The sequence below is a fragment of the Actinosynnema sp. NPDC023794 genome (genome assembly GCF_040639675.1).
Classification (GTDB): Bacteria; Actinomycetota; Actinomycetes; order Mycobacteriales; family Pseudonocardiaceae; genus Actinosynnema; species Actinosynnema luteola.
This window is the reverse complement of sequence record NZ_JBFAFR010000010.1, coordinates 115,343-229,206: the sequence shown is the minus strand read 5'-3', so window position 1 is coordinate 229,206 and position 113,864 is coordinate 115,343. Positions and strand designations below refer to the sequence as shown.

Annotated in this window: 104 protein-coding genes and 1 riboswitch (2 of these 105 running past the window's edge); of the genes, 49 read left to right on the top strand and 55 right to left on the bottom strand. The window is 72.5% G+C overall.

The window, feature by feature from the left end:
• Together AB0H12_RS22460 and AB0H12_RS22455 are read right to left on the bottom strand one after the other, a co-directional pair.
• Positions 1–445: the 5' portion of a response regulator transcription factor gene (locus tag AB0H12_RS22460; protein ID WP_499624892.1), read on the bottom strand. Its footprint begins 227 nt before the window's first position; only the first 445 of its 672 coding nucleotides appear in the window; it begins with the start codon at positions 443–445; its stop codon lies off the left edge, out of view.
• 202 nt (positions 446–647) lie between these two features.
• The gene (locus AB0H12_RS22455; RefSeq protein WP_499624890.1) at positions 648–1,367 is read right to left on the bottom strand and encodes an alpha/beta fold hydrolase; all 720 of its coding nucleotides are present in this window, start codon (positions 1,365–1,367) and stop codon (positions 648–650) included.
• A gap of 150 nt (positions 1,368–1,517) precedes the next feature.
• Here AB0H12_RS22455 and AB0H12_RS22450 point away from each other — a divergent pair, with 150 nt between their 5' ends.
• The 7 genes from AB0H12_RS22450 (at position 1,518) to AB0H12_RS22420 (ending at position 10,685) form a co-directional block, all read left to right on the top strand.
• Positions 1,518–3,008 carry an alpha/beta fold hydrolase gene (locus tag AB0H12_RS22450; protein ID WP_499624889.1) on the top strand — a complete coding sequence of 497 codons (1,491 nt, stop codon included), beginning with the start codon at positions 1,518–1,520 and terminating at the stop codon, positions 3,006–3,008.
• A 38-nt stretch (positions 3,009–3,046) separates the two neighbouring features.
• A complete protein-coding gene (locus AB0H12_RS22445) occupies positions 3,047–3,922 on the top strand; it encodes an alpha/beta fold hydrolase (RefSeq protein ID WP_499624887.1) in 876 nt (291 codons plus the stop codon).
• Between the two features lie 121 nt (positions 3,923–4,043).
• The gene (locus tag AB0H12_RS22440) at positions 4,044–5,075 is read left to right on the top strand and encodes a LacI family DNA-binding transcriptional regulator (protein WP_499624886.1); all 1,032 of its coding nucleotides are present in this window, start codon (positions 4,044–4,046) and stop codon (positions 5,073–5,075) included.
• 153 nt (positions 5,076–5,228) lie between these two features.
• Positions 5,229–7,379 (top strand): glycoside hydrolase family 36 protein, encoded by a 2,151-nt coding sequence (locus AB0H12_RS22435; RefSeq protein ID WP_499624884.1) that lies wholly within the window; start codon positions 5,229–5,231, stop codon positions 7,377–7,379.
• Entirely contained in the window at positions 7,376–7,684 is a 309-nt protein-coding gene (locus AB0H12_RS22430; RefSeq protein WP_499624882.1) for a hypothetical protein, read from the top strand. Before AB0H12_RS22435 ends, AB0H12_RS22430 begins: the two co-directional genes overlap by 4 nt.
• On the top strand, positions 7,681–8,091 hold the full coding sequence (locus tag AB0H12_RS22425) for a carbohydrate ABC transporter permease (protein ID WP_499624881.1): 411 nt from the start codon (positions 7,681–7,683) through the stop codon (positions 8,089–8,091). The genes AB0H12_RS22430 and AB0H12_RS22425 overlap by 4 nt, the downstream gene beginning before the upstream one ends.
• A gap of 14 nt (positions 8,092–8,105) precedes the next feature.
• Entirely contained in the window at positions 8,106–10,685 is a 2,580-nt protein-coding gene (locus AB0H12_RS22420) for a hypothetical protein (RefSeq protein ID WP_499624879.1), read from the top strand.
• Positions 10,686–10,688: 3 nt separating this feature from the next.
• Here AB0H12_RS22420 and AB0H12_RS22415 read toward each other — a convergent pair whose 3' ends face one another.
• The 4 genes from AB0H12_RS22415 to AB0H12_RS22400 all read right to left on the bottom strand — a co-directional run bounded on the left by AB0H12_RS22415 (position 10,689) and on the right by AB0H12_RS22400 (position 14,699).
• Positions 10,689–11,618, bottom strand: coding sequence for an AEC family transporter (locus AB0H12_RS22415; RefSeq protein ID WP_499624877.1), 930 nt, complete (start codon positions 11,616–11,618; stop codon positions 10,689–10,691).
• A 16-nt stretch (positions 11,619–11,634) separates the two neighbouring features.
• A complete protein-coding gene (locus tag AB0H12_RS22410; RefSeq protein WP_499624876.1) occupies positions 11,635–12,771 on the bottom strand; it encodes an L-talarate/galactarate dehydratase in 1,137 nt (378 codons plus the stop codon).
• Between the two features lie 54 nt (positions 12,772–12,825).
• Entirely contained in the window at positions 12,826–13,734 is a 909-nt protein-coding gene (gene kdgD / locus AB0H12_RS22405; RefSeq protein ID WP_499624874.1) for a 5-dehydro-4-deoxyglucarate dehydratase, read from the bottom strand.
• A 71-nt stretch (positions 13,735–13,805) separates the two neighbouring features.
• On the bottom strand, positions 13,806–14,699 hold the full coding sequence (locus AB0H12_RS22400; protein ID WP_499624873.1) for a LysR substrate-binding domain-containing protein: 894 nt from the start codon (positions 14,697–14,699) through the stop codon (positions 13,806–13,808).
• Between the two features lie 55 nt (positions 14,700–14,754).
• Here AB0H12_RS22400 and AB0H12_RS22395 point away from each other — a divergent pair, with 55 nt between their 5' ends.
• Complete coding sequence (locus tag AB0H12_RS22395; RefSeq protein WP_499624871.1) at positions 14,755–15,534, top strand: endonuclease/exonuclease/phosphatase family protein; 780 nt, start codon at positions 14,755–14,757, stop codon at positions 15,532–15,534.
• Positions 15,535–15,540: 6 nt separating this feature from the next.
• Here the strand turns inward: AB0H12_RS22395 and AB0H12_RS22390 are convergent, their stop codons facing one another.
• Both AB0H12_RS22390 and AB0H12_RS22385 read right to left on the bottom strand, forming a co-directional pair.
• Positions 15,541–16,032, bottom strand: coding sequence for a hypothetical protein (locus AB0H12_RS22390; protein WP_499624869.1), 492 nt, complete (start codon positions 16,030–16,032; stop codon positions 15,541–15,543).
• Positions 16,029–16,292, bottom strand: coding sequence for a hypothetical protein (locus AB0H12_RS22385; protein WP_499624867.1), 264 nt, complete (start codon positions 16,290–16,292; stop codon positions 16,029–16,031). Before AB0H12_RS22385 ends, AB0H12_RS22390 begins: the two co-directional genes overlap by 4 nt.
• Positions 16,293–16,304: 12 nt before the next feature.
• On the opposite strand from AB0H12_RS22385, the gene AB0H12_RS22380 reads away from it, so the two are divergent.
• From AB0H12_RS22380 to AB0H12_RS22370, 3 genes are all read left to right on the top strand, one after another.
• Positions 16,305–16,982 (top strand): GNAT family N-acetyltransferase, encoded by a 678-nt coding sequence (locus AB0H12_RS22380; protein WP_499624865.1) that lies wholly within the window; start codon positions 16,305–16,307, stop codon positions 16,980–16,982.
• Positions 16,983–17,130: 148 nt separating this feature from the next.
• Entirely contained in the window at positions 17,131–17,784 is a 654-nt protein-coding gene (locus tag AB0H12_RS22375) for a polysaccharide deacetylase family protein (RefSeq protein WP_499624863.1), read from the top strand.
• 11 nt (positions 17,785–17,795) lie between these two features.
• Entirely contained in the window at positions 17,796–19,049 is a 1,254-nt protein-coding gene (locus tag AB0H12_RS22370; RefSeq protein ID WP_499624862.1) for an SGNH/GDSL hydrolase family protein, read from the top strand.
• Positions 19,050–19,107: 58 nt separating this feature from the next.
• Here AB0H12_RS22370 and AB0H12_RS22365 read toward each other — a convergent pair whose 3' ends face one another.
• Complete coding sequence (locus AB0H12_RS22365) at positions 19,108–19,797, bottom strand: hypothetical protein (RefSeq protein WP_499624860.1); 690 nt, start codon at positions 19,795–19,797, stop codon at positions 19,108–19,110.
• Between the two features lie 166 nt (positions 19,798–19,963).
• Between AB0H12_RS22365 and AB0H12_RS22360 the strand changes: the two genes are divergently transcribed.
• Entirely contained in the window at positions 19,964–21,196 is a 1,233-nt protein-coding gene (locus AB0H12_RS22360) for a sialidase family protein (RefSeq protein ID WP_499624859.1), read from the top strand.
• Positions 21,197–21,289: 93 nt separating this feature from the next.
• Here AB0H12_RS22360 and AB0H12_RS22355 read toward each other — a convergent pair whose 3' ends face one another.
• Positions 21,290–22,687, bottom strand: coding sequence for an aminotransferase-like domain-containing protein (locus AB0H12_RS22355; RefSeq protein ID WP_499624857.1), 1,398 nt, complete (start codon positions 22,685–22,687; stop codon positions 21,290–21,292).
• A gap of 63 nt (positions 22,688–22,750) precedes the next feature.
• Here AB0H12_RS22355 and AB0H12_RS22350 point away from each other — a divergent pair, with 63 nt between their 5' ends.
• Positions 22,751–23,908 (top strand): trans-sulfuration enzyme family protein, encoded by a 1,158-nt coding sequence (locus AB0H12_RS22350; protein ID WP_499624855.1) that lies wholly within the window; start codon positions 22,751–22,753, stop codon positions 23,906–23,908.
• Positions 23,909–23,994: 86 nt separating this feature from the next.
• Here AB0H12_RS22350 and AB0H12_RS22345 read toward each other — a convergent pair whose 3' ends face one another.
• Both AB0H12_RS22345 and AB0H12_RS22340 read right to left on the bottom strand, forming a co-directional pair.
• Positions 23,995–25,464 (bottom strand): glycoside hydrolase family 62 protein, encoded by a 1,470-nt coding sequence (locus AB0H12_RS22345; protein ID WP_499624853.1) that lies wholly within the window; start codon positions 25,462–25,464, stop codon positions 23,995–23,997.
• A 271-nt stretch (positions 25,465–25,735) separates the two neighbouring features.
• A complete protein-coding gene (locus AB0H12_RS22340) occupies positions 25,736–27,070 on the bottom strand; it encodes a LacI family DNA-binding transcriptional regulator (RefSeq protein ID WP_499624851.1) in 1,335 nt (444 codons plus the stop codon).
• A gap of 200 nt (positions 27,071–27,270) precedes the next feature.
• On the opposite strand from AB0H12_RS22340, the gene AB0H12_RS22335 reads away from it, so the two are divergent.
• From AB0H12_RS22335 to AB0H12_RS22320, 4 genes are all read left to right on the top strand, one after another.
• A complete protein-coding gene (locus tag AB0H12_RS22335; protein ID WP_499624849.1) occupies positions 27,271–28,953 on the top strand; it encodes a sigma-70 family RNA polymerase sigma factor in 1,683 nt (560 codons plus the stop codon).
• A gap of 82 nt (positions 28,954–29,035) precedes the next feature.
• A complete protein-coding gene (locus AB0H12_RS22330) occupies positions 29,036–29,431 on the top strand; it encodes an ATP-binding protein (RefSeq protein WP_499624847.1) in 396 nt (131 codons plus the stop codon).
• 51 nt (positions 29,432–29,482) lie between these two features.
• Positions 29,483–29,857, top strand: a complete 375-nt coding sequence (locus tag AB0H12_RS22325; RefSeq protein ID WP_499624845.1) for an STAS domain-containing protein — start codon at positions 29,483–29,485, stop codon at positions 29,855–29,857.
• Between the two features lie 157 nt (positions 29,858–30,014).
• A complete protein-coding gene (locus AB0H12_RS22320; RefSeq protein WP_499624844.1) occupies positions 30,015–30,347 on the top strand; it encodes an ATP-binding protein in 333 nt (110 codons plus the stop codon).
• Positions 30,348–30,354: 7 nt separating this feature from the next.
• Here the strand turns inward: AB0H12_RS22320 and AB0H12_RS22315 are convergent, their stop codons facing one another.
• From AB0H12_RS22315 to AB0H12_RS22280, 8 genes are all read right to left on the bottom strand, one after another.
• Positions 30,355–31,944 carry a serine/threonine-protein kinase gene (locus AB0H12_RS22315; protein ID WP_499624842.1) on the bottom strand — a complete coding sequence of 530 codons (1,590 nt, stop codon included), beginning with the start codon at positions 31,942–31,944 and terminating at the stop codon, positions 30,355–30,357.
• Between the two features lie 68 nt (positions 31,945–32,012).
• Positions 32,013–32,735: a spermidine synthase gene (locus AB0H12_RS22310; RefSeq protein WP_499624840.1), complete on the bottom strand. Its 723-nt coding sequence runs from the start codon at positions 32,733–32,735 to the stop codon at positions 32,013–32,015.
• 161 nt (positions 32,736–32,896) lie between these two features.
• On the bottom strand, positions 32,897–33,307 hold the full coding sequence (locus AB0H12_RS22305; protein ID WP_499624838.1) for an arsenate-mycothiol transferase ArsC: 411 nt from the start codon (positions 33,305–33,307) through the stop codon (positions 32,897–32,899).
• On the bottom strand, positions 33,304–34,014 hold the full coding sequence (locus tag AB0H12_RS22300; RefSeq protein WP_499624836.1) for an MIP/aquaporin family protein: 711 nt from the start codon (positions 34,012–34,014) through the stop codon (positions 33,304–33,306). The genes AB0H12_RS22305 and AB0H12_RS22300 overlap by 4 nt, the downstream gene beginning before the upstream one ends.
• Positions 34,015–34,704, bottom strand: a complete 690-nt coding sequence (locus AB0H12_RS22295; RefSeq protein ID WP_499624834.1) for an arsenate reductase/protein-tyrosine-phosphatase family protein — start codon at positions 34,702–34,704, stop codon at positions 34,015–34,017.
• Between the two features lie 53 nt (positions 34,705–34,757).
• Positions 34,758–34,937 carry a hypothetical protein gene (locus tag AB0H12_RS22290; protein WP_499624833.1) on the bottom strand — a complete coding sequence of 60 codons (180 nt, stop codon included), beginning with the start codon at positions 34,935–34,937 and terminating at the stop codon, positions 34,758–34,760.
• 231 nt (positions 34,938–35,168) lie between these two features.
• Positions 35,169–36,845, bottom strand: coding sequence for a ribonuclease J (locus AB0H12_RS22285; RefSeq protein WP_499624831.1), 1,677 nt, complete (start codon positions 36,843–36,845; stop codon positions 35,169–35,171).
• 65 nt (positions 36,846–36,910) lie between these two features.
• Positions 36,911–37,285: a MerR family transcriptional regulator gene (locus AB0H12_RS22280; RefSeq protein WP_230571561.1), complete on the bottom strand. Its 375-nt coding sequence runs from the start codon at positions 37,283–37,285 to the stop codon at positions 36,911–36,913.
• A 149-nt stretch (positions 37,286–37,434) separates the two neighbouring features.
• Between AB0H12_RS22280 and AB0H12_RS22275 the strand changes: the two genes are divergently transcribed.
• On the top strand, positions 37,435–39,045 hold the full coding sequence (locus AB0H12_RS22275; protein ID WP_499624829.1) for a peptide chain release factor 3: 1,611 nt from the start codon (positions 37,435–37,437) through the stop codon (positions 39,043–39,045).
• Between the two features lie 70 nt (positions 39,046–39,115).
• Here the strand turns inward: AB0H12_RS22275 and AB0H12_RS22270 are convergent, their stop codons facing one another.
• Genes AB0H12_RS22270 through AB0H12_RS22260 form a run of 3 tightly spaced genes read right to left on the bottom strand, consistent with a single transcriptional unit; the run spans position 39,116 to position 42,009 of the window.
• Positions 39,116–39,475, bottom strand: a complete 360-nt coding sequence (locus tag AB0H12_RS22270; protein ID WP_499624827.1) for an MmcQ/YjbR family DNA-binding protein — start codon at positions 39,473–39,475, stop codon at positions 39,116–39,118.
• The gene (locus AB0H12_RS22265; protein ID WP_499624826.1) at positions 39,459–40,709 is read right to left on the bottom strand and encodes an MFS transporter; all 1,251 of its coding nucleotides are present in this window, start codon (positions 40,707–40,709) and stop codon (positions 39,459–39,461) included. Before AB0H12_RS22265 ends, AB0H12_RS22270 begins: the two co-directional genes overlap by 17 nt.
• Entirely contained in the window at positions 40,696–42,009 is a 1,314-nt protein-coding gene (locus AB0H12_RS22260; protein WP_499624824.1) for an FAD-dependent oxidoreductase, read from the bottom strand. The genes AB0H12_RS22265 and AB0H12_RS22260 overlap by 14 nt, the downstream gene beginning before the upstream one ends.
• Before the next feature lie 100 nt (positions 42,010–42,109).
• Here AB0H12_RS22260 and AB0H12_RS22255 point away from each other — a divergent pair, with 100 nt between their 5' ends.
• The 4 genes from AB0H12_RS22255 (at position 42,110) to AB0H12_RS22240 (ending at position 44,877) form a co-directional block, all read left to right on the top strand.
• Positions 42,110–42,955 (top strand): helix-turn-helix domain-containing GNAT family N-acetyltransferase, encoded by an 846-nt coding sequence (locus AB0H12_RS22255; RefSeq protein WP_499624822.1) that lies wholly within the window; start codon positions 42,110–42,112, stop codon positions 42,953–42,955.
• A 185-nt stretch (positions 42,956–43,140) separates the two neighbouring features.
• Entirely contained in the window at positions 43,141–44,124 is a 984-nt protein-coding gene (gene ligD / locus AB0H12_RS22250) for a non-homologous end-joining DNA ligase (protein WP_499624820.1), read from the top strand.
• A gap of 57 nt (positions 44,125–44,181) precedes the next feature.
• Positions 44,182–44,664 (top strand): DinB family protein, encoded by a 483-nt coding sequence (locus tag AB0H12_RS22245; protein ID WP_499624818.1) that lies wholly within the window; start codon positions 44,182–44,184, stop codon positions 44,662–44,664.
• Between the two features lie 78 nt (positions 44,665–44,742).
• Positions 44,743–44,877 carry a hypothetical protein gene (locus tag AB0H12_RS22240; RefSeq protein ID WP_499624816.1) on the top strand — a complete coding sequence of 45 codons (135 nt, stop codon included), beginning with the start codon at positions 44,743–44,745 and terminating at the stop codon, positions 44,875–44,877.
• Between the two features lie 132 nt (positions 44,878–45,009).
• Here AB0H12_RS22240 and AB0H12_RS22235 read toward each other — a convergent pair whose 3' ends face one another.
• From AB0H12_RS22235 to AB0H12_RS22225, 3 genes are all read right to left on the bottom strand, one after another.
• The gene (locus AB0H12_RS22235) at positions 45,010–47,067 is read right to left on the bottom strand and encodes an NACHT domain-containing protein (protein WP_499624814.1); all 2,058 of its coding nucleotides are present in this window, start codon (positions 47,065–47,067) and stop codon (positions 45,010–45,012) included.
• A gap of 229 nt (positions 47,068–47,296) precedes the next feature.
• Positions 47,297–49,531 carry a rhamnogalacturonan lyase family protein gene (locus AB0H12_RS22230; protein ID WP_499624813.1) on the bottom strand — a complete coding sequence of 745 codons (2,235 nt, stop codon included), beginning with the start codon at positions 49,529–49,531 and terminating at the stop codon, positions 47,297–47,299.
• Between the two features lie 923 nt (positions 49,532–50,454).
• Entirely contained in the window at positions 50,455–50,895 is a 441-nt protein-coding gene (locus AB0H12_RS22225) for a hypothetical protein (RefSeq protein WP_499624811.1), read from the bottom strand.
• Positions 50,896–51,015: 120 nt separating this feature from the next.
• Between AB0H12_RS22225 and AB0H12_RS22220 the strand changes: the two genes are divergently transcribed.
• Positions 51,016–52,152, top strand: a complete 1,137-nt coding sequence (locus tag AB0H12_RS22220) for a VanZ family protein (RefSeq protein ID WP_499624809.1) — start codon at positions 51,016–51,018, stop codon at positions 52,150–52,152.
• Between the two features lie 80 nt (positions 52,153–52,232).
• On the opposite strand, the gene AB0H12_RS22215 is transcribed toward AB0H12_RS22220, so the two are convergent.
• Positions 52,233–52,892 (bottom strand): extensin family protein, encoded by a 660-nt coding sequence (locus tag AB0H12_RS22215; RefSeq protein WP_230571578.1) that lies wholly within the window; start codon positions 52,890–52,892, stop codon positions 52,233–52,235.
• Positions 52,889–53,740 (bottom strand): hypothetical protein, encoded by an 852-nt coding sequence (locus AB0H12_RS22210; protein WP_499624807.1) that lies wholly within the window; start codon positions 53,738–53,740, stop codon positions 52,889–52,891. Before AB0H12_RS22210 ends, AB0H12_RS22215 begins: the two co-directional genes overlap by 4 nt.
• 171 nt (positions 53,741–53,911) lie before the next feature.
• Positions 53,912–53,998: riboswitch (ZMP/ZTP riboswitch) on the top strand.
• 28 nt (positions 53,999–54,026) lie between these two features.
• On the opposite strand from AB0H12_RS22210, the gene glyA reads away from it, so the two are divergent.
• Positions 54,027–55,283 carry a serine hydroxymethyltransferase gene (gene glyA, locus AB0H12_RS22205; protein ID WP_499624805.1) on the top strand — a complete coding sequence of 419 codons (1,257 nt, stop codon included), beginning with the start codon at positions 54,027–54,029 and terminating at the stop codon, positions 55,281–55,283.
• Here glyA and AB0H12_RS22200 read toward each other — a convergent pair.
• From AB0H12_RS22200 to AB0H12_RS22190, 3 genes are all read right to left on the bottom strand, one after another.
• Positions 55,259–56,074, bottom strand: coding sequence for a Clp protease N-terminal domain-containing protein (locus AB0H12_RS22200; RefSeq protein ID WP_499624803.1), 816 nt, complete (start codon positions 56,072–56,074; stop codon positions 55,259–55,261). The two genes, glyA and AB0H12_RS22200, sit on opposite strands and share 25 nt — an antisense overlap.
• A gap of 73 nt (positions 56,075–56,147) precedes the next feature.
• Positions 56,148–57,071, bottom strand: a complete 924-nt coding sequence (pip, locus tag AB0H12_RS22195) for a prolyl aminopeptidase (RefSeq protein WP_499624801.1) — start codon at positions 57,069–57,071, stop codon at positions 56,148–56,150.
• A gap of 42 nt (positions 57,072–57,113) precedes the next feature.
• Positions 57,114–57,713: an NADPH-dependent F420 reductase gene (locus AB0H12_RS22190; RefSeq protein WP_499624799.1), complete on the bottom strand. Its 600-nt coding sequence runs from the start codon at positions 57,711–57,713 to the stop codon at positions 57,114–57,116.
• Positions 57,714–57,804: 91 nt separating this feature from the next.
• Here AB0H12_RS22190 and AB0H12_RS22185 point away from each other — a divergent pair, with 91 nt between their 5' ends.
• Both AB0H12_RS22185 and AB0H12_RS22180 read left to right on the top strand, forming a co-directional pair.
• Positions 57,805–58,122: a winged helix-turn-helix transcriptional regulator gene (locus AB0H12_RS22185; protein WP_499624798.1), complete on the top strand. Its 318-nt coding sequence runs from the start codon at positions 57,805–57,807 to the stop codon at positions 58,120–58,122.
• Between the two features lie 58 nt (positions 58,123–58,180).
• Positions 58,181–59,596, top strand: coding sequence for a carotenoid oxygenase family protein (locus tag AB0H12_RS22180; protein WP_499624796.1), 1,416 nt, complete (start codon positions 58,181–58,183; stop codon positions 59,594–59,596).
• Here the strand turns inward: AB0H12_RS22180 and AB0H12_RS22175 are convergent.
• Positions 59,577–59,861: an early set domain-containing protein gene (locus tag AB0H12_RS22175; RefSeq protein ID WP_499624794.1), complete on the bottom strand. Its 285-nt coding sequence runs from the start codon at positions 59,859–59,861 to the stop codon at positions 59,577–59,579. The two genes, AB0H12_RS22180 and AB0H12_RS22175, sit on opposite strands and share 20 nt — an antisense overlap.
• A 570-nt stretch (positions 59,862–60,431) precedes the next feature.
• On the opposite strand from AB0H12_RS22175, the gene AB0H12_RS22170 reads away from it, so the two are divergent.
• From AB0H12_RS22170 to AB0H12_RS22155, 4 genes are all read left to right on the top strand, one after another.
• Complete coding sequence (locus AB0H12_RS22170; protein ID WP_499624793.1) at positions 60,432–60,851, top strand: DUF2695 domain-containing protein; 420 nt, start codon at positions 60,432–60,434, stop codon at positions 60,849–60,851.
• Positions 60,852–61,326: 475 nt separating this feature from the next.
• Complete coding sequence (locus tag AB0H12_RS22165; RefSeq protein WP_499624792.1) at positions 61,327–61,944, top strand: TetR/AcrR family transcriptional regulator; 618 nt, start codon at positions 61,327–61,329, stop codon at positions 61,942–61,944.
• A gap of 86 nt (positions 61,945–62,030) precedes the next feature.
• Positions 62,031–63,566, top strand: a complete 1,536-nt coding sequence (locus AB0H12_RS22160; protein ID WP_499624790.1) for an MDR family MFS transporter — start codon at positions 62,031–62,033, stop codon at positions 63,564–63,566.
• Positions 63,567–63,667: 101 nt separating this feature from the next.
• Positions 63,668–64,267, top strand: coding sequence for a TetR/AcrR family transcriptional regulator (locus AB0H12_RS22155; RefSeq protein ID WP_499624789.1), 600 nt, complete (start codon positions 63,668–63,670; stop codon positions 64,265–64,267).
• Positions 64,268–64,418: 151 nt separating this feature from the next.
• Here the strand turns inward: AB0H12_RS22155 and AB0H12_RS22150 are convergent, their stop codons facing one another.
• Together AB0H12_RS22150 and AB0H12_RS22145 are read right to left on the bottom strand one after the other, a co-directional pair.
• On the bottom strand, positions 64,419–65,207 hold the full coding sequence (locus AB0H12_RS22150) for an MBL fold metallo-hydrolase (protein ID WP_499624787.1): 789 nt from the start codon (positions 65,205–65,207) through the stop codon (positions 64,419–64,421).
• A gap of 232 nt (positions 65,208–65,439) precedes the next feature.
• The gene (locus AB0H12_RS22145; protein ID WP_499624785.1) at positions 65,440–66,696 is read right to left on the bottom strand and encodes a cytochrome P450; all 1,257 of its coding nucleotides are present in this window, start codon (positions 66,694–66,696) and stop codon (positions 65,440–65,442) included.
• A gap of 189 nt (positions 66,697–66,885) precedes the next feature.
• Here AB0H12_RS22145 and AB0H12_RS22140 point away from each other — a divergent pair, with 189 nt between their 5' ends.
• The 3 genes from AB0H12_RS22140 (at position 66,886) to AB0H12_RS22130 (ending at position 69,513) form a co-directional block, all read left to right on the top strand.
• Positions 66,886–67,344, top strand: coding sequence for a MarR family winged helix-turn-helix transcriptional regulator (locus AB0H12_RS22140; RefSeq protein ID WP_499624783.1), 459 nt, complete (start codon positions 66,886–66,888; stop codon positions 67,342–67,344).
• Positions 67,341–68,894: an MDR family MFS transporter gene (locus AB0H12_RS22135; RefSeq protein ID WP_499624781.1), complete on the top strand. Its 1,554-nt coding sequence runs from the start codon at positions 67,341–67,343 to the stop codon at positions 68,892–68,894. Before AB0H12_RS22140 ends, AB0H12_RS22135 begins: the two co-directional genes overlap by 4 nt.
• Before the next feature lie 172 nt (positions 68,895–69,066).
• Positions 69,067–69,513, top strand: coding sequence for a DUF6010 family protein (locus AB0H12_RS22130; RefSeq protein WP_499624779.1), 447 nt, complete (start codon positions 69,067–69,069; stop codon positions 69,511–69,513).
• Here AB0H12_RS22130 and AB0H12_RS22125 read toward each other — a convergent pair.
• A complete protein-coding gene (locus AB0H12_RS22125; protein ID WP_499624777.1) occupies positions 69,433–69,969 on the bottom strand; it encodes a hypothetical protein in 537 nt (178 codons plus the stop codon). The two genes, AB0H12_RS22130 and AB0H12_RS22125, sit on opposite strands and share 81 nt — an antisense overlap.
• Entirely contained in the window at positions 69,969–71,663 is a 1,695-nt protein-coding gene (locus AB0H12_RS22120; protein WP_499624775.1) for a PHP domain-containing protein, read from the bottom strand. Before AB0H12_RS22120 ends, AB0H12_RS22125 begins: the two co-directional genes overlap by 1 nt.
• 192 nt (positions 71,664–71,855) lie before the next feature.
• Here AB0H12_RS22120 and AB0H12_RS22115 point away from each other — a divergent pair, with 192 nt between their 5' ends.
• Positions 71,856–74,471 carry a DUF4118 domain-containing protein gene (locus AB0H12_RS22115; protein WP_499624774.1) on the top strand — a complete coding sequence of 872 codons (2,616 nt, stop codon included), beginning with the start codon at positions 71,856–71,858 and terminating at the stop codon, positions 74,469–74,471.
• Positions 74,468–75,166, top strand: coding sequence for a response regulator (locus tag AB0H12_RS22110; protein WP_499624772.1), 699 nt, complete (start codon positions 74,468–74,470; stop codon positions 75,164–75,166). Before AB0H12_RS22115 ends, AB0H12_RS22110 begins: the two co-directional genes overlap by 4 nt.
• On the opposite strand, the gene AB0H12_RS22105 is transcribed toward AB0H12_RS22110, so the two are convergent.
• A complete protein-coding gene (locus AB0H12_RS22105; protein ID WP_499624770.1) occupies positions 75,167–76,306 on the bottom strand; it encodes a hypothetical protein in 1,140 nt (379 codons plus the stop codon).
• Between the two features lie 95 nt (positions 76,307–76,401).
• Between AB0H12_RS22105 and AB0H12_RS22100 the strand changes: the two genes are divergently transcribed.
• The 3 genes from AB0H12_RS22100 (at position 76,402) to AB0H12_RS22090 (ending at position 82,154) form a co-directional block, all read left to right on the top strand.
• Positions 76,402–77,280 carry a fructosamine kinase family protein gene (locus AB0H12_RS22100; protein ID WP_499624769.1) on the top strand — a complete coding sequence of 293 codons (879 nt, stop codon included), beginning with the start codon at positions 76,402–76,404 and terminating at the stop codon, positions 77,278–77,280.
• Between the two features lie 184 nt (positions 77,281–77,464).
• Positions 77,465–78,844 carry a hypothetical protein gene (locus AB0H12_RS22095; RefSeq protein WP_499624767.1) on the top strand — a complete coding sequence of 460 codons (1,380 nt, stop codon included), beginning with the start codon at positions 77,465–77,467 and terminating at the stop codon, positions 78,842–78,844.
• Positions 78,845–78,941: 97 nt separating this feature from the next.
• Complete coding sequence (locus tag AB0H12_RS22090; RefSeq protein WP_499624765.1) at positions 78,942–82,154, top strand: S8 family serine peptidase; 3,213 nt, start codon at positions 78,942–78,944, stop codon at positions 82,152–82,154.
• A 21-nt stretch (positions 82,155–82,175) separates the two neighbouring features.
• Here AB0H12_RS22090 and AB0H12_RS22085 read toward each other — a convergent pair whose 3' ends face one another.
• The 5 genes from AB0H12_RS22085 to AB0H12_RS22065 all read right to left on the bottom strand — a co-directional run bounded on the left by AB0H12_RS22085 (position 82,176) and on the right by AB0H12_RS22065 (position 86,260).
• Positions 82,176–82,778 (bottom strand): HD domain-containing protein, encoded by a 603-nt coding sequence (locus tag AB0H12_RS22085; RefSeq protein WP_499624764.1) that lies wholly within the window; start codon positions 82,776–82,778, stop codon positions 82,176–82,178.
• A 32-nt stretch (positions 82,779–82,810) separates the two neighbouring features.
• Entirely contained in the window at positions 82,811–83,197 is a 387-nt protein-coding gene (locus AB0H12_RS22080; protein ID WP_499624763.1) for a nuclear transport factor 2 family protein, read from the bottom strand.
• A gap of 14 nt (positions 83,198–83,211) precedes the next feature.
• Positions 83,212–85,227: an FAD-dependent oxidoreductase gene (locus AB0H12_RS22075; RefSeq protein ID WP_499624761.1), complete on the bottom strand. Its 2,016-nt coding sequence runs from the start codon at positions 85,225–85,227 to the stop codon at positions 83,212–83,214.
• Positions 85,224–85,769 (bottom strand): PadR family transcriptional regulator, encoded by a 546-nt coding sequence (locus tag AB0H12_RS22070; RefSeq protein WP_499624759.1) that lies wholly within the window; start codon positions 85,767–85,769, stop codon positions 85,224–85,226. Before AB0H12_RS22070 ends, AB0H12_RS22075 begins: the two co-directional genes overlap by 4 nt.
• 119 nt (positions 85,770–85,888) lie before the next feature.
• Complete coding sequence (locus AB0H12_RS22065) at positions 85,889–86,260, bottom strand: SH3 domain-containing protein (protein WP_499624757.1); 372 nt, start codon at positions 86,258–86,260, stop codon at positions 85,889–85,891.
• 212 nt (positions 86,261–86,472) lie between these two features.
• Between AB0H12_RS22065 and AB0H12_RS22060 the strand changes: the two genes are divergently transcribed.
• A complete protein-coding gene (locus tag AB0H12_RS22060) occupies positions 86,473–88,110 on the top strand; it encodes an AfsR/SARP family transcriptional regulator (RefSeq protein WP_499624755.1) in 1,638 nt (545 codons plus the stop codon).
• 141 nt (positions 88,111–88,251) lie between these two features.
• Here the strand turns inward: AB0H12_RS22060 and AB0H12_RS22055 are convergent, their stop codons facing one another.
• Positions 88,252–88,962, bottom strand: coding sequence for a TetR/AcrR family transcriptional regulator (locus AB0H12_RS22055; RefSeq protein WP_499624753.1), 711 nt, complete (start codon positions 88,960–88,962; stop codon positions 88,252–88,254).
• A gap of 133 nt (positions 88,963–89,095) precedes the next feature.
• Here AB0H12_RS22055 and AB0H12_RS22050 point away from each other — a divergent pair, with 133 nt between their 5' ends.
• A complete protein-coding gene (locus tag AB0H12_RS22050; RefSeq protein ID WP_499624751.1) occupies positions 89,096–89,500 on the top strand; it encodes a VOC family protein in 405 nt (134 codons plus the stop codon).
• Between the two features lie 82 nt (positions 89,501–89,582).
• Here the strand turns inward: AB0H12_RS22050 and AB0H12_RS22045 are convergent, their stop codons facing one another.
• A complete protein-coding gene (locus AB0H12_RS22045) occupies positions 89,583–90,080 on the bottom strand; it encodes an RICIN domain-containing protein (RefSeq protein ID WP_499624749.1) in 498 nt (165 codons plus the stop codon).
• 161 nt (positions 90,081–90,241) lie between these two features.
• Between AB0H12_RS22045 and AB0H12_RS22040 the strand changes: the two genes are divergently transcribed.
• The gene (locus tag AB0H12_RS22040; RefSeq protein ID WP_499624747.1) at positions 90,242–91,276 is read left to right on the top strand and encodes a LuxR C-terminal-related transcriptional regulator; all 1,035 of its coding nucleotides are present in this window, start codon (positions 90,242–90,244) and stop codon (positions 91,274–91,276) included.
• A 79-nt stretch (positions 91,277–91,355) separates the two neighbouring features.
• Here AB0H12_RS22040 and AB0H12_RS22035 read toward each other — a convergent pair whose 3' ends face one another.
• The 4 genes from AB0H12_RS22035 to AB0H12_RS22020 all read right to left on the bottom strand — a co-directional run bounded on the left by AB0H12_RS22035 (position 91,356) and on the right by AB0H12_RS22020 (position 96,236).
• Entirely contained in the window at positions 91,356–92,654 is a 1,299-nt protein-coding gene (locus AB0H12_RS22035; protein WP_499624745.1) for a M28 family metallopeptidase, read from the bottom strand.
• A gap of 171 nt (positions 92,655–92,825) precedes the next feature.
• Entirely contained in the window at positions 92,826–93,770 is a 945-nt protein-coding gene (locus AB0H12_RS22030) for a DNA polymerase domain-containing protein (RefSeq protein ID WP_499624743.1), read from the bottom strand.
• Positions 93,771–93,854: 84 nt separating this feature from the next.
• Positions 93,855–95,243, bottom strand: coding sequence for a glycosyl hydrolase family 18 protein (locus AB0H12_RS22025; protein ID WP_499624741.1), 1,389 nt, complete (start codon positions 95,241–95,243; stop codon positions 93,855–93,857).
• Positions 95,244–95,342: 99 nt separating this feature from the next.
• A complete protein-coding gene (locus tag AB0H12_RS22020) occupies positions 95,343–96,236 on the bottom strand; it encodes a sigma-70 family RNA polymerase sigma factor (RefSeq protein WP_499624739.1) in 894 nt (297 codons plus the stop codon).
• 133 nt (positions 96,237–96,369) lie between these two features.
• Between AB0H12_RS22020 and AB0H12_RS22015 the strand changes: the two genes are divergently transcribed.
• The gene (locus tag AB0H12_RS22015) at positions 96,370–98,025 is read left to right on the top strand and encodes a cellulose binding domain-containing protein (protein WP_499624737.1); all 1,656 of its coding nucleotides are present in this window, start codon (positions 96,370–96,372) and stop codon (positions 98,023–98,025) included.
• A 184-nt stretch (positions 98,026–98,209) separates the two neighbouring features.
• On the top strand, positions 98,210–98,536 hold the full coding sequence (locus tag AB0H12_RS22010) for a DUF1540 domain-containing protein (protein ID WP_499624735.1): 327 nt from the start codon (positions 98,210–98,212) through the stop codon (positions 98,534–98,536).
• Positions 98,537–98,605: 69 nt separating this feature from the next.
• Here AB0H12_RS22010 and AB0H12_RS22005 read toward each other — a convergent pair whose 3' ends face one another.
• From AB0H12_RS22005 to AB0H12_RS21990, 4 genes are read right to left on the bottom strand one after another with little or no spacing between them, the layout of a single operon-like run.
• Positions 98,606–99,100, bottom strand: coding sequence for a DoxX family protein (locus AB0H12_RS22005; RefSeq protein WP_499624734.1), 495 nt, complete (start codon positions 99,098–99,100; stop codon positions 98,606–98,608).
• Positions 99,101–99,127: 27 nt separating this feature from the next.
• On the bottom strand, positions 99,128–100,744 hold the full coding sequence (locus AB0H12_RS22000; protein WP_499624732.1) for a hypothetical protein: 1,617 nt from the start codon (positions 100,742–100,744) through the stop codon (positions 99,128–99,130).
• A gap of 17 nt (positions 100,745–100,761) precedes the next feature.
• Positions 100,762–101,748, bottom strand: a complete 987-nt coding sequence (locus AB0H12_RS21995; RefSeq protein ID WP_499624731.1) for an FkbO/Hyg5 family chorismatase — start codon at positions 101,746–101,748, stop codon at positions 100,762–100,764.
• Positions 101,745–102,956, bottom strand: coding sequence for a 3-deoxy-7-phosphoheptulonate synthase (locus tag AB0H12_RS21990; RefSeq protein ID WP_499624730.1), 1,212 nt, complete (start codon positions 102,954–102,956; stop codon positions 101,745–101,747). The genes AB0H12_RS21995 and AB0H12_RS21990 overlap by 4 nt, the downstream gene beginning before the upstream one ends.
• A gap of 263 nt (positions 102,957–103,219) precedes the next feature.
• On the opposite strand from AB0H12_RS21990, the gene AB0H12_RS21985 reads away from it, so the two are divergent.
• The 4 genes from AB0H12_RS21985 (at position 103,220) to AB0H12_RS21970 (ending at position 105,946) form a co-directional block, all read left to right on the top strand.
• Positions 103,220–103,477 (top strand): hypothetical protein, encoded by a 258-nt coding sequence (locus AB0H12_RS21985; protein WP_499624729.1) that lies wholly within the window; start codon positions 103,220–103,222, stop codon positions 103,475–103,477.
• Positions 103,477–104,694: a sensor histidine kinase gene (locus tag AB0H12_RS21980; protein ID WP_499624728.1), complete on the top strand. Its 1,218-nt coding sequence runs from the start codon at positions 103,477–103,479 to the stop codon at positions 104,692–104,694. The genes AB0H12_RS21985 and AB0H12_RS21980 overlap by 1 nt, the downstream gene beginning before the upstream one ends.
• Positions 104,691–105,392: a response regulator gene (locus tag AB0H12_RS21975; protein WP_499624727.1), complete on the top strand. Its 702-nt coding sequence runs from the start codon at positions 104,691–104,693 to the stop codon at positions 105,390–105,392. Before AB0H12_RS21980 ends, AB0H12_RS21975 begins: the two co-directional genes overlap by 4 nt.
• 80 nt (positions 105,393–105,472) lie before the next feature.
• Positions 105,473–105,946: a hypothetical protein gene (locus AB0H12_RS21970; RefSeq protein WP_499624726.1), complete on the top strand. Its 474-nt coding sequence runs from the start codon at positions 105,473–105,475 to the stop codon at positions 105,944–105,946.
• Between the two features lie 198 nt (positions 105,947–106,144).
• Here the strand turns inward: AB0H12_RS21970 and AB0H12_RS21965 are convergent, their stop codons facing one another.
• Positions 106,145–109,210, bottom strand: a complete 3,066-nt coding sequence (locus tag AB0H12_RS21965; RefSeq protein ID WP_499624725.1) for a discoidin domain-containing protein — start codon at positions 109,208–109,210, stop codon at positions 106,145–106,147.
• A gap of 190 nt (positions 109,211–109,400) precedes the next feature.
• Here AB0H12_RS21965 and AB0H12_RS21960 point away from each other — a divergent pair, with 190 nt between their 5' ends.
• Both AB0H12_RS21960 and AB0H12_RS21955 read left to right on the top strand, forming a co-directional pair.
• Positions 109,401–109,823, top strand: a complete 423-nt coding sequence (locus AB0H12_RS21960) for a hypothetical protein (protein ID WP_499624724.1) — start codon at positions 109,401–109,403, stop codon at positions 109,821–109,823.
• Positions 109,824–109,996: 173 nt separating this feature from the next.
• Positions 109,997–110,233: a hypothetical protein gene (locus AB0H12_RS21955; RefSeq protein WP_499624723.1), complete on the top strand. Its 237-nt coding sequence runs from the start codon at positions 109,997–109,999 to the stop codon at positions 110,231–110,233.
• On the opposite strand, the gene AB0H12_RS21950 is transcribed toward AB0H12_RS21955, so the two are convergent.
• Complete coding sequence (locus tag AB0H12_RS21950; RefSeq protein ID WP_499624722.1) at positions 110,212–111,750, bottom strand: bifunctional 3-(3-hydroxy-phenyl)propionate/3-hydroxycinnamic acid hydroxylase; 1,539 nt, start codon at positions 111,748–111,750, stop codon at positions 110,212–110,214. The two genes, AB0H12_RS21955 and AB0H12_RS21950, sit on opposite strands and share 22 nt — an antisense overlap.
• Positions 111,751–111,809: 59 nt before the next feature.
• Positions 111,810–113,864, bottom strand: partial view of an ATP-binding protein gene (locus AB0H12_RS21945; protein WP_499624721.1) — the 3' portion only. It continues 1,035 nt past the right edge of the window; the window shows 2,055 of its 3,090 coding nt (coding positions 1,036–3,090); its start codon lies beyond the right edge, outside the window; its stop codon occupies positions 111,810–111,812.

Here is a 113,864-nt window from a genome sequence, read left to right as displayed (position 1 = left end):
TGCCGTCGACGTGCACCCGTCGTGCCCGGCGGTCGATCGTGAGCCTGGTCGGCTGGGCGTCGGGCGACCGGGTGGCGTCGGGTTGGGGCAGCGCGGGCCGGACCCGCCGCAGCACCGCGCGCATCCGGGCGATCACCTCGCGGACGCCGAACGGCTTGGACACGTAGTCGTCCGCGCCGATCTCCAGGCCCACCACGCGGTCGGTCTCGTCGGCCCGCGCGCTGATCACGATGATCGGCACGTCGCCGCGGGCGCGCAGCTCGCGGCACACGTCCAGCCCGTCCATGTCCGGCAGGCCGAGGTCGACCAGGACGATGTCGGTCGGCTCCGCCGCCAGCGCCTCGGCCCCGGTGCGCACCCACTCGACGTCGAACCCGTACCTGCCCAACCCCCGCGTGAGGGACTCGGCGATCGGCTCGTCGTCCTCAACCAGCAGCACCCGCATACCCGGAATCCTTCCACCACCGCGCGTGTCGAACGCTCGCGTCCCGCGTGTCGAACCTTCAGACCCCGAGTGTCGTCCACTCAGGACCCCCGAATTCCACGTTCAGGACACGGCCGAGCGGTCCGGGGCGAACGTGAGCGTAGAACTCGGGGGTCCTGGAGGTTCGACACGCCGGGCGTGGAGGTTCGACACGCGCGAGGGGTTAGGAGATGGCGCTGACGGCGGCGAGGATCTGGTCGGCCACCTCGGTCGGGCGGGAGAGGGCGATGGCGTGCGAGGCCTCCACCTCGACGGTGGTCGAGCCGAGCCGGTCCGCGGCGGCGCGCTGCGAGTCCGGGTGGATGGCGTTGTCCGCCGTCGCCACCACGAACCACGACGGCAGGGTCTTCCACGCGGGCTCGACGGACAGCGGCTCGCCGAGGGCACGGGCCGCGATCGGGCGCTGGCTGACCGCGGCGGTGGCGGTGACCGAGTCCGGCAGGTCGGCGGCGAACACGCTCGCGAACGCGTCACGGCGGATCGTGAACTCCGTGTCGCTGCTGTCGCCGTCCGGGAACTGCTGCGGCACCAGCGACGTGTTCAGCGCCACGGGCGGGAAGCCCTCGACCGAGCTCAACGCGCTGTCGCCCTTGTCCACGCCGAACGACGCCACGTACACCAGCGCCTTGGCGTTCGGCGTCTTGGTGGCCGCGTGCGTGATCACCGGGCCGCCGTACGAGTGGCCGACCAGCACGACCGGCCCGTCGACCTGCCCGGCGACGCTCGCCACGTAGTCGCCGTCGTGCGCCAGCCCGCGCAACGGGTTGCTCACCGCGAGCGCCTCCACGCCACGCGCCCGCAGCAGGTCGATCACCTCGGCCCAGCTGGACCCGTCGGCGAACGCGCCGTGTACCAGGACGACGGTGGGGTTCTGGCCGGTCATCGTGTGCTCCTCGGTTCGTCTTGCGGGGTGATGCCATAAAGCTAGTGCACGATTAAGTTGCGCACAAGGTATACCCGACGTGACGATCTTCACGGTCGCTCGTTGGACCCACTGCGCGATCGACGCGCCCTGATCGACCGGAGGAACCCGATGCGCCTGGTGATCGCACTCGTCGTCGCGGCCGTCGCCGTGACCCCTCCCGCCGCCGCGAGCGCCGATCACCCCGCGCCGGACCACGTCTGCCTCGCGAGCGTGCCGGAGGCCGATCCGCTGGAGCCCGGACCGGTGAGCATCTGCGTCAGCGTCTTCAAGCCCGCCGCCGCCTCCCGCGACAACCGGGCGCCGGTGCTCCTGCACAGCCACGGCTGGGGCGGCGGCCGCACGTCCGCGCCCGGCTCGTTCCGGCGGTACCTGGACGCGGGTTTCGGCGTGGTCAGCATCGACCAGCGCGGTTTCGGCGAGAGCGGCGGCAAGGCGCACGTGGAGGACCCCGCGTTCGAGGGCGAGGACGTCATCCGGGTGATCGACCACGTCGCCTCGCTGGACTGGGTGCGCACGAACGGTCCGGGCGACCCGGTCCTGGGTGCCGTCGGCGGCTCCTACGGCGGCGGCTTCCAGTTCGCGGGCGCGTTCACGGAGGTCATGAAGACCGGCCGCACCCGGTTCGACGCGCTCGCGCCCCAGATCACCTGGCACTCCCTGAACGACAGCCTCGCCCCGCGCGAAGTCGTCCGCACCACGTGGGTCACCGCCCTGTACGCCGCCGCGCTCGACGCGCACACCTCGACGCTGCACGCGGGCTACGCCGAGGGCCTGCTCACCGGCGACTGGCCCACCACCATGGACGAGTTCTTCCGCGACAACGGCCCGGCGCACCACGCCGCCGCCGGTCGCCGGCTGGACATCCCGGTGCTGCTGCGCCAGGGCATCAGCGACAACCTGTTCCCGCTCGACCAGGCGATCGACAACTTCGACCGCGCCCTGACCCCGCGTGCCCGCGCGAACAGCCTGCTCATCGGCTACAACGGCGGGCACGCGCTGCCCAACGCCATCCCCGCCGGGCACGCCGTCGCGGGTGACGCGTGCTCCGCCGCGCACGGCGGCTACGACGACCTCGAACTGCGGTTCCTGGCCGAGAACCTGCAGGGCGCGCCGCGCACGACCACCGGCCACGGTCGGTACCAGCTCATGACCGCCGAGGGTGGCTGCGTCACCGTGGACTCCGTCGCGCCGACCACCACCGCCGCCCTGCCGGACATCGTCACCACGGCCGGCGTCGGCCTGCCCCAGGCGATCAGGATCGCGGACGGCCCGCTCACCGTCGCCGGGTCGCCGACGCTCGACGCGGTCGTCAGCACGCTCGGCCTCGACAGCCGCGCGTTCTTCGCCCTCAGCGTCGGCACGTCGCCGTTGACCGCCAAGGTGATCCAGAACAACGTGCTGCCGCACCGGGAGAATAGCCTGAACCTGGGCGCCCGCCGCACGATCGAGCTGCCGGCGGTCGCCGCGACGGTCCCGGCCGGCCAGTCGCTGTTCCTCACCGTCACCCCGCTCTCGGACATGTTCCTCCTGCACGGCAGCCGCACGCCGAGCGCGATGGTGCTGCGGGACGTCACCGTGCGCCTGCCCGTCCGCGGCTAGTGCCGTGCCCGCCCGGTCACGGCGCCAGGTTCGAGGCCATGGACTTCGAGGAGATCGTGATCGAGACCGATCGGCTCGACTTCCCCGCGCTCGCGGCGGGCGACGGGCCGGTGGTCGTGTGCTGGCACGGGTTCCCCGACCACCCGGCCACGTTCGGGCCGCTCGCCGAGCACCTGGTCGCCGCCGGCCGTCGGGTGGTGGCGCCGTTCCTGCGCGGCCACCACCCGACGACCGCGGACCGGATGACCTACGCCGACGGCATCACGCTCGCCGCCGACGCGGAGGCGGTCGCGCGGGCCCTGTCCCCGGACGCCGGGATCGACCTGATCGGGCACGACATCGGCGCGGGCGTGGTGGGCAGGCTGGCGGCGGCGTGGCCGCAACGGGTGCGGCACGCGGTCACGATGGCCGTGCCGCCGCCGAAGACGCTGGGCCCCGTGCTCCGGGATCCCGCGCAACAGCAACGGTTCTTCTACCTGTGGCTGTTCCAGGTGCCCGGTGTCGCCGAGTCGGTGCTCGAAACCGACCGCGGCCTGGTCGACTACCTGTGGTCCACCTGGTCACCCGGCCTCGACCCCGGCGGACACCGCGCACGCGTGCACGGGATGTACGGCGACCCGGCCGTGCTGCGCAACGTGCTGCGGATCTACCGCGGCAACTTCGACCGGTCGCTGCACGACCCGGACCTCGCCGCCCTGGCCGCCAGGACCGAGGCGCCGGCCGCCGTCCCGATGCTCGTCCTCGCCGGCGAGGACGACGGCTGCATCGCGCCGGAGCACTTCGCCGACGCCGCCACCGGCCTCGCGGAAGGCTCGTCGGTGCGGGTCCTGGCCGACGCCGGCCACTTCATGCACCTCGACCGGCCGGACGAGGTCGCGAGGCTCGTGCTCGACTGGTTCAGCCGCCACCGCTGAGTCGCGGCTGCCGCGAACGACCCCTCGACGTGCGACGGCGCAGGGCGGCACCGCCCGACGTGGTTTTGACGTGGTCGTCGGAGGCGATCACGATGACGGGGTGACAGGACGATCTCCCGGCGTGCCTGCTCGGAAGCGCGGGCGGGAGGCCGTGCCCAGCATCCGTGACGTGGCGGCGGCCGCGGGCGTCTCGTACCAGACCGTGTCACGCGTGCTCAACGAGTCGCCCAACGTCAACCCCGACACCCGCCGGCAGGTGCTCGACGTGATCGAGCGGCTCGGGTACCGGCCCAACCGGGCCGCCCGCGCGCTGGGCTCGGGCCGGGCCGGCGCGGTGACGGTGGTCATCGCCGACACCACGCTCTACGGGTACGCCGCCACGTTGCGGGGCATCGAGGAGGCCGCGCGCCTGAAAGGCCTCGCGGTCGGCGTCAGGGTGGTCGAGTCGGACCGCCCCGCGGACGTCCGGCACGCGGTCGAGTACGTGAGCGACCCCAACGCGGGCGGCATCGTCGTGATCGCCTTCGACGCCGCCGGCGCGGGCGTCCTGCGTGCGCTGCCCGCGGCCGTGCCCGCCGTGGCCGCGACCGAGGCGGGAGGTCTGGCAGGCACCGGGCGGGCCATGATCTACCTGGACGAACGGCAGGCCGCCGCCGACGCGACCGGGTACCTGTTGTCCCTGGGCCACCGCACGGTGCACCACGTCGCGATCCCGTCGGAGACCGGCACGAGCGCCCGTCAGAGCGGGTGGCGCGACGCGCTCCGGGAGGTGGGCGCGCCGGCGCCGCCGGTCGTGCCCGTCGAGTGGGACGTGCGGTCGGCCTACCTCGCGGGACGGCGGCTGGCGGCCGACCCGGACGTCACCGCGATCCTGTGCGGCAACGACGACACGGCCATGGCGGTCCGCCGCGCCCTGCACGAAGCCGGCCGGGACGTCCCGGGCGACGTCAGCATCATCGGCTTCGACGACGTGCCCGGCGCGGCCTACTGGACGCCCGCGCTCACCACGGTCCGGATGGACTTCGTGGCGCTGGGCCGCGCCTGCCTGGCGGCGCTGGTGGCCGAGGTGGCGGGCGTGCCGCGGCCCGCCGTCGACCTCGCCGCGCCGTCCCTCGTGGTCCGCGAGTCGACCGCCCCGCCGCGCGGTCGTTGAGAACTCGTCCACCGCGATGTTGGTAACAACAAGGTAACGCGGTCTGTCCACCTGTTCGTGTGACCGGTCACACTCGGCGTCGGTATGTGACCGATCACATGGCCTCGATCAGCACGAATGCGAACCCGTCGCCGAACGCACGACAGGAGCACCGTGATCTCATCGGAGTCCGCCACGAGCGTGGTCTGGGGCCATTCGGCGTTGGAACTCGTCGTGGACGTGTCACCGGACGGCCCGGTCGGCGTCCGCACGCTGGCCGCCGGGCCGCGGTCCGACCACCCCAGGGCGACGCAACCGCTGGTGGAGCTGATGGTCGCCGGCGAGGGTCGGGCCCGCGCCTCGCACCGGTTCTCGGACACCGCGCTCGGCGGGCGCATGGTCTACGCTGGCTCCGCCCGCACGCGTGACGGCAAGTGGAGCGAGCTGCACGTGGACGTGCGCGACGAGCGGACCGGGCTGCTTGCGCGGACGACGTTCCGGTCGGTCGGCGGCGTCGCGGCCTGCCAGGTCCGCACCACCGTGACCAACCGGGGTGACGTCCCGGTGCTGCTGCACGGCGTCACGTCGTTCGCCGCGGGCTTCCCCGGCGCCCGGGTCGGGGACCTCGAGCTGCTGCGCGGCGAGAGCGAGTGGCTGGGCGAGGGCCGGTGGGCGCGCCACCCGTTGCGCGACGGCGTGACCCCCGACCTCAACCTCCGGCTGCACGGCCAGCACGGTCGGGGACGGTTCGCCGCCGTGAGCACGGGCACCTGGTCCACCGGCACGCACCTGCCCACGGCCGGGCTCGCGGACCGCCGGACCGGTCAGGCGTGGCTGTGGCAGGTGGAGCACAACGGCGCGTGGCGGTGGGAGGTCGGCGAACGGCTGGACGGCGCGTACGTGGCGTTGCTCGGGCCGACGGACGTCGACCACCAGTGGCAGCACTTCCTGCTGCCCGGCGAGGCGTTCACCACCGTGCCCGTGTCGGTGGCCGTGTCGGAGTCCGGTGTGGACGGCGCGGTCGCCGCGCTGACCGCCCACCGGCGCGAGCTCGTCCGCCCGCACCGCGACCGGTCCGCACTGCCGGTGGTGTTCAACGACTACATGAACACGCTGATGGGCGATCCGACCACGGCGAAGCTGCTGCCGCTGGTCGACGCCGCCGCCGACGTCGGGGCGGAGGTGTTCTGCGTCGACGCGGGCTGGTACGACAACGGCTCGAGCTGGTGGGACGCCGTCGGCGAGTGGCGGCCGTCGGAGACCAGGTTCCCACGCGGCATCGCCGAGGTGCTCACCCGCATCCGGGAGCGTGGCATGGTGCCCGGCCTGTGGCTCGAGCCGGAGGTGATCGGGGTGCGCAGCCCGATGGCCGACAAGCTCCCGGCTGCCGCGTTCCTCCAACGCGGCGGTGTCCGGCTGGTCGAGCACGACCGGTACGTGCTCGACCTTCGCCACCCGAGCGCGGTCGCGCACCTGGACGACGTGGTCGACCGGCTGGTCGAGGACCTCGGCGTCGGCTACTTCAAGCTCGACTACAACGTCGACCCGGGCACGGGCACGGACTTCGCCGCCGACAGCGCGGGCGCGGGCCTGCTCGCGCACAACCGGGCGCACCTGGAGTGGCTGGACCGGCTCCTGGACCGGCACCCCGACCTGGTCCTGGAGAACTGCGCGTCCGGCGCGATGCGCATGGACTACGCGCTGCTGTCCCGGATGCAGTTGCAGTCCACCAGCGACCAGCAGGACCCCCTGCGCTACCCGCCGATCGCGGTGTCGGCGCCGATGTCGGTCCTCCCGGAGCAGTCGGCGAGCTGGGCCTACCCCCAACCGGACATGGCGGACGAGCTGTTCGCCTACACCGTGTGCACGGGGATGCTCGGCCGGCTCTACCTGTCGGGGCGGCTGGACCTCATGAACGCCGACCAGCTGCGGTCCGTGCGCGACGCGGTGCGGGTGTTCCGGGAGATCCGCGCGGACCTGGCGGTGTCGGCGCCGGTGTGGCCGCTGGGGCTGCCCGGGTGGAGCGATCCGTGGCTCAGCCTGGGCCTCAGGTCTGGTGACGTCACGCACGTGGCCGTGTGGCGGCGCGACGGCACGGGCCCGGACGTGACGCTGTCCCTGCCGCACCTGCGCGGCCGATCGGTCGACGTCGACGTGCTCTACCCGCGCGAGCTGCCCGCGTGGAGCCACTCCTGGGACCAGGGCACGGGTTCGCTGACCCTGGCGCCCGCCCACCACGACACCGCCTCCGCGCGGCTCTTCCGGATCGCCCCCGGCGGAGAGCGAGGACCGGCCACCCCACCCACCGGAGGAACAGCACGATGAACCGATGGCTCCGCGTCGCCTCCGCCGCGGCGCTCGCGCTCGGCCTCGCGGCGTGCAGCGACCCGTCCGCGCAGGACGCGCCCGCCGGCGGGGCGGTGAGCTGGGCCGACCCCACCGCGCCGCTCGACGGCGTGCGGCTGACCGTCTGGGCGGCGCAGAACAGCAACACCGTGCCGGAACGGGTGGTGGCCGCGTTCGAGCAGGCCACCGGCGCGACGGTGGACGTCGTGACCATCCCCGACCCCTACGAGCAGGGCATCCAGACCAAGGTGGCCACCGGCGACAGGGCAGCGCGGTCGGCATGATCGGGGTCTACCTCGGCATCTACCTGTCCACGGTGATCTTCATCGTCACCGGGTTCGTGCGGACGATCCCGGTGTCGCTGGAGGAGGCCGCCCAGCTCGACGGCGCGGGCCCGGTCACGGTGTTCCGCCGCGTCGTCCTGCCGATGCTGCGGCCCGTGCTGGCCACCGCCACCATCCTCATCTGCCTCTACGTGTGGAACGACGTCTTCTACGCGTTCTTCGTGGTCGGCGGGCGGCTCGACACGTTGCCGCTCGACCTGTTCCGGGTCGCCGGCGCCGGCCTGCACCTCGACAACTGGCACCTGATCTTCGCCTACGTGATCTTGATGAGCCTGCCGCTGGTCGCCGTCCTGGCGGTCGCGCAGCGACGGATCCTCTCCGGCATCACCAGCGGCGCCGTCAAGTGACAAAAGGAGCGTTGATGCGACCCCCCTTCCTGGCGTGCACGACAGCCGCCGTGATGGTCCTCGCCACCTCGACCGCGGTCTCGGCGCGGAAGTCGTCGGCCGAGACGCTGCGCGTCGACCTGGGCTCGCCCACGGGCGCGTTCCACGGCGGCGCCACCGGCATCCTCTACGGCCTCGGCGACCCCGGCGTCCCGTCGCACGACCTCATCGCCGGCATGCGCCCGCGCACGGTCTCGCAGAAGGCGCCGGACGGCGAGCAGCACCCCAACGGCGACGCGTTGAAGGTCGCGGACGGGTACTTCGCGGCCGGCGGTGCCGACGTGCACATCTACGCGCAGGACGTCTACAGCGCGTGGCCGTACCAGGACCTGGGGATCGACGACTACATCGCGCGGTTGCGGCCCCAGTTGGAGAAGGTCGCCGCGCGACCGGACCGCGACCGGTTCGTCTGGACGATCTTCAACGAGCCGGACTGGATCTGGTACGGCGACTGGGCCGCCAAGAAGGACGAGTTCCTCGCCGACTGGACCAGGGTCTACCGGCTGGTGAAGTCCGTGCTGCCCGATGCCCGCATCACCGGCCCCGGCGAGACGCGGTACCGACCGGACCACCTGCGCGACCTGCTCACCCACGCCAAGGCCAACGACGTGCTGCCCGACATCGTCACCTGGCACGAGCTGGGCCCCGACTCCCTGACCACCTACCGCGAGCACTACGAGGACTACCGGGACCTGGAACGGGAACTCGGCATCGCGCCGCGGCCGATCAACATCAACGAGTACTCCAACCGGCGTGACACCTCCGTGCCCGGCCAACTGGTCCAGTGGATCGCCATGCTGGAGGAGACCAAGGTCGACGGCCAGATGGCGTTCTGGACGATGGCGGGCAACCTCAGCGACCACGCCGTGCGCGCGGGCCGCGCCAACGGCGGCTGGTGGCTGACGAAGTGGTACGCCGACCTGTCCGGCGACACGGTCCGCGTCACGCCGCCGCGGCCGAGCACTAGGGACACGTTGCGGGGCCTGGCCGCCTACGACCGGGGCGACGCCAAGGCGACCGTCCTGCTCGGCGGCACGGCGAACCCGGTGGACGTCGCCGTGACGGGCCTGGACCGGCGGGTGTTCGGCGACCGGGTCGACGTGCGGGTCGCCAAGACCACCTGGTCGGGCTACGAGGGTGACGCCGGGCAGCCGCCCGTCGTCAGCGCGGCCAGGGTCCGCGTGGACGACGGCAGGGCGACGGTCGCGGTGCCCGGCGGCGACCCGCTGGCCGCCTACCAGGTCGTGATCACCAGGGCGGGCCTCGGCGCGCCGCCCGCCGCCGACGCGCCGTGGCAGGCGAGCCACGAGGCCGAGTCCGGCACGGTGGAGCACGCCGTCGTCGTCACCCAGGACGACGGCTCGGGCTCGCACGACATGGCCCAGCGCTACACCACGTCGGGCCGCGAGGACGTCGGCTTCATGAAGGACCCCGCCTCACGCGTCACGGTCGACGTGGACGTGCCGCGTGACGGCACGTACCGGCTCGGGGTGTTCTACGGCACCGGCGGGTTCGTCGGCCGGCAGGCGCTGTACGTCGACGACGCGCACGTGGGCGACCTGACCTTCCCGGCGACGCTGAACTGGGTCTACCGCGGCCGGCTCGACACGCCGATCACGCTCACCGCGGGCCGGCACCGCGTTTCGTTGCGCACCAGCGGCCCCGACGGCTTCCTCGGCGGCCCGTCCGACATCACGCTGGACCGGTTCGACCTGACCGAGGTCACCGGTCCGGAGAGGACGGTCTACCCGCTCACCGAGTCGCGCCGGTCCGGCGGCACGGTCGACCGCGGCGCCCGCGCGCTCCAGGTGGCCGCACCCGGCGCGGTCGTCCTCGGCCCCGGTGACACCGTGACCACGTACGTGTCCGCCGCCGAGGACGGCTACTACGAGCTGTCCACCACGTGGCTCGGCGCCGACCGCAGCGCGCTCGGCCTCGCCCTGTCCGGGCGACGGGTGCGCGACCTGACCGCCGACCGGGCCGGCGCGTGGTCGGGCCGCGTCACGGCGCACCTCAAGGCGGGCATCACCGAGGTCGTGCTGTCGAACGAGAGCCGCACACCGCTCGTGCTCGGCACGCTGACCTCCGTGCGCGACGCCGGGTCCGACGGTCGTGCGGTCCGCGTCGAAGCCGAGTCCGGCCGGCTCGCCGGGGGAGCGGTGGTGACCACCGGACCGTGGGCCTCCGGCGGCTCGTACGTCGGCCGGCTGGGCAACGGCGGCACGCTGACCGTCGAGCGCCCGGCCGCGTTCGGGGCCGGCCGGTACAACCTGACCGTCGCCTACGCGCAGGCCGAGAAGAACACCGGGCACCCGTACAACACCGACACCATCACCCGGACGCTCGTCGCCACCGAGGAAGGCGGCCACGCCACGAGCGCGCCGTACCGCCACAACTACACCTGGGACGGCTTCTGGCCGGAGACCTCGCCGATCGACCTGGTCACCGACGACGGCGCGCTCACGTTCGGCAACCCCGCCGCCTGGGGCCCGAACGTCGACTGGGTCCAGCTCGCACCGCTCGTCGTGGCGTCCTCGGTGGAGCCACGGCGTTGAGGCTCAGCCGAGCGCGACGGCGATCCCGGTGAGGACCGGCACCGAGAGGACGGTGGTGAGCAGCACGACGTCCCGGGCGAGTTCCGCGCCCCGGTCGTAGGCCGTGGCGTAGACGAACACGTTCTGCGCGGTGGGCAGCGCCGAGGCGATGGTGACGGCCGGCAGTGCCGGGTCGTCCAGGCGGACCACCCAGCGGCCGAGGGCGTAGGCCAACGCGGGCTGCACCACCGTCTTCAGCGCCACGACCAGCCACACCTGACCGGCCGTGCCGCCGGACGCCGGGCGTGGCGCGCCGTGCAGGCTCGCGCCGTAGGCGAGCAGGGCGGCCGGCACGGCGAGGTCGGCGAGGAGCTCGATCGGCCGCAGCACCGGCGCGGGCGGCAGCCGGCCGACCGCGGCGAGCGCCAGGCCGAGGGCGCAGCCGATCACCAGGGGCGTGCGCAGCGGCTGGGTCAGCAGTCGCGTGCGGGTCGGGGCGCCCTGGCCGGGATCGCGTGACGCGGCCGGCACGGTCAGGCCGATCGGCGCCAGGACCAGCACCTGGAACAGCAGGACCGGGGCCACGAGCGAGGCGTCGCCGAGCACGTACACGGCGATGGCGACGCCGAGGTTGCCCGCGTTGACGTAGGACGAGGCCAGCGCGCCGGTGGCGAGGTGACCTGCGCCCAGCCGCCACCGCCACCGCGCGATGGCGAGGTAGAGCAGGGCGCACGCCACCGCGCTGCCCGCCGTGGCGACCAGCGTGGTCGACAGCAGCACGGCCGTGTCCGCCTCGGCGAGGGTGAGCAGCAGCAGCGCCGGCGTCGCGATGAAGTAGGACAGCCGGGACAGCACGCCGGCCGCGCCCTCGCCGAGCACGCGGGCGCGGCCGGCGATCCAGCCGACCGCGATCACCGCGACGAGGGTGGCGAAACCGGCCAGGACCGCGTTCACCCGGTGTGCGCGCGCGTCACCGCGGCGCGTCGACGGTGGCCGTCTCGACGGTCCAGGCGCGGGCCTGGTCGGCGAGGGTGATGCCGAGGCCGGGCCGGTCGGACAGGTGCATCCGCCCGTCCCGGGTCTCCAGCCGTTCGTCGAACAGCGGGTGCAGCCAGTCGAAGTGCTCGACCCACGGCTCGCGCGGGTAGGCGGCGGCGAGGTGGACGTGGATCTCCATGGCGAAGTGGGGCGCGAGTTGGAGGTGGTGGTGGTCGGCGAGGGTGGCGAGCGTGAGGAACTGGGTGATCCCGCCGACGCGGGGCGCGTCCGGTTGCAGCACGTCCACGGCGCCGGCCCGGATCAGCTCGTAGTGCTCGGCGACGCTGGTGAGCATCTCGCCGGAGGCGACGGCCGTGGTCAGCGACCGCGCCAGCTCCGCGTGCCCCTCGACGTCGTAGGCGTCCAGCGGCTCCTCGATCCAGACCAGGTCGAACTCCTCCAGCGCCCGGCCGACCCGCATGGCGGTGGGGCGGTCCCACTGCTGGTTGGCGTCGACCATCAACGGCACGCCGTCGCCGAGGTGCTCGCGGACGGCGGCGACCCGGCGCAGGTCCTCCGACCGGTCCGGGAGGCCCACCTTGATCTTGATCCCGCCGACGCCGGAGTCGAGCGTGCGGTCGGCGTTGTCCTTGATCTGCTCGACGGTCTCGTGCAGGAAGCCGCCGGAGGTGTTGTAGCAGCGCACGGAGTCGCGGTGCGCGCCGAGCAACTTCGCCAACGGCAGGTTCGCGCGCTTGGCCTTGAGGTCCCACAGCGCGATGTCGAACGCGGCCAGCGCCTGCGTGGCCGCGCCGCTGCGCCCGACCGACGCGCCCGCCCACACCAGCTTGGTCCACAGCCGGCCGATGTCGTTGGGGTCCTCGCCGATCAGGTCGGGCGCGACCTCGCGGGCGTGCGCGAACTGGGCGGGCCCGCCGGCGCGCTTGCTGTAGCCGAACCCGATGCCCTCCAGCCCGGCCTCGGTGCGGATCTCGGCGAACAGCACCGCGACCTCGGTCATCGGCCGCTGCCTGCCGGTGAACACCTTGGCGTCGCTGATCGGAGTCGGCAGGGGCAGCCTCACCGAGGACAGCGTCACCGAGCTGATCCGGTCGGAACTGGTGGACATCGGGCTCCTTCTCCTCGGGCGCGTGCGGTCGGGCGAGCCGCTGGACCAGGGCGGTCAGGCGAGCCGCTGGACCAGGGCGGTGAGGCGGGCGCGCTCGTCGTCGGTCAGGTCGGTCAACGGCGGGCGCACCGGGCCGCCGTCCCGGCCCACGGCCGTCAGCCCGGCCTTGACGATCGACACCGCGTACCCGCGCTCCCGGTCGCGGAGGTCCAGGTAGGGGATCACGAAGTCGCGCAGCATCCCGTACACGGCGGTCCGGTCCTGCGCGCGGACGGCGGCGTAGAACTTCAGCGCGAACTCGGGCACGAAGTTGAACAGCGCCGAGGAGTACGTCGTGACGCCGAGCTGCAGCAGCGGCAGGGCGAACGTCTCCGCGGTCGGCAGGCCGCCGATGTAGATCAGCCGGTCGCCGACGCGGGCGTAGGTGCGGGTCAGCTGCTCGACGTCGCCGACGCCGTCCTTGAGCCCGATCAGGTTGGGGTTGCGGTCGGCCAGCTCGGCGAGCGTCGCGTCGGTCAGCACGGCGTTGGCCCGGCTGTAGACGATCACGCCGAGCCCGGTGGCCCGGCACACCGCGGAGACGTGCTCGACCAGGCCGCGTTGGCCGGCCTCGGTGAGGTACGGCGGGAACAGCAGCACCCCGGACGCTCCAGCGGCCTCGGCGGCCCGCGCCTGCGCCACCGACACGGCGGTGGCGCCGGTCGCCGGTGCGACGACGGGCACCTCGCCGCCCACCTCGTCCACGGCGACGCGGACCACCCGGTCCAGCTCGGCGGGAGTCAGCGAGAACCCCTCGCCCGTGCCGCCCGCGGCGAACAGGCCGGCCACGTCGAAGCTCGCCTGCCAGGCCAGGTGCTCGCGGTAGCGGCGCTCGTCGAACCGCAGGTCGGCATCGAAGTGGGTGACCGGGAAGGAGAGCAGCCCGGAGGCGAGTCGGTCGGCGAGAGCGGCTGGGTTCGTCACGGCTCCACCGTATGGAGCAGGAGTGATGCTTGTCCAAGAGCTGTTCAGCATTGCGCAATACCCGGAGAGCATCACTCGAACGGCGTGCGGCCCTCCAGGACGCTCAACGTCCGCCACAACGCCGGGTTGGCCGAAGCTTTCAACCACAGCAGGTGCAGCTCCACCGGCTCGGCCACCGCGGTCTCCAGGCGGGCGAACCCGACGCCGTCGATGCGCAGCCGCGCCGCCGATTCCGGCACGAACGCGACACCCCGACCAGCCGCGACCAGCCACAGCATGGTGAGCACCTGGCTGACCGTGTGCACCGTGTTCTCCGGCGCGATCGGCACCGTGCGCACGACGAGGTCGTAGAAGTACCGCGCGTCGGTGGGCGAGTGCATGATGACCGGCTCGCGGACCACGTCGGCGGCCGTCGCGTCACGTCCCAGAGCCGCCAGGGGATGGCCTGCGGGCACGGCGACCAGCAGCCCTTCCCGGTGCAGCAGCCGTGAGCCGAAGGTCGAGTCGTCGAACGGCGGCCGGCCCAGCCCCAGGTCGATCTCCTCGTTGACCAGCGCGGACACCTGCTCCCGGGTGACCAGTTCGACCAGTTCCACGTCCACGTCCGGCAGCTGCGCGGCGAGTTCGTCCAGCAGCCGGCCGAGGATGCCGTAGGTGGCCGCCGCCGTGAACCCGACCCGCACCACGCCGCTCGACCCGGACGACACCCGCCGGGCCAGCTCCGGCGCGGTCTCGGCCAGCGACAGCAGCCGCCGTGCCTCGACCAGGAACACCTCGCCCGCCGCGGTGAGCGTGACCCGCCGGTTGTCCCGGATCAGCAGTTGCGCGCCGACCGACCGCTCCAGCTTCTGGATCTGCCTGCTCAGCGGCGGCTGCGTCATCGCCAGCCGGGAGGCGGCACGGCTGAAGTGCAACTCCTCGGCGACGGCTACGAATCCCCGTAGCTGCTCCAGCGTGAACGCCATGCGGGGAAGGTATCAATCCTGGTCACCGCGCGTTCGGCGTGTGAGCATGGTCCACATGGGCCTCCCACGCCGCACCGCCGGTCTCGTCCTGGCCGTGTTCCTGCTCGGCGGGCTGGTGACGGCGCCCGCCGCCGCCGCGACCGCGTTCAAGGTGTTGCAGCTGAACCTGTGCAACAGCGGGGTCGCCGGGTGCTACCAGGACGGGTTGGCCGTGGGCGAGGGCGTGACGATGATCCAGCGCCGCGTGCCGGACGTCGTGTCGGTGAACGAGGTGTGCCTGTCCGACCTGCCCCGGCTGGCCACCGCCGTCGGCGCGACGGCCGAGTACCAGTTCGCCTTCGCGCGCCGGAAGACCACGAACGCGAACATCGAGTGCACCGACGGCAGGGGCGCGTACGGCAGCGCGATCATCGTCAAGGAAGGCATCAGGACCAGCGGCCAGAACACCTATACGGCGCAGGACAGCGGCAACGAGGTCCGCGCGTGGGCTTGCGCGCTGAGCGAGGTGCGCGGCTTCACCGCCTGCACCACCCACCTGAGCACGACCGGCACCGTGGCGCTGGCGCAGTGCAAGGAACTGGTGCCGGCGACGGTGCTGTCCTACGACCCGACCGGCTCCGCCACGACCAGGCACGTGGTCGTGGGCGACCTGAACCTGAAGTACAGCCCGGGTTCGGCGACGAACGCCCAGAACTGCGTGCCGTCGGGCTGGTTCCGCAAGGGCGACGGCGACGTGCAGCACGTCATCGCCCGGACGCTGACGTTCGTGTCGACCCAGGAGTACGCCATGTACCGCACCGACCACCCGGCGTTCGTGGTGAACTACACGTTCTGAGGCCGTTCAGCGTTCGAGCGCCGCGCGGAGCACCCGGACCGCCTTCGGGCCGACGCCGTGCACGGCCAGCAGTTCGGCGTCGCTCAGGCGGGCGACCTGGGCGAGCGTGGTGACGCCGATGGCGGTGAGCGCCCGCGTGGCGGGTCGTCCGATGCCCTCGGGCAGGTCGCCGACCTCGCCCGGCTCGGCGGTCTCGGCCGCGGCGGCCCGCGCGGACAGCTCCGCCGGCGCCCGCCACAGCCACGCCCGCCGCACCCAGTGGTTGAGCTGCTGACCGTCGACGTCGCCGAGCGGGACGCGCACGCCCGGGGCCAGCCGTTCAGCGGTCGGGTGGGCCGCGAGGACCGCCTCCACCTCCGCGGCCGGGAGGTGGAGGTCGACGCGGTCGTGCTCGTGCACCCAGGCGAACCGCTTGCCCCGCACGGTGAACGCTCGGTCGTGCGCGGCCACCTCGGGCAGGGACAGCGCGGTCTTGCGCAGCTGGGCGATCGTCGTCACGCGGAGATTCCACCACGCCGGCAGCAGCCGCCACAGGTGGTCGGGCGCCTGTCCGGCCACGTCCGGGTGGCGCCACCCGGACGGTGATGGTTGTCGCCGAACGGGTACGCGGTGTCCTCCGTGATGGTGACCGGGGTGCCGTCGGCGACCTTCACCGTGACCGTCGAGGGCCCGCGCAACGCCGCCGCCACACCGCCGTCGTTCGTGGCCGGCCACATCTCCTCCACGAAGTACGGCCGGCCCCGGCCATCTGCTGCCATAAGATGGCAACAATGACGACGAGTTCGACCTCCACGGGCGCGAGCCTCACCGACCTGGTCCGCCGCTGGGGGCGGGGGTGGAGCGTGTGCCGCGGCTGGGACCGGCCGCGGGAAGCCGGCGACGCCCTGCACCTGCTCCTACACCGCCCGGGACGCCACCGGGAGATCATCGCGCTGCGCCCGGACGACGTGACCGGTCTTCGCGCCCTCGCCGACGAGGCCGCCGCCGCCGAGGGCGCGACCTGGCTGACCGTCCCCACCACCCGGCCCGACGACGTCGAAGTCGTGCTGCGCCACGCCGGTCTCCACCTCAAGACCGCCCGCGAGTGGCTCATGACCCGTCCCCTGGCCGACCACCCGCGCCGCACGGTCCCCGCGCCCTACCGGATCGCCACCTCGGCGGCGGAGGTCGTCGTGGTCGACGTCCGGCACGAGTCCGACGAGCAGGCCGCGAGCGGTCAGGTGGCCGTCACCGACGGGGACGCGGTCTTCGACCGGATCGAGACCGCCCCGGCCCACCGCCGCCGGGGCCTGGGCAGCGTGGTGATGGCGACCCTGGCCGAGGAGGCGGTCGCCCGCGGCGCGCGCCACGGCGTCCTCCTCGCCAGCGCGGAAGGGCAGGCGCTCTACGCGTCCTTGGGTTGGGACACGCGGGCGGCGGTGGTGATCGCCACCGACCAGCCCGGGTGAGCCCGTCGCGGTCGTGCCGGATTCCTGTTGCGGCGCAAGCCAGTTGAGACTCGAAACTTCCGCGAAACGTCTGGTAGGTGGGTTGATCCCGACCTGATAGTGACAGCGCTCGTCCGACGGAAGGGGTTTCGCGATGCGGTGGAGAACGGTGCTGTTGACCACTGGCCTGGTGCTCGGCCTGAGCTCGGCGCCGGCGAGCGCGGCCGAACCGGTGATCGTCGACTCCACCAAGCACGGTGGCCGCACGGTCGCGTTCACCTTCGACGACGGCCCGAACCCGGCCGACACGCCGCGCCTGCTCGAAGTGCTGCGCCGCCACCACGTCAAGGCCGTGTTCTGCCTCTGGGGCGACTACGTCGAGGCCAACCCGCAGCTGGTGCGCAAGATCGTCGCGGGCGGGCACATCCTCTGCAACCACAGCATGCACCACGACAACATGGGCGAGTGGACGCCCGAGCAGATCGAGGCCGACCTGAGGCAGACCAGCGCCGCGATCCACCGCGCCGCGCCGGGCGTGCCGATCCGCTACTTCCGCGCGCCCTACGGCAGCTGGGGGCAGAGCCCGCAGGTCGCGGCCAAGCTCGGCATGACCTCGCTCGGCTGGAAGCTCGCCATCGGCGACTGGGAGCCGCCGGGCGTCGACGAGCTGGTGCGCCGGGTGAAGGACGGCCTCACCGACGGCGCCGTCGTCCTGATGCACGACGGCCCGAACGAGCGCGGCCAGACCGTGGACGCGGTGGCCAGGCTCATCCCCGAACTGCGCGCCGACGGCTGGCGCTTCGACCGTCCCGCCCGCCGCTGATGGGGTCGACCGTGAAGCGCGCCACGACGGCGGCGGTGGCCGCGCTGCTGCTCCTGCTGCCGACCGCGGCCGTCGCGTCGCCGCGGCCCACCTGGGTGGGCGCGTGGGCGACCTCGCCCACCACCGTGCCCGCCTCGGACACCACGACCTTCGAGGACCAGACGTTGCGCCAGGTAGTGCACCTGAGCGTCGGCGGCGGCACGGTCCGCGTGCGGCTGTCCAACGAGTTCGGGACCGAACCGCTGGTGATCGGCGAGGCGCACGTCGCACGGCGGGCCGGCACGGGGTCGGCGGTCCAGCCCGGCAGCGACCGGCGGCTGACGTTCGGCGGACGCCCGTCCGCGACCCTGCCACCCGGCACGCCGCTGCTCAGCGACCCGGTGGCGCTGACCGTCGCGGCCGACTCCGACCTCGTGATCAGCATCCACCTGCCGCGGCGCACGGCCGGGAACACCGTGCACGCGTTCCCGTACCAGGACGGGTACGTCGCGGCGGGCAACGTCACCGGCCGCACGGAGATCACGCCGACCGCCGTGCTCGGCAAGTGGCACTTCCTCACCGGCGTCAGCGTCACGGGTGGCAAGCGCGGTTCGACCGTGGTGGCGCTCGGCGACTCGATCACCGACGGCGCCGAGACCACGCGCGGCGCGAACCGCCGCTGGCCCGACGTCCTCGCCCGCCGGTTCTCCGAAGACCGGGGCCTGCGGCACCTCGGCGTGGTCAACGCGGGCATCAGCGGCAACCGGCTGCTGCACGACCCCAACCCGCCCGTCGGTCACCCGGCTGAGGGCTACGCGGCGTACTTCGGGCAGGCCGCGCTGCGCCGTTTCGACCGGGACGTGCTGGCCCAGCCCGGTGTCGGGCACGTCGTCGTGCTGCTCGGCGTCAACGACCTCGGCCATCCCGGCACGAGCGCGCCGCTGTCGGAGAAGGTGACCGCGCAGGACATCATCGGCGCGCACCGGCAGCTCATCGCCCGTGCGCACGCGCAAGGCCTGCGCATCCACGGCGGCACCATCACGCCGTTCCGCGACGACACGCTCGGCTTCTACAGCCCCGAGAACGAGGCCGCGCGGCAGACCGTGAACCACTGGATCCGCACCAGCGGCGAGTACGACGGCGTGATCGACTTCGACCGGGCCGTCCGCGACCCGGCCCAACCCGACCGCCTGCTGCCCGCGTACGACAGCGGCGACCACCTCCACCCGAACGACGCCGGCATGGCCGCGATGGCGGAGGCCGTGCCACTGCGCCTGTTCCGGTGACGCCCGCGGGGCCGCCTACGACACCGGGCGGCCCCGCACCCCACGTCCGACGACCGGCTCAACCGGGGTTCGCTCCGGAGCGTCCGTCGACCGCGTGAGTGGGTATCCAGAGGTCTCCGAGGCTTTCCCGGAGGGCGAAGTCGACCACGTCGGCGAACGGGACGCCGTGCGCGGACTCCATGATGGATGGGTCGTCGTCCGCGTCGGGGTGTGACTTGATGAACCATTTCAGCGACTGCTCGAGCAGGGCGAGGTCGCCCGCCGATGCGATCACCGCGACGTCGTGGACCGTGACGCCGTAGTTCTGGCAGTGCTTGAAGTGCGTCGACAATCGCTTGCCCGCAGAGTTCGTTCGGCCGACCATGACCATGCCGGTGCTGAGGCCGAAGGCGTACCCGCCGCGCACCCCGAACCACAGGCGTTCGGCGTAACCGCGTCCACCTGGCGACGTCCATTCGACGTGGGGTTCGTAGAGGATCATCCGTGGACGGCCAGGGTCCACCTCGTGTCCGAGTCGCGCGGAGGCTTCCTTCTCCTTCTCCCTGGCCCGCTTGAGAGCGCGCTTGAGCCGCTCGTTGCACGGCGGACCGCAGACGTGGCGAATCCGCTGCGTGGGGTGCGCGGTCCGGGAGATTGGCCCGCCGCAGACGCGGCAGGGCTCGCCGCCCCGCGCCGGTCCCGACGGATGGGCGAGGTCGGGATGCATGTCACGGTTTCCGGACGAGTCGACGGCGGCGTCGGCGGTCATAGATCGCGGTGGTGGGAACAGTTGTCGATCACGGCCGCTGGATCGTTCTCGCAGGGAGCTTCGTTACCCCCCGTTCACGTCGTGGCCAACCTCGGGTGGTTACGATTTTTCGCGATCGTGGCTATGTTGGGTTGGAAGTTTCGACCCGAGCCGGGGGAGTGCCCAGGTGTCGCTGTTGCGGATTTGCGGTGTCGTCGTCGCGTTGTCGGTCGCCACCGCGGCACCTGTGTCGGGCCAGCAGGCCGCGGCGGCGCAGTCGCACTCCGAGAAGATCATCTTCGACGGCGGCGGCGACGACGTGCTCAACGGGATCAGGTACCACTCGTTCCGCATCCCGTCGTTGATCCGCACGAACACCGACCGGCTCATCGCGTTCGTCGAGGGGCGTGCGGCGAACAACGCCGACTTCGGCAACATCAACCTGGTCTACAAGGTGTCCGACGACAACGGCGCGACCTGGTCGAGCCTGCGCGAGGTCGTGGGCGCCGGCCAGGGCACGTGGGGCAACCCGACCGCCGTGGTCGACCGCGCCAACAACAAGATCTGGCTGTTCCTCAACCACCAGCCCGAGGGCCACTCGCCCGTCGACTCGTGGGACGACCGGCAGGTGTGGCTGACCTCCAGCAGCGACAACGGCAACACCTGGGCGTCACCGACGAACATGTCCGCCACCCTCAAGCCCCGGACCCTGGCCGACGGCCGGAGCTGGAACTGGGACGCGGTCGGCCCCGGCGTCGGCGTCCAGACCACCTACCGCAACGCCGGTCGCCTGGTGATCCCCGCCCAGCACCGCAACCTCTACAGCGACGACCACGGCGTGACGTGGAAGTCGGCGCCGCTGCGCACCACGGCGGGCGCGGCGATGGAGCAGACCGGCGAGTCCACCGTGCTGGAGCTGGCCAACGGCGAGCTCTACCGCAACGACCGGCCGACGTCGGCGACCGCGGAGATCCAGGAGCGGCGCTGGGTCACCCGCGGCACGATCGAGAACGGCTTCCGGCCGTTCGCCGCAGCGAGCTGCCTGCTCGACCCGGTGAACGAGGGCTCGACCATGCGCTACAACGCCGACGCGCCCGCCCGGCTGGCGTTCGTGAACTCCGCCAGCACCGAGACCCGCACCAAGATGCGGATCCGGATGAGCGAGGACGAGGGCCGCACCTGGGCCTACAGCCGACCGTTCTCGGACGCGCCGCTGCCGAACGAGGGCGGCAGCTACCGCGAGGGCGGTTACTCCAGCATCGTCAAGACCGCCGACTACCACGTCGGCGCGTTGATCGAGGTCAACGAGAACACCTCGGCGAGCTCGACCTCGCACCGCTCGATCGCGTTCCGGAAGGTGAACCTGCCCTGGATCCAGGGCGGCGTCAGGGACGCGGGCTGCGGCGGCGGCATCTCCTGACGTCGGACACCGCCGGGCGCGCCTCTCACAGTCGTCCGCGACGGAGGATGAACCGCACGGGCGCGCTCCCCGGCGAGGTGCAGCCGCCTGTCCCTAGACCGACATCGACGGCACGAGCGGTCGGCGGGTCGGCTCGGCGTCGAAGGCGCGCCACGCGGCGGCCAACGCGGCGACGGCGGCGCTGATCACCGGTCGTTCGGCGGCGAACGGCAGCCGCAGCCGGTCGGCGCTGCCACCCGTCGGGTCGAGCGATCCCCCGGGCAGCACGGCCACCCCGTGCCGCAACGCCACTTGGGCGTAGGAGGCGGCGTCCGCCTCGGGCAGCCGCACCCACAGCGTCTGGCCGCCCTCGGCGGGCGTGAACTCCCAGCCCGGCAACTCCTCGCGCAACCGCGCGCACAGGTGGTCGTGCTGCCGCCGCAACGCCGTGACGCGTTCCGACCGCACGGCCGCGAAGTCCGCCAGCAACTCCACCGCCGCCCACTGGTCCAGCACCGCGCTGCCCAGGTCGTGCACCGCCTTGAACCGGGCCAGCCGGGCGACGAGCGCCGCGTCGGCCCGCACCCAGCCGACCCGCAGCCCGCCCCACACCACCTTGCTCAGCGACCCCACCGTGATCGCGCCGGGAGCGGGCGGCGGCGCCGGCGCGCCGCTCAGGTCCAGGTCGGCCAGCACCTCGTCGAACACCAGCGGCACGTCCCCGGCCGACCGCGTCAGGCGCGCGCGTGCCAACGGGCTCATGGACGAGCCGGTGGGGTTGCGGAACGCGGGCATCGCGTACACCAGCGCCGGCGTGAACCGCGCCAGCGCGCCCGCGAGGTCGTCGTCCGCGCGGACCACCGCGCCGACCTCCCGGAACAGGTCCAGCGCGCCGGGGTACGTCGGCGCCTCCACCAGCACCCCGTCACCCGGCCGCACGAGCGCGCGCGTCAGCAGCGCCAACGCCTGCTGAGCCCCCGTCGTCACCAGGATCTGGCCCGGGCTCGTCGGCACGCCGAGATCCCGGTACCGGTCGGCGAGCGCCGCGCGCAACGCCGGGAGCCCGGACGGGTGGTAGCCCAGGTCCTCGCCCGTCAACCGGTCCACCGCCCGCCGTTGGGCCTCGACCAGCCGGCGGGGCGGCGTCATCGGCCCGGCGCAGGCGAACTGGAGCACGCCGTCGGGCGGCTCCAGCAGGTTCACGAACATCGGGTTCGCGGTCTCCTCGCGGGCCGCCGCACGGCCACCCGACGACACCCACGTGCCGCTGCCGCGCCGCCGGGTCAACCGGCCCTCCTCCCGGAGCAGGTCGTACGCCGCGATCACGGTCGTCCGCCCGACCGCGAGACCCGAGGCCAACGACCGGTCCGGCGGCAGCACGGTCCCCGGAGGGAGCAGGCCCTCGTCGACCAGCTCGCGCAGGCGCGCCGCCAGCAGCAGGTACAGCGAGCCCCGGCCGGCGGACCAGCGCCCGAGCCTGCCCGCGAGGTCGTCGACGGAAATTGGCTTCATGGTGATACCAATCTAGGTGAATTGGCTCTAAAGGCAAACCTCTTCCTGAACCATGCTCGTCTCATGCAAGCCGACACCCGCGTTGCCCGCACCTCGGTCCCCGCCTTGACCAGCACGCCCCTGTCCGTGCCGCTCTACCAGACCTCCAGCTTCGCGTTCGACGACCTCGAAGCCCTCGCCGACGGGATGAACCGGCCCGACGGCGCGTTCGTCTACACGAGGTTCGGCAACCCGACCGTCCGGGCGCTGGAGAACGCCGTGGCGTCGCTGGAAGGCGGCACGGCGGCGTTGGCCACCGCGTCGGGGATGGGCGCGATCAACGCGGTGCTGCTCGCGAACCTCAAGTCGGGCGACCACATGATCGCCCAGAGCGCGCTCTACGGCGGCACGCTCGCCCTGCTGCGCGACCTGGAGGAACGCTGGGGCGTCGCGGTCACGTACGTCGGCGGCCACGACCCGGACGAGGTGCGCGCGGCGCTGCGGCCCGAGACGAAGGTCCTCTACCTGGAGACCATCGCCAACCCCACCGGTCACGTCAGCGATCTGCCCGCGCTCGCCGCCGCCGTGCCGGACGACGTCCTGGTGGTCGTGGACAACACGTTCGCGTCACCGCTGCTGTGCCGCCCGGTCGAGCACGGCGCGGACGTGGTCGTCCACTCGACCACCAAGTACCTCGGCGGGCACAGCGACGTGACCGGCGGCGTGGCGGTGTTCGCCGACGACGCCCGGTACCGCTCGACCTGGCGGCACTCGGTCGAGCTGGGCGTCACCCCGGACCCGTTCGCGGCCTGGCTCACGATCCGCGGCCTGCGGACCCTGGCGCTGCGCGTCCGCAAGCACGAGGAGAACGCCGCCGTCCTGGCCCGCCGCCTGGCCGAGCACCCGGCGGTGCGCGTGGTGCACTGGCCCGGCCTCGACACCCACCCCAGCCACGCCGTCGCGACCCGCTTCCTCGACGGCTTCGGCAGCTCGTTCTCGTTCGACCTGGCCGACGTGGAGGCGGGCCGGACGTTCGTCACCGGCGTCGAGCTGGTCCGGCTCGCGCCGTCGCTCGGCGGCACGGAAACACTGGTCCTGCACCCCGCCAGCACGTCGCACCGGCAGCTGGACGAGGAGCAGCTGAACGCGAGCGGCATCACCGGCGGCACGATCCGGCTGTCGGTGGGCATCGAGGACGCCGACGACCTGTGGCAGGACCTCGCCCAAGCCCTGGACCGCTGACGGGGCGGCCCTGTCCGCCGCCGGAACTGCTCGTGCGGCCTCGGCGCGCCGAGGCCGGCCGGCGCGATCACCCGTGACGGGCGCGATCAGCAGGTGGAGTTGGTCTGGGTCAGCAGACCGAGCCGCCAGGGCAGCCGGTTGTAGTCACCGCCGGCGTTGGGATCCATGCCCTGGTACAGGAAGCGCAGGTTGCAGGGGCTGATCTCCATCATCTGGTCGGTGCCCGAGCGGAGCATCTCGCCGTGGCTGATGTCCCGGGTCCAGGCGCCGTTCGGGAAGGTGACGTTGTTGGCGCGGGCGAACGGGTTGGCCTCGGTGTCGGCCAGCGACGTCCACGGCCCGGTGATGGCCGGCGCGGTCCAGGAGCGGAAGTAGCGCCTGCCGTCCGTGCCGATGGCCTCGTGCACCAACAGGTACTGGTTCTTGCCCGCGATCTTGTAGACGTTGGCCGCCTCGAACAGCCGGTTCTTGTTCGCGTCCTGCATGGCGATCACGGTGTTGGTGAAACCGTTGGGGTAGTTCGCGACCGTGGTCTCCGACCGGTACAGGTGGCCGTTGTCGTCGGACGAGAACAGGTAGCACTTGGCGTTGTCGCAGATGACCCAGAAGTCGACCCAGTAGCCGCTGCCGATGTTGTCGCGGATGATCTGCGGCATCCCGTTGGCGTAGAACTTCTTGGGCGCGCTCCACGACTGCGGGTTGGCGATGTCCGCCGTGGTGGAGTAGGACGCGTTGTCACCGGTCTGGTAGACGAGGTACCACAGCTTCTGCGGCGCGAAGAAGAACACGTGCGGCGCCGCCTTGTACCCGGTGCCGATCGCGGTCCGGTCCAGGTAGGTGTGCGGCGCCGAGGACGCCTGCGACCAGTCGCTGAAGCTGGTGTGCATCAGGTTGTAGCCGGTGGTGTAGGTCGAGGCGAACACGTGCCACTTGCCGTTGTGGTAGACCACGCTCGGGTCCTTGACCGCCACGTTGGCGTGGGTCGAGTCCGGCTTCGGGCTGATGATCGCGCCGGTGGAGGACCAGCGGAAGCTCGACGGCAGGCTGCCCGTCGGCGCGGTCGTGGTGGTCGTCGGGCCGGTGGTGGTGCTGGTGGTCGTGCTCGTGCTGGTGGGCGTGGTCGTCGTGGGGTCGACGTTCCCGGTGCAGGCCGTGCCGTTCAGGGAGAACGCGGTCGGCGCCGGGTTGCTGCCGGTCCACGAGCCGTTGAACCCGAACGCGACGCTCGCGCCCGTGGCGATGCCGCCGTTGTAGCTCACGTTCCTGGCGCTGACCTGGGCGCCGCTCTGCGACACGGTGGCGTTCCACGCCTGCGTGACGGTCTGGCCTGCCGGGTAGGACCAGGTGAGCGTCCAGCCGGTGACGGGGTCGCCGAGGTTGGTGACGGAGACGTTCGCGCCGAACCCGCCGGACCACTGCGAGGTCACCGAGTACTCGACCGAGCAGCCCGCCGCCTCGGCGGCTTGCGCGGACAGCGCGACGGTCGTCCCGGCCAGGGTCAACCCGGCGATGGCGATGGCGGACAGGTGGGTGCGAAGTCGTGCGGGATGCCGCATCCCGGACTCCTCTCCGGTGGGTGAGTGGCTGCACGAGCTGTGTTAGCGCTAACAATCCGGGGCGCGCCGAACCGTCGGCCCCCGGAACGCGGGGCCACGGGCTCAGGCGGGGGTCGGTTCCTCCGGAACGAGGTTCGGTTCAATCGGGCACCGGAGGATTCCTCCGCGCCCGCGTGGTGTTCCGGCCCGAAACATTTAGGAGTATTGAGCGAAACAGTTCGGAAGACAAGACCCGGAGGGACGCAGGCGACCGCGGTGACGCCCTGTGGGGTCAGGCGGGCGGCGCGGTGCTCTCGCGCACGACGAGCGTGGTGGCCAGCTCGACCCGGGGCTGGACGACGGTTCCGCCCGTGGCGAGGGTGAGCAGCATCCGGGCGGCCGTCGCGCCCATCTCCGCAAGCGGCTGCCGGACGGTCGTCATCGGCGGGCAGCACCAGCGGGTGTTGTCGATGTCGTCGAAGCCGACCACGCTGAGGTCGTGCGGCACGCGCAGCCCGAGCTGCCACGCCGCGGCGTAGACGCCGAGCGCCTGCAGGTCGTTGCCGCACAGCACGGCGGTCGGCCGGTCGGGCAGTCCCAGCAGCTCACGGCCCAGTGCGAGGCCTTGTTCGAAGGTGAACTCGCCGGTGCGCACGAGCCGGTCGTCGAGCCGCGTGCCCGCGGCGTCCATCGCGGCCCGGCAGCCCTCCAGGCGGGCGCGGGCGCCCAGGGAGTCGGTCGGTCCGCCGACCACGCCGACCCGCCGGTGGCCGAGGTCGAGCAGGTGCCGCGCGGCGGCGATGCCGCCGCTCCAGTTCGTCGCGCCGACCGACGGGGTGGCGTGCAGCGGTTCGCCGGACGGGTCGAGCGCCACCAGCGGGATCGCGCTCGCGGCCAGCAGGGCGTGCTGCTCCGACGTGAACGCCGAGTACACCGCGATCACCCCGATCGGGTGCCTGGCCAGCAACTTCTCGGCCCAGGACCGGCCGGGCGACGTCGGCTCGGCCACCTCGGTGAACGCGACGGCCAGGTCGTGCTCCCGTGCCACCGGTTCGACCCCGCGCATGATCTCGACCGCCATGTGGCGTTCGAGCCCGTAGAACACGACCTCGAGGATGGCCGAGGGCGCGATGGCGTCCGGGCGCCGGTAGCCGTGCTCGCGCAGCAGGGCCTCGACCCGTTGCCGCGTCTCCGAAGCCACGCCGGCCCGGCCGTTCAGCACCTTCGACACGGTCGGCTTGGACACCCCGGCGAGCCGGGCGATCGTCTCGACCGTCAGCTCGCCACGTCGTCGTCCACGCCGCCGGCCGTCCGCGATGCCTCCCGCCACGGGCGAAGTGTACGTAGACCGCGACCACCGGCCGTTCATGATCGCCGGACGACCGCGCGCGCCGACTGTTCGGAGTGCCGAAGTGCCGTGCGGGTCGCCGACGGTGCGCCGGTCACCCGGGGCGCCGGTCCTGGACGGCGCAGAAGACGCAGGCCGCTCCTCGGCCGCCAGGAACTCCTTGTAGGCCGTGGCGTGCCGGGGGTTGGCGGCCAGGAGCACCGGCCCGTGGTCGGGGTCCAACTCGTCCAGCCGCGGCACGCCACCGGGCTTGACGGAGCGGACGAGCTTGCGCGGCACGTCCCAGCAGCACGGTGACGTGCGCCGACCGTCGATCCGGGAAACCTCCGCTCTTCCCGGTCAACTGCGCGCACGTGGTGTTGACCGCGCCGGCGTGAACACGGGCATCCCGCGTCGGAGGCGGTGGGACGAATCCTGTGGTGGGTTGGATAAGGTCCGGGCTGAATCGCTCACCTACCGTGCTGGGAGGTAGACGTCCGGTGATCGGGCATCCCGACGAGCGCGAGCTGGAGCGGTGGGCGCGCGCGGACCTCGCCGCGCTGCGCGACGACCTGGACCACGCGCTCAACGCCGACGCGAGCTCGACGTCCGGCTCGTCGGGCGTGCCGCGATCGTCCCGGCCGCCGTCGGACGCCGAGCTGATCGACGCCGTGCGCGGCGGGGAGATCCAGGCGTACGGGGAGCTGTTCCAACGGCACGTGCCCGCGGCCCGCAACCTGGCCCGGCACCTGGCCCGGTCGAGCGCGGAGGCCGACGACCTGGTGTCGGACGCGTTCGCCAAGGTGCTCGACACGTTGCGCGCGGGCGGGGGACCGGACTCGGCGTTCCGCGCCTACCTGCTGACCGCGTTGCGCCACACCGCTTACGACAAGACGCGGCGGGACAAGAAGCTCAAGCTGGCCGACGACGTCGAAGCCGTCTCGGGCGTGGAGAAGGTCACCACGGTGCCGTTCCACGACCCGGCCGTGGCGACGCTGGAACGGGCGCTGGCCACGAGGGCGTTCGCCAGCCTGCCCGAACGGTGGCAGACGGTGTTGTGGCAGACCGAGATCGAAGGTCAGTCGGCCTCCGAGTTGGCGAAGTTGCTGGGGTTGACCGCGAACGGCGCGTCGGCGTTGGCCTACCGGGCCCGCGAAGGGCTCAAGACCGCTTACCTGCAAGCGCACCTCGAGCACAGCCCCACGAACCGCTGCCGCGCCACCGTCGCGAAGCTGGCCGCGTGGACCAGAGGGGGCCTCACCAAACGGGAAGCTGCCCAGGTGGAGGCGCACCTGGACGAGTGCCCGACCTGTCCCGCGATGGCCGCCGAACTGGCCGACGTCAACGGCACGTTGCGCGCCGTCGTCGCGCCGCTGGTGCTCGGCTCCGGTGTCGCGGGCTACCTGGCCACGACCGCCGGCGCGGCGAAGGCGAGCGCGGCGGCGGGAGCGGCGGGAGCGGGGGCGGGGGCGGCGGCCAACTCGGTCACGACCGCGCAGTGGCTCGGCATGACGGCCTCGGCCACCGCGATGGTCGCGGCCGTGGCGCTGGGGCTGAGTGCCGGGCAGCCGGTGGCGGTGCCCGAGGTGCAGGAGCAACAGCCCGCGCCGACTGCGGACCGGGAGGTGTCCTCGGTCGTCTCGGGGACGTCCGCGCCCGTCACGGCGTCATCCGGCCCGCCGGCGACCACGACCGGACCGTCCGACCCGCCGTCCACGTCGGTCACGGCCGGTGTCACCACCACCACGACCACGAACGCCGCCGAACCCGGGGCGCAACCGCTGGTCACGGTCGTGCCGGACGGTTTCACCCTGCCCACCGGCGGACCACCCGTCGAGCTGCCCGTCACCATCCGCAACGCCGGTCCGACGCCCCTGGCGCCCCCCACCCTGGTGCTGTCGCTGCCCGAGGGCGTCCAAGTGGTCGGTCCGGGCAACAACCTGGTGGGCCGGCGGCTCGTGGGGTTGGACGGCGCGGCGCGGAGGACGGTCGGGTGCCCGGCGGGCAAGGGCGCCGTCACCTGCACGGCCGAGGGCGAGCTGGCCGCCGGCGCCTCGGTGACGTTCGTCCTGCGGTTGCTCGCCGGCCCGAAGGCCGTCGGCGGCCCGATCAGCGGCACGGTCACGGCGGGTCCAGGGCTGTCCGCGCCGGTAGAGGTGTCCGTCCTGGTCACGCCGAGGTGATCGGCGCGTTTGGCCCGTCGGACCAGCGGGTACCACACGCGTTGTTCATGCCTTGAAAAAACAGGGCATCGGAGGGTGGACCATGAGCACTGTCGAACTCCCCCGGGACGGCGTCGAACTCGGCCTCCCGGACACCCCTCCCGCGCCCGACGAGCTGTTCGACCTGGTCGTCCGCACGTTCCCGGGCATCGGCGGTGGCCGACTCGTGGACATCCAGGTGGTCGCCGCGCAGCTGGTCGGCAACGCCTACCGCCATGCCGCCGGGCCACGACGGCTGCGCCTGCGCCGAGGGCCCGGACCCGGTCTGGTGCGGGTCGAGGTCGAGGACGGCAGCCCGAGCCGGTTCCCGGTCCTGGGGCGGGTGGACACCCCGGCGCACGGTCGCGGCCTGGTCATGGTCAACCGGCTGTCGGTCAACTGGGGTCATCAGCCACGCGGCGACCACAAGACGGTGTGGGCCGACGTCCGACTGGCCTGAATCGTTCCCGTACGCGGGGTCGAAGACGGAGCGCGACACGGGAGGCGATCGGTGGCGCCCGACTCGGGTAGGCGTGGTTCACGTGAGGCCTTCTCCTGCGATTTCCGGACAGGTGGGGGCACCACGGTGATCACGGTGTCCGGCGAGGTGGACATCGTGGCGGCGGACCGGATCCAGGACCACCTCGTGCGCGGAGGGCTGGGACCGGACGGGATCAGGCTCGACCTGGGCGGTGTGACGTTCCTGGGTGTCGCGGGCCTGGCCGTGCTGCTGCACGCGGCGGACCTGTGCCGCGACCACGGCGTGGACCTGACGCTGGTGGCGTCACCGGCGGTCACGCGGGTGGTCAAGCTGATCGACGCGACCGCCGGGCTGGTCGACCACCTGATTCCCGCGCCGGCATCCGCCGCGACGGACCCGCGATGAGGTCGGTGTCACTGTTTGCGGGAGCGGGTGCGGGGAACCCGCCACCTACGTCCCTCGGCCAATGGGGAGTGTCGATTGCTGGAAGGCTCGTGTTGTGGACGTCGTCGAACGGTCCGCTGACCACGTCGACTTCGATCTGGAGGATCACGTTCCACCGGTGCGCCGTGCGCGGAGGTGGATAACCGAGAACGTCCCGGAACTGGACCGGTCCGCGCTGCTCGACCTGCTGTTGATCGCCGACGCGTTGCTGACCAACGCGTTCGAGCACGCCGAGGCGCCGCGCCGGTTGCGGCTGAGCCGCAGGCCCGACGCGCACGTGGTGCGCGTGGAGGTGCACGACGGCAGCCCCGAACTGCTGCCCGTGCTGGGCAAACCGGGCGGCGTGGAACCGCACCACCGGGGGCTCCTGCTGGTCAACCGGGTGGCTTCGCGGTGGGGCGTGGATCCGCAGGCCGATCACAAGGCGGTGTGGGGCGAGGTCGCCGCGTAACCGGCCCTCAGCCCTCACCGCTCCTGCCGCCGCCGCGCTTCTTGTCGTTCTCCTTCTTGTCCTCGTCCTCGTCGTCGCCCGGTTTGCCGATGCGCTGGGAGGACAGGACTTCGACCGAGTCGATCAGCGGCGTCCCGTCCTGGACGACGAGCCGCAGGCGGTGCGACTCGCGGAACCTCTTGCCGTCCGGGCCCGTGAAGTCGATGCCGACGGTGACGGTGTCGGGTCCGGCGGCGGTGGGCGGTGCGCTGACGGTGAGGTCCTTGACGTCGCGCCATGACTTCTCGTACTGCTGGCGGCCCTGCGCGCGCAGGGCGGGCCCGAGCCGTTCCCAGGCCTGGGCGGTGTTCTGCGGCAACAACGCGTAGTACTCCGCGACTGCCTGTGCCAGTTGGGCGGGAGCGGGCGTGCTGCTGGACGACGACGTGGGCGTGACCGCACCGGCCGCGTTGTCGGCGGGCCGCTTTCCGTTCGCCAGCACCACGACCAGCACGACGAGTCCGACGACGGCCGCCGCTGCCACCGCGATGAGCCCCGCGCGCCCACCACGCGCGGGCCGGGGCGCGAGGGCGGTCGGGTGCGGCGCCGAAGAGGTCGGGTGCGGACCCGCCGAACCTGCCTCGTGCGGGCCGGTCGGCCACGGGGTCGGACCGGCGTGGGCAGCGGGGTCCCGGTTGCCGGGCTGCGGTGTCGGGTCCGCTCGATGCGGCCCAGTCGACCACGAGCCTTCCGGGTGAGGGCCGGTCGGTGGCAGGTCCGCCGGGTTCAGGTCCAGTCGCGTCGCCGGCGGCCCCGTCACGGTCGGCGCGCGCAGCCGTTCGGCGGCCTGCGCCATCGTCGGCCTGGTGGCCGGATCGGTGCGCAGCAGGTCCATCAGCACGTCGGTCAGCGGTCCGGCCTGCGTCGGCGGCGCGAAGCGGCCCGCGGCGACGGCGTGCAGCAAGACGATCGCGTTGTCACCGTCCCCGAACGGCGGACGTCCCTCCACCGCCGCGTACAACGTGCCGCCGAGGGCGAACACGTCGGAGGCCGGCCCCGGCTCGCCGCCGCGCGCGACCTCCGGCGAGAGGAACGCGGGCGTGCCGGCGAGCAGCCCGGTCCTGGTGACGGTGACGTCCCCGACCGCGCGGGCGATGCCGAAGTCGGTGATCTTCGCGGTGCCGTCGTCGGTCAGCAGGACGTTGCCCGGCTTGACGTCCCGGTGCACGATGCCCGCCGCGTGCGCCGCCGCCAGCGCGCCGGCGATCTGCGCACCGATGAGCGTCACCCGCTCGGCGGGCAACGGGCCGTGCGCGATCAGCTCGGCCAGGGTCCGCGCCCGCAGGTACTCCATGACGAGCACCGGCTTGCCGTCGTCCTCCACGACGTCGTGCACCGTCACGGCGTTCGGGTGCTGCAACCGGGCGGCGATCCGCCCTTCCCGCGCCGCGCGGCCCACCGCCGCGACCGGGTCGGACCCCTCGGGCACCACGAGCTGCTTGAGCGCCACCACGCGGTCCAGGCGCTCGTCCAGCGCCTCCCACACGACGCCCATCGCACCCGCGCCCACACGCCGGCGCAGCCGGTACCGCCCGGCCACCAAGCGCCCCACGTCCATCACCAGCGAACCCCGCCCTTCCCGGCCTCAACCGGACAACCTTACGTCCGGTGCCCCGGCCGTGGAGGTCAGTGGCCGCCCGCGGTCCTCGCGAGGTAGACGGTGGCGGTCGCCTCACGTTGTTGCAACGGGTTTTGGAAGCGGACGACCTCCGCACCGACCTCGGCGAACCGGTCGGCGAGCGCCGCGGTGTAGTCGTCGTCCGGCGGGTCGTTGGACCACAAGGCGAACACCCCGCCGGGGTGCAGCCGGGCGGCGAGGCGGCGCAGGCCGTCGGGCTCGTAGAAGTCGGCGTTGTCCGGGTGAAGCAGGTGCCTGGGGGAGTGGTCGATGTCGACGATGATCGCGTGGAACAGGCGGTCGGGGTCGGCGGGGTCGAGGCCGCCGTCGGAGCGCGAGAGCGCGAAGAAGTCGCCGTGCACCAGTCGACAGCGCGGGTCGGAGGCCAGCTCCTGCCCACCGGGCAGCAGGCCGCGCTGGTGCCACTCGATGACCTCGCCGAGCGCGTCGATGACGATCACCGACCGCACGGCCGGGTTCTCCAACACGGTCCGCGCGGTGTAGCCGAGGCCGAGACCACCCACCACGACGTCCAGCGGCGCGGGCAGGTCGGCGAGCGCCAGGCGCGCCAGCTCCACCTCCGACACGGTGAACAGGCTCGACATCAGGAACTCGTCGTTGAGCTTGATCTCGTGGACCTCGCGGTCGAACACGGGATCCCAACGGCGACGCAGGACGAGTTCGCCCAGCGGGGTCCGACGCCAGTCGAGTTCCTGGAAACGCGCGCTCATCAGGTGTTACCTCCGGGTCGGTCCTCGACGGTGGTGGTCCGGGACCACAGTGGACCGCGGGCGTGCGGTGGGCGCACGGCGACGTCCATCGTCGCAGCACGTCTCCGACCCGGGTGAGGGCGGGGCCCGGGACAGGGCGGCTGCGCCCAGGCCCCGGTGGCTCAGGCCGGCGCGTCGAGCAGTTCGGCGAGCAGCCCGCGAACGCGGCGGTCGATGTCGTCGCGGATGGGGCGGACGGCGTCGATGCCTTGGCCGGCGGGGTCTTGGAGTTCCCAGTCGAGGTAGCGCTTGCCGGGGAAGACGGGGCAGGTGTCGCCGCAGCCCATGGTGATGACGACGTCGGAGGCTTCGACGTCTTCGGTGGTGAGCTTGGACGGGATCTCGGCGGTGATGTCGAGGCCGAGTTCGGCGAGTGCCTCGGCGGCGGCGGGGTTGACTTCGTCGGCGGGTGCGGAGCCGGCGGAGCGGACGGTGACGCGGCCCATCGCGTAGTGCTGCAGGAGCGCGGCGGCCATCTGGGAGCGGCCCGCGTTGTGGACGCAGACGAACAGGACTTCGGGCTTGGGGTTCAACGGACTTGCCCTTCGGTGACGGGTGCGGCGTTCTCGGCGGTGGTCCGGGTGGGGTAGAGCAGCCGCAGCAACGGAACCGCCACGGCGACGCCGACGAGTTGGGCCGCCACGTAGACCGGGACCGAACTCGGTGCGATGCCGGCGAAGGTGTCGCTGAACACGCGGCCGACCGTGATGGCGGGGTTGGCGAAGCTGGTGGAGCTGGTGAAGAAGTACGCCGCGCCGATGTAGGCGCCCACGGCGGACGGCGCGAGGGCGGCCCGACCGGACCGGACGAGCGCGAAGATGACCAGCAGCAGGCCTGCGGTCGCCACGACCTCCGACACGCCGTGTGCGACCGAGGCGCGTTCGGTGGTGCTGATGCTGACGGGCGATGCCTCGAACATGGTGTTGGCCAGCACCGCGCCGGTGACGCAGCCGAGGACCTGGGCGAGGGCGTAGGCGGGGACGTCACGCCAGGCCAGGTTGCCGAACACAGCGTCGGCGATGGTCACGGCGGGGTTGAAGTGGCCGCCGCTGACGGGGCCGAAGATGAGGATGATGGCGTAGAGGCCGACGGCCGTGGCGGCGGCGTTCTCCAGCAGCTGCAGGCCGGTGTCGCCGGGGGAGAGGCGCTGGGCGGCGATGCCGGAGCCGATCACCAGGGCGGCGAGCAGCAGGCTGCCGAGGTACTCGGCGAGCAGTCGGTGGGGGAGCGGGCGGGGCATTCAGGAGTCCTCGGTGGCGGGGCGGACGGCGGGCACGAGGCGGTCGATCCGGTCGGCGAGGTCGCGGTAAGCCGTGTCGAACGCGGCCGGTGTGCCGACGGCGGCCGGGTCGGGCACGGACCAGTGCAGCCGGTCGTCGTGCGCGGTGAGCTCTTCGTGGGCGTTGTCGCACACGGCGACCACGAGGTCGTCCGGACGCAGCACGTCGTCCAGGTGGTGCGGGCGGGCCCGGGTCAAGGAGAGTCCGTGGGTGCGGGCGGTGGCGACGGCCAGCGGGTGCACGCGCTCGGCGGGACGGGTGCCCGCACTGGTGGTGGGCACCGGGCTGCGCTTCTTCCACAGGGCGGCGGCCAGCTGGGAGCGGGCGGAGTTGTGGCTGCACACGAACACCACCCGCGGCGCCTGCCGCAGACCGCTGGGCACGAGGTCAGCGAGTGCGGACGCACGTAGCCGCAGGTAGGTGCGCCGGTGGTCGCCCTCCGACCGCGACCGCTCCACGACACCGGCCTGCTCCAGCAGCTTCACGTGGTGGGCGAGCAGGTTGCTGGGCAGCCCGAGCTTGCGGCCGACCTCGCCGGGCGAGGCGTCCCCGAGCACGAGCAGGTCCACAACGGCGAGCCGCGCGGGCTCACCCAACGCCGCGTGCACGCGTGCACGCGCCACCACGTCCGAAGGCCAGTCAGTGCTCATTGACTCAATGATGCTTGAGCAGTCGGCCGCGAGTCAACCGGACGGCCGCTCGGTCAGCGGGAGCCGGAGACCTGTCCGGTGAGCTTGCTGTGCGGCTGCTCGCCGTTGAGGTCGACGATCCCGGCGTCGACGCCCCGTGCGGCGACCTTCGCGGTGACGCTGTCGAGGGTGGCCACGGCGGACTGGGCGACGCGGCGGGCGAAGAACCCCGCTGCGAGCAGGGCTCCGGCCACGACGCCCGGGGTCGGCGATGATGCCGGGATCGGGTTCGTGACGGGCTGCGGCTTCTCCGGCGCGACCTCGCGGGACTCTACTGTGACGTCACGGTAGAGTTCGAGCGAGTGGGCTGATCGTGAGCAAGCTCTCCGCGCACCCGGGCCCGGCTGGTCGCCGGGCCCGACCCTGGAGAACCTCGGCCCCCGCACGCCGCCGCGTGGGGGCGGCGGCGACAGGCGGCTGACGCCTCAGGCCTCGACGACCACGGGGATCACCACGGGACGACGGCGGTGGGTCCGGTACGCCCAGTTCTGCACCTCGCGTGCGATCAGCCGTTCGAGTTCCTCGAAGTCGGTGACACCGCGTTCGTTCGCGCCGACCAGCGCCTTCTCGATGGCGGGGATCGCGGGGGCGAAGGTGGAGGCGTCGTGCTCGAAGCCGTGGGCGATGAAGTCCGGCGGTTCGGCCAGCCGGCGGGAGTCGATGTCGACGATGGCGACGACGGTGATGACGCCTTCCTCGCCGAGGGTCCGGCGCTGGGCCAGCGAGGCCTCGGTGACGCCGCCGACGGTCTGCCCGTCGACGTAGATGTTGTGGATCTCGACCTTGCCGGTGATGCGGGCCCGGCCGTCCTGGAGGTCGACGACGTGGCCGTTGGCCGCGATCGGCACGCGGTCGCGGTCCACACCGGTGCGCACGGCGAGCTCGGCGTTGGCGCGCAGGTGTCGTGCCTCGCCGTGCACCGGCAGCACATTGGACGGCTGCACGATGTTGTAGCAGTAGACGAGCTCGCCCGCGCTGGCGTGGCCGGAGACGTGGACCTTCGCGTTGCCCTTGTGCACGACGTTCGCGCCGCGGTCGGTCAGGCCGTTGATGACCCGGTAGATGGCGTTCTCGTTGCCGGGGATCAGCGAGCTGGCCAGCAGGACGGTGTCGCCCTCCTCGACCTGGATCGAGTGGTCGCCGCCCGCCATGCGCGACAGCGCCGCCATCGGCTCGCCCTGGGAGCCGGTGCAGACCAGGGTCACCAGGTGGGGCGGCATCCGGTCCATGCGCTTGATGTCCACGACCAGGCCGTCGGGCACCTTGAGGTAGCCCAGCTCGGTGGCCACGCCCATGTTGCGGACCATGGAACGCCCCACGAACGCGACCTTGCGGCCGTGGGCGTGGGCCGCGTCGAGGACCTGCTGGATGCGGTGCACGTGGCTGGCGAAGCTGGACACGATGACCCGGCGCGGCGTGGTGCGGAACACCTCGTCGATCGCGGGGGCCAGGTCGCGTTCGGAGGTGGTGAAGCCGGGCACGTCGGCGTTGGTGGAGTCGACCAGGAACAGGTCGACGCCCTCCTCGCCGAGGCGGGCGAAGCCGCGCAGGTCGGTGATCCGGCCGTCCAGCGGGAACTGGTCCATCTTGAAGTCGCCGGTGTGCAGCACGAGGCCGGCGGCGGTGCGGATGGCGACGGCCAGGCTGTCGGGGATGGAGTGGTTGACCGCGAGGAACTCCAGGTCGAACGGGCCGCGCGCGAGCCGCTGCCCCTCCTTGACCTCCACCGTGACCGGCGTGATGCGGTGCTCGACGAGCTTGGCGGCGAGCAGGCTCAACGTCAGGCGCGAGCCGATGACGGGGATGTCCCCCCGTTCGCGCAGCAGGTAGGGCACACCGCCGATGTGGTCCTCGTGCCCGTGCGTCAGCACGACCGCGACCACGTCGTCCAGCCGGTCGCGCATCCAGGTCCAGTCCGGCAGGATCACGTCCACCCCGGGCTGGTGCTCCTCGGGGAACAGCACACCGCAGTCGACGACGAGCAGCTTGCCCTCGTGCTCGAACACGGTCATGTTCCGGCCGATCTCACCCAGCCCGCCGAGGGCGACGACGCGCAGCGCGCCGGGGGTGAGGGTCGGTGGCGGGGTGGAGGTTCGAGCCATGGTCACACCCTCACGTTACGTGAGGGTGTTCGGGCGCGAACATCGGGCCCCGTGTTCGGGGGTGCTCAGGCGTGGGGCAGGTGGGCCCGGAGGCTGCCGGCGAAGTCCTCGGCGATCCGCAACTGGGCGCGGAGTTCCTCGCAGCGCTGTTCGGCCGTCGTGTGGAACTGCGCGAGGCGGTCGAGGTGCTTGTCGCGGTCGTCGTCGTCGTCGAGGGCGGAGAGGGCGTCGAGGATGGTCAGCAGTTCGCGCATCTCCTCGAGCTGGAAGCCGAGCGGCTTCATGCGCTTGACCACCTGGAGGCGGTCGACGTCGGGCTCGGTGTAGAGGCGGAACCCGCCCTGGCTGCGGGCGCTGGGCACGACCAGGCCGACTTCCTCGTAGTAGCGGATCGTGCGCAGCGACAGGCCGGTCCGGTCGGCCACCTCGCCGATCTGCATGTGCCCGCCCACAAGATCCCTTCCGACGCCTCATACGTTCGACCATTGTGGCACCGGTGCGGCGCGGCCGGAGGCTACCGTAACGTGAGGGTAGGTTCGGTGGGTTTCCGCCGAGCCGGTGACACCCGTCGAGTCCAGGAGAAGAGCGAATGACCACCGCAGGTTCGGTGACGGCCTCACCCGCCGACGTGCTGCGGGAGGCGGATCGGCGGCGTACGTTCGCGGTGATCAGCCACCCGGACGCGGGCAAGTCCACGTTGACCGAGGCGCTCGCGCTGCACGCGCGGGTGATCTCCGAGGCGGGCGCGGTGCACGGCAAGGCCGGTCGGCGCGGCGTGGTGTCGGACTGGATGGAGATGGAGAAGGCACGGGGGATCTCCATCACGTCGGCGGCGTTGCAGTTCGCCTACGGCGACACGGTGGTCAACCTCCTCGACACGCCCGGTCACGCGGACTTCTCCGAGGACACCTACCGGGTGCTCGCGGCCGTCGACTCGGCGGTGATGCTGCTGGACGCGGCCAAGGGCCTGGAGCCGCAGACGCTCAAGCTGTTCGACGTGTGCCGGCACCGGGGCATCCCGGTGATCACGTTCGTCAACAAGTGGGACCGGCCCGGCCGCGACGCGCTGGAGCTGTGCGACGAGCTGGTGGAGCGCATCGGGTTGCAACCCATGCCGCTGACCTGGCCGGTCGGCGAGGCGGGTCACTTCCGGGGCGTGCTGGACCGCCGTGACGGGCAGTTCATCCGCTATTCGCGCACGGCGGGCGGCGCGACGGCCGCCGGCCAGGAACGCCTCGACCCCGCCCGGGCGGAGGCCGAGGAAGGCCCGGGGTGGACGCGCGCGGTGGAGGAGCTGGACCTGCTGGCCGCCTCGGGCGGGAACTTCGACCTGGAGCGCTTCCTGGACGCGTCGGCCACGCCGGTGCTGTTCGGCTCGGCCGTGCTCAACTTCGGCGTGCGGCACCTGCTCGACCTGCTGGTCGACCTCGCGCCGCGGCCGACACCGCGCCCGGACGTCGACGCGCGGCCACGCGGGCTGGACGCGCCGTTCTCGGCGTTCGTGTTCAAGGTCCAGACCGGCATGGACCCCTCGCACCGCGACCAGGTCGCGTTCGCCCGCGTCTGCTCGGGCGTGTTCGAACGCGGCATGGTGGTCACCAACGCCACCACCGGCAAGCCGTTCGCCACCAAGTACGTCCAACAGGTCTTCGGGCAGCAACGCTCCACACTGGACACCGCGTACCCGGGCGACGTGATCGGGCTCGTCAACGCCAACTCGCTGCGGGTGGGCGACACGCTCTACACCGACAAGCCCGCGGTGCGGTTCCCCGGCCTGCCCAGCTTCGCGCCCGTGCACTTCGCGGTGGTCCGCCCGGCGGACCTGAGCCGGGCCAAGCAGTTCCGCAAGGGCATCGAGCAGCTCGGATCCGAAGGGGTCGTGCAGATCCTGCGCTCGGCGCGACGCGGTGACGGCTCGCCGGTGTTCGCGGCCGTCGGACCGATGCAGTTCGAGGTCGCCGCCCACCGCCTGGACGCGGAGTTCAAGTCGCCGGTACGCCTGGAACGGCTGCCCTACACGGTGGTGCGGCGACTGCCCGACCTCGCGCACCGGACCGCGGTCGACAACAACCGCGGCGAGGTCCTCACCCGGGACGACGGCACCCACCTGGCCCTGTTCCCGGACTCCACGGCGCTCGGCGTGCTGAAGCGCCTGCACCCCGAGGTGGTGCTGGAACCACTCGTCGCGGGCACCGACTGAGCCGGAGATCGGCCGGACGCGCCTGACCGACGCCGAACCGTCGGTTGCGCGCCCGGCCGACGCCCGAACGTCAGCGGCGCGCCTGCCGTGCCGGGTCGGGCACCCGGGCGAGCAGGTCCTCGGGCGCGGACAGGCGCCAGGCCTCGAAGACCAGCTCGGCCAGCTCGTCGGCCTCGATGCCGGCCAGGTACACCACCACCCAGCCGAAACCGCCGGACGTGAACTGCTCCTCGAACACGTCCGGCCGTTCGGCCACCAGCGCGTGCTGCTCGGACAGCAGCTGCTTCAAGCCGACCGTCTGCGTGCGCGGCCAGTAGTAGCCGAACCGCTTGCCGCGCACGCTGAACGAGCTGTAGTCCCTGCCTTCCGCGCGCTCGACGTCGACGAGCGCGTTCACGATCCGGATGAACCCGTCACTGCTCACTGCCACTGCGGCCCCCACGGAAGTCCTGGTCCACAGTGTAGGGCGGCACGGACTTGAGGGAGACCAGCGCCGCGACCACGCCCAGCGCGGCGAGCACGGCGAACACCGCCGGGTAGCCGCCCAGCGTCCCGGCGAGCGCGGTCGCGGCCCACGGGGCCACGGCGGCGGTGACGGTCAGCGGCGCGTGCAGGACGCCGCTGAGCTGCCCGTAGTGGGCGGTGCCCCAGCGGTCGGTGACGGCGGTGGCCTGGATGAGCGTGAAGATGCCCCGGACGACGCCCGCCAGCACGGCGGCGGCGATCAGGGCGATCGCCGGTCCGGGTACCAGTCCCAAGAGGAGGGTGGTGGCCGCCGCCGCCAGCAGGGCGCCCGCGGTCCTGGCCTTCACGCCGGATCGCGCGACCAGCCGTCCGTATCCGAGCCGTCCGAGGACCTGCCCGACGCCGCCCAGGCCGAGCGCCCAGGCCGCGGTGGTCGTCGAGAGACCGCGTTCGGCGAACAACGGCACCATGGCCACCACGATCGCGTACACGGCCAACGCGCCGATGCTCATCGACACGACGAGCAGCACGAACGGGCGGCTGCGGGCGATCGTGGTCGGCCGACGGGTGTCCGAGGCGGCCGGGTGCGCGGGCCACGGCAGCCGGAGGCCGAACAGGTGCGCGGGCACCGTCACCGCGGCCAGCACCACCGCGAGCACCAGGTAGGTCTGCCGCCAGTCCAGGTGCGCGGCCAGCGCGGCGGTGAGCGGGGCGAACACCGTGCTGGCCAGCCCGCCCGCCACCGTGACGACCGTCAGCGCGGCCACCCGGCGTTCCGGGTCGTGCCAGCGGGTCAGGGCGGCGAACGCCGGCTGGTACAGCACGCCGGCCATGGCCACGCCGACCAGCACCCAGCCCGCGTAGAACCACGGCAGCGACCGCGCCGACGCGACCACCGCCAGCGCGCCGACGGCCAGCAGCGACCCGGTCGTCATCACCACGCGAGGCCCGCGCCGGTCGAGCAGCCTGCCGACCGGCACCCCGACCACCGCGCTGACCAGCTGCGCCACCGAGAACGCGCCGATGACCGCGGTGTCGGACCAGCCCGCGTCCGCCGCGATGGCCGGCGCGAGCACCGGGAAGCCGTAGAACAGGATGCCCCAGCTGGTGATCTGGGTCAGGCACAGCACCACCAGCACGCGGCGCGGCCCGGCGTGTCCCCTGAGCACGCCGGGCCGCGCGAGTTCAGACCCGGGCACCCGGTGCGGTGAGCGTCAGGTCCGCCACCTGCGGCGCGGCGCAGCACCCGCCGGAGGACGCCGGCTCGACGTCGAACACGCCGGACCCGCCGCAGACGCCGGTCTCCGGCAGCGTCAGCTCGACGGTGGCCGCGGACTCGTGGTCGCCCGCGATCTCGGCGGCCACGCTGCGGACCTGCTCGTAGCCGGTCAACGCGAGGAACGTGGGCGCGCGCCCGTAACTCTTCATACCCACGAGGTACACGCCGGGCTCCGGGTGCCGCAATTCATTTGCGCCGTGCGGGTAGACGGTGCCGCAGGAGTGGACGTTCGGGTCGACGAGCGGCGCGAGCCTGGTCGGAGCTTGCAGCACCGGGTCGAGGTCGAGCCGCACCTCCGACAGCCACGAGTGGTCCGGCCGGAACCCGGTCAGCGACACGACCTCGTCCACCGGCTCGAGGCGGTGCCCGTCCTCCGACACCAGCACCAGGCGCTCGCCGTCACGCTCGACGGACGCGGTGCGGAAGCCGGTGACCACCTCGACGTGCCCGGCCTTCACCGCGGCCCGCGCCCGCAGGCCCAGCGCGCCGCGCGCCGGCAGCTGGTCGGCCTCGCCGCCGCCGAACACGGCGCCCACCGCGCCGCGGCGCAGCAGCCACGTCACGCGCGTGCCGGGGTGCCGTTCGGCCAGGTCCGCCAGCGCGACCAGGGCGGTGAGCGCGGAGTGCCCGCTGCCCGCCACGGCGATCCGCCTGCCCGCGTACCGGGCCTGCTCGCCGACGACGTCCGGCACGCGGTAGCCGATCCGGTCCGCCGCCTCCGGCTCGCCCGCGGCCGGCAGCCCGTCGCCACCCAGCGGGTTCGGCGCGCCCCACGTGCCCGAGGCGTCGACGACGGCCCGTGCGGTGATCCGCTCACCGCCCTCGACGTGCACGGTCAGCGGCTCGCTGTCCCGGCCCGCGTCGACGACGCGGTCACGTCCGCGGCGGGCGACGCCGACCACGCGGGCGTTCACCCGGACGTGGTCACCCAACGCCTCGGCCAGCGGCACCAGGTACTCGGCCGCCCACTGCTCGCCGGTCGGGTAGCCGTCGGGGTCGGGCGACCGCCACCCGGTGGGCTCCAGCAGCCTGCGCGCGGCCGGGTCGACGAGTTCGGACCACTGCGAGAACAGCCGCACGTGCCGCCACTGCGCCACCGCCGCGCCCGCCTGCGGGCCCGCTTCCAGCACCAACGGTCGCAGCCCGCGCTCCAGCAGGTGGGCCGCCGCCGCCAACCCGACCGGCCCCGCCCCGACCACGACCACGGAGAGCTCGTCCACCAGAAACCTCTTTCATCGGCGTTCCTCGATCGAACAGGGGCTAATGTATCGAGTAGGCTCGATGGATGCAACCATCGACTCAAATCGATAGACTGGACTCATGACGACGACGCTGCCCGCGGTGGGCCTCGCGCCCGAGGACGCCTCCACCTACGCCGAGTGGTTCGCCTGCCTGGCCGACCCGACCCGCGTGCGCCTGCTGCACACCGTCGCCACCCACTCCGGCGAGATCACCGTGGGCGCGCTGACCGAGGCCGTCGGGGTCAGCCAGTCGACCTGCTCGCACCACCTGCGCAAGCTCGCCGACGTGGGGTTCGTGCGGCTGCGCAAGGAGGGCACCGCGACCCTGGTGTCGGTCAACCCGGCGTGCTGCACGGGCCTGCCGCACGCCGCCGACGCCGTCATGGGCACGATCGTCACCCGGCCGTGCTGCCCGACCGACCTGCCCGCCGACGTCACCGTCCGCCGCCTGACCGAGGACGACTGGTCCGACGTGCGCCGCATCTACGGCGAGGGCATCGCCACCGGCAACGCCACCTTCGAGACCGAGACGCCCAGCCGGCGCACGCTGGAGTCGAAGTGGCTGCCCGGGCACCGCTGGGTCGCCGTCGTCGACGGCCGGGTCGCCGGCTGGGCCGCCGCCACCCCCGTCTCGACCCGTGAGTGCTACTCCGGCGTCGCCGAGACGTCCGTCTACGTCGGCGACGGCTTCCGCGGCCGGGGCGTGGGCAAGGCGCTGCTGCACAAGCAGGTCACCGCCGCCGACGAAGCCGGCCTCTGGACGCTGCAGACCTCCATCTTCCCGGAGAACCGCGCCAGCATCGCCCTGCACCACTCGGCCGGCTACCGCACCGTGGGCGTCCGCGAGCGCATCGCCCAGCACCACGGCGTCTGGCGCGACACCGTCATGCTCGAACGCCGCGCCACCACCACCCCAACCTGCTGACCCCCGCGTGTCCTACGTTCAGCCCGCGAGAGTCCTACGTTCAGAGCGCGTGTGTCCTACGTTCAGGACCCCTGAATTCAACGCTCAGAACAGCCCGGCGGCCACGATCGTGTCCACCGATGTGCGGCTTCGGACCGGGCGGGTGACACTGGGCGCGACGTGATCCGTCTACAAGGGACGGTCGCATGCCGTTGCGCGCCGAATCGGGGTTCCCCGAGCTGATCCGACCCATGCTGGCCTCACCGGGGCAACTCCCGCCGGGGCCCGGGTGGGCGTTCGAGTTCAAGTGGGACGGTGTCCGCACGGTCACCTACGCGCGCGGTGGGCGGGTGCGTGCGATGACCCGGAACGACCTGGAGGTGTCCGCGACCTACCCGGAGGTACGGGCGCTGTCCGCCATCCTGGGTGATCACGAGGCCGTGCTGGACGGTGAGATCGTCGCTCTGGGCGCACGCAAGCAGCCGGACTTCGGCCGGCTCCAGTCCCGGATGCACGTGGCCCGACCGGGCGACGAGCTGCTGGCCCGCGTGCCGGTCGTGTACTACGTGTTCGACCTGCTGCACCTGGACGGCCGGTCGCTGCTCGGCGCGCCGTACGCGGAACGGCGGCAGGAGTTGGCCGCGCTGGGACTGGGCGGTCGGGCAGAGGTCCGCGTGCCCCCGTCGTTCAGCGAGGTGCACGGCGAGGACGTGCTCGCGGTGGCCGAGGACTACGGACTCGAAGGCGTGGTTGCGAAACGGGTCACCTCGCGCTACGAGCCGGGACGGCGTTCGGCGGCGTGGGTGAAGGTGCCGTTGCTGCGCACGCAGGAGGTGCTGATCGGCGGTTGGCAGCCCGGTGACGGTCGCCGTGCGGGCACGATCGGGTCACTGCTGCTCGGTGTGCGGTGCGACGACGGGGTGCACTACGTGGGCAAGGTCGGCACCGGGTTCACCCACTCGGCGTTGCTCGACCTCCAGCAGCGACTGCGGCCGTTGGAGCGCGCGGAGTCGCCGTTCATCGACGCGGTGCCCGCCGATCACGCCCGCCGCGCGCACTGGGTGCGGCCGGAACTGGTCGGCGAGGTCGAGTACCGGACCTGGACCACCGACCGGCGGCTGCGGCACTCGTCGTGGCGCGGGTTGCGGCCGGACAAGGATCCCGACGACGTCCGGATGTCGACGCCGTGAATTGTCGGTGCCCCCTGTTAACGTCCGCGCCGACCGATCGACAGGGGGGAAGGACCGGTGGACGACGACGAGAAGTCGGCGCTGTCGACGTTCTTGGACGCGCAGCGGGGCGCCGTGCTGGCGATCCTCGACGGCCTCGACGAGGAAGCGCTGACGACCGCGGTGCTGCCGTCCGGGTGGACACCGCTCGCCCTGGTCGAACACCTCGGTTACGCCGAGCGGCACTGGTTCCAGGAGATCCTCCGGGGCCACGCCGACGCGTTGCCGTGGCCGGACGACCCCGCGCCGTTCACCACGCCCCGGTCGTCGGCTGAGGTCTTCGCCTTCTACCAGGACCAGCGCGAGCGGTCGAACGCCATCCTCGCCACCACACCGCTGAACACACGCCCGGTCGTGCGGCACCCCGACCAGCTCGGCGACGAGACCACCGACCTGCGCCGGATCGTCCTGCACATGATCGAGGAGACCGCACGCCACGCCGGTCACCTCGACATCTGGCGGGAGCTGCTCGACGGCAAGACAGGGCTGGGCCCGCGCTGACGCCGTACGACGACGGCCCGCCGGCGAGACGGATCGCGCGATGGGTGAGTTGCGACCGATGAGGTGGGGAGGAGGCGGGTGACTGTTGGTGGCTTCTCGGTGAAACGGCCGGCTCGGGTGCGGGAGTTGCTGGAGCGTCACGTCGCCTTCGCCTCGGCCCTGCTGTCCGGCGGAGCCCACCGCGGCGAGCGAGTGCTGTCCCGGCCGCAGTGACGCCGATGACCAGCGATCACCTCGATCCGGCGCAGCAGGCAGTCTCCGGGTTCAGGCCCGGCGTACTTCGACACCATGGCGGACATGGCGACGATCTTCGCCCCGCACGCGCTCCGAGGCGCGGGCGTGCCGTCACGCGGCAAGGTGACGTTGGAGATCACGGTGGCGGAACTGGACGGCTGTGCCGGTCAGGCGGAGGATGCCCGCGGTGTGGGCCCAGTCCAGGAACCGCCCGAGCCGCCAGGGCAGCAGGTCACGGCGACGGAACGCGATCAGGCCGGTGATGTGGTGTGGCCACGGCGAAGTGGCCGCGCTCCAGCACAACGCCACCATCACGGCAACGGGGATGGCGAAGCCGCCCGGAATGCCCACCACCAGTCCGGCGGTCAGGACCAGGACCACGTAGATGTCACGGTGCAGTGCATCGCGCATCAAGGCGCTGGGACGCGCCACCACGTCCTGAGCCTTGACAGGACTCATCACCAACCAGATGGACAGCGTCGGCAACAGAGCGCGGGCCGCACGTTCGTCGAACGCGCCGCCAACGGCGGGCAGGAGCCCGGGAAGCCCGTGCCGAATGACATCCTCGACCGAGAGAACGGCCGTGTACGTCATCCCGGCAACAACGCACAGGAGGAAGTACTGCGGTAGCACGCGGGGGAGCCTGCGCGGGGTGATCCGGGTCGGCGGATCACCGGCGTGGACCGTGCTCCACCAGGCGACGAACACGATCGCCGAGAGCGCCACCAGCAGGTCTGCCCAGTCCACCCAGGTCAGCGGCAGGTGCAACCCCTCCCGCGACAAGTAGCAGATGGCGGTCAGGGCGCTCATCCCGACGAGGAGCAGGGTGGCCGTGAGGCGAGCACGCGTCCCGGTGAGGTCCGTCGCGGAACGCCACAGTTCGTGCACGTGGAAGTCGGTGGCGGAACGTCCCTGTGCCGCAGTGGAAGCCAGGTGCCGTGTCAAGGTGTGCAACCAGCGGTGAACGTCGTCGGGATCGTAGTGGCCCCCACCCGGCCGTGCGTGGTGCGCGGCGACCGAGGGCACGAGCCGGCGCATCAGGTGGGCGTCGAGCTCGTCGGCGTCGAGGCGGGTGAGGTCCCCGGGCGTGCTCGCACGGTCGCGGTAGACGGTGACAGCCAGGTAGAGCCGCAACGGGTTGCCCAGGCACCGTGCCAGCCGACCCCCCGGATGACGGCGAAGGCGTTGCACGACAGGCCGCCATCGGCGTTCGACCTCGGAGGGCCGCGTCCCGTCCGGAAACCGATGGCGCAGCCAACCGACGACGTCCTCGGCGCCCAACGGCCGCATCACGACCGCGGTAGCGTCCTCCAGCGGTTCTTCCTCAGCCAAGGCGTGGTACCGGGCCGTTCGGCAAGTGATCACCACCGCGTCCGGAACCAGCCCCATCGGGAGGTTGAGCGCCGCGAGCACCTGTCCCGCCCTGGACGGCGGGCCGTCATCGGGGTCCATCTCGTCCAAGCCGTCCAGGATGGGCAGGATCCACCGATCCGAGATCAAGGCCTTGGCCGCGCTCGACGGCACTCCGTAGACCCGGGTCAGATGCCCCGCCATCCAGTCGACGAGCCGACGGCGCACCACCTCCGGGTCATCATCGTCCGCGCGGGTGAACCCGGACAGGTTCATCCGGACCGGAACCCGGATACGGCCGGCGGGATCCCGGTCGAGCGCCGTCCTCGCGGCAGCGGCGAGGTCGAGGAGCAAGGTCAGCACGAGCACGGTCTTGCCGGCTCCCGCCTCGCCGAGCACGACCAACCGTCCCTGCGTGAGCCCCCGGTAGTAGGCAGAGATCGTGGCTGCCGAACCGCTGTGTCCGCCACCGTCACCACGCCACCGCACGAGCTCCGCGTCCACCTGCTCGAATCCCGCGTCGGCTGCCTTCAACGCACCAGTGTCACCCAACAAACGCGCCAGCACCCGAGCCTCGTCCTCGCTGATGGCGTCGAGCAGCCGCCGAGCACTCACCGCCGGAGTCCGACCGCTTTCAACGCCGCGGCGCAACGCGACCATCCCCGCCACCGCACCCAGCACCCCGGGAGCCAAAGCCAGGACGTTCGCGATACCCGCCCCGTCGTCGACAGCCGTCTTGCCCAACAACCACCACGTCAACCACACCAGCACGAGCACCGACGCCACCACACCGAGCACGATCGACATCCGCAGCCGCACCCACCCACCCCTTCCGCCCCACCCGTCCATCGCCCGAACGCACCTGGATGTTCCTCCATGGTGGATGGGCCGCTCCGCACGGGCGATGCCTGACACGGTGCGCCCGGCCGGTGGACGTCGCGGAGGACCGGTGATCGAGGTGACCAACCCGGTCGAACCCCGTGCAGCACGGTCGTCAACGACGCGAGGGCGGGCCGGTCAACCAGACCGGCCCGCCCGCGCATCGGGGTTAGCGGACGTAGATGTTCGGTTGGGGCGGGGTGCTCATGCCGCCACCGAGGAAGAAGCTCGGGTGCGGCGGCTGGTTGTAGGCGGTGTTCTGCCACGCGATGGCCACGCGGTACTGGGCGTCGTGCATGAGGGTGTGGATCCGCCGGTCGGTCTGGGTGGTGGTGGCGTAGATGCGCAGCGCGGCGTTGTCGTCGCGCGGCAGGATGACCTCCTCGCGCCAGTCGCCGAACAGGTCACCGGACAGCGACGGCGTGGACTTGGTGCCGTTGACGGAGTGGGCTCCGGTGCCGGTGAGCAGGCGGGTGTCCGCGGAGGTGCCGTACTTGTCGACGTGGTTCCCGTCCAGCAGTTCCCGCACCGGGTCGGCGTCCCACCAGGCGAGGAAGTTCGCGCTGCCCGGCGCACGGCCGACGTTGCCGCCGGAGCCGTTGAACAGGCTGGTCAGCCCGGTGCCCCTGCCCCAGAACTCGGCGCCGGCGTTCCCGGCGTACACGTCGCCGGCCACGCCGCGAGCAGGGCCCTCACAGCTGCAGGTGTTGTTCTTCTGCATGATGGTGGCGCCACTGTTGGCGTCGCGCAGGGTCGCGGCGGCTCCGGAGCTCTGCTCGTGGATCTGCCAGATCTCCTGGCCGGGACGGCTGGGCAGGAAGTCGCTGACGTGCAGGGCGTCGCCGTGGGCGTAGAAGTTGGTGGTGTACCGGCCGGTGCCGTTGGAGTTGATGGTCATGCCACCGTAGATGATCTCGTCGGTGCCGTTGCCGTCGACGTCCGCGATGGACAGCGAGTGGGTGCCGCGGCCGGTCCACTGCCTTCCGGCGGAGCCGGAGTCGAACTTCCAGCGCCGGGTGAGCTGCCCGTCGCGGAAGTCCCACGCCGCGATCGTGCTCTTCTCGTAGTAGCCGCGGCCCATGATGATGCTGGGGCGCTGCCCGTCCAGGTACGCGGTGCCGGCCAGGAACCGGTCGCCTCGGTTGCCGTTGCAGTCGCCCCAGTCGCAGATGTTGCCGCGGGCGGGCTCGAAGGGCACCGTGGACATGGCGGCGCCGGTGAGGCCGTTGAACACGGTCAGGTACTCGGGTCCGGTGATGATGTAGCCGGAGGAGTTGCGGTGGTCGGCACTGCCGTTGCCGATCACCTGACCCGTGCCGGACACCGTGCCGTCGCCCGTCTTGACCGCCAGCTCGGCCCGGCCGTCACCGTCGTAGTCGTACACCTGGAACTGGGTGTAGTGCGCGCCGGCGCGGATGTTGCGGCCCAGGTTGACCCGCCACAGCCGCTGTCCGTTGAGCTTGTAGGCGTCGATGTAGACGTTGCTGGTGACGCCGGACTGGGAGTTGTCCTTCTGGTCGCTGGGATCCCACTTGAGGAAGATCTCGTACTGGCCGTCGCCGTCCGCGTCGCCGACGCTCGCGTCACCGGCCGTGTAGGTGCTCCCCGGCCGGGAGATCGGCACGTCCAGGTAGTTGCCGCCGGTGAAGCGCAGTGACGGCGTGGACGGCTCCTTCTCGACCCCGTCCTCGACCGCGCGGACCGTGTACGAGGCGTCTCCCGCTGCCCCGGAGTCCAGGTAGTTGGTGGAGTTGGTGATGGGGGAGGCGTTCAGCTTCGTCGTGCCCCGGTAGACGTTGAACCCGGTCGAGGCCGACTCGGTCCCGAGCAGCCGCCACGAGACCAGGTTGCCGGTCCCGGAGCGCACGCTCACCAGACCCCGGTCGAGGTCCTCCATCTGCTTGCCGGTGGGCGGGTTGCCCGTGACGTCGGTTTCGAGGTAGTCGACGTTCGCCAGGCCGGCCGCGGTGGTCGGGCTCAACCGGATCGTGTTCGTGCCGGCGACCACCGCCACGGTGAGCGTCTTCGTGACCCACGTGGTCCAGGCGCCGGTCGGGTCGAACGCGGTGCCGGAGTGGACGACCGCACCGTTGACCAGCACGTCCGCCGGGCGGTTGGTGGTCGCTCCGTTGGCGTACCGGACGCCGATGGTCACCGAGCCCGCCGCGGACGCCGTGACGGTGAACTGCGATGACGCCCCGACCGCGTTGTCCGCGTTGCAGAACCCGCTGCCGGAGTAGCCAGCGTGGTTGGACTCGATGACGCCGGCACAGGTGGCCGGTGCGGTTTCCGCCTCGTAGCGGGTCGGAGCCGCCGAAGCCGGGGAGGTGACGACACCGCCCCCGGCAACGGTCAGGGCGACGCCGACAGCGAGCAGCGCGGCGCGCCGCCTGTTTCTGGGCATGACGAACCTCCAGTAGGGAGTCGAACGAGATGGGGTGCCGGTGCGCAGAACGGTGACGGTGACGGCGATGTGCTCGGGCCGACCACGGGCGCCAGGCGGAAGCGCGGTCACCGGGCCGCTGCGGCGCTACCAGCAGACTCGGGGGTCCCTGCGGCGCGAGGTCGTCACGGCGGTGGTTCGCACTCTGACAAAGATGGTGAGCACCGTTGCTCCTTCGTCGGTTCCGGGAACGCTCCCAGACGTGGCCGTGCTGATCCTGCAGCGAGGCTGCAGGGGGTGGATCCTGGTGTTGCTTGAAACGATTCAATTAGCGACGTACTCGTGCTGGAAAGCGCTATCCACGTGGTGGTCACTGCGGCGGCGTGATCACTCGGGCGGCTTTGGTCGTGGTCTGGATCTGTTGGCACCCTGGGAGGTTCGAGCGCCAACGGTGCCGAGGAAGACCGTACGAACGCCACCGTCCCGGTGTCAACAGCCTCGCCGAAAGTTTTCGCTCCGGTGCGAGGACCACCCGGCTGCCACGCCCGGGCGGGATCACGGCTCGCCCCGCGTCTCGGAAGGTCGTCCTCGGGTAGCCCGCGGGTTGGCCACCGGTCCGGGAGGCGGCGTCCTGCCGATCCACCGCGGGTGACGTGGTCGGGGCCCGAGGCCACTGCGGATCAGCCGGGTCGACACGGCGCTTTCGCTGTGCCCGTCAGCGCGGGCGTGACGGTGCGGTTCCGTCCATTGAGGAGGGTCATGGACCTTCTCCTTCCTCACGACGGCCACCGCGCAACGCCTCCGCGAATCCATAGTGGACCGCACTCCGGTTCACCGGCCACGGCCCCGGCGGGATGGTCGCGTCCGACAACCAATCCCGCGACTGCAGTGGCTCGGTGCCGCGGAGCGCGGTCATGATCATCGTCGGGCCCGCCATCCGAGCGTCACCGCCCGCCGCGCCGGATCATCGCCGTCGGCGCGATCGGGCCCAGCAGGTGCAGCACGGTGGACAACCGCGGTAGGTGGTCGCCTGGCTCGCGGACCCACCGCACCGGGCCGTCCGCGGTCGCGCTGGGTGGCAGCGGCAGGTACTGGCCGCTGTTCATCAGCCGCACGTGAGGCTGCAGCACGGGGGAGCCGGCGTCGGCGGTGTCGACCAGGAACGCCCACAAGTCGGCCGACAGCGCCAACGCGGGCAGCGTCGCCTGGACCTGCCCGCCGACCCGGGCGCTCACCAGCAGACCGCCGATGCCGCGCCCGGTGGGCAGGTGCACGTTGCCGTCCGACAGCACCAGCGGCCAACGGCGGCCGATGGCCAAGCGTTCCACGGTCGCGTGCACCTGGTTGGCGTAACGGGTGGCGGCGCACGCCGCTGAGTCGTCCATGGATCCCCCATCCTCGGTGGCAGCTCTCGACAGGGGTTCGGCGGTGGGCCCGAGTCGGTTCGACCACTCGATCAGGTGACTGGCGGGCGGGTTCCGGAGGCGCGGCCTAGCGTGGCCGCCGTGTCGGTGCGGCTGAGCGAGTCGATCATCACGCTGGTGTTGTTCGCGCTGCTGGTGCCGGTGGCGGTGCTGCCGTGGGTGCACTGGCAGTACCGGCGCCACGGTCGGCTGCGCGGGTGGTCGGCGGTCGTGGCGGCGGCCAGTGCGTTGTACGGGTGCGCGCTCGTGGCGTTCACGCTGTTCCCGCTGCCGGTCGTGGCCGACGGGTTCTGCACGAGCCGGTCGCTGCGCGCCTACTGGCAGCCACGCCCGTTCGCGTCGCTGGACGACATCGCCGCCGCCGGCTACTCGCCGACGAGCCCCGCGTTCCTCCAGGTGGCGTTGAACGTGGCGCTGTTCGTGCCGCTGGGTTTCCTGCTGTGCTACCGGTTCCGGCGCGGTGCGGTGGCGGCGACCGCGATCGGGCTGCTGGTGTCGCTCGCGGTGGAGGCGACGCAGGGCACGGCGGTGTTCGGCCTCTACCCGTGCCCGTACCGGATCGCGGACGTGGACGACCTCATGACCAACACCGCGGGCACGGTCGTGGGGTGGTTGCTCGCGCGGTGGGTCGGGCGGCGGCTGCCCGCGGCCGTGCCGGAGCCCGTCGCCGACACCGGGCCGCCGGGTCTGGTGCGGCGGGGGTTGGCGTTCGCGGGCGACCTGCTCACCTTGTCGCTGGCGCAGTTCGCGTGCCGGGCGGTGCTCGTGCTCGTCGGCGAGGGGACCGGGACACCCGGGTTGACCCGGCTCGCGGTCTCGGAATGGTTCGGAGCCGCGCTCGGCGTGCTGGTGCCGGTGGTCGCCACGGTCGTCGTGCCGCTGCTGCGCGCCGACCGGGCCACGCCGGGCCAGGTCGCGTTCAACCTGGCGCCGGCCGACGCGCGCACGGGTGGCACGGCGCCGGCGCGAGCGGTCGTGCTGCGGTTCGCGTTCTGGTGGCTGCCGGTCCTGCTGCTGATCTCCGCCGGGCACAGCGGGATCGTGTTCTTCGCCGCCGTCGTGGTCGGCCTCGCCGCCCGCTCCCGCGCCGACCGCCGCAGTCTGCTGGGCCTGATCTCGACCACCACCACTACCACCGCGCGTGTCGACCGCTCAGGACAACCGTGTCCCACGCCCAGGACCACCGAGTTCAACGCTCAGAACAAGCCGGAGCCCTGAAGCGGCGTTCCGCAGGCAGCACGGCGACAGGCCCGTGGGCCGGAAATCGGCTCACGGGCCTGTCTTTCGCTCACGTCGGATCAGAACGCCTGGTTCGCGAAGCCCTTCCGAGCCGCCGCGGACAGGAACGACTGCCACGCCGCGCTGCTGGTGTGCGGGTCACCGGTGGTGCCCAGTCGCGACTTGGCGGTGGTGAACGCGCTCTGCGTCTTCGGACCCCAGATGCCGTCCACCACCAATCCGGAGCTCATGAAGTTGTTGCACAGCGCCTGCACGAACTTCGTGTCGCTCTCCGACCCCGTCACGCACCGCACCGGCAGGCCGCCGAAGTCGGAGTGGATGTGGTCCTCGTGGGCGGCGTTGTACCAGCCGTCCAGCGCGAACCGGAACCGACGACGGCACACCGCGTCCACCGCCAGGTAACGGCGACGTGTGGCGAGCGTGCCGGAGGCGTGGTCGCGGTCCAGCGGCGACGACACCTGACCGCCGCTCCACCGCACGTGATCGAGGTCCATCGCGGTGCCCGCGCCGTGCTCGCCGGGCTTGTTCACGTAGAAGCCCGCCGACACCAGGTAGGTGATGCTGCCGTACGCCGACGACAGCGACCGCAGGTCCCGGATCCACAGCACCAGGGAGTCGTAGAACGCCTGCGTGGCCTGCCAGTTGCGCAACGTCGTGTTGCCGCGGCCGGACCGCCAGTAGTAGACGGGGGTGCCGTCGATCCGCTGGAACGTGATCATCGGGTCGCCTCCGCGGTGATCAGCCGGCCGCCGGTGAGCCAGCCGGAACGGGTGCCCGCGACACCCAGCGCCTTCGCGTCCGCCGGCACGGCCGGACGGGTCCGGTCCGCGTCGAGCACGCCGGTGAGCGGGGTGGCGTCGACCATCTCGTTGCCGACCCAGTGCACGCGGCCGTCCACCGAGGCGAGGCCGCGCACGGCGACACCGTCCAGGCGGGGGCGGGTCGTCCAGGTGACGCCGTCGCGCGAGGTGTGCAGGACCGTGCCCGAGACGTCGACGGCCGCCACGACCCAGCCGCCGGACGTCGCGGCGACGGCGGTGGCCGACAGGTCGTCGGTCCACTCCAATCCCCGCACGGGCACGGTGTTCCAGCCCGACGCGGTCCGGCGGGCGGCGATGCGGACGACCGAAGCGCGCTCGTGCTTGAGCACCGAGCCGAACGCCAGGCCACCGCCGACGGCGGTGAACTCCGAGCGCACGCCGTGCAGTCGGCGGGCCTCGCGCCACGTGACGCCGTCGGTGGACTCCCAGATCGTCGCGATCGGGTCGCCGCGCAGCGCGCCGACCGCGTGGAAGGTGGAGCCGTCACGGGAGACGTCGACCAGGTCCGCGCCGGCGAGGCCGGTGGTGATGCGCACCGAACCGCCTTCGTCGACGACGACCCACTGGCCGTTCTCCTCGGTCACCATGAGAGGGGTGCCGTCGGACGCGAGGAACACGCCCGCGGCTTTTCGGGGATTGTCCGCGGCGCTCGACGCGGGTGCCGCAGCAGCCGCGTGGGCCGTCAGCGTGCTGGTGAGGGCCGCGGTGGCGGCGGCTCCCAGCACGAACGTTCGCCGATCGAGCACGTCAGTCCTTTCGAGGCAGGGGGAAGTGCTGACGTGGCACAGGGCCGGTTGGAAGTTTTCCAACCCACAAAGTATGGGTGACCCGCCGTTGCGGCAATGGCCCGTTCCGCCCAAACGCTGCCCACCGGCGCACGGAAAGCCACCGGGCGGCGACGACGGCTGGGGTAGGATTCCGGTGTTCGCGACTGGCGTGCCGAGGGTGGGAACGACCACCGGGGAGCGTTGAGCCGAGATGCACCGCGCGCCTGGGTGCTGCGGCAGCGCCCCCGCGCGCGTGGAGGTCGTCATGCACGAACCCGCGATCCCGTCGTTGACCGGAGCGGACCCCGAGGTCGCCCGCCTGGTCCAGGCCGAGGCACGCCGCCAGTTCGAGAAGGTCCGCCTGATCGCCTCGGAGAACTACGTCTCGACCGCCGTCCTCGAAGCCACCGGCTCCGTGCTGACGAACAAGTACTCCGAGGGCTACGCCGGCCGCCGCTACTACGAGGGCCAGCAAGTCGTCGACCCGGTCGAGGAACTGGCCGTCGGGCGGGCCAAGGCGCTGTTCGGCGTCGACCACGCCAACGTCCAGCCCTACTCGGGCTCACCGGCCAACCTCGCCGTCTACCTGGCGTTCCTCGACCCCGGCGACACGGTCATGGGCATGGCCCTGCCCGCCGGCGGGCACCTCACCCACGGCTGGGGCGTGTCGGCCACCGGCAAGTGGTTCCGCAGCGTCCAGTACGGCGTGGCCAAGGAGACCGGCGTGGTCGACCTGGACCAGGTCCGCGACCTGGCCCGCGCCGAACGCCCCAAGGTGATCTTCTGCGGCGGCACGGCCATCCCGCGCACCATCGACTTCCCCGCGTTCGCCGAGATCGCGAACGAGGTCGGCGCCGTCCTCGCGGCCGACATCGCGCACATCGCGGGCCTCGTCGCCGGCGGCGCGCACCCGTCACCGGTCGGGCACGCCCAGGTGATCACCACGACCACCCACAAGACGTTGCGCGGACCGCGCGGCGCGATGATCCTCACCGACGCCGAGCACGCCAAGGCGATCGACAAGGCCGTGTTCCCCGGCCTGCAAGGCGGTCCGCACAACCACACCACGGCGGCCATCGCGGTCGCGCTCGGCGAGGCGTCGGAGCCGTCGTTCGGCCTCTACGCGCACGCCGTCGTGCAGAACGCACGCGCGCTGGCCGCCGCACTGCTCGACCGCGGCTTCGACCTGGTCTCCGGCGGCACCGACAACCACCTGATCCTGGTCGACCTGACCAGCAAGGGCATCGGCGGCAAGCCCGCCGCCAAGGCCTTGGACCGGGCGGGCGTCGAGGCCAACTACAACACCGTCCCGTTCGACCCGCGCAAGCCGTTCGACCCGTCCGGCGTCCGCCTCGGCACGGCCGCCATCACCACCCGCGGCCTCACCGAGGACCACATGCCGCAGGTCGCGGAGTGGATCGACCAGGCCGTCCGGGCCGCGGACGACCCGCGGGTGCTCGACCGCATCGCCGCCGAGGTCGCCGACCTGATGGCGGGCTACCCGATGCCCGGTTGGGCGTAGCGGACCACGTCGGCCAACCGCGCCACGTCCGCCCGGAACGTCTCGTGCCGGACCGTGACGTGGTCGGCGACGCGACCGGTTCCCGGCAGCTGGTCGACGGGCAGCACCGCCCCGTCGACCAGCACCGGGATCACCGGCACCGCGCGTTGCGCCGCACGTTCCACCTCGGCGCGCATCAGGTCGGTCGGCGTCCAGTCCGGCCCGACGACGGCGAGCAGCACGTCGCACTCGCCGACGTCGCCCACCACCGACCGGCCGAAGTCGTCCAGTCGGTCCGCGATGCGCCCGGCGAGGTGCACGTCGTCCGGACGGCGGTAGCTGAGGAACAGCCGCGCCGCCCGCGGCGCCGGGGACAGGTCGATCCCGGCCAACGCGGCGAACGCCCGGTCGCGCACCTCGTCGAGGTCGACGCCGCACCGGGCCAGCACGTCCAGCGCCACGCCCTCGTCCTCCGCGAGCACGCCCAGCAGCAGGTGCTCGGTGCCGACGTGCCGGTGCCCCAACGCCAGCGACTCCCGCACGGCCGACGCCAACGCCCGCTTCGCGCCGGGCGTGAACGGCAGGCGGCCGGGCACCGGCACGACACCCCGCCGCGACACCTCGAGCACCCGCGCCCGACACCCGGCCGGCGACACCCCGACCGCCGCCAGCACCGACGCCGCCGCGCCGCCCTCGCCGACCAACCCGAGCAACAGGTGCTCGGTGCCGATGGCGGTGTGGGCGAACCTCCGCGCTTCCTGGAGGGCGATCACGGAGACCCGGCGCGCGCTCTCGGTGAACCGTTCCAACATCAATTCCTTCGCCACCGGTCGACCAGCCCCGGGATCAGGCTGTCCTCAGTCCATCGCACCGAGTTTCCGGGTGTTACCGGAATTTGTCAGTAGCCGCGCGCCTGCTCTCGGTCATCGCGTCGCTCCCGCCGTGTGCGGTGTGGAGGACGAGGATCAGCTCCGCGTCCGGCCACGCGTGCGCGAGGTCGAACGGCGTGCCGATCAGATTTCCCAGGTCGAGCGTTCCTTGAACGATCACGCCCGGGATGCCCGCGAGCTTCCACGCCTCCTCCAGCACGATCCCCTCGGGCAGCCACGACCCGTGCGCCCAGTAGTGCGTGACGAGCCGGGCGAACGCCAGCCCGTGCTCCGGGTTCTCGAAGCGCAGCCCGCCGGTGGACAACGGTTGCAACGCGTCCTCCCACGTGCACCACTCCAGCGCCGCACGGCGGTGCACGGCCGGGTCCGGGTCCAGGAGCAGCTCCAGGTACCCGGCCGCCGGGTCGCCGGACGGCACGAGTGCGCGGAACCGGGCGTGGGCCTCCGGGAACATCGGTCCCAAGCCCGTGGTCAGCAGGTCGGTTTCCGCCCGCCGGCCGGTGGCCACGCCCGCGTGCACCATCTCCGACACCCGGTGCGGGAACCGCTCGGCGTACACGAGGCCGAGCACCGAGCCCCACGACGCGGCGAACACCAGCCACCGGTCGACGCCCAGGTGCTCGCGCAGCTTCTCCATGTCGCCGATGAGGTGGTCGGTGGTGTTGGTGGACAGGTCCACGACCGGCTGGCCGGCGTGCGGTGTGCTCCGACCGCAGCCGCGCTGGTCGAACAGCACGACCCGGTACGCCGACGGGTCGAAGTACTGCCGGGCGCGGGGCGTGCAGCCCGAGCCCGGCCCGCCGTGCAGCACCACCGCCGGTTTGCCGTCCGGGTTGCCGCACACCTCCCAGTACACGCGGTGCCCGTCGCCGACGTCGAGCATGCCGTGGTCGTACGGCTCGATCTCCGGGTACAGCACGGTTCCTCCCTCACCGATACAACAGTGCTGTTATATTAGTGCTTACGGAATCGGTGGGAACATCGACCGCACGTCCGCGCCACCGACCCAGAGCCCGATCGCGAACGCGGTCGTCGCCTCCAGCAACTCGGCCCGCTCCAACGGCCCGCCGTCCACCGGCACGCACCCGGTCGACCGCACCAGCTCCCGCACGACGTCCAGCGCGTCGGCCGAATCGCCGCACAGCGGCACCCCGAGCGGCCGTCCCCCGAACGTCAACGACGGCTGCCGCCAGACGTCCACGTGGCAGAGGTTGAACGCCTTCACCACCCGCGCCTTCGAGGCGGTCGCGAGCCGTGCGGCGGCACGCGGCTCGTCCAGCACGAACCGGCCCGGCACCACCGAGTTGGTGCAGTCGATCACCACCCGGTCCGGCGCGTGCCCGAGCACCTCGGCCGCCACCGCCGCCGGCACGGCCAGCAGCACCGCGTCCCCGAACGCCACCGCGTCCGCCGGTGATCCCGCGACCGCTCCGATCCTGGCCGCCAACGCCTTCGAGCGCTCCGGTGACCGCCCGCCGATCACCACCTCGTGCCCCGCCCCGACCCAACGGCCACCCAGCGCGGCGGCCATCCCGCCCGACCCCAGCACACCGATCCGCACGATCTCTCCCTCAGTTCGAAGTGATTGGCTTGGTCCGACGCTAAAGAGCCCGACGGGCACCGAATGGTGTCCACGACACAGGGGACCGCTCGTGGACTTCCTCGCCGACTGCCGCGCCAGGCAGGCGTTCGACCTGCTGGCCAACACCTGGAACCCGGTGGTGCTGCACGCGTTGCGGCACGGCCCGCGCCGGCCCGCCGAGCTGCGTCGCGCGATCGGCGGCATCCGGCCGAAGGTGCTCACCGAGACCGTTCGCCGGTTGGAGGGCGCCGGGCTGGTGGTTCGGACGGTGTCGCGCGACCGGGTCGAGTACGGGCTCACCGACCTCGGGCGCAGCCTGCTCGAACCGATCGACGCGCTCGGCCGGTGGGCGCACGAGCGGGGTGACGAGGTCCGGCTTGACGGCTGAAGTAAAACAGTGTTTTATAACATTGTTGTGTAACAGTGTTCTATGAAGGAGGGTCGTGATGGGCGTGCGGGCCGGGTTCGAGAGCCTCGACCGGGAAGTCGTCGTCGACCTGGAGGTGCGCGGCGAGCTGCCGCCCTGGCTGGCCGGCACGTTGGTGCGCAACGGTCCCGCCAAGTTCGAGACCGGCAAGGGGTCGTTCCGCCACTGGTTCGACGGCCTGGCGATGCTGCACCGCTTCGGCTTCGCCGACGGGGCCGTCACCTACCGCAACCGGTACCTGGAGACGCCCAGCTTCCGCTCGGCGCGCGACGACGGCCACATCGCGTTCGGCGAGTTCGCCACGGACCCGTGCCGCTCGATCTTCAACCGCTTCTTCACCCACCCCGCGCTGCGCCGCACGTCGAACGCCAACGTGAACGTGACGTCCGACGGCGACCGGGACTTCGCGCTCACCGAGACGCCCATCGCGGTGGAGTTCGACCGCGAGACCCTGGCGACCGTCGGCCTGGCCGACCACGACGACGCGATCTCCGGCCACGTCACCACCGCGCACCCGCACCGGGCGCCGCTCACCGGCGACCTGGTCAACTACGTGCTGAAGTTCGGCCGGCGCAGCGTCTACCGGGTCTACCGGCAACGCGGCCTCGTTCGGGAACCGATCGCCTCCCTCCCCGCCGATCGTCCGGGCTACCTGCACAGCTTCGCCGTCACCGAGCGGCACGTCGTGCTGGCCGTGTTCCCGTTCGTGGTCAACCCGCTGGCGCTGCTGCTGCGCGCCAGGCCGTTCATCGAGAACTACCGGTGGCGGCCGGAACTGGGCACCCGGTTCGTGGTGTTCGACCAGCGGGACGGCTCGGTGGTCGCCGACGAGCGCGCCGAAGCGTTCTTCGCGTTCCACCACATCAACGCCTACGACGAGGACGGCCGGGTCGTCGTGGACATCGCCGCGTACCCGGATGCCACGGTGGTCGACGCGCTGTACCTGGACAAGGTGCGCGGTGAGGGGGAGTTGCCGCTGTCGTTCCCGACGCGGTACGAGGTCGACCTCTCGGGCGGCGGCATCCGGTCGCGGCGGCTCGCGTCAGACTCGTTGGAGCTCCCGCGCATCGCGTACGGGTCGCACAACGGTCGCGACTACCGGTACGCCTACGGCGTCGGCTCCCACGACAACGGCACGCGCGACTTCCTCAACCAGCTGGTCAAGGTGGATGTCCTCAGTGGACGGACGAGTCGCTGGCACGAGCCCGGCCGCTACCCGGGCGAGCCGGTGTTCGTGCCCGCGCCCGGTGCTCGCGCCGAGGACGACGGTGTGCTGCTGTCGGTGGTGCTCGACGCCTCGGCCGGGCGGTCCGGTCTGCTGGTGCTCGACGCGGCCACGTTCACGGAGATCGCGCGGGCCGAAGTGCCGCACGCCATCCCGTTCGGCTTCCACGGTCAGTTCACGTCTCGTCGGGTCACGTCGCGTCGATCGTGAGCACGCAGCCGTCGGGGTCGACGTCGGGCACGTCGGGCTCGTCGAACCAGAGGCCGTTGTCGCCGAGGTAGCGGAACCGGTGCGTGCCGGGGGAGAGGATCACGGTGACCGTGCGGGTGCCGTCGCGGCGGGGCAGCAGCTCGTGGACGCCGGGGGTCCAGTCGTTGAACGTGCCGACCACGCTCACCGGCCCGCGCGGCTGGTCGAGGGGCAGTGAGAAGGTCACGCGGCGCTTCGGGCCGAACAGGCGAGTGCTGCGGAGCATCGTTCTCCCTCGCGAGTCGATCTTGCCATGCCTTCGGGGCCACCAGCGTCGCGGTGCGGTGGCAACCTTTCAAGCCGGCGCGCCTGTTCGAAGTGGACGGTCACCCATCGGTGTGACGTCGTCGCGCACTCCCTCTGCGACCCCTTGGGGCCAGTGCCTCGCCCGCCACACTTGCGCACCTCCGCCCCCACTGCCGAACCCGCGCATTGTGGACCGGCATGGTGGAGCGCGCCCGGCAACCGCAGCTCTGACCGCCCTACCCGGAACCCTTGCGGCTCTTGTGGCGACAAACGCTCCAACCAGGCACAATGGACCGAAGGCACCGTCACCTCAGCCGCCGCACCAGCTTCGGCGATCACTCCAACGGGCGAATGAAGTGTCAACGGGCAACTTGTCGAGCCCGAGCCGCGTTGCCGGGAAAGAAGGGAGGCGGCACAGCGCGGCGGACCCGTCTGCACGGCGGACGGGCGAGGTCGAGTCGGTAGCGCGAGTGGACGGTAGCGAGGTCGAGTCGGTAGGAGAGCGGACGGTAGGAGGATGGACGGTTGGCGGACGAGGCGAGATCGGCCGGTGGCACTCCCGCCCCGCACCCACCGGCCTCCGATCGCGCCAGGGCCTCCGACCGCGCCAGAGCCCCCGACCACACCGGACCGGGCCCGCCGCCGACAGCTCCGCGACGAGTACAAGCGCGCGGAACGTGAGGCCCGCGCGGCGTCGCTGCCGATGAGCCGCGAGCAGCTCACCGCGCTCGTCGAGTTCGTGGACGCGCTCGTGGTCTCGGAGGGCTGCGACCACACCCTGCGCCACACCCGGACGTGGGTCGAGGGCCGGGGGCACGAGTACGGGCACGCGCACGGGCGCGTCGGGTGCCGGGGCCTCGAATCGGGTCAGCTCGACTGGGGGCCGGTCGCCGAGGGGTTGGCCGAGCTCGGCGGTTATTGCGATTGCGAGGTCGTCATGAACTGCGACCCGGAGGATGTGTTCGGGTAACCCGATCGACGCACCCCCGCCCAGTTCGCGGCCTGCCGGCGACTCACCCGCGACCAGCCCACCCGCTTGGGCTCGTGAGGGCGTTGGGGCGCTTGCGGTGTACGCGGTGCCGCTGCCGGGGGTGAGCGGGCGATGAGGTGCTCGCCGGGTGTGGTTCGCGGGATGCGGGCTCAGGCTCAGGGGTGGGCGGTGGTTGCGCCGTGTCGCCGGAGGCGCCTGATCGGGAAGAGGAGAGCGGGAAGGAGGAGTGTTCACTCCTTTCCACTTCAACTTATAGCGCACAGGGGGGCTTGCGGCAAGACCCGGGGAGTGCCGCAGAATCGCTCGCCGTAGGGAATGAGCTGCGGTGATGGGGGTGCGGCATGGGTCGGTCCGGAGTGGGTCGGGGGCGAAGTCGGGGTGGGAGAGCGGGATCACAAACGGTGCACGGGCTGCAAAGTTGCAGTGAGTGCAGGTTTTTCCTTACCCTGATCGAGTGACCAATCAGGCGGCCGAAGGGCTTCGCGACCGCAAGAAGCGGCAGACCCGCAGGGCTTTGGGGCACGCGGCCGTCCGCCTGGTCGCCGAGCACGGCCTCGACCACGTGACCGTCGAGGACATCAGCGCCGCCGCCGGGGTCTCACCCCGCACGTTCTTCAACTACTTCGCCGGCAAGGAGGACGCCGTCCTCGGCCCCGACCCGGACGCCGGTCCGCGCATGCGCGCCCGCGTGCTCGCCCAACCGGCGGACCTGTCCGCCGCCGCGGCGGTGCGCGAGGCACTGCTGGCCGAGGTCGCGGCGGAGTTGGCGGACGACCGCGAGCTGTGGCTGCAACGGATGCGGGTGGTCCAGCAGCACCCCGTGCTGCTGGCCAGGCTGTTCTTCGGCGGCGAAGCCCTGGAGCGCGACCTGGTCGCCGGCATCGCCGAACGGGTCGGCCTGCCCGCCGACGACACCTACCCGCTGCTGCTCGGCGCGGCGGCGGGCGCGGCGTTCCGGGTGGCGGTGGCCCGCTGGTCCAGCACCGCCGCACCGCTGCACGACCTGCTCGCCGAAACGCTCGACCTGATCGCCGCGGGGCTCGCCGACCCGCCCCGCAACCACCGCGGCTGAACCACCGCCGAAGTACCGCCGAACCCACGGCCGAACCACGGTTCTGCACCACCGCGTCACCGTCAAAGACAACACTGGGGGATCCGATGTCCACCGAAACCGGCACGACTTCGCGCCGGGACGTCGTGCAAGCGATGTCCGGCCTCATGCTGGGCATGTTCATGGCCATCCTCGCGTCGACCATCGTGTCGAACGCGTTGCCGCGCATCATCGCGGACCTGCACGGTTCGCAGTCCGTCTACACCTGGGTCGTCACGACCGAACTGCTGGCCATGACGGCGACCGTGCCGCTGTGGGGCAAGCTCGCCGACCTCTACAGCCGCAAGCTGCTGATCCAGCTCTCGCTCGGCCTGTTCGTGGTGGGCTCGCTCATCGCGGGCTTCGCCCCGAACGTCGAGGTGCTCATCGCGAGCCGCATCGTGCAGGGCCTCGGCGCGGGCGGCATGACGGCGTTGGCCACGATCGTGATGGCGGCGATGATCCCGCCGCGCGAGATGGGCCGCTACGCCGGCATCTTCGGCGCCGTGTTCGGCGTCGGCACGGTCGCCGGCCCGCTCATCGGCGGCGTCATGGTGGACACCTCGTGGCTGGGCTGGCGCTGGTGCTTCTTCATCGGCGTCCCGTTCACCCTCGCCTCGATCTTCCTGCTCCAGCGCACGCTGCACCTGCCGGTCGTGCGCAAGGAAGTCAAGATCGACTACCTGGGCGCGGTGCTGATCGTCGGCGGTGTCTCCACGCTGCTGGTGTGGTCGACGCTGGCGGGCCACCAGTTCGAGTGGGCCTCGGCGTGGACCGCGCTGCTCGTGACGGTCGGCGTGGTACTGCTGGGACTGGCCGTGTGGGTCGAGTCGCGGGCGGCCGACCCGATCGTGCCGCTGACGATCTTCGCCAACCGGACGGTGGCGCTGACCACGTTGGCCAGCGCGCTGGTCGGTGTGGCGATGTTCGGCGGCACGGTGTTCCTGTCGCAGTACTTCCAGATCGGCATGGGCAAGACGCCCACGCAGGCGGGCCTGATGAGCCTGCCGATGATCTTCGGCCTGCTGGTGTCGTCGACGGTCGCCGGTCAGCTGATCACCAAGTGGGGCAAGTGGAAGGCCTTCCTGATCGCCGGTGGCGTGATCATGGTCGGCGGGATGCTGCTGCTGGCCACGATCGACGCGAACACCAGCGTGTTCGTGGTCAGCGTGCACATGGCCGTGCTGGGGATCGGCGTCGGCATGCTCATGCAGAACCTGGTGCTGGCCGCGCAGAACGACGTGCCCGCCCGCGACCTCGGCAGCACGACCTCGACCCTCACGTTCTTCCGCAGCCTCGGCGGCGCGATCGGCGTGAGCGCGTTGGGCGCGGTGCTGGCGAACCGGGTGACCGCGTTGAGCGAGGAGAAGTTCGGCCCGGCGCCCACCGGCGGCGAGGCGACGGTGCCCGACCTGGCGCTGCTGCCGGAGCCGGTGCGGGTGATCGTGCGCGAGATCTACGCCACGGCCACCGCCGAGCTGTTCCTGATCGGCGCTCCGATCGCCGTGCTGGCGCTGGTGGCGGTGCTGTTCATCAAGGAGAAGCCGCTCAAGACGCTCAGCGGTGACGAGCGGTTGGCGGCGGAGATGGCCGCCGGTCACTAGCGGGCCACTGGCGGCCACCAGCCGCCCTGCGGCTCGACGGCGGGAAGACACGGTGTCGCACTTGTCCGGCTCACGGTCGGACAAGTGCGACACTTTCGCGCGTGTCAGGACTGCGCGAACGCAAGAAGCTCGCCACCCGGACGGCGTTGGCCGACGCCGCCCTGCGGCTGTGCGTGGAGCACGGGCTCGACGGGGTGACCGTCGAACAGGTGGCCAACGAGGCGGGCGTCTCGCTGCGCACGTTCTTCAACTACTTCTCCTCCAAAGAGGAGGCCGTGGTCGCGGGTGACGTCGCCACGGCCGCCGCGTTCGTCCACGCCTTCGCCGCCAGGCCCGAGGAGGAGCCGGTGCTGCCGGCGTTGCAGGCGGCTTTGGTGGACGTCGTGCCCGACCGCATCGACCCGGAACGGGTGGCGCAGCTGCGCGCGTTGCGCCGCACGCCCGCCCTGCTGCCGCACCAGATCGCCGCGTTCGCCGTGCAGGAACGGGAGCTCGCCGCCGTCGTCGCCGCACGGGTCGGCGTCGACCCGGCCACCGACCTCTACCCGGCGATGTTCGCGGCCACCGTGATGGCGACCCTGCGGGTGGTCGTCGGCTGGTGGCTGGACGCCACCGAACGCCCCGAGCTGTCGGAGCTGATCGGCGTGATGATCGACCGGCTGGACGCGGGTTTCGCCGCCGTCCACCCGAGCGGGGACTAGGACTCCCGTATCGCTCCTACCGGGGACGCAGTAGCCGCCACCCCGCCGTCGTACTCGGCGTGGGCGTCGGCGACCGCCTGCTGGGCTGAGCGCAACACACGCCAACCGGCGGGTGGGGGGCGTTCGTCCCCACCAGCCGGGACGCGCGTGGTCAGTCGCCGATGGTGATGGGCTTGGCGTCGACCGGGTCGATCGTGGTGACGTCCGCCGCGCCGCAGGCGCTCAGCAGTTCGGCGCGCTTGTCCGCGTCCGCGTACTCCTGGCCGAAGTGGAACGGCAGCGCGAACTTCGGCCGGGTGGCCGCCACCAGTTCGCCGAGGTCCTCGGCCGTCATGTGGCCGCGGCGGTGGATGCTCTCGCCCACGTCGCGCGTCAAGCCGAACGCCTCACCGATCAGGACGTCGCAGCCGGCGAAGTCGTGCTGGTGCGAGGGCACCGGGCCGGTGTCGGCGGTGAACCCGATCTTCGCCCGATCGGTTTCGACCACGACGCCGTAGCACGGCACCGGGTGGTCCGTCGGCACGAGGCGCATCGTCAGCTGCCCGCCCAGCGCCACGGCCTCCTCGGCGCACTCGACCCACGCGAGGTCGAACGCCCGTTCGGGGTATTGGACCTGCAGCAGCTCCTTGAGCCCGGCCAGGACCGACGGGTGTCCCACGACCGTGAGCTTGAGCAGCGGGACGTCACCCTCCCGGTTGAGCAGGCTGCGGGTGAACACGAAGTTGGCGAACCCGCCGGCGTGGTCGGAGTGCAGGTGCGACACGTACACGTGGGTGACGTCGGTAGGTGACAACCCGGCGGCCTGGAGCCTGCCGACAGGGTCGACGCCGACGTCGAGCATCACCTCGGCGTCGTCCACGGCTAAGTGGAACGACGTGGTCGGGCCGGCGCTCGAATTCGACCAATGGCCCAGGGTGGTCACGTGGATGTCGGTCGTCACGGATGACCTCGATTCAGGGGGGATGGCGGTCGTGGCTCCGCAGGCCCTCTCGGGCAGGGCGGAGCGACGACCCGGGATGTCCTTTGTGGTCACCGCCCGGATTTCCGGCCCCAGCGGCGGGTGAAGTCGAAACCGGCGGTCAGCCCATCTCGGAGTGCCCGTGGCGAAAGTCGGCCAAACGCCGCCGATCGGGGCGCGGTCGGCGTGCTCACCGACCGTCGGCTCGTGGGGCTCAGGCGTCCCAGGTGATCGGGAGCGCGTGCACGCCGTAGACCAGCATGTCGTCGCGCATCGGGACCTCCGCCGCCGGCACGGCCAGCCGCAGGCCGGGCAGCCTGGTCAGCAGTCCGGTGAACCCGACCGCCATCTCCACCCGCGCCAACTGCTGGCCTAGGCACTGGTGCACGCCGTGCCCGAACGCCAGGTGCGGCCCGCGTGCGCGGGTCACGTCCAGCACGTCCGGCCGGGGGTAGTGGTACGGGTCGCGGTTGCCCGCGGGCACGGAGACCAGCACCGTCGAGTCGGCCGGGACGACCTCGCCCGCGATCTCCACCTCCGCCAGCGTGGTGCGCACGACGCCGAGGTGGACGATCGACAGGTAGCGCAGCAGCTCCTCGACCGCGCCGGGGATCAACGTCGGGTCGTCGTGCAGGGCGGCGAGCTGCTCGGGGTGCTCCAGCAGCGCGAACGTGCCCAGTGCCAGCATGTTGGCCGTCGTCTCGTGGCCCGCGACCAGCAGCAGATTCGCCATGCCGATCAGCTCGTCGTCGGTGAGCGTCGGGTCGGCCTCGATCAGGCCGGACAGCATGTCGTCGGTCGGCGTGGCCCGCTTGGCGCGCACGAGGTCGTGCATGAACGCGCGCAGTCCGTCGGCGAGCCGCATCATCTCGGCCACGGGCAGGTCCAGGCGCAGCAGCTTCCCGGTGCGCTCCTGGAACTCGCCGCGGTCGGCGTACTCGACGCCGAGCAGCTCGCAGATCACCAGTGACGGCACCGGCAGCGCGAAGGCCTGTACCAGGTCGGCGCCCGGTCCGGCGGCGATCATCGCGTCGAGGTGGTCGTCGACGATCCGCTTGATGCGCGGTTCGAGCTGACGCATCCGCCGCACGGTGAACTGGCCGGTGAGGAGCTTGCGGTAGCGGGTGTGCTCGGGCGGGTCCATGGTGATGAAGCTGCCCGCCCGAGCCCGCTTGTCGGTCAACCGCGCGCGGACCGGCTGGGGCAGCTTCTCCAGGACGCGGCGGCTGCGGAACCGGTCCGAGCTCAGCCGCGGGTCGCCGAGCAGGGTGCGTGCCAGCTCGTGGCTGGTGACGATCCACACCGGGTCGCCGTCGAGCATGGTCATCCGGTGGACGGGCCCCCGCTCGCCGAGGCGGGTCAAGGCCTCCGGCGGGTTGAACGGGCCGGCGTCACGTCGGGTCAGCTCGGGCGGCAAGGGGACGGTCGGCCGGCCGGCGGAGGGGCGTTTCTCCTGGGAAGCGGTGGTCATCGACGGTCCGTTCCCGACCCGGCGTGACCGGGCCGCTGCTCGGCGTGGTGGGCGTAACCCACGGTACCAAAACGTGCACTCTGTGCAGCTTTTCCGTGTAACTCACTGCACAACGCGAAAACTTGCACGTCGTGCAAGATTGGGTGATAGTTGTATGTGGCAAGCAATGCGGAGAGACGGGGGGACGGCATGGACGCCGTCGCGCGGGAGCTGGAAGACCGGGTGCGTGACCTGCTGAGGGTCGTGCGGATGGTCAAACAGCGACACCACGCGCTGCCTCCCGGCCTGATCGGCACGCTCGGCCTGATCGCCCGCGCCGGCGCGGAACCCACCGGGTGCCACGCCAAGCAGTTGGCCGTCAGCGCCGGGCTCGACCCGTCCACGGTGAGCCGGGCGGTGGCCGCGCTGGTCGCGAACGGCCTCGTCGAACGGCGTGCCGACCCCGACGACGGCCGCGCCAGCATCCTCGTGGTGACCGAACGCGGTCACGCCGAGCTGGCAGCCGCCCGCGACTGGTACGACCGGCTGCTCGGCCGCGCGCTCGCCGACTGGAGCCCTGAAGAGGTCGAGGCGCTGACCACCTCCCTGGGCCGCCTGACCACCGACGTCGAAGGAGCCCTCGGCTCCACCTTGGAGGCCGCGCGATGAGCGCACCCGCCACCGCCAACGGCACGATGAGCCACCGCCAGGTCCTGGAGGCTCTGAGCGGTCTGCTGTTGGTGCTGTTCGTCGCGATGCTCAGCGGCACCGTCGTCTCGACGGCGTTGCCGCAGATCATCGGCGCGCTCAACGGTTCGCAGACCCAGTACACCTGGGTGGTCACCGCCACCCTGCTCACCGCGACCGCCACCACCCCGATCTGGGGCAAGCTCGCGGACCTGTTCGACAAGAAGACCCTGGTCCAGGTCGCCATCGTGATCTTCGTGGTCGGCTCGGTGGTCAGCGGCTTCGCGCAGAGCGCGGGCCAGCTCATCGCGGCACGCGCGTTCCAGGGCATCGGCGTCGGCGGCCTGCAGGCGCTGGTGCAGGTGGTGATCGCGGCGATGATCCCGCCCCGCGAGCGCGGCCGGTACAACGGCTACCTCGGCGGCGTGATGGCGTTGGCCACGGTCGGCGGGCCGCTGCTCGGCGGTCTCGTCGTGGACACCTCCTGGCTGGGCTGGCGCTGGTGCTTCTTCATCGGCGTGCCGGTCGCGGTGATCGCGTTGTTCGTGCTCCAGGCCACGTTGAGGGTGAAGACGGGCCGGCGCGACGACGTGAAGATCGACTACTGGGGCGCGAGCCTGATCGCGGTCGGCGTGAGCGTTCTGCTGGTGTGGATCTCGTTCGTGGACGGCTCGTTCGCGTGGCTGTCGTGGCAGAGCTTCGCCATGGTCGGCGCGTCGGTGGCGCTGCTGGGCGGAGCGGTCGCGGTCGAGGCGCGTGCGGCGGATCCGGTGGTGCCGCTGGGGATCGTGAAGCAGCGCACGACGGCGTTGGCGATCCTGGCCAGCGTGGCGGTGGGCATGGCGATGTTCGGCGGCGCGGTGTTCCTCGGCCAGTACTTCCAGATCGGCCGCGGCTACAGCCCGACCGAGGCCGGCCTGCTGACCATCCCGATGATGGTCGGCGTGCTCGGCGCGTCCATCGTGTCGGGGCGGCTGATCACCAAGACCGGCCGGGTCAAGCCCTACATCGTGGCGGGCGCGGCCACGCTGGTGCTCGGGTTCCTGGCGCTGGGCCAGATCGACCACGACACGTCGCTGGTGCTGGTCGGCGGCGCGATGCTGCTGGTCGGCACGGGTGTCGGCCTGAGCATGCAGAACCTGGTGCTCGCGGTGCAGAACACGGTGCCGTTGAAGGACATCGGCGCGGCCAGCTCCACCATCGCGTTCTTCCGGTCGCTCGGCGGCACGATCGGCGTGTCGGTGCTGGGCGCGGTGCTGGCCCGGCGGGTGGAGGACCACATCACCCGCGACCTGACCGCGGCGGGCATCCCGGTCGGCGGCGCGGGCGGCAACCTCAACCTGAACGTGCTGCCGGACGCGGTGCAGCACATCGTCCGCAACGCTTACGGTGACGCCACCGGCCACATCTTCCTGATCTCGTCGGCCATCGCGGTGATCGGCGTGGTCGCGGCACTGCTGCTCAAGCCGATCACCCTGCGCTCCAGCCTGGACCTGGCGGACGAGAAGCCCGAGGTCGCGGCGAGCGCCTAGCACCGGGACAAGGGCGGGGGCGCGTTCGGTGCCACCGGCCCTGGCCACATGCGGCCGCAGGTTCTGGCGAGAACCCGTTGGGGTGTGGCACTCCGGCCACTGCCACGCCGGCCGCGGCGCTCCTAACGTCCAGGGCGCAACGTTTCCCCTGCGACGACAAGGACCGCCAACCATGGTCGTGGTCTCGGCACTGCTCATCGGCGTGCTGTACGTGCTCCTGAACTCCTTCGTCCCCGACCGGCACCGCCGACCGTTCAACGCGATCATGGTCGGTGGCGCCGGCGCGGCGTACCTCAGCGGCGGCGGGTTGGGGGCGTGGGAGTTCGCCATCACCGCCGTGATCACCTTCTGCGCCTACCGCGGGCTGACGTCGTGGACGTGGATCGGCATCGGGTGGCTCGTGCACACGGCCGCCGACGTGGCGCACCACGTGCACGGCAACCCGATCGTGCCGTTCGCCGAGCACTCGTCGCTCGGTTGCGCGATCTGCGACCCGGTGATCGCCCTGTGGGCGTTCGCGGGCGGTCCGGGCATCCGGTCAATGACCCCCGCAGCACTCGTGCGGGCTTTCCGCCTCCGCCGGGCGCAGCACGCCACCGACGGCGGGCTCCACCAGTAGCAGCAGTTCGCCGTCCCGGCACACCGGGCGCACGAAGCCCAGCGTCTGCACCGGGTCGGTCGGCGCGACCTCGACGCCGATGCCGACCACCCGGTCGATCGCCGACCCCGCCACCACCTCGGCCGCGGGGTGCGTGCCGGTGAGCGCCGACTGGCCGGGGAACCGGACGCACCGCCCGTCGACGCGGTCGCGGCCCGCCCGGGCGGCGCGTGCGGCAGGGGTGTCGGAGTCGTCGAGCACGGCCACCGGCCCGCCCAACGCCGCCGCCAGCCGGTCCACGTCCACCTCGCCGGTCACGTGCGTGGACAGCGTGGTGACGGCCACCGGCCCCGACCGGTCGGTGTGAGTGCACACGAAGTCCGCCGCCACGCCGTCGAACGCCGCCAGCAGCAGCGCGTCCACGTGCGCCGCGCCGTGCTCGCCGGGCAGGGCGGGCACGGCGCCGAGCCAGGTCATCAGATGACGTCCACGAAGACCGGGTTCGCGTAGAACCACAGGTCCGCCCACGGGTCGGCGTCACCGATCACGTCCATCACCGGGTTGCCGTCGGAGGTCAGCCGGTTGCCGTCCGAACCGCGCAGCCGCAGGTAGAACGCGCCTTCCACGCGGCGGAACGCGTGCGTGAACTTCACCGTGCCGCGCGCGGTGCGAGAGACCTCGAACGACTTCACCACCTGCGTGGCCGGCGCGGAGAACGCGTCGCGGTCCGCCACCGGGCCGGTGATCGGGCCGGCGATCAGGTCCACCTTCGCCAACCGCGGCACCACGCCCGCGAAGTTCGCGCCACGCGCCAGGTCGACCTCGATCACCACTTCGACGTCGTGGCCGCGCCGGACGAACGTGCGACCGCCGGTCGTGACGCCCCGGTTGTCGCCCTCGCCGAGCGACCGCACCCGCAGGTTCAGCCCGTCGATGATCCGCCCGTGCACCGCGACGACCTTGCCGCCCTGCATGCCGCGCATCACGTCCACGTAGGACTTCGAGTCCGCGCCGACCAGCGTGGAGCTGTAGAAGCCGGGCCAGTAGTCGCTCTCGACCTGCGGCACGCCCGTGTCGATGGGCGCGCCGCGGCTGCCGGTCGTGTTGTGGTCGCCGGAGCCCTGCTTGTGCGTGTCCAGGTGCACCCGGTGCGAGTCGGACGTGGCGGTGACCCACCACGGCCTGCCCTCGGCCAGCAGCGAGTCCCACAGGCCGCCGACCTTCGCGGTCATCCAGTCGAACCCGCCGTAGGTGCGGTAGGGGTTCTCCGTCGCGGTCGGCGCGAAGCCGGGGAAGCTGTCCTGGTTGGGCGAGGCGTCGTAGAGCCCGCGCGCGGCGCCGCGACCGCCGTTCGCGGTCGGGATGCCCGCCGCCTGGTGGCCGGGCGCGCCCTCCATGCCCACGGCCACGCCGGGCGCCGCGTCACGCCAGCCGCGGAACTCGTGCGGGCTGTCCACGCCGCGCCGGGCCGGGTGGTTGGCGAACATCAGCGCGATCTCCGTGCGGCCGGCGAGCACCTGCGCCTCCAGGTACCGCAGGGCCGCCAACGCGTACGGCTCGCCGTCGGCCGAGGTGGAGCGGGTGATCAGACCCTTGCCGCCGTTCGCGACCGGCGTGGACAGGACACCGCCGTCGTAGGCGGCCTCGAACGCGCGCAGGATGTCGACGGTGGACCGGCCGGGCGGCAGGAACACGGTGGCGTGCTCGGCGCCCGGGATGTTCCACTCCAGGCCCTGGTAGACCAGCACGTCCCGGTGCGACCTGCGGGCGCGCTCGATGTCCGGCGCGACCTGGTCGATGGAGAACTTCTGGTGCGCGACGCCGCCGTGGTCGGTGATCACGACCCAGTCCAGGCCGTGCTCGCGAGCCTTGGCGACCTGCTGCGCGACCTCGTACTGGGCGTCGTTGGAGTACTTGGTGTGGATGTGGTGGTCGCCGGCGAACCAGCGCCCGCGCCCGCCCCACGGGTTCACCGGCGTGGCCGGCCGGTCAGCGTGCGCGTGGGCGGGCAGCGCGCCCATCGTGGTCGCCACGCCGGCCGCGCCCAGGCCGGCCAGGAACCGGCGTCGCGCCACCGAGAGCGGCCGGTCGTCCCGGGCGTCGCGCCAGCTGCCCTCCACTTCCTCGTGGTGGTGCTCGTGGGTGTGGCCGTGGTGGTGGTCGTGCGACATGCGGAACTCCGATCATGACCCGAACGGCGGCAGGCCGAAGTATCGTTTTGCGGCCATGCGTCGGGTGGTGCGCGGAGTCGAACTCCGGGTGAACACTTCGACGCGGCGCCGGTGCGACCGCCCGACCGTCAAGACGGCGTAAAGGACCGGGGTTGCGCCGCGCCGGGAAACGGGCGCGCGCAGACTGGGGCCGTGGACGGCAAGCGCAAGCGCGGTGAGCTGAGGATCTACCTCGGCGCGGCGCCGGGTGTCGGCAAGACGTTCGCCATGCTCGGCGAGGCGCACCGGCGCCGGGCCAGGGGCACGGACGTGGTGGTCGGCCTGGTGGAGACCCACGGCCGCGAGAACACCGCCGCCCTGCTCGACGGCCTCGAACAACTGCCCCGCCGCCGGCTCGACCACCGACCCCGCGAGGTCGCGACCGGCTCCCGGGCGACCTCGCCGCCGTCTGCGGAGCAGCGGCCACTCGACACCGAGCTCGATGTCGACGGCCTCCTGGCGCGCAAGCCCGAGGTGGCGGTCGTCGACGAGCTCGCGCACACCAACGTGACCGGATCGCGCAACGCCAAGCGGTGGCAGGACGTCGAAGAGCTGCTCGAAGCGGGCATCGACGTGTTGTCCACGGTCAACGTGCAGCACCTCGAATCCCTCAACGACGTGGTCGAGCGCATCACCGGCGTGCGGCAGCGCGAGACCGTGCCCGACGAGGTCGTGCGGCGCGCCGAGCAGGTCGAGCTGGTCGACCTCACGCCGGAGGCGCTGCGCCGCCGCCTCGCGCACGGCAACGTCTACGCCGCCCACAAGATCGACGCGGCGCTGGGCAACTACTTCCGGGTCGGCAACCTCACCGCGCTGCGCGAACTGGCGCTGCTGTGGGTGGCCGACCAGGTCGACGTGGCGTTGCAGCGCTACCGCTCGGAGCAGAGCATCACCGACACCTGGGAGACCAGGGAACGGGTCGTGGTCGCGATCAGCGGCGGCCCGGAGAGCGAGACGCTGATCCGCCGCGCCCGGCGCATCGCGGCACGCGCGGGCGCGGAGCTGCTGGTCGTGCACATCATGCGCGGTGACGGGCTGGAGGGCGTGTCGCCGCAACTGGTGGCGGGGTTCCGGCGGGTGGCCGAGGACGTCGGCGCGTCGTTCCACACCGTGGTCGGCGACGACGTGCCGACCGCGCTGCTCGACTTCGCCCGCGGCGTGAACGCCACGCAGCTCGTGCTGGGCACGTCCCGCCGGTCGCGGCTGGCCAGGGTGTTCGACGAGGGGATCGGCGCGGCGACGGTCCAGGAGTCCGGGCCGATCGACGTGCACATGGTCACCCACGACGAGGCCCGTCGTGGCCCGCGCCGTCGCTGGACGGCCGCCGCGCACCCCCGTTACCGCAAGCTGCTCGGCTGGGTGCTGGCGGTCCTGCTGCCCGGCGCGGTGACCGGGATCGGGCTGCTGCTGGGCGAGAGCCTGACGTTCTCCACCGACCTGGTCGGGTTCTTCCTGGCCACGGTGGTGGTCGCGCTGGTCGGCGGGCACGGTCCGGCGCTGGCGACGGCGTTCCTCGGCGCCGGGCTGCTGAACTTCTTCTTCACCCCGCCCTACTACACCCTGGCCATCGCGACGGCGGCGAACCTGGTCACGCTCGTGGCGATGCTGGTGGTGGCGGTGCTGGTCGCGCTGGTGGTGGACCGGGCGGCGCGGCTGGCCGAGCAGGGCGCGCGGGCCCGCACCGAGGCCGCGCTGCTCGCCTCCTACGCGCGCACGGTCCTGACCAGCCCGTTCCCGCTGGCCCGGCTGTTGGAGAAGGTGCGGGAGAACTTCGCGCTGGAGTCGGTGGCGTTGCTGGAGCGGCGCGAGGGGGAGTGGGAACGGGTGGCGTGCGTCGGGCCGCGGCCCTGCGCCGAGCCGGACGAGGCGGACGTGGACGTGCCCGTGACGGCGGACGTGCACCTGGCGCTGCGCGGCCGGACGCTGCCGGCGGCGGACCAGCGGGCGCTGGAGGCGGCGGCCGGTCAGGCGTTGATGGCGTTGCGGCAGCAGCGGATGGCCGCCGAGACGGCCGAGGCGCAGCGCCGCGCGGAGACCACGGAGCTGCGCACCGCGTTGCTGTCCGCCGTCGGCCACGACCTGCGCACGCCGCTGACGTCCATCAAGGCCGCGATCGGCAGCCTGCGCGACGTCGACCTGCGGCTGTCCGATGAGGACACCTCCGAGCTGCTGGAGACCGTCGAGGTGTCCGCGGACCGGCTGACCGGCCTGATCGACAACCTGCTCGACTCGTCACGGCTGGCCACCGGCGCGGTCGTGCCGCAACTGCGCGCGGTGACGTACGACGAGGTGGTGGCGCGCGCTCTGGCCGGCATCGACGAACGCCGCACGGTGTCGGTGGACGTGGCCGAGCACCTGCCGCCCGTGCTCGCCGACCTCGGCCTGCTCGAACGCGTGGTGGCCAACGTGATCGACAACGCCCTGCGGCACGGCAGGCTCACCCCGCGCCGCGTGGTCGACGTGGACGGCGACGGCCGGATCCAGGCCGACGAGCCGGAGGTCGCGGTGCGCGCCAGCGCCTACGGCGACCGGGTGGAGCTGCGGGTCGTCGACCACGGGCAGGGGCTGCCGAAGAACACGGCGAGCGCGGTGTTCGCGCCGTTCCAACGCCTCGGCGACCGCGACGCCACGCCGGGCATCGGCCTCGGGCTGAGCGTGGCGAAGGGGTTCGTGGACGCCATGGGCGGCGCCATCACGGCCGAGGACACGCCCGGCGGTGGCCTGACGATCGTCATCTCGCTGCCGATCGCCGCGGTGACGACGGCATGACCTCGGTCCTGCTGGTGGACGACGACCCGGAGATCGTGCGCGCGCTGCGGATCAACCTGAACGCCCACGGCTACCGGGTCCTCACGGCGGCGGACGGCGCGTCGGCGTTACGCGCGGTCGAGGAGTTGCGGGCGGCCGAGGACGGACCCGACGTGGTCGTGCTGGACCTCGGCCTGCCGGACCTGGACGGCCTCGACGTGATCACCGGCCTGCGCCGCGTCACGACCGCGCCGATCGTCGTGCTGTCCGCCCGGCTCGACTCGGCGGACAAGGTCCGCGCGCTGGACGCGGGCGCCGACGACTACGTGACCAAGCCGTTCGGCGTGGACGAGTTCCTGGCCCGGCTGCGCGCGGCCGTGCGCCGGTCGAGCGGGCGCCGGGCCAGGGCCGACGAGCCGCCGGTGCGCGCGGCGTCGTTCACCGTCGACCTGACCGCGAAGAAGATCCACCGCGACGGCGCCGAGGTGCACCTGACGCCGACCGAGTGGGGCCTGCTGGAGACCCTGGTGCGGGCGGGCGGCGAGGTGCTCAGCCCGCGACGGCTGCTCACGGAGGTGTGGGGGCCGGCCCACACGTCGGCCACCCACTACCTGCGCGTCTACCTGGTCCAGTTGCGCCGCAAGCTCGAACCGGACCCCGCCCACCCGCGGCACCTGATCACCGAACCGGGCCGGGGCTACCGCTTCCAGCCGTGATCAGCGCTGGGGCGTCGCGGTGATCAGGGTCCACTTCACGGCCTTCACCGTGCCGTCGGCCGCGGTGCTGTCGCCGACGATCACGCCGCGTTCGTTCAACGCCGTCGGCCGGCTGTGCGTGCCGCGCGGCGAACCCAGGTACAGGAGCTTCCCGGCGCGCCACACGAACGCGCGCGGCGCGTTGGCGTTGTCCGCCGTCGTCCAGCCGATCACGTCGCCGCGGTCGTTGATCGCGACCGCCTGGGAAGGCCCGGGCACGCCCAGGTCCACCGACCCGCCGCCGGCGGGCCACAGCGTCGCCCGTCGAACGCCGGACTCCGTGCTCCAGCCCACGACGTCGCCGCGCTCGTTGATCGCCTGGGTGCCGGGCGCCACCCCGCCCGACGTGGACAGCACCGTCACGGCGTCGCCCTCCCAGCGCAGGGCCAGCGTGTCCCGGCTGCCGGCGACCACCCCCGCCTCGTTGATCGCCCTGACGGAGTACCAGCCGGAGCCCGGCGCGGCGGCCAGCCGTGCGCAGTTCCCGGCGGCGTCGCAGCGGAAGGCGTAGTTGTCGGGGGGACCGAACATGGGCGCCTTCGACCCCACGACCACCCCGGCGTCGTTGATCGCGCTCAGCGACAGGTGCGCTCCACCGCCCACCGACAGCCCTTCGTGCTTCGTGCCACGCCAGACCGTCGCGCCTTCCTGGTGGTAGCCGTACGGCGAGGTGGAGTACGTCATCGGCACCTCGCCGCGGTTGTTGATCGCCGACGCGCCCACCCAGCCGGAGCCGCCGGGCGTGATGTCGGTGACCTCGCCCTCGTGCCAGATCCACGGCTGCTGCACGTAGGGGCCGAGCTCCGGGACCTGCACCACGCCGAGCACCTGGCCGACCTGGTTCAGCCCGGTGGGGTAGCCCTCGCCCAGATCGGTGGCGGTGTTGTCGCGCGCCCACCGCACGGCGTGCGACGTGCCGTTGCCGTAGGCGGCGCCGACGACCTGTCCGAGGTCGTTGACCGCGGTGACGTAGTGGTTGGGGTAGCCGGACAGACCGGGCAGTTCGGTGACGAGGGCGGCTGCCCGCGCGGCGGGCGCGGTCACCAGCGGCAGGGCCACGGCCAGCGCGAGTACGGCCGCGGGCGTGCGTAACTTGGGCATGGTCGCTCCAGTGCGAGATGTCCGCTGAATCGATCCGACGGTAGTCTCGGCGCGAGACCGCCGGCGTCGGCCGGACAGCGGAATCAGGGGGACCGTTGACTGCGGACGAAGTCCTGGCCCGGTTGAGCGAGAACGCCGAGGTCGTCCGGCTGACCGGCGGCGTGGTCAACACGGTGTGGCACGTCCGCGGCCCGGACCGCGAAGTCGTGCTCAAGACCTCCGAGGACGCGCCGCCGTCGTTGTTCCAGGTCGAGGCCGAGGGGCTGGCGGTGCTGCGGCGGCACGGCCTGCGCACGCCGGAGGTGCTCGACGTCGGCGCGGACTGGCTGCTGCTGGAGGCGCTGACCCCGAGGCCGCTGGAGACGGACGCGTTCTGGGAGAGCGCCGGGCGCGCGATCGCCGCGTTGCACGACGTGCGCGGGACCCGGTTCGGCTGGGACCACGACGGGTGGCTGGGCGTGCTGCCGCAGCGCAACGGCCGGCACGACGACGGGCACGCGTTCTTCGCCGAGCACCGGCTCCTGCGCTACCTGGACGAGCCGAAGGTCGACGCCGTGCTGACGGCGGAGGACCGGGACGCGGTCGAACGGCTGTGCGCGCGGCTGCCGGAGATCGTGCCCGCCGCGCCGCCCGCGTTGACCCACGGCGACCTGTGGCACAACAACGTGGTGTCCACCGCGGCGGGCGAGCCGGTGTTCATCGACCCGGCGGTGTCGTGGACGTGGCCGGACGTGGACCTGAGCATGATGTTCTGCGGCGCCGACTCGCCGGCCCGGTTCTTCGACGCCTACCACGAGGTCCGGCCGCTGGACCGCGACTGGCGCGACCGGATGCCCGTGGTGTTCCTCCGGGAGGTCCTGAGCACGTTGGCGCACGGGGGCGACCGCTGGGGCTCCCTCGACTACCTCCGCGAGGTGCTGCGACCGTTCCGCCGCGTGCCTGCCGGCTCGCCGGAAGCGGGCCCGATCGCGTGATCGCCGGCCCCGAGGGACGTCACGCCGCGAGTCGATCGGGGTGAGGTCGGACCGGGGAGTTTGCCGGGCAAGTGTCAGGGTTACCCCAAGATTTTCCCCCCTGACGTGGCCCACCCGCGGGGACGCGCACACGATGTGCGCCGTGGCGCGACGAAGCGCCGCCGCTCCTCGGAGGAGGTCGTCCGTGAACCGCTTCGGCTGGTGCGCGTCGCTCGCCGTGACGCTGACCGCGGTGCTCGCCGCGCCCGCGACCGCCGACACCGGGCAGGTCCCGTGTCCCGGGCGGCTGCCGGTGGACGCGACCTGCTACGGCGGGCAGGACGCCAACGGCGTGTTCTACGCGTTCGCGATCCCGGAGGACTGGAACGGCTCGCTGGTCGTGCACTCGCACGGCGGCCCCGACCTGGCCGCGCCGACCGCGGACCGCCCGACCGAGGACCTGGACCGCTGGGCGGTGATGGTGCGCGAGGGCTACGCGCTGGCGGGCTCGTCCTACCGGCGCGGCGGCTACGGCACCCGGATGGGCGCCGAGGACACCGAGAACGCGCGGAAGCTGTTCGTGCGGCGGTTCGGCGAGACCCGCATGACGGTCCTGCACGGCCAGTCGTGGGGCGGGAACGTGGCCGCGAAGGCCATCGAGGCCTACGACTCGTACGACGCCGCCCTGCTCACCAGCGGCGTGCTCGCGGGCGGGTCGCGCGGCTACGACCACCGCGTCGACCTGCGCGTGGTCTACCAGTACTACTGCGGCAACCACCCTCGGCCGGACGAACCTCAGTACCCGTTGTGGATGGGGCTGCGCGTCGACTCGACCATGACCGCCGCCGATCTGCGCGCGCGGCTCCAGGAGTGCACGGGCTACCAGTCGCCGTCCGCCGAACGCAGCGCGCGGCAACAACGCAACCTGGACGACATCCTCGCCGTCATCAGGATCCCGGAGAGCGCGCTCGTGTCGCACCTCGCCTTCGCCACGTTCACGTTCCGCGACATCGTGCACCACCGGCTCGGCGGGCGGAACCCGTTCGGCAACAGGGGGGTGCGGTACACGGGATCGCACGACGACGCGGCGTTGAACGCGGGCGTCGAGCGGTTCAGCGCCACGCCGTCGGCCGCGCGCGACCTGTCCTACGACAGCGATCCGACCGGCGCGGTGTCGATCCCGGTGATCACCCTGCACGGGATCGGCGACGCCACGGCGTTCGTGGAGCACGAGTCGGCCTACCTGGCGAGCCGGGTCGGCGCGGGGACGGAGGAGAACCTCGTGCAGGCGTTCACCACGGAAACCGAGCACAGCGCGCTCAGCGACGCGGAGTACGCCAGCGCCCTGCGGGCGCTCGTGACGTGGGAGAGCACCGGCCGGAAGCCCACGCCCGCGTCGATCGCCGCCGACTGCCCTGCCGCCGACGCGAAGTACGGCACGGGCTGCTACTTCGACCCCTCCTACCAGCCCGCGCCCTTCTCTGCACACGTGTACCCGCGTCCCGGCGGCACGCGCTGGCCGGCGATGACGGCCCGGCAGGAATGGCTGTGGGCGCGGCTCGGCCAAGTGGGTATCGCGCCCTGAATGCGCTTTCCCGAAGCAACGCGTGGCTCTCTGCGGTGTCCTACTCACTGAGGGCAGTGGCGGTCGGTGAGGTACCGCCACGGTGAGGGGAGTCCACATGACCCGGAGAACCAGGGGACCACTCGCGTCCGGGCTGTTCGCGGCGGCCGTGATGATCGCCGCGAGCGTCCCGGCCGCGGCCGAGCCACCGGAGCGGACCGGCGCGCCGCCGGTGGGCGCGCAACCGGACGGCACGGTCACGCTGCTGACCGGTGACGTCGTCACCGTCCACGGGGACCGCGCTCAGGTGCGCCCCGGTCGTGGCCGCGCCGACGTGCGGTTCGTGCAGCGACTGGACGAGGACGGCGACCTGCACGTGCTGCCGACCGACGTGCTGGGCGACGTTCGGTCCGGCGTGCTGGACGAGCGGCTGTTCGACGTCACCGGCCTGATCCGGGCCGGCTACGACGACCGCTCGACCCGCGTCACGCCGCTGATCGTGACGTCGACCGGCCCGGCCGTGGCCGGCGAGCCGCTGCCCAGCATCGGCGGGTACGCGGTCAAGGCGCCGAAGGACACCGCGTTCTGGTCCGGCGCGCGGGCCGCGGGCGTGGCGAAGGTGTGGTTGGACGGCCCGGTCCGCGCCACGCTCGACCGCAGCGTCCCGCAGATCGGCGCGCCGGGGGCGTGGCAGGCCGGGCACACCGGCGTCGGCGCGAAGGTCGCGGTCCTGGACACCGGTGTCGACCCGACGCACCCGGACCTCGAGGGCGCCGTCGTGGAGTCGCGCAACTTCAGCGACAGCCCCGACACCGACGACCGCGTCGGTCACGGCACGCACGTCGCCGCCACCATCACCGGCTCCGGCCGCTACCAGGGCGTGGCGCCGGACAGCGCGGTGCTCAACGGCAAGGTGCTCGGCGACTACGGCGGCGGCTACGAGTCGGACATCATCGCGGGCATGGAGTGGGCCGTGGCGGCGGGCGCCGACGTGGTCAACATGAGCCTGGGCAGCTCCATGCGCACCGACGGCACCGACCCGATGTCGCTGGCCGTCAACCGGCTCACGAGCGAAGGCGGTGCGCTGTTCGTGGTCTCGGCGGGCAACAGCGGTCCGTCCGAGCAGACGATCGGCAGCCCGGCCGCGGCCGACCTGGCGCTCACCGTCGGCGCGGTGGACCGGTCGGACGGGCTCGCGCAGTTCTCCTCGCGCGGCCCGCGCTGGGACGACGACGCGATCAAGCCGGACATCACCGCGCCGGGCGTGGACATCGTCGCGGCCAAGGCGAAGAACGGCCGCATCGGCACCCCCGTCGGCGAGGCGCACGTCGCGCTGTCCGGCACGTCGATGAGCGCACCGCACGTCGCGGGGGCGGCGGCGATCCTCGCCGCGCAGCACCCGGACTGGACGCCCGCGCAGGTCAAGGGCGCGCTCATGGCGAGCGCGAAGCCGAACGCCGACCTGACCGTGCACGAGCAGGGCGCGGGCCGGGTCGACGTGGCCGCGGCCGTCACGCAGTCGCTGGCGGCGGAGCCCGCGTCGCTGAGCATGGGCGTGGCGCAGTGGCCGCACGCCGACGACCAGCCGATCGAGCGCAAGATCACCTACCGCAACTCCGGCGCCACCCCGGTCACGCTGACGCCGACCGCCGACCTGCGCGACCCGACCGGCAACCCGGCGCCGGCGGGCATGGTCACGTTCGCGCCGTCGTCGCTCACCGTCCCGGCGGGCGGTGAGGCGGCCGTCGTCGTCACGGTCGACACCTCGCTGGACTCGCCGGACGGCCGGTACGGCGGCGCGGTCGTGGCCACCGGCGGCGCGACGCCGCTGCGCACGCCGATCGGCGTGACCAAGGAGGTCGAGAGCTACGACGTGAAGATGACGTTCCTCGACCACGCCGGCGCGCCGACGTCGGACTACTTCTTCCGGTTCGTGGACATGAATCACAGCAAGGCGTACCTGGACCACGACCCGTCCGGCACGGTCGTCGCCCGCGTGCCCAAGGGCACCTACTACGCCGACGCGTTCATCCAGACCCGGGAGACGCGGCAGGCCACCCAGGTGCTGGAGCCCAGCGTCACCATCACCGGACCCGCCGAGTTCGTGTTCGACGCCCGCGCGGGCAAGCCGATCGCGTTGTCCGTGGACGAGAAGGACGCGGAGGTCGGCTACACCGAAGTGTTCTTCAGCCGCACGGCGTCCTGGGGCGACACGGGCACCGGCTTCATCGGGTTCCCGCCGGGGGCCGTGCTGTTCGTGCCGTCCAAGACGTCCGCGCCCGGTGCGGCGAGCTTCGACGTCGCGGGGCGGCTGGCGAAGCCGGACGGCAACGGCTCGTACCTCGGCAGCCCTTACCAGTACAACGTCGCGTGGCGGCACGATGGCGCGGTGCCCGAGCGGCTCGACCGGTCGTTCCAGCGCCGCGACCTGGTGAAGGTCAAGTCGCTGGTCTCCTCGTCCGGATCCGGCACGACCGGGTTCCGCGACCAGATGGCGGGCGGACCGCTGCCGCTGGAGCTCACCGAGTACTACTCGCCGGGCGTCGACTGGTACGGCAGCTTCATGCAGATGCCGGAGCCCCAGGCGTTCCCGCCGCAGAGCTCGCAGTCGACCGCGTTGTCGCGCCGGTTCACCGCCGGTCGCACGGTGACCGAGAAGTGGAACGCGGCCGTGTTCGGACCGGCGTTCCCGACCTCGACCGCCGTGCACGAGTGGGCCGAGCGACTCGGCGACGAGGTCGTCGTCTCGCTGCCGATGTTCACCGACCAGGACCCGAACCACGCCGGGTTCTCGGAGGTCTCGGCGGCGAGGACGACGTTGCACCGTGACGGCGTGCTGCTCGCCGAGTCGCCCGACGACGGGTACGTGGCGGGCGTCGTGCCGCCGGGCAAGGGCGTCTACCAGCTGCACGCCGAGGCGGAGCGGTCCGGTGTGGCCGAGCTGTCCACGCGGGTGGTGGCGGACTGGTCGTTCACCTCGGAGCACGTGGCCGGCGAGGAGCCGGCGGCGTTGCCGTTGCTCGCGGTGCGGTTCGCGCCGTCGCTGGACGCGGAGAACCGGGCGGCGGCCGGACGGCCGTTCGCGATCCCGGTGTACGTGCAGCGCAACGGGGTGACCGGCGCCCAGGGCGTGGCGAAGCCCGCCGTGCAGGTGTCGTTCGACGACGGCACGACGTGGCGGCCCGCGCCGCTGGTCAAGGTCGGGCAGCGCTGGCTCGCGGCGGTCGTGCACCCGGCCGGCGCGAAGTTCGTCTCGCTCAAGGCCCAGGCGCGTGACGCCGCGGGCAACGCGGTCGACCAGACGATCATCCGGGCCTACGGGCTGAGGTGATCGACCCCCGGACGCGCCCGGTCACCGGCCGGGCGCGTCCAACGGGTTGGCCGCCACCCGCTGCGCCCAGCCGTCGCGCATCAGCTCGGCGGCGGCGCAGCGCGGTTTGCGCTCGGCCTGGTCCTCGGCCCTGGCCAGGAACGCGTCGACGAACCCGAGCCGCGGGTAGCGGGTCAGGACGTCGTCCTTGATCCGCTCGGCGAACCGGTCCAGCCCGCGTCCCGACACGTCGGCGCCCACCGCGACCTGCAACAGGTGGCTCTCCGGGTCCTCGTCGGCCGGCACGTCGTCGCGCATGTGCCGCACGATCACCTCCGCCAACCGGTCGCGCCGCACCCGTCCCCACCCGGCGCCGGCCGCGAACACCCACGCCACGTGCCCGCTCGCCTCCTCGAACGGCAGCGTGTGGCTGTCGAACGACGGTGTGAGCGCGAGGTCGTGCAGCAGGGCGGCGACGTACAGCAGCTCGCCGTCGTGGGCGATGTCCACGTCGGCCGCGTGGGCGGCGGCCAGCGAGTAGGCGCGCAGCGAGTGGTTCAGCAGCCACGGCTCGGCGTACTCGTGGCAGACCTCGAGCGCCGCTGCCGCGGCCTTCGAGTCGGGTCGGGTGAAGATGAAGTCCACGCCGTGCAGCCTAGGGGTGGTCGACCGGTTCGCTACCGCACGACGCCGTCGGCCACCAGGCCCGCCAGGACCGCCTCGCCGACCGCCGCCAGCGCCGACTGGGGCCGGATCATCACGGTGAAGGTCCCGATCCGGCCGTCCCCGTCCAGCTCGATCAGGTCGATGCCCTCGACCTGCTTGCCGCCCACCACGGTGCGGAAGTGCAGGACGTGGCCGTCCGGCCCGTCGTACTGTCCGACGTACCGGAAGTCCTCGAACGTCCGCTGGAGCACGCCGAACAGGGCGCGCACGGCGTCGATTCCCTCGAACGGGTGGAACTTCACCGGACTGTGCAACGTGATGTCGTCGCTGAAGAACTCCGTCGCGCCGAGGACGTCGCCCGCCTCGACCGCCGCCTTGAACCGCAGTGCCGCGTTCATCCGTGCCTCCCTGGTCAGATCGTGGCCGCGAGTCGCGTGCCCTGGTCGATGGCGCGCTTGGCGTCGAGCTCGGCGGCGACGTCCGCGCCGCCGATGACGTGCGTGACGACACCGCGTCCGGTGAGCGCGTCCACGAGGTCGCGCACGGATTCCTGGCCCGCGCACACGACGACCGTGTCGACGTCCAGCACCTGCGGCCGTTCGCGCTTGGGCCCGAAGGTGATGTGCAGGCCGGCGTCGTCGATCCGCTCGTAGTTCACCCCGGTCAGCTGCTCGACGCCCTTGGCCGCCAGCGCCGCCCGGTGCACCCAGCCCGTGGTCTTGCCGAGGCCCTTGCCGATCCGGGACGCCTTGCGCTGCAAGAGGTACACCTGCCGCGCGGGCTCGGCGGGCTTCGGCTCGGTGACGCCGCCGCGCACCAGCTCGGGGTCCGTGACGCCCCACTCGGCACGCCACTCGTCCACGTCGAGCGCGGGGGAGGAGGCGTGGGTCAGGAACTCGGTCACGTCCACCCCGATCCCGCCCGCGCCGATCACCGCGACCCGGTCGCCGACGGGCGCGCCGTGGCGGACGACGTCCACGTAGGACAGAGCGCGCTCCACGCCGGGGATGGCGGGCACGCGTGGCGCGACGCCGGTGGCGATCACGACCTCGTCGAAGCCGGCCACGTCGTCGGCGGTGACCCTGGCGCCGAGGTGCAGCGTCACGCCGGTCAGCTCGATCCGCCGCCGGTAGTAGCGGATCGTCTCGGCGAACTCCTCCTTGCCCGGGATGCGGCGGGCGATGGCGAACTGGCCGCCGATGTCGTCGTCGGCCTCGAACAGCTCCACCTCGTGGCCCCGCTCGGCCAGGGAGGTCGCCGCCGCGAGCCCCGCCGGACCCGCGCCCACCACCGCGACCCGCTTGGCGCGGCGGGTCGGCAGCAGCCGGAGCGTGGTCTCGTTGCCCGCCCGCGGGTTGACCATGCAGGTCGCCTTCTTCAACGAGAACGTGTGGTCCAGGCACGCCTGGTTGCACGCGACGCACGTGTTGATCTCGTCGGCGCGGCCGGTCTCGGCCTTGCGCACCCAGTCCGGGTCGGCGAGGAACGGGCGCGCCATCGACACCATGTCCGCGTCACCGCGCGCCAGCACCTCCTCGGCGACCTCCGGCATGTTGATCCGGTTCGACGTGACCACCGGGATGCCGACGTGCGGGCGCAGCTTGGCGGTGACGTTCGTGAACGCCGCGCGCGGCACGGACGTGACGATCGTCGGCACCCGTGCCTCGTGCCAGCCGATGCCGGTGTTGATGATCGTCGCGCCGGCCGCCTCGACCTCCTGGCCGAGCGCGACGACCTCGTCCCAGGTCTGGCCGTTCTCGACGAGGTCGATCATCGACAGCCGGTAGACGATGACGAAGTCCGGACCCGCGGCGTCACGGCAGCGGCGCACGACCTCGACCGCGAGGCGACGCCGGTTCTCCGAGCTGCCGCCCCAGCGGTCGGCGCGCTTGTTCGTGCGCGGCGCGAGGAACTGGTTGATGAAGTAGCCCTCGGAGCCCATGATCTCGATGCCGTCGTAGCCCGCCTCCCGGGCCAGCGCCGTGGCCCGGGCGAACGCGTCGATCTGCGCGCGCACGCCCCGGTCGGACAGGGCACGCGGGCGGAACTTGGCGATCGGGGCCTTGAGCGCGGACGCGGAGACGCTGAACGGGTGGTACGCGTACCGGCCGGCGTGCAGCAGTTGGAGCGCGATCTTGCCGTCGTGCTCGTGCACGGCCTGCGTGATCACGCGGTGGTGGCGCGCCTCGCGGTGCGTGGTGAGCTTGGAGGCGAAGGGGTAGAGCGAGCCGGCCAGGTTGGGCGAGAAGCCCCCGGTGACGATGAGGCCGACGCCGCCGCGCGCCCGTTCGGCGAAGTACGCGGCCAGGGCGTCGAAGTCCTTGGCCCGGTCCTCGTTGCCCGTGTGCATCGAGCCCATGAGGACGCGGTTGCGCAGGGTCGTGAAGCCCAGGTCCAAGGGCTTGAGCAGGGTGGGGTAGGCGGTCATCGCCGGTCGTCCTCTCGCATCGCGGCCAGCACCTCGTCGCACCACTCGACCAGCGCCTGCTCGGCCCGGATGCCGCCGCGCAGGACCAGGTACTGGTGCAGCCGCCGACCGGACAGGGCCGACGGGTCCGGGAAGTCCTTCTTCTCGATGGCGAGGTAGACGTCGAGGCGTTCGGCGTGCAGGTCGCGGTGCCGCGCGACCTCGCCGGTCAACGCCTCCGCGTCGCCCAGCGACGCGCCGCGGACCTTGACCGACAGGTCGTGCCGGATCGTCTCCGGCTCGCCCGGCGAGGCCAGCCAGCGGGCGAGCTCCTCGCGGCCGGGTCCGGCGACCTCGTACACCTTCTTGTCCGGGCGGCCGTCCTGGGCGACCTCGTGGCACGACACCCAGCCCAGCTCCACCATGCGCTTGAGCGTGCGGTAGATCTGCTGGTGGGTGGCGGCCCAGAAGAAGCCGATGGACTTCTCGAACCGCTGGGCCAACTCGTAGCCCGAGCCCGAGCGCTCGTCCAGCGACACGAGGATCGCGTGCTCCAACGCCATGGCGGTGACGGTAGCCGTGCAACGGGGTGCAGTGCAACAAGTTGCATAGGTGCCCGCGAAGATCCCGGCAGCCCGGGCGCGTCGACGGCGCCAGGGCTGCCGGGAGGCCCGTTGCTCGGCTAGAAGGCGTCCACGACGCAGGTGCTCGCCACGAAGCCGTCGATCGCGCCGTCGTTCTCCAGGTCGACCGCGATCCAGCCGTTGGCGTTGGTGACGCCGCACGCGCTGTACCGCCCGCCGGCCTCCAGCCACCCGCAGGCCAGCAGATCGCCCCGGTACACCGTGGCGACGATGCCGTAGTTGGTGCCGGGGCCGCTCCGGACGTTGAGCCTCTCGGTGTCGACCTCCACCCAGCCGGTGCTGCAGGTGGCGGCGGGCCGCGGGGCCTGCCGGTCGGACCCCGCGGTCGGCGCCGCGCCGGCGACGCCGCCGAAGGCCAAGCAGCCGAACAGCGTCGCGCCGACGGCGATCACGGACTTTGCCTTGTTCATCACTACCGCCTCGTTCGATCGGTGTCTGGGCCGGCGGGGACCGGTGCGCGGGTCGACCAGGACGGAGGCGTTGCCGAACGTGGTGGTCGCCGCGCCGGGCCCACGATGGCGTACCCATGGTGTGAACCTCTTGCAGAGTTCCTGCACGGCGCTGGTGCAGGCGCTATGCCTGGTGTCGGGGAGAGAGGTCTCGGCGCACGGGGGGTGAGGGCGTGGCGGTCGTGTTGCGCTTGCTGGGGGAGGTGGCCGCCGAGGTCGACGGGCGGCCGGTGGACCTGGGCGCGCCCAGGCAGCGGTGCGTGCTGGCCGCGTTGGCGGTCGACGTCGGCCGGGCGGTGCCGGTGGACCGGCTGGTCGAACGGGTCTGGGGCGCGGAGGTCGCCAGACGCGCGCCGGCCACCTTGCACAGCTACATCTCCCGGCTGCGGCGGGCGCTGGCCCGCGCGGACGGTGAGGCCATCGTGCGCCGGTCCGGCGGCTACGCCCTGGTCGCCGACGCGGTGGTGGACCTGCACCGGTTCCGCCGGCTGTGCGGTCGCGCCCGCGACGACGGCGCCGTGCGGTCGTTGACGGAGGCGCTCGCGTTGTGGCGCGGCGAGGCGCTGACCGGGCTGGCCGGCGAGTGGGTGCAGGCCGTGCGCGACCGGTTGCGGCAGGAGCGGTCGGCCGCCGAGCACGACCTGGTGGACGCCCGGCTGCACGCGGGGGAGGGCGCGGAGCTGGTGGCCGAGCTGTCCGCGCGTGCCGCGCGGCACCCGTTGGACGAGCGGGTGGCGGGCCAGTACCTGCTGGCCCTGCACCGGGCCGGGCGGACCCCCGACGCGCTGGCGCACTACCGGCAGGTCCGCACGCGATTGGTCGAGGAGCTGGGCGCCGAGCCGCGGGTGGCGCTGCGGGAGCTGCACCGGCGGATCCTCGCCGCCGACCCGGCCCTCACCGCGTCGCACCCGCGTGCCGGGGCGGTGGTGCCTCGTCAGCTGCCGGCCGCGCCCGTGCCGTTCGTCGGCCGTCGCGACGAACTGGACCGGCTCGACGTCGTGAGCACGGGCATCACCGCCGTCGTCGGCGCGGCAGGCATCGGCAAGACCTGGCTGGCGCTGCACTGGGCGCACCGGCGGCTCGACCGGTTCCCCGATGGCCAGCTGTACGTCGACCTCGGCGGGGCCGGCGCGCCGATGGACCCGGTGGTGGCGGTGCGCGGGTTCCTCGACGCGCACGGCGTCGACCGGAAGCCGACGGACCCGCACGCCCGAGCCGCCCTGTTCCGCAGCCTGGTCGCGCAGCGGCGGATGCTGCTGGTGCTGGACAACGCCGCCGACACCGCCCAGGTCACCCCGCTGCTGCCGGGCGGCCGGTCGTGCGCGGTGATCGTGACCAGCCGCGACAGCCTGCCGGGGTTGGTCGTCGGGCACGGGGCCGCGCACGTGCCGTTGGACGTGCTGTCGAGGGCCGAGGCCCACGCGTTCCTGACCGCGCGACTCGGCGCGGCCCGGGTGCGGGACGAACCCCGCGCGGTCGAGGAGTTGGCGGGGCTGTGCGGCGGGTTCCCGTTGGCGCTGGGCATCGCGGCGGGCTACGCCTGCACCCGTCCGCGCCTGCCGCTGAGCGCGCTGGTCGCCGAGCTGCGGGGGGTCGACCTGACCTCGTGGGAGGGCGGCGACTTCGCGGTGGGCTCGTGCGCCGTCCATCCCTGGCTCCATCGCCGGACGTTCCGCGACCAGGGCCGCGTGGCGGCGCTGCCGGTCTTGAAGTCGGCATCGGCCTGCCCAGCGGACTACCGCTTCGGTTCGACGGGGGACCGCTGCGCGGTCTGGCGCGAACAACGCTGGGACGGACCACGGGTTCGCTGACCCCGCCGCTTCCTCCGCCCGCCACCCTGCCCGGCGCCGGAGCTGACCTGTCAGGTTGGCGACTCGTGGTGTCGGCGCAGTCGGGGCGGTTGCCCGGGCAGCCGATCGGGGCGACTCGGCGCGGCCGTGGCCGTTGCCGGGTCAGTCGGTCGGGTCCGGGTGTCGCGCGGCGATCAGCACTTCCAGTCCGTCCAGGATCCGGTTCAGGCCGAACGTCCAGCCGTTGTCCCGGGGCGCGCCGTTGATCGATCGCGCCGCCTCGTGCAGCGCCGGGAAGCGGTCGCCGTGCTCGTGCAGGATCGTCCGCAGCTGCTTCTGCTCCGTCCACGGCTGCGTACCCGCCGTCGCGCCCGACTGCGTGTTGCGGATGTGCCCGCTGAGCAGGAACACCGCGTCCATCCGCTCGCCGCCGTCGAGCCCGGTGCCGTCGAGCGCGGCCACCGCGGACTCCGTCCAGCCCACCTCGCGCGGACCGGTCATGCGCTCACCGGTCGTCGCGGCGGGCAGCCACGGGTGGCGTCGCCAGGTCTCCCGCATCAGGTCGGCCCACCTGACCAGGCGCGGTCGCCACCCGCCCGGCACGCCGCTCAGGTCCGGCGGCTCGCCGACGGCCGACTCGATCATCACGGCGACCAGCTCGGCCTTGCTCGCCACGTGCCGGTACAGCGCCATCTTCGTGACGTCCAACTTGGCGGCGACCTGCTGCATCGACACCGACGCCATCCCCTCCGCGTCGGCGACCCCGATCGCCGCGGCGGCGATGCGGTCGACGGTGAGCGCCACCCTGGGTGGCCGTGCGGGCTTGTCTCGCGAACCCCACAGCAAGTCCACGCCCTGGTCCTCGCTCGCCATCCGCTCACCGGCTTCCGAAATCGGGGTTGCTCACGTTGTCGATCTGTGTCTATCGTACACCGAGTGTCCGACGGACACACAAGTATCCGCAGGACACAGCCGTGTCCGCCTGTGCCAATGGGGGCTTCAGACCATGTCCGTGAAGATCTTCGTGAACCTGCCGGTGACCGACCTGACCAAGTCGATCGAGTTCTTCGCCGCGCTCGGCTTCGCGCACAACCCGCAGTTCACCGACGAGAACGCGTCCTGCGTCGTGTTCAGCGACACCGTCTACGCGATGCTCGTGACGAAGCCGTTCTTCCAGACGTTCACCACCAAGGAGATCGCCGACGCCACCACGACCACGGAGGTGATCGTGGCGCTGTCCCTGGACAGCCGCGAGCAGGTCGACGAGGTGGCGGACAAGGCGCTGGCCGCGGGCGGCGGGTTCGTCAAGGACGCCGAGGACCACGGCTTCATGTACGGCCGCAGCTTCGAGGACCTCGACGGCCACGTGTGGAACCCGTTCTGGATGGACGAGGCCGCGGCGCAGGGCTGAATCCCGGCCGGGACGCGGACGCCCGGCTGATCACCCGAGCCCGAGGGACCGGGCCGGGTGATCAGCCGGTGACCGGCTGGCGTCAGCCGATCTGCCAGTGCTGGTCGGCCGCGCCGACGCAGTCCCACATCACGACCGCGGCGCCGTTGCCCCGGTTGGCGGCGGGGATCGTCAGGCACTTGTTGTTCGAGTTCCGCAGCTCGCTGCCGTTGAACCGCCACTGCTGCCCCTGGCAGTCCCACTGGTTGAGGCCCGCTCCGTTGGCGCCGTTGCTGTCGTTGACGTCGAGGCACCTGCCGCTGAACACGTTGCGGTACTCGCTGCCGTTGCTCTCCCACCTCTGGCCGTCGCCACCGGTGCAGGTCCACATGGCCACGGCGCCGCCGTTGGCCGTGTTGCCGCCCCGGACTTCAAGGCACAACCCGCTCAGCCTCGAGACGATCTGGACGCCGACCTCCGCCTGCTCGGACCGCGGCTGCGGCGCGGTGCCCGCCGAGGCCGACGCGCTGACGAGACCGCCGACCGCCAGCGCCGCGGCGGCCACGCCCGTGAGAAGCCCTTTCGAACCGGACCGGATCATGGTGTCCTCCCCTTGAACCTCTGGTGCAGGTCCGCGCTGCCACGCGACCTGCGCTGAACCCTCCGCCGCGTGGCGGCTCGGCGGGTATCCCGAAACTTGGGGGTGCCGGGCGGGCGACCGCGGCGTTGCGGGGTGGTCGCGAACGGCTCACACTGCGCGGTGTGGACCGTTCGGGGGAGCGGTTGCTGCGCGAGCTGACCGCGGTGACCGGACAGGGTGCGAGCTGGGCCGAGTCCGGCGCGGAACTCTCGCGGGCCGTCGCGTCCGTGGTGCCGCACGACGGGGCGCGCTTGACGGGTCTGGGGCCGGCGACCGGGTTCGGACCGGCTTCGTTCAGCTTCTGGCACGGTTACGAAGCGGACTTCGGCCAGGGGTTGCTGCGCGGTTGCCACACGGGCCAGGACCCGTGCCTGCGCGAGGACCTCGCGCGGCGACCCGTCCCGGTCGACGTGGTGGCGGGCGCGGGCGACGGCCCGCGGCACCGCGCGGTGCGGCGGCTGTTCGCCGATCACGGCGTCCAGAGCGAGCTGCGGCTGCTGCTGCGCGACGCCCGCGGCGTGTGGGGGACGCTCGGCCTGATCCGGGCGCGCGGCGCCCGGCCGTTCAGCGACGATGACCTCGGCAACGCCGCGCGGCTCGGACCGACGTTGGTGGCGTTCCTCCGCCGGTACGTGACCGCGGGCCCGCTGGTGCCCACCACGGCGAGCCCGCCGCCGGGCGTGATCATCCTCGGCCCGGACCACGAGATCAGAGCGGCCACTCCGGCGGCGCTCGCCTGGCGGGAGCGGCTGGACCGCCGCCTGCGCGCTCCGGAGTGGACCGGCAGGTCCTTCTTCGCCGGGATGTCCGCCCTGGCCCGCACCCCGGCGGGCGCGCCGCTGGTGCTGGGCCCGGCGGCGAGCTACGGGCGGTGGATCGCGTGCCAGGCGGAGCGGCTGGACGCCGACGGCGCGGGCGACGTGGCGGTCGTCATCCAGGCGGCCACGGCCGCGCAGCTGCTCCCGTCCTTCTGCTCCTGGTACGGCATCACGGCCCGCGAACGCCAGGTCGTCGAGCAGTTGCAGGCGGGTGCGGCGCCCAAGCACATCGCCCGCAGGCTCGACCTGTCGGTGCACACGGTCAACGACCACCTGAAGGCGATCTTCCGCAAGACCGGCGCCCAGGGCCGCGACGAGCTCATCGCCGCGATCAGCTGACGGTGCCGGCGGTGGCTCGCCGGCGGTGGCCGGACGTGGCGGCGCGGGCGCAGGAACCCACGCCGCCGCCCGGCACCGGTCAGAACTGCAAGGACCAGCCGTTGATCCGGCCCGTGTCCGCGGACGCGACGTCCTGCACGCGCAGCTTCCACGTGCCGTTGGCGACCTCCGAGGACGCGTTCACCGTGTACGTGGTGACGACGTTGTCCGCGCTGTCGTTGCTCGACGTCTTCACCCGGTACGCCGAGCCGTCCGGCGCGATCAGGTCGATCACCAGGTCACCCCGGTAGGTGTGGGTGATGTCCACGCCGACCGCCAGCGCCGACGGCGCGTTGCCCGCGACACCGGAGACGGTGATCGGGCTCTCGACCGTGGTCAGGTCGGGGATGGTCACGTCGGCCGGGTTCTCGAACCGCGGCCCGGGCGGGTTGCCGCCGGAGCCGGCCAACGTCCACAGGGCGTGGGCGATGGCGTCGGTGTTGCGGTCCAACGCGGTGGCGTCGACGTTGGAGAGGGTGTCGCACGAGCGGTGGTAGCAGCGGTCGAAGGCGACGCCCGCCGTGCCGCCCCACTTCTGCGCCTGCGCGGAGGTCTTGGTGACCTCGGCGCCGGTGAACGTGCCGCCGACCGGGATGCCCGCCCTGGCGAACGCCGCGTGGTCGGACCGCCCGCCGACCGACGTCAACTCGGTCGGCACGCTGAACGCCGCCTGCAACGTCTGCTGCAGCAGCAACGACCCGGACGGCTGGCCCGAGGCGCTGTACACGAAGTAGCCCGGGTTCGGCGAGCCGATCATGTCGAAGTTCAGGTACGCCTTGATCCTCGACCGCTCGGTCGTCGGCAGGTTGTTCACGTAGTACGTGGAGCCGATCAGGCCGAGCTCCTCCGCGCCCCACCAGCCGAACCGGACGTGCCTGGTCGGGGCCAGGCCCTGCCGCGCCACGGTCAGCGCGACCTCCAGCAGGCCCGCCGAGCCGGTGCCGTTGTCGTTGATGCCCGGACCGGCGCTCACGCTGTCCAGGTGGCCGCCGAGCATCAGCACGTCGTTCGGGTCGCCGCCCGGCCAGTCCGCGATCAGGTTGTAGCCGGTCGCGCCGTTGCTGGTGAACTGCTGCACGGACGTCTGGTACCCGGCCGCGTCCAGCTTCGCCTTGACGTGGTTGACCGACGCCAGGTAGCCGGGCCTGCCGTGCGCCCGGTTGCCGCCGTTGTTGGTGGCGATGGTCTGCAGGTCGTTCAGGTGCGCCTGGACGTTGGCCACCGGGATGTCCGGCACGGCCGCCGCGCTCACCGGGGCCGCGGTGGCGACGGGTGGGCTCAACAGGGCCGCGGCGAGCAACAGGGCGCTCGCCACAGGGGTCGTCCTTCTCAAGGACATGGCTGCCTCCGCAGGGTTTAGGGATAGCCACGCACGAGCGTGGGGGCTGTGCCACCCCTGCGGTAGCGACTTTCGTCGTGGCACGTTCGGACGCAGACCAGGCGATTCCGTCTGCGCGATAGCTTCAGCGCATACCAAATCCGACCACGCGCGGCACGCCGGGACGGGGCTCTACTGCTGGGCGCGCTGAGCGCGGGCCCTCCGCTTGCCCTCGTGCATGGCCTGGACGCGGGCCACCGGGATGGTGTGCCCCTCGGCGACCAGGTCGTCCGGGAGCTTCTGGGACGCGGGCATCCGAGAGTGCCACGGGTCGTCGTCTCCGAGCAGCGCCGGCGCGGTCTTCACGGTGAAGTCGGCGGGCGTCACGGAGTCGAGGTCGTCCCAGTCCACCGGGAACGACACCGTGGCCCCCGGCCGGATGCGAGGGCTGTACGCGGCGGCCACGGTCGAGCCGTAGGCCCGCGTCGAGTCGAGGAACACCCGCCCGCCCCGGTCGTCCTTGATGAACGCCGTGGTCGCCAGTTCCGGGTCCAGCCGTTCGGCCCGCGCCGCCAGCGCCCGGGTCGCGGCGGCCACGTCGTGGTCGACGCCCTGCACGGGCACGAACACGTGCACGCCCTTGGACCCGCTGGTCTTCACCACGCCGGACAGCCCGTCGTCGGCCAACGCCCGCCGCACGAGCTTCGCCGCCGCCACGACCACGTCGAAGCCCGAGCCCTCCGGCGGGTCGAGGTCGAGCACGAGGTAGTCGGGCCGGTCGAACGCGTCGGCGGGCGCCGGCGTCACGTGGTACTCGACCGCGCGCTGGTTGGCGAACCACAGCAGCGTGCGCCGGTCCTCGCACAACGCGTACCGGATCTCCCGCTTGGACGTCTCCGCCCACAGGGGCACGGTCCGCACCCACGGCGGCGTGTACTTCGGCAGGTTCTTCTGGGTGAACGGCTCCTGGCCCGGCCGCACGCGCACCACCGACAGCGGTCGCCCGGCCAGCGCGGGGATGATCCGGTCGCGCACCGCGTCGAGGTAGTCGACGAGGTCGCCCTTGGTCGCGTCGGCGCCGTCGAACAACGGCTGGTCGAGGTTGGTCAGCGCCACGCCGTCCCGCTCTTCACCCATCGCACCACCCTTGCGGTTGACCGTGCCGCAGGCAAGCGGGACACGGCCCGCGCCGCGGGGGAACGGGCCGTGTCCGGGTTCCGATCAGGCGGGGAGGCGCCAGACCTGGTTGGAGGCCGCGAAGCAGTCCCAGATCTGCAGCCGGGTGCCGTCGGCCGAACTGGGGCCGGTGGCGTCGAGGCAGCGGCCCGAGGCCGGGTTGCGCAGCGTGCCGTCGGAGCCTGCCTGCCACTTCTGCGCGCCGGTGCCGTTGCAGTCCCACAGCTGGATCGCGGTGCCGTTGGCGGTGCCCGCGCCCGCCACGTCCAGGCACTTGCCGAGGGCGCGCAGCGAGCCGTCGCCGGAGACGGTCCAGCTCTGCGCGTTGGTGCCGTTGCACGTCCAGAGCTGGATGGCGGTGCCGTTGGCGGACGACGCGCCGGCCACGTCGACGCACTTGCCCGCGATGCCGGTGATGGGACCGGTGCGGCCGGGCGGGGTGGTGCCGCCCATGACGGTGTCGTAGATGGCGCTGAGCAGGGAGGTGCTGCCGGTGGTGTCCTGCGACAGCTCCCAGTTCATCACGCCGCCGGCGTTGGCCATGGCCCACTGGGTCTTGCGCTTGATGGTGGGCACGCCGTTGTAGCACTGCTGCACGCCGCTGACGGTGACGCAATCGCGGTTGGCGTTGGCCGGGTCCATGGCGACCAGTTGCGCGTAGGTGTAGTAGTTCGGCCTGCTGTAGAACGGCACGCCGAGCACGGCCTTGGCGGCGGGCAGGCCGCGCGACTTCCAGTAGTTGACGGTGCCGATCGACCAGTCGTAGTTGGCGTGCGGGCTGCCGCCGTCGTAGGCCATGATGTTGAGCCAGTCGACCTGGCCGAACACGGCGGTCTGGACGCCTTCCGCGGTGCCGCCGCCGGAGACGACCGCGGCGGTGAGGAGCTTGCCGCGGCTGTGCATGGCGGTGCTGAGCTGTCCCATGAGGGCGGTGAAGTTGGTCGCCGACGCGCCCGGGTCCGGGTACTCCCAGTCGATGTCGACGCCGTCGAGGTTGTACTGGTTGACCGCGTTGACCACGGCGTTGACGAACGTGGTGCGGCTGGTGGCGTTGGCGGCCAGGGCCTCGAACGCCGAGTCGTTGCCGTCGTTCCAGCCGCCGATGGCGAGCGAGACGCGCACGCCGTTGGCGTGGGCCAGGGAGACCAGGGACGAGAGCTTGCCCGGGTCGGGGATGGCCTGGAGCGTGCCGTTGGCGTTGGGCAGGGCGAACGCGTAGTTGACGTGGGTGAGCTTGGTGTACTGGACGGCGTTGACGCTGCCCGCCCAGGACGGCAGGTAGCCGACGCTCTTGAAGCCGTTGGGCAGGACGGTGGCCTGTGCCGCCGGGGCGGTGGCGACGGCCACCGCGAGGCCGGCCGCCGCCGTGGCGAGGGCGAGGCCCGCGGCGCCCCACCGGGTCGATGCGCGCCGTGATGGTGCAGGGGACTGCATGGACGTGGTCCTTTCACAGGGGTGCCCACGGCCGTCGTTCGCGCGGGTGGCGGCGGATCCGCGCGGTCGCCGGCAGGGGACTGGCAGCCGCGCCCGACCTTACTGGCGTACTTGATTCAAGTCACGATAAAAGTCGGCCGGTACCGCGATGACGAGTCCTCGCAGGCGGGAGGGATCGGCGATGACGTCGTAGGCGGCGATCCGGTCGTCCCGGACCGTGACGGTGAGGGCGAGCCGGAGCCGTCCGCGCGGTGCGACGACGATGCCGACGCGTCCGTCCACGAGGGCCGGTTCGGCGTGGCGCGCGTTCGCGGCGAGGACGACGGTCTCGGCGGCGACGGCACGCGCGCCGCGGACCTCGGCCGCCGCGCCGGGTGGCAGCACGGCGGGGTCGGCGCGGCGGACGACGTCGGGATCGAGCACGGCGAGCAGCGCGTCGAAGTCCCCCTCGCGGGCGGCGGCGAGGAACGCGCCCACGACCTGCCGGTGGCGGGTGAGCTCGGCTTCGGGGAGCGCGGTGATGCCGCGGACCTTGTGCCGGGCACGGCTGGCGAGCTTCTTCGTGGTGGCCGTGCTTCGGCCGACGATCGGCGCGATCCGCTCGAACGGGACGGCGAACGCGTCGTGCAGGACGAACGCGACGCGTTCGGCGGGCCCGAGCGCGTCGAGGACGACGAGCAGCGCCCGTCCGATCGAGCCGGCCAGCACCGCTTCGGTCTCCGGGTCGTCGTCGGCGGGCAGGTCGGGCACCGGGTCGACGACGTCCTCGCGGCGGGCCCGGCGGTGGCGGAGCACGTCCAGGCACACGCGGGAGACCACGGTGCGCAGCCAGGCGGCGAGGTTGTCGATCCCGTCGGCGTCGACCCGGCGCAGCCGCAACCAGGTCTCCTGGACGGCGTCCTCGGCTTCGGGCAGGGAGCCCAGCATCCGGTGGGCGATCGCGCGCAGGTGCCCGCGGTGCGCCTCGAATCGGTCCGCCAGGTCGTCTCGCATCGGTCCCCTCCCGGTCGTCTACCGGGTGGACGAGCCGCGGCGGTGGAAGGTGACGGGCTCGACCGCCCGGGCGTCGACGTGGTAGCCAGGGATGGACTCAGGGCCGCCGCCGCAGAGCGAGGAGAGCGATCGCATGGGGAAGCGCCTGATGGCGGTGGGCGTCGCGCTCACCTGCCTCGTCGCGGCGCACGTCGGCTCGGCGCGGGCGGTGGCGGCGGAGCTGTCCGCCGGGTTCAGCCAGTCGTCGGTGTGGAGCACCGGGTACGGCGGGCGGGTCGTGCTGACCAACACCGGTGACGCGGAGAGCACCGGCTGGGTGGTGGAGTTCGACCTGCCGCCGGGGTCGTCGGTGAGCAACGCGTGGAACTCCGTGCTCACCCGGGACGGGCAGCGCCACCGGTTCGCCGACGCGGGGTTCAACGGCCGCGTCCGGCCCGGCGGCACGGCGAGCTTCGGGTTCACCGTCACCGGCCTCGGCCTGCCGACCGGCTGCACGGTCGACGGCACGCCGTGCGACGGGGGCGGTCCGGATCCCGACACGTCCGCGCCCTCCGTTCCCGCGAGTCCTCGGGTGACGGGTGTGACGGCGGGTTCGGTGTCGTTGGCGTGGGGCGCGTCGAGCGACGACGTCGGCGTCACCGACTACCAGGTGCTGCGCGGCACGGCGGTGGTCGCGTCGGCGACGTCCACCGCCGTGACCGTCGGCGGTCTGCTGCCGGGCACGGCGTACGCGTTCACCGTGCGGGCGCGTGACGCGGCCGGCAACGTCTCCGGCGCGAGCGCCGGGGTGACCGCCACGACCGGCGGGGGCTCGGGGTCCACCGTGGACGTCTCCACGGCGGCGCAGCTCCAGGCGGCCCTGGCCGCCGCCCTCCCGGGGCAGACGATCCGGCTGGCCGCCGGGGTGTACCGGGGTTCGTTCGTGATCACGCGGCCGGGCGCCGCCACCGCTCCCGCCACGCTCACCGGCCCGGCGGACGCGGTGCTGGTCAACGACGGGCCGTCGGGTCCCGCGCCGAGCTGCCCGACGCCGACCCCGGGCTGGGATCCCGGCTACGGGCTGTGGCTGCACGACGCGCCGCACTGGAACCTGACCGGGTTCACCGTGCGGGAGTCGAAGAAGGGGATCGTCGCGGACAACTCGCACCACACCGTGGTCGACCGCGTGCACGTGCACCACGTGGACGAGGAAGCCGTGCACTTCCGGCGCTCGTCGGCGGACAGCGTGCTGCGCGATTCCACGATCAGCCACACGGGACTGGTGCAGCAGGGGTACGGCGAGGCCGTCTACATCGGGTCGGCCAATTCGAACTGGGCCTGCCACGGCAATTCCGGTGGCGTGGACCGCAGCGACCGGGTGCACGTGCTCGGCAATCGGATCGGACCGGGTGTCGCGGCGGAGCACGTCGACGTCAAGGAAGGCACGTTCGACGGCGTGATCCGGGGCAACGCGTTCGACGGCGCCGGCATCTCGGGGCAGAACTCGGCGGACTCGTGGGTCGACGTGAAGGGCATCGGCTACGCGATCGAGGGCAACACCGGCACGTTCGCCGGACCGGGGACGTTCGCCAACGGCTACGAGACGCACCACCCGGCCACCGCGCCGTCGTTCGCCAACGGGTGCGGGAACGTCTGGCGGGACAACCGCTCGGACCTCGGCGGCGTCGGCCAGTACGCGATCCGGATCACGTCCGCGTCGAAGTGCGCGGGCGCGCCGAACGCGGTGCACGCGTCGAACGCGGTGACGCGGGCGGTGATCGGCCTGACCAACATCGCGATCTCCCCGTGACGCCGAGTCGAGCGGGGGACGGCGCGGATCGCCGCCGCGCAAACCGCGGGAAACACAATTCCGGAGGCCGATCCGAATCGCCGCGCGGGCTTTAGGTTAGCCTCCCCTTAATGATTTCGTGTTGCGGTACCCGGTGGTCGGTGGCAGCGTCCCGGGCAGGAACCTGCTGTCCAGAGGAGCGGTCATGACCACCACGGAAATGCCGGCCGTCAACTCGTGCACGGTCACGGGTTGTTCGTACAACCACGACGGTTGTCACGCTTTCGCGATCACCGTGAGCGGCGCGAACGGGGCCGCCGACTGCGGAACGTTCATCCCCCTGGCCCGCAAGGGCGGTCTGCCCAAGGTCGTCGCGCAGGTCGGCGCGTGCTCGCGCACCGACTGCATCCACAACGCCGAACTGGAGTGCACCGCGTCCGGTGTGCGCGTGGGGCCCGGGCAGGGCGACCACGCCGCCAACTGCCTCACCTACACCAGGGCGAAGGACACCGCGAGTCCGACGCCGTCCTGAGGGCGCACGACCGCCGCCGGCCGGTCAGCACCCCTCAGAGCTGACCGACCGGCGGGGCTGGACGGCGTCTCAGCGCCGTCGGCGGTGGTGCCGTGCGACCACGAGCGAGGCGGCCACCAGCACCAGGTTCTTCAGCACGAACTCACCTGTGACGCTGAGCAGCAACGGGTTGCCGTGGCGGAACGCCAGCGCCGGCTGCACCACCAGCACGAGGAACGTGCCGAGCAGGTGCAGCGCCGTCAGCGCCGCCACCAACCGCACCTGCACCGCCAGGATCAGCGCCATGCCCGCCAGCACCTCGAACACGCCGACGGTCGGCACGAACCAAGCCGCCGGCAGGAACGGCACGGTGTCGGCGACCAGGTCGCGCACCGGCGACGTGCCCGCGACCTTCAACACCCCGAACCACAGGAACACCACGCCCAGGGCGAGCCGCAGCAGCGGAACGCTCCGGTCGAGCACGCCGTCCACCGCGCGTGACGCCCCGTCGAGCAACGCCGTGCGCGAGGACCCGGTGGTCGGCGCCTGGTCGGTCTCGTGCTCGCTGGTCAGCTCGCTGGTCATCCGTCATCCCCCCTCGTAGCGGACGGCTCAGGCGCCGGACCGGCGGGCCGTGGTGAGCGTGTCTCCCAACGACCGCAGCCGCGTGTCGGTCCGCTGGACCTGCTCCGCGACCACGTCCAGCGCCCGATCCAGGTGCGGGCGCACCGTCGCGGCCCAGTCGACGCCCGACGCCCGGTCACGGGCGTCCTGGGTCGGCTCCGGGAACGCCGCGGCGACCGCGTACACGACCGCGCCGAGCACCGCGTCCAGCACCAGCTCCGGCAGCAGCGACAGCACCAGGTTGGGCAAGTGCCCCGCCTCTTCGTCACCCGATCGGGGCTGCCACGGGTCGAGGTGCGGCCGGACCGTCTCCCACAGGCCCGCGTCGACCGCGCCCACGCCGTACCGGCCGGCCCACTGCAACGCGTCCGCCCTGGTGACGGTGGCCGTCAGCACCTGGCGGGCGTCCGCGCCGATCCGCAGCAACTCCGCCAGGTCCAGGTCCGCCGGCGTGCCCATCAGCGCCGGCCGCAGGTCCATCGCCACCTGGTGGTGCCAGCGCGTCGCCCACACCGCGCGCCACCACATGGCCTCCTGGGTGGTCGGCCGGGACAGCCACACCGCGATGTTGCGGAAGTAGGCCTTGATCTCCTCGTACGCGGCCCGGCCCGCCGGCGACGCGGCGAACCCGACGCTCTTGATCGGGTCCTCCGGCACGGTCGGGTCGCCGACCAGGTTGACGTTGAAGAAGTGGTGCCACGTGGCGTCCACCGCCACCCGGCCGACGCCGACCTGGTGCCCGTCGTACGCGCCGATCGCGCCGAACGTGCTCGCGTCCAGCCGCCCCTTGCGCGGGTCGCGGTCCGCGGCGCGGGCGTTGAGCGTCGACCACGCCACGACCTCCGGCGCCAGGCCGGCCGGGTACTCGGTCATCTCGTACCCGTCGAAGGTGAACGACCTGGTCAGGTCGTCCGGCACGTAGCACTCGCCCTCGTGCGGGTGGTCCGGCAACACGCGGATCGTGCCGCGCGGCCCCGACAGCAGCGGGTGCGGGTAGCCCTGGTGCGCCCACTTCGGCGAGTCCGACGTCGCGTACATCCGCGGCGTGATGACCTGCGGGATGTCGTCGGACTGGTCGTTGAGCTGGAACAGCGGGTCGTGGCCCTCCGACAGCGTGTCGTTGCGGTCCGGACCGTCGATCGACGGCGCGACCGGCTCGCCGTGCGGACCGGGGTCCGGCCAGTGCCACTTGCGCATGCTCCGCACGCGCGGCAGGTCGCCGCACATGGACACGCCCAGGTCCTCGTGGTCGCCGGTGGCGAACACGCCGCCGCCGGCGTCCATGAACTCCGCCAACGCCCGCAACTCGGTCTGGTCCAACGGCGGCCGGGGTGCGCGGGCCACGCCGAACAGCCAGATCTGGTCGTACTGACCCAGGTCGTGCCCGTCGAACCGGAACCCCGGCAGGTCCGCGGACAACGCGGGCAGGTTCTCCTCCCGATGCGCCCGCGTCACCTCGAACCGGACCCACGGCCCAGGCGGCGTGGACAGCACGTCCACGAGGGTGGCCAGGCCGAAGTCGGCCCGGTCGAAGCTCGCCGTCCCATCGGTCACCATCAGGATCCGGACGGCGTCCGGCTCGGCCAGGACGGACGTGTTCGGCATGGGTGCTCCCTCTCGGTTCACGGTGTCATCCCTTCGATCTCGACCAGCAGGTCCGGGCGGCAGACGTCGACGGTGAACACCGCGATGTCCGCGCGCCGGGAGAATTCGTCGCGGCACAGCCGCGTCACGAGGGGCACGTCCTCGGGTCGCTTGACGTAGACCTTGATCGCGCGCAGGTCCTCGAGGCGGTAGCCGCCGTCGATCCCGTGCCCGGTGAGGTTGTCCGCGCCGATGAGCGCGGCGATGTTGGCCAGCGTCACCTGGACCTGGCGCGCCACGTCGCCGGGGGCCACGGTGGCGTGGTCGAGGATGCTCGCGGTGCCCGACACGTACAGCGAGCCCCGGCCCTGCTCCGGCTTCAGGTACGTCGCCCGCGCGAAGCTCGGCGGCCTCGGCCCGTACTGCTCCGGGTACTCGTGCGCGGGCACCTGCAGCGGGTTCTCCAGGTGCACGGCCGCGTGCGACCGGTGCGCCAGGAAGTAGAACGCGACGCCGTCGCCCAGCGAGCCGATGCCGGTCGACGCCGGCATCGCGTGACCGCGCTCGTCGAACGCCTTGCCCCGGCCGACGCAGAAGTCCCGGTACACCTCGGTGCCGCGCGCGCTGGGCTCGGTGATGCCGTCGAGCATGTTCCACATGCGGAACACGTTCCGGTAGCCCAGGTCCTCGACCAGCTCGAACGCCGCCAGGTACGCCTGGTGGGCCGCCTCTTCGCAGTCCGCCGACGGCCCGATCCACCCGGCGCAGAACAGCACCTCGCCGTCGTGCGCGTAGAGCAACCCCTTGTGCTCGCCGGTCCGGACCACGCTCCCCTCGGTGTGCCAGACCTCCACGACCTCGGGCTCACCCGGCCGCAGCATGTGCAGCGGGAGGACCGGCAGGCCGTGCTCCCACCGCGGCCTGCCGCCCTCGGTCGAGTGGCGGACGGCGCCCAGCACGGTGTCGCCCGCCAGGACGGCGAAGTCCTCCGCCGTCCGGAACGTGCACGGCGGCGTCACTATCACGTTGCCACGCAATGTTTTTCCCCCTCTTGAAGTCGGACCGCACGCCACGCCGCGATCACGGCGAGCGCCTGTCCGGGATTGAGCCGGGGGTCGCAGAGGCTCGTGTACGAGCCGGTCGGGAAGTCGTCCCAACCGCATTCCGCGACCTCGTCCGGAGTGGTCTCCAGGTGCAGGCCGCCGGCCACCCCGCCGGCGGCCTCCACCGCGGCCCGGAAACCCGCGACCTCGCGGACCACCGTGGCGACCAGTCGTGCCTTGCGGCCCTCGGCGTCGGTGACCGTGTTGCCGTGCATCGGGTCGCACAGCCAGATCACCGGGTGGCCGGCCGCGCGGACCGCGCCCACCAGCGGCGGCAGCAGCTCGGACACGGAATCCGCGCCGAGCCGGGCGATCAGCGTCAGCCGACCCGGCTCCCGCTCCGGGTCGAGCCGCGCGCACAGCGCCCGCAGCTCGTCCGGCCGCATCGCGGGGCCCACCTTGCAGGCCACCGGGTTGGCCACCGACGCCAGCAGCCGCACGTGCGCGCCGTCGACGTCGCGGGTGCGCTCGCCGATCCACGGCCAGTGCGTCGAGGTGAGCAGCGGGACGCCCCGGGCGTCCCGGCGCACCATCGGCAGCTCGTAGTCCAGCACCAGAGCCTCGTGGCTGGTCCACAGCGACGGGTGGTGGCGCCGCAGCAGCTCGGTCGCCGACCGCGCCGCGTGGTAGCCCGCGAGGAGCCTGGTCGGGTCCGCCCGCCGGGTCAACGCGTCCGCCTGCGGCGCGTTGACCAGGTCGCCCCGGTACACCGGCAGCTCCACCCCGTCGACCACCTCGGTCGGCCGCGAGCGCGGCTTGGCGAACTGGCCGGCCATCCGACCGACTCGCACCACGGGCCGGTCGCCGTCGCCGAGGGCCGTCGCCAGTCGGTCGACCAGCGCCGCCTTCGGCGTCACGTGGCGCGGACCGCACTCGGCGAACGGCTCGGCGCAGTCACCGGCCTGCACGACGAGCCGCCGACCGGCCGCGACCTCGCCCAGTTCGCGCCGCAGCGCCGCCACCTCGCAGGGCGTCACCAGGCCGGCCAAGCGCGCCAGCCTCGCCCGGAACGACCGCGCGCGGCGGTCCGGCCACGGCGGCTGCTGGGCGGCGGTCAGCGATTTCCAGTGCGCCGTCTCCCATTCGGACAACGCCTTGGCGTGGCTGCGCGGAACTGGCTCCGTGGACACTCGCGCCTCCGTTGATCTGGTTCGGTCGTCGGTTTGTACGGCAATCATGCTGAAACGCGACGTGTCTTTTCGTCGGTCCCCGGGTGGATTCGCCGTGTCCGCTTTCCCGTGCGGCGTCGCCCGATCGAGGTAAACCGTGAGGGGGATCGTCAAGCTCCGACGCAGGGTGGACGATGGTTCGGGAAAGGTGTGATTCCATTGTTCTCAGCGCGTGGAAATGCGTGCGCGCCGAACGCGGGATCGCGTGACAAGGGGAGGGAATAGTGTCCGGTTCCAACGTGCGGCTTGTCGTGTCGGTCCAGGCGCGCGGTGTCGACGGCGAACCTCGGGAACGCCATCCGGCCGCCGGGCCGCCGAACGGCCGGCGGCACGAGCCGAACGGCGACGACCTCACCGCACCACGGCCCGACGGGGTGTTCGCGCGGCACCGGGGCGGGATCCTGCCCGGCCGTTCCGACTGCGGGATCCGGCCGGGCGCCCCGTGCGGCCACCTGCCGTCGTGCCGGAAGGAATGGGCCTGATGGACGGCGAGGGACGGCCACGGTGGTTGTCCCGCCCCACGGCGGTGGACGTCGCCCTGGCGGCCTCGGCCACCGCGGTGGACGTCTTCCTGTTCTCGGCGTTCAGCAACCGCACGCCGGAGGGCGCGGGTCTGTGGCTGTTCGTCGCCCTGGTCGCGATCGGCTTCGCGGCGCTGCTGGCGCGGCGCAGGTACCCCGTGCTGGCGTTCGGGGTCGTCTGGGTGTGGGCGGTGCTCGTCACGCCGACGAACGAGCTGGAGTTCCAACCGACCGCGATGCCGTGCGTGGCGTTGTTCGCCGTGGCGCTGCACGGGCGGCTGAAGGCGTCGGCCGGCGCGCTGCTCGCGTGCGCGGTGCTCGCCGTGCTGACCGGGCTGACCGAGGCCGCGTCCCGGCCGCCCGAGGCGCGGCTGGTCGCCACCTACGCCACGCTGGTGTTCTACCTGCTCGTGTACGGCTGCGTGTGGGCCGGCGGGCGGTCGGCGCGGCTGAGCCGGCAGCACGCCGAGGACCTGGAGTTCCGCCGCCGGGTGGAGGCGCACGAGGCGGTGCTGGGCGAGCGCACCCGCATCGCGCGCGAACTGCACGACATCGTGGCGCACTCGGTGACCGTGATGGTGTTGCAGGCGGCGGGCGCGCGGCGGGTGCTCGACAGCGACCCGGTGCGGGTCGGGCACGCGCTCGGCCACATCGAGGAGGCGGGCGAGCAGGCGATGGGCGAGCTGCGGCGGATGCTGACCGCGTTGCGGCTGAGCGACGACGACGGGTCGGGCGACGGGGTGACCGGTCGGCCGCAGCCGGGGCTGGCGGACGTGGAGCACCTGGTCGGCACGATCGCGGCGGCCGGGGTGCGGGTCCACACGCGGGTGGAGGGTGAGCCGCGTCGGCTGGCCGCCAGCGTTGACCTCGCCGCGTACCGGGTCGTGCAGGAGGCGTTGACGAACGTGACCAAGCACGTGGGGCCCGGCGCGGAGGTGGACGTGCGGCTGCGGTGGGAGCCGTGCGAGCTGACCGTCGAGGTCGCCGACGACGGTCGTGGCAGGCGACCGGAGCGGGCGCTGTCCACGAACCACGGCCTGGCCGGGCTCGTGGAGCGGCTGGCGATCGTGGGCGGGAGGCTGGCGGCCGAGCCGGCGCCGGCGGGCGGGTTCCGGGTGAGGGCCGTGCTGCCGGTCGCCGGGCCGGTGGCGAGCGAGCCCGTGCGGGAGCACCGGTGATCCGCGTGATGCTGGTGGACGACCAGCCGTTGGTGCGGGCGGGTCTGGCGATGCTGCTCGACGCCGAGCCGGACATCGAGGTGGTGGCCGAGGCGGACGAGGGCGCGGGCGCGGTCGCGCGGGCCGCCGAGCTGCACCCGGACGTGGTGCTCATGGACGTGCGGATGCCCGGCGTGGACGGGGTCGAGGCGACGCGGCGGATCATCGACGCGGACCCTGCGGGCGAGGACCACGCCACCAAGATCATCATCCTGACGACGTACAACGTGGACGAGGCGGTGTACGCCGCGTTGCGGGCCGGTGCGACCGGGTTCCTGCTCAAGGACGCGGTGCCGCGCGAGCTGGTCGACGCGGTGCGCACGGTGGCGTCGGGTGAGGCGTGGCTGGACCCGACCGTCGCGAAAGGACTGATCAGGGAGTTCGCCGCCCGACCGCGCCACCAGATGCCGACGTCGGCGGAGATGGGCGAGTTGACGGTGCGGGAGCGGGAGGTGCTGGTGCTCGTGGCCCACGGGTTCTCGAACCCGGAGATCGCCGTGCACCTCGTGGTCGGTGAGGCGACGGTGAAGACGCACCTGGGGCGGATCCTGATGAAGCTCGGGCTGCGCGACCGCGCCCAGGCGATCGCGGCGGCGTACCAGAGCGGCTTGGTCGTGCCGGGGAGCAGCCCGCCGCCGCCGGCCGGTCGTCCGGCTTGATCCTCGCGGGCCGGCCCGTCTTGATCGTTACGGTGGGTCGGGGGGCGGGTGCACGGCGGTGGTGCGCGCTACCGTGAGCTGTGCGCATCCTCCCGCGCCGGGCACGTCGCCGTGCCGAACCGCCGAGCGTGGTGCTCGATCCGGCAACGGCGGAACTCGTGCGTCTGGGCGCGTTGCTGGAGGTCGTGGTCCAGGCCGTGGCGTTGCAGGAGCGGGCGGAGGCCGTGATCGCCGACTGCGCGCAACCCGGTGAGACGTCGTGGGAAGTCGCGCGCAGCGGACGTGCCGTGGCGGCCCAGTACGGCAGGCTGTCCGGCTGGGCGGCGGATCTCGTGTGGCAGACCGACCGCCCCCCGCCGCCGCAGCGGGTCGTGGAACTCATCCGCTACCACCTCGGCATGCTGGACTGCGCCCTACGCCTGGCGTTCCCCCGCTACCGCACGGACCGCCTGGAATCCCGCCGCCTGTCCATGACGGGCCTCGGTGCCCCGGCCCGCGAACTGCGCGACCTGGAAACCGCCCTCCGCCACCGCATCACCACCCTCTCCGCGTAACCGCGTGTCGAACCTTCAGCGCCCGCGTGTCGAACACTCAGGACCCGCGTGTCGAACCTTGAGGACCCGCGTGTCGAACACTCGGGCCCTCCGAATTCAACGTTCAGGACGACTCGGCATCCGGCAGCGGGATCCTGAGCGTTGAATTCGGGGGTCCTGAAGGTTCGACACGCGGGTCCTGGAGGTTCGACACGCGGGTTACCAGGTGGTTTGGCCCCAGGCGTACGGGTAGAGGGGGTTGCCGTAGGTGGAGGGGACGGGGGCACCCGAGTCGATCTTGGCGCGGATGTCGGCACGTTCGGCGGCGGTGGCGCCCAGGTCGTACGGGACGTCCCAGTGTTCGGTCGCGTCCGCCGGGATGTCGGTGCCGCCGGGACGCAGCACGTCGGTCAGGGTACGCGGCAGTTGCCACGGCAGTTTGCCGGTCGGGGTGTAGTCGCCGAAGAGCAGGGACGCCAAGGCCGGGCCCATCTCCTCGCCGCCGCGGTACGTCACCACGATCGCGCTCGCCAGGTTGTGCCACTCGGTGATCACGTAGGGGCGGGGGAGGACCAGGGCGACCACGACCGGGATGCCCTGGCGGTGGAAGTCCTGGATCAGCGCCAGCTGGTCCGGGGGCAGGTAGGGCTGCTCCTTCGGCCAACTCGTCGCGTGGGTGTACGAGGTCTCGCCCACCGCGACGATCGCCAGCTTCGGTGACGGCCCGGTGTCCTTGTGGACGTTCACCCCCGCCTGCGCGGCACGCGTGCGGATCGCCTGCAACATGGTCTGCGAGCCGTACTCCTGGTGGAAGTAGCTGGTCCAGATGCAGCACGCGGCCGTGTCGTCGGCACGCGGACCGGCCACCACGATGTTGTCACCGCGGTTGAGCCGCACCGGCAGCACACCGGCCGTGTTCTTCAACAAGGTCATCGCCTCGCGCGACGCCTGGTTCGCCAGCGCCGCGTACTCCGGCTTGTGGAACCGGTACGGCCCGTTCACGGGGTCGCCGTACGGTTTCTCGAAGATCCCGAGCTTGAACTTCACCCGCAGCACCCGCCGCACCGCGTCGTCGATCCGCGCCGCCGGCACCGCCGAGGTGAACCCGCCGATGGTGAACCCGGGCGCGCCCGGGTCCGCGCCACCCATCACGTCGGAACCCGCGTTCGCCGCGCCGACCCACGAGCCCGACGGCAACCAGTCGGTCGTGATCAGCCCGGTGTACCCGAGGTTCTGCCGCAGGTACGCGAGGATCTTCGCGCTGTCACCCGCGCCCGGACCACCGGGATCGAGCAGCGAACTGCCCGCGTACCCCGGCATGATGTTCACCGCGCCGGCCTCCATCGCGGCCCGGAACGGCGCCGTGTGGTATTTGATCGTCACGTTGTCGTACACGATCAACGCCTCACCTCCCGCGCCCTCGCCCGGCCAGTGCTTCACGGTCGCCAGCACGGAACCCGGACTCAGCTCCGGCCCGCCCTGCAACCCGGCCACCAGGGCCCTGACCTGCGCCGACGCCACCTCGGAACTCTCGCCGTTGCCCTCCTGGATGCGTGGGTACAACACCTTCGTGCCCACCTCGGCCAACGGCCCCAGCACACCGCGCGCGCCGACCTCCAGCTGCTCGCGCCGCTGCATGTCGCCGAGCTTGTACTGCAACGGGTAGTTCCGCGCCGCCGCCAACGCGCTTTGCAACGGGTACGTCGTCTTGTACCCGGCGATGGTGTCGCCCGCCGACACGAACGGGATGCCGAGCCGCGTGCCGCTCGACCCGAGCAACGCGGTGTGCAGGTCCTGCGCCTCCGCCGGCCCGAAGTGCCACCCCGAACGCGGGAACACCTGGGCGTTGTAGAACATCTGGTAGGCCTTCTCCTCGATCGTCATCCGACCGAGCAGGTCGTTCACCCGCGTCTCCACGGGCTGCCGCCAGTCCTCGTACGGCTCGACCGCGCCGTTCTTGTTCAGGTCACGGCTGCCGTTCACCACCCGCACGCCGTCGTCCACCGAGGTCAACGTCGGCACGTACACGCTGAACGTGCGGATGTTCGACGCGCTGGTGGCCCCGGAGCCGTCCACCGCCACCACGAACCACCGGTACGTCCACCGGTCGGTGATGTCCCACGTCGGCGTGTAGCCGGTGCCGGTGGGCTCGGCGACCTTGGTGTAGAGGTCGATCAGGTTGCCCGATGCGGTGAAGTCGTAGTCCGTGCGGCTGACATTGAGCCAGACCTGGTAACGCACCGCGCCCGGCACCGCCGCCCACGAGAACGCCGGACGCCGCGTGGACGTGATCATCGCGTTGTCGGCGGGCGCGGACAGCGCGAACCGGCCCGTCACCGCGGGCGCCTTGGTCGGCGGCGACAGCAGTGGCGGGGTGGCCGCGGAGGTGTCCACGGCGCCGAACACCTGGAACTCCCAGAGGGAGACGCCGTAGCCCGTGGCGCGCGCGGTGGCGAACAACCGCAGGTAACGGCCCGTGCCGGCGACGGCGAGCCGTTCCGTGCCGCCCGTGCCGGTGGTGGTCGCGTAGATCTGCGTCCAGTTCACCGCGTCGTTCGACAGCTCGAGCCGGTACCCCTTCGCGTACGCGCCCTCCCAGTTCAGCACGACCTGGTCGACGGTCGCGACGCCGCCGAAGTCGACCCGCAGCCACTGGTTGTCGGCGAACTGGCTGGACCACCGGGTGTTCGGGCGGCCGTCCAGCGCCGCGGCGGGCGCGTTGCCGCCCTCCCACGTCGAGGCCGCGACCTGCTTGTACTCGGAGATCGGCGTTCCTGCGGTGGAACCGCCGGTCGTGCCGTAGACCTGGAACTCCCACAGCGAGTAGCCGTAGCCGGTGGCACGGGCCGTGCCGAACAACCGCACGTGCCGACCCGTGCCGGTCACCGGGATGGACTGCGTCCCGCCGGCGGAGTTGGCCGCGGTGTGGATCGTGGTCCACGTGACGCCGTCGGCCGAGGTCTGGAGCTGGAACGCGGTCGCGTAGGCGGACTCCCAGGTCAGCACCACGCGGTCCAGCGTCGCGGTGGCGCCGAGGTCGACGCTCAACCACTGCGGGTCGGCGAACGCGCTGGACCAGCGGGTGCCCGCGTTGCCGTCGGTGGCGGCGGACGCGGCGGTGCCCGCGTTCTCGGTGGACGAGGCGGTGGTCGGTTTGCCCTGGGAGAGCAGGACTCCGGCAGCTCTCGCTTCCCGTGACGCGGTGAGCTGCCCGGCGATCAGGGCGGCGAGGACGACGAGCAGGGGCAGGACCCGGCGGCGTTGCCGGGCGGGCGCTTCGGGCATGGCGACTCCAGGCAGGGGTGACCCGCGGCCGGTGTGCCGCCGGCCGCGGATCGTCGACAAACTCTCGGAGAGCGCTCTCCCACAGCGAACTTCACCCGCCGTGCCGCCGTCAAGAGACCCGCGGACCGGTTCTCGCGCACCCGGTGGCCCGGTTCCGGTCGGGTCCGGGAGCGGTGCATAGGATCGCCCGGTGACGATCGCGATTCCCGGCTTCGGCGAACTGACCCCGGTGGACCACACCCCCGAAGGTGTGGCGTGCTGGAACACGACCGCCGCCGGGACGTCGGTGAGCGTGCTGGTGGAGGAACCGGCCACCACCGACGACCTCGACCTGCCGTTCATCGGCTCGGTCCTGCGCGACCGCCAACGGCTGCTCGCCACCGCCCACGAGGCCGTGGCCGACCACCTGCGCGACCACCCGGGCTACGGACCGGACGCCGTGGCCGACCCGGAGTTCACCTTCCACCCCGGCCGGGACTGGCTGGTCCGGTTCGCCGAGTGCCGCGTGCCCGGTTTCACCGAGTTGGGCCTCGTGGTGGTGTTCAACGGCGGTGACGTGGTCGGCGTGGACGACCTCGCCGACGTCGACCTCGCGGACGAGACGGAAGACTGACCTCACCCGGCGCGCGGTCGGGGTTCGCGCGGCGGGCGTGCGGACGGCGGTGCCGGGACTTCGGCACGCGGTGGGCGCGGGTGCGTGCGCCCGCGTTGCCAGGCGGGCGGTGGCTGTGCTGTGATCGGTGCGCCGCCGTGTGGAAAGCGTTTTCCGCGAGAGGGAGAACCCCGATGCGAGCACTGCTCCTGGCGACCCTGCTGCTCCTTGGCGCCGGCACGGCCCAAGCGGCACCCGCTCAAGCCTCGCCGGCCGAGGCCGCGGCGATGGACTACTGGCAGTACATGGCCACCTTCGCGACCGAGGAGGAATGCGAAGCCGAAGGCGCGAAGATCCCCGAAGGCGTCGACTACTACGTCTGCTGGCCGAGCGGGGGCGCCTGGGACTTCTACTGGGTCTTCCTGACCTGACCGCTACCGTCGAGCCCGGGAACGGATCGCGGCGAGCCGTTCACCGCAGCGGATGTCCCTTCCGCGTGCACGAACCGGTCGGGACGCAGCACGACGACGTCGGTGCGGTGGCGGGAGAACCAGGCGGTGAGCGTGCCGGTCACGTCCACCAGGTCGTCCTCGGTGCGGGGCTCGCCGTCGGTCACCACCCGCAGGAACCTCGCGGGTGGACCGCACCAGTCCCGCGCCGTGCTCGCATCCACCCCCGGCCCGATGACCGCGAAGTCGGGGCCGAGCACGTCGTCGAGCGGCAGCCCCACCCCGCCGACGACCACTTCGGGCTGGGGGAACATGGCGCTCCCGTCCGGCAGCGCGGGCAGCGGCTTGAACTCGAAGCGGCGCACCAGGCGGCGCACCCGCGGCACGGTCTGCGCCGCGCGCAGCACCGCGTCCCGCAGGAAGGCGGCGAACCTGTTGCGCACCAGGAAGATCCGGCCGAGCCGCACGCTGGTGAGGGCCATCGCCTCGGTGTGCGGGCGACGTTCGGCCTCGTAGCTGTCCAGCAGCGGCTCGGGGGCGTCCGACCCGAGGGCCAGGGCGAGCTTCCAGGTGAGGTTGGCCGCGTCACGCAGCCCGCTGCACAGGCCCTGGCCGAGGAACGGCGGCATCTGGTGGGCGGCGTCCCCGAGCAGGAACACCCGACGGTCGCGCCAGCGCTCGGCGACCAGGTGGTGGAACGTGTAGACGACCGCGCGCGTGACGGTGAAGCGGTCCGGGTCGACGTAGGGCGCGACGAGCCGGGCCACCGTCTCGGGGCTGGTCATGTCCGCCGGCGCCTCGTCCGGGCGGAGCATGAACTCCATCCGGTAGGTGTCGAACGCGCCGGGGGACACGAACGCGGGCCGCCGCCAGTCGCACACGAACGTCGTGTGCGGCACCCGCACCGCGCCCGGCGCGACGTCGCCGGAGACCGCCAGCCACGGCTCGGCGTAGGACGTGCCGGTGAGCGCGATGCCTGCCGCGACCCGGGTGGTGCTGCGGGCGCCGTCGCACCCCAGCACGTACTTCGCGCGCACCTCGGTTTCCTCGTCCGTGCCGAGGTCGCGCAGGACGACGGTGGCGGCCTCGTCGTCCTGGGTGAGCCGCATCAGTTCGACGCCGGTGCGCAGCGTGACGTGCGGGAACCGGTCGAGCCCCGCGCGCAGGGCCGCTTCGAGGCGCGGCTGGTCGAAGAAGTGCAGGGGACGGCTGCCCAGGCCGAAGTCGACCTCGTCCAGGGCGATGGTGGCGAACACCCGGCCCTTGGCGTTGACGTACTCGGCCCGTCGCGGCTGGTGCATGTCCTCGGCGACCTCGGTCAGCAGGCCCGCTTGCTGGTAGATCCGCAACGCCTCGTCGTCGCAGGAGAACGCGCGTGGCTGCCGGTGCGGCGCGGTGTCGCGTTCGACGACCAGGGTCCGCACGCCCCGGCCGCCGAGCAGGTTCGCGGTCAGCGCACCGACCGGCCCGCAGCCGACCACTACGACGTCGAACTCCATGCGTCCTCCTCCTGGTGTCGGCTCACATGCCAGCGGAGGGCTGTTGGAGTTCTGTTGGATCAGCGTGGGAAGCGCGCTCGCACCAGGTCCGCGCCTTGTGCCTCGGCCAGTCGCGCGCCGGTGTCCAGGTCGGCCCGGTCGTCGGTCGCCACGCCGCGGACGCGGCGCAGTTCGGCGGCGAAGACCCGTTCACCGGTCTCCTCGGCGAGGGCGAGACCTTCCTCGGCCAACGCCGCCGCGGTGGCGTGGTGCCCGGTCACCAGGTGGGCGTCGGCCATCGCGGCGAGGGTGATCGTGCGGGTCGAGCGCAGGCCGAGCCGGTGGATGCCCTCCCGGGCCGCCCGCATGGCGTGGCGGCGGGTGTCGTCCCCGCCGCGCACGGCGGCCCACTCGGTGAAGAAGTCGCCGGTTGTGACGAAGTGCGGCATGTGCTGACGCGCGCCGATCTCGCGGCACCGCCGGGCGGCGGCGAGGCCGGCGGTGACGTCGTGCTCCTGCATGGCGGTCCACGCGGCGAACAGCGCGGCGTTGGCCCGCCCGTACGGGTCGTCGGCGCGTTCGGCGAGGGCGTGTGCGGCGGCGAGGTCGGCGCGGGCCGCGTCCGCGTCACCGCGCAGGGAGCGCACCAAGGCGCGGAAGTCGTGGGTAGCGAGCGTGGGCGTGCGACCGGCCTGCCCGACCAGCTCCCGCGGGTCCAGCTCGTGCAGCCGGTCGATCGCGGCGGTCAGGTGGTCGTCGGCGGCGGCCAGGCGGCCGGTGAAGTAGCCGACCACGCCCAGCAGGTAGTGGCCCGCGGCGCCGATCACGCCGTCGTCCGCGGCGAGGCGGGTGGCGAGTTCTTCGGCGATGGCGAACTCGGCGCGGTTGCAGGCCAGTTCGCCGAGCGTCCACAGGGCGGTGCGCACGTCGGCGCCGGTGTCGACGCTCGTGAGCAGTTCGCGGGCGCGGGCGGCGGCCAGGTCGACGGCGTCGCTGCCGATACCGACGGTGATCTGGAGCAACGACGTGCGCCGCAGCTGCACGGCCAGCTCCCGTTCCGGCGCGGTGAGCAGGGCGGCGGCCCGGTCGAGGTGCGCCAGGGCGTCCTCGTAGGCGAGGCGGCGGGTGGCGTCGTCGGCGGCTTCGAGGGTCCAGTGCAGGTGGTCGTCCTCCCGTCCGCGAGCCCGGCCGTAGTGCTGCGCCAGCTCGGCCGGGGTGAGGGCGTGCCTGCCCGCGTCCGCGAGCCGGGCGTGCAGGTCGGCACGGCGGGTCGGGGTGAGGTCGGCGTAGGCGGCCTCGGCGAACAGCGGGTGCCGGAAGCGCACCACGCCGGCGTCGGGCTCGGTGACCAGGTGGGTGATGTGCGGGGTGAGCCGGACCTCGGTGGACGTGGCGGCTTCGAGCAGGTCGACGTCCAGGTCCCGGCCGGCGACGCTCAGCACGTCGAGCCAGTCGCGGGTGCGGTCGTCCAGGGCGTGCAGCCGGCGGCGGACGGTGTCGCGCACGCTCGGCGGCGGCGTGCCGGTCGGATCGGCGGAGGTGAGCAGTTCGGTGATGAAGAACGGGTTGCCGCCGGTGCGGGTGAGGAGGTCGAGCACGAGGTCGGCCGGTGCGGGCGCGCCGGTGTGCTCGCGGACCAGGCGGGCCACCGCGTCGGCGTCGAGGCCGGTCGGTCTGAGCTGTCGGCAGCCGGGGCTGCGGGCCAGGTCGGCGAGGGTGGCGACCAGGGCGGGGTCGTGCTCGTAGGGGCGCAGGGTCGCGACGACCAGCGCGCGGGACGTGTGCACGGTGGTGGCCAGGTAGCGCAGGAGGAGCAGGGAGTCGGCGTCGGCGGCGTGCAGGTCGTCCAGCACGAGGACGAGGCCGGCGGCTCGGGCGGCGGCGCGCACGAGCGCCGAGACCGCGTCGTAGGTGCGGAAGCGGGCGGTGGGGTCGATGTCGGTGTCGGTGGTCGGGCCGGTGCGGAAGCCCGCCAGCGCCGGGTCGTCGCCCGCGTCGCCCGCCAGGGGCACGAGGGCGCGCACGGCCTGGGTCCAGAGCCAGAACGGCGGTGCTTGACCGAGGTCCGGGCAGCGTCCCCACGCGACCGGGACGCCGGCGGAGGAGGCGCGGCGGGCGATGGCGTCGGCCAGGGT

Bases quoted from the DNA above. Each gene is read 5' to 3' on its own strand.
- AB0H12_RS22295 (WP_499624834.1), bottom strand. From the start codon at position 34,704: ATGAGCACTGACTGGCCTTCGGACGTGGTGGCGCGTGCACGCGTGCAC.
- AB0H12_RS22330 (WP_499624847.1), top strand. From the start codon at position 29,036: ATGAGCACTGTCGAACTCCCCCGGGACGGCGTCGAACTCGGCCTCCCG.
- AB0H12_RS22080 (WP_499624763.1), bottom strand. From the start codon at position 83,197: ATGAACGCGGCACTGCGGTTCAAGGCGGCGGTCGAGGCGGGCGACGTC.
- AB0H12_RS22230 (WP_499624813.1), bottom strand. From the start codon at position 49,531: ATGCCCAGAAACAGGCGGCGCGCCGCGCTGCTCGCTGTCGGCGTCGCC.
- AB0H12_RS22385 (WP_499624867.1), bottom strand. From the start codon at position 16,292: ATGGCAGCAGATGGCCGGGGCCGGCCGTACTTCGTGGAGGAGATGTGG.
- AB0H12_RS22050 (WP_499624751.1), top strand. From the start codon at position 89,096: ATGTCCGTGAAGATCTTCGTGAACCTGCCGGTGACCGACCTGACCAAG.
- AB0H12_RS21965 (WP_499624725.1), bottom strand. From the start codon at position 109,210: ATGCCCGAAGCGCCCGCCCGGCAACGCCGCCGGGTCCTGCCCCTGCTC.
- AB0H12_RS22065 (WP_499624757.1), bottom strand. From the start codon at position 86,260: ATGAACAAGGCAAAGTCCGTGATCGCCGTCGGCGCGACGCTGTTCGGC.
- AB0H12_RS22070 (WP_499624759.1), bottom strand. From the start codon at position 85,769: ATGGCGTTGGAGCACGCGATCCTCGTGTCGCTGGACGAGCGCTCGGGC.
- AB0H12_RS22400 (WP_499624873.1), bottom strand. From the start codon at position 14,699: ATGGCGTTCACGCTGGAGCAGCTACGGGGATTCGTAGCCGTCGCCGAG.
- AB0H12_RS22280 (WP_230571561.1), bottom strand. From the start codon at position 37,285: ATGCAGATCGGCGAGGTGGCCGACCGGACCGGCCTGTCGCTGCGCACG.
- AB0H12_RS22125 (WP_499624777.1), bottom strand. From the start codon at position 69,969: ATGACCTGGCTCGGCGCCGTGCCCGCCCTGCCCGGCGAGCACGGCGCG.
- AB0H12_RS22025 (WP_499624741.1), bottom strand. From the start codon at position 95,243: ATGCAGTCCCCTGCACCATCACGGCGCGCATCGACCCGGTGGGGCGCC.
- AB0H12_RS21955 (WP_499624723.1), top strand. From the start codon at position 109,997: ATGCGAGCACTGCTCCTGGCGACCCTGCTGCTCCTTGGCGCCGGCACG.
- AB0H12_RS22455 (WP_499624890.1), bottom strand. From the start codon at position 1,367: ATGACCGGCCAGAACCCCACCGTCGTCCTGGTACACGGCGCGTTCGCC.
- AB0H12_RS22255 (WP_499624822.1), top strand. From the start codon at position 42,110: ATGACGACGACGCTGCCCGCGGTGGGCCTCGCGCCCGAGGACGCCTCC.
- AB0H12_RS22045 (WP_499624749.1), bottom strand. From the start codon at position 90,080: ATGATCCGGTCCGGTTCGAAAGGGCTTCTCACGGGCGTGGCCGCCGCG.
- AB0H12_RS22030 (WP_499624743.1), bottom strand. From the start codon at position 93,770: ATGGGTGAAGAGCGGGACGGCGTGGCGCTGACCAACCTCGACCAGCCG.
- AB0H12_RS22120 (WP_499624775.1), bottom strand. From the start codon at position 71,663: ATGTCGCACGACCACCACCACGGCCACACCCACGAGCACCACCACGAG.
- AB0H12_RS22215 (WP_230571578.1), bottom strand. From the start codon at position 52,892: ATGATCACGTTCCAGCGGATCGACGGCACCCCCGTCTACTACTGGCGG.
- AB0H12_RS22350 (WP_499624855.1), top strand. From the start codon at position 22,751: ATGCAAGCCGACACCCGCGTTGCCCGCACCTCGGTCCCCGCCTTGACC.
- AB0H12_RS22410 (WP_499624876.1), bottom strand. From the start codon at position 12,771: ATGTCCACCAGTTCCGACCGGATCAGCTCGGTGACGCTGTCCTCGGTG.
- AB0H12_RS22105 (WP_499624770.1), bottom strand. From the start codon at position 76,306: ATGCCCAAGTTACGCACGCCCGCGGCCGTACTCGCGCTGGCCGTGGCC.
- AB0H12_RS22380 (WP_499624865.1), top strand. From the start codon at position 16,305: ATGACGACGAGTTCGACCTCCACGGGCGCGAGCCTCACCGACCTGGTC.
- AB0H12_RS22310 (WP_499624840.1), bottom strand. From the start codon at position 32,735: ATGAGCGCGCGTTTCCAGGAACTCGACTGGCGTCGGACCCCGCTGGGC.
- AB0H12_RS22160 (WP_499624790.1), top strand. From the start codon at position 62,031: ATGTCCACCGAAACCGGCACGACTTCGCGCCGGGACGTCGTGCAAGCG.
- AB0H12_RS22420 (WP_499624879.1), top strand. From the start codon at position 8,106: ATGCGACCCCCCTTCCTGGCGTGCACGACAGCCGCCGTGATGGTCCTC.
- AB0H12_RS21950 (WP_499624722.1), bottom strand. From the start codon at position 111,750: ATGGAGTTCGACGTCGTAGTGGTCGGCTGCGGGCCGGTCGGTGCGCTG.
- AB0H12_RS22015 (WP_499624737.1), top strand. From the start codon at position 96,370: ATGGGGAAGCGCCTGATGGCGGTGGGCGTCGCGCTCACCTGCCTCGTC.
- AB0H12_RS22020 (WP_499624739.1), bottom strand. From the start codon at position 96,236: ATGCGAGACGACCTGGCGGACCGATTCGAGGCGCACCGCGGGCACCTG.
- AB0H12_RS22005 (WP_499624734.1), bottom strand. From the start codon at position 99,100: ATGACCAGCGAGCTGACCAGCGAGCACGAGACCGACCAGGCGCCGACC.
- AB0H12_RS22225 (WP_499624811.1), bottom strand. From the start codon at position 50,895: ATGGACGACTCAGCGGCGTGCGCCGCCACCCGTTACGCCAACCAGGTG.
- AB0H12_RS22345 (WP_499624853.1), bottom strand. From the start codon at position 25,464: ATGCGGCATCCCGCACGACTTCGCACCCACCTGTCCGCCATCGCCATC.
- AB0H12_RS22365 (WP_499624860.1), bottom strand. From the start codon at position 19,797: ATGACCGCCGACGCCGCCGTCGACTCGTCCGGAAACCGTGACATGCAT.
- AB0H12_RS21980 (WP_499624728.1), top strand. From the start codon at position 103,477: ATGGACGGCGAGGGACGGCCACGGTGGTTGTCCCGCCCCACGGCGGTG.
- AB0H12_RS22135 (WP_499624781.1), top strand. From the start codon at position 67,341: ATGAGCGCACCCGCCACCGCCAACGGCACGATGAGCCACCGCCAGGTC.
- AB0H12_RS22010 (WP_499624735.1), top strand. From the start codon at position 98,210: ATGACCACCACGGAAATGCCGGCCGTCAACTCGTGCACGGTCACGGGT.
- AB0H12_RS22145 (WP_499624785.1), bottom strand. From the start codon at position 66,696: ATGACCACCGCTTCCCAGGAGAAACGCCCCTCCGCCGGCCGGCCGACC.
- AB0H12_RS22315 (WP_499624842.1), bottom strand. From the start codon at position 31,944: ATGGACGTGGGGCGCTTGGTGGCCGGGCGGTACCGGCTGCGCCGGCGT.
- AB0H12_RS22175 (WP_499624794.1), bottom strand. From the start codon at position 59,861: ATGCTCCGCAGCACTCGCCTGTTCGGCCCGAAGCGCCGCGTGACCTTC.
- AB0H12_RS22140 (WP_499624783.1), top strand. From the start codon at position 66,886: ATGGACGCCGTCGCGCGGGAGCTGGAAGACCGGGTGCGTGACCTGCTG.
- AB0H12_RS22035 (WP_499624745.1), bottom strand. From the start codon at position 92,654: ATGTCCTTGAGAAGGACGACCCCTGTGGCGAGCGCCCTGTTGCTCGCC.
- AB0H12_RS22285 (WP_499624831.1), bottom strand. From the start codon at position 36,845: ATGGCTCGAACCTCCACCCCGCCACCGACCCTCACCCCCGGCGCGCTG.
- glyA (WP_499624805.1), top strand. From the start codon at position 54,027: ATGCACGAACCCGCGATCCCGTCGTTGACCGGAGCGGACCCCGAGGTC.
- AB0H12_RS22055 (WP_499624753.1), bottom strand. From the start codon at position 88,962: ATGGCGAGCGAGGACCAGGGCGTGGACTTGCTGTGGGGTTCGCGAGAC.
- AB0H12_RS22425 (WP_499624881.1), top strand. From the start codon at position 7,681: ATGATCGGGGTCTACCTCGGCATCTACCTGTCCACGGTGATCTTCATC.
- AB0H12_RS22000 (WP_499624732.1), bottom strand. From the start codon at position 100,744: ATGCCGAACACGTCCGTCCTGGCCGAGCCGGACGCCGTCCGGATCCTG.
- AB0H12_RS22200 (WP_499624803.1), bottom strand. From the start codon at position 56,074: ATGTTGGAACGGTTCACCGAGAGCGCGCGCCGGGTCTCCGTGATCGCC.
- AB0H12_RS22395 (WP_499624871.1), top strand. From the start codon at position 14,755: ATGGGCCTCCCACGCCGCACCGCCGGTCTCGTCCTGGCCGTGTTCCTG.
- AB0H12_RS22450 (WP_499624889.1), top strand. From the start codon at position 1,518: ATGCGCCTGGTGATCGCACTCGTCGTCGCGGCCGTCGCCGTGACCCCT.
- AB0H12_RS22445 (WP_499624887.1), top strand. From the start codon at position 3,047: ATGGACTTCGAGGAGATCGTGATCGAGACCGATCGGCTCGACTTCCCC.
- AB0H12_RS22430 (WP_499624882.1), top strand. From the start codon at position 7,376: ATGAACCGATGGCTCCGCGTCGCCTCCGCCGCGGCGCTCGCGCTCGGC.
- AB0H12_RS22130 (WP_499624779.1), top strand. From the start codon at position 69,067: ATGGTCGTGGTCTCGGCACTGCTCATCGGCGTGCTGTACGTGCTCCTG.
- AB0H12_RS22275 (WP_499624829.1), top strand. From the start codon at position 37,435: ATGACCACCGCAGGTTCGGTGACGGCCTCACCCGCCGACGTGCTGCGG.
- AB0H12_RS22355 (WP_499624857.1), bottom strand. From the start codon at position 22,687: ATGAAGCCAATTTCCGTCGACGACCTCGCGGGCAGGCTCGGGCGCTGG.
- AB0H12_RS22075 (WP_499624761.1), bottom strand. From the start codon at position 85,227: ATGACCGCCTACCCCACCCTGCTCAAGCCCTTGGACCTGGGCTTCACG.
- AB0H12_RS22110 (WP_499624772.1), top strand. From the start codon at position 74,468: ATGACCTCGGTCCTGCTGGTGGACGACGACCCGGAGATCGTGCGCGCG.
- AB0H12_RS22180 (WP_499624796.1), top strand. From the start codon at position 58,181: ATGGGCGTGCGGGCCGGGTTCGAGAGCCTCGACCGGGAAGTCGTCGTC.
- ligD (WP_499624820.1), top strand. From the start codon at position 43,141: ATGCCGTTGCGCGCCGAATCGGGGTTCCCCGAGCTGATCCGACCCATG.
- AB0H12_RS22300 (WP_499624836.1), bottom strand. From the start codon at position 34,014: ATGCCCCGCCCGCTCCCCCACCGACTGCTCGCCGAGTACCTCGGCAGC.
- AB0H12_RS22090 (WP_499624765.1), top strand. From the start codon at position 78,942: ATGACCCGGAGAACCAGGGGACCACTCGCGTCCGGGCTGTTCGCGGCG.